Here is a 112,918-nt window from a genome sequence, read left to right as displayed (position 1 = left end):
ATGTCGGCGACGAAGGAGAGCAGCAGCAGGGCGAGGACTCCGCCGCCGACGTAGAGGGCGATGTCGGCGAAGTCGTAGTGCTCGTTGCGCAGGGCCCGTACCGTCGCCACCAGCATCAGCCAGGTCACCGAGACCGGGATGAGGACCTTCCAGCCGAGCTTCATCAACTGGTCGTAGCGCACGCGCGGGAGCGTGCCGCGCAGCCAGATGAAGAAGAACAGCAGCAACTGGACCTTGATCACGAACCAGAGCAGCGGCCACCAGCCGTGGTTGGCGCCCTGCCAGAAGGTGCTGATCGGCCAGGGGGCGCGCCAGCCGCCGAGGAAGAGCGTGGTCGACACGGCCGAGACTGTCACCATGTTCACGTACTCGGCGAGCATGAACATCGCGAACTTGATGGACGAGTACTCGGTGTTGAAGCCGCCGACCAGGTCGCCCTCGGACTCCGGCATGTCGAAGGGGGCGCGGTTGGTCTCGCCGACCATCGTGACGATGTAGAGGATGAAGGAGACCGGCAGCAGCAGGATGTACCAGCGGTCGTGCTGCTGCTCCACGATCGTGGACGTCGACATCGACCCCGAGTAGAGGAACACGGAGGCGAACGCGGCGCCCATGGCGATCTCGTAGGAGATCATCTGTGCGCAGGAGCGCAGGCCGCCGAGCAGCGGGTAGGTGGATCCGGAACTCCAGCCCGCCAGCACGATGCCGTAGATGCCGACGGAGGCGACCGCGAGGATGTAGAGCATCGCGATCGGCAGGTCGGTGAGCTGCATCGTGGTGCGGTGGCCGAAGATCGAGATCTCGTTGTCGGCCGGGCCGAAGGGGATCACCGCGATCGCCATGAAGGCCGGGATGGCCGCGACGATCGGCGCGAGGACGTAGACCACCTTGTCCGCGCGCTTGACGATGAGGTCTTCCTTGAGCATCAGCTTCACGCCGTCGGCGAGCGACTGGAGCATGCCCCAGGGGCCGTGCCGGTTGGGGCCGATGCGCAGTTGCATCCAGGCGACGACCTTGCGCTCCCAGACGATGGAGAACAGCACGGTCACCATCAGGAAGGCGAAGCAGAACACCGCCTTGACGACGACCAGCCACCAGGGGTCGCGGCCGAACATCGAGAGGTCTTCAGCGGCGAGGAACGGGCTCATGCCTCCACCTCCTTGGGGGCCTCTCCGGCGACTGCCGCCGGGCCGATGCGGACGAGGGAGCCGGGCTGTGCCCCGGTGTCGGAGGCGACGCCGGCACCGGCGGAGTTCAGCGGGAGCCAGACCACGCGGTCGGGCATCTCGGTGACCTGGAGCGGGAGTTCGGTGGTGCCGGCCGGGCCGGTGACGGCGAGGAGTTCGCCGTCCCGCACGCCCGCCTCGGCGGCCGTGGCCGCCGACACGCGCGCGCGTGCGGCGTGCCGGGTGCCGGCGAGCGCGTCGTCGCCCTGCTGGAGGACGCCCTGGTCGAGCAGCAGCCGGTGCCCGGCGAGCACGGCCTCGCCGACGGCCGGACGCGGCAGCACGCCCGAGGACTCCTGGGGCTCGGTGGCGTGCGGGCCGTCCCAGGAACCGAGCCGGTCGATCTCCGCGCGCGCGGTGCGCAGATCCGGCAGACCGAGGTGGACGTCCATGGCGTCGGCGAGCATATGGAGCACGCGCGCGTCGGTCGGCGCGAGACGGCGGGTCATCTGGTCGGGCTTGAGGGCGGCCTCGAAGAGCCGCACCCTGCCTTCCCAGTTGAGGAAGGTGCCCGCCTTCTCTGCGGCCGCGGCGACCGGCAGGACGACGTCGGCGTGCTGCGTGACCTCGCCGGGCCGCAGCTCCAGCGAGACCAGGAAGCCGACGCTGTCCAGTGCCTCACGCGCGCGTGCCGGGTCGGGCAGGTCGGCGACCTCCACGCCGGCGACGACGAGCGCGGACAGTTCGCCCGTGGCGGCGGCCTCCAGGATGTGGTGCGTGTCGCGGCCGTAGCGCAACGGGAGTTCGGCCAGCCCCCAGGCGGCGGCGACCTCCTCCCGCGCGCGCGGGTCGGTCGCCGGGCGGCCGCCCGGCAGCAGCGACGGCAGCGCGCCGACCTCGACGGCGCCGCGTTCACCGGCCCGGCGCGGGATCCACACCAGCCGGGCGCCGGTCGCGGTGGCGGCGCGGACGGCGGCGGTGAGGCCGCCCGCGACCGAGGCGAGCCGTTCGCCGACGACGATGACCGCGCCGTCGCCGCGCAAGGCCTCCGCCGCGCGCGCGCCGGGCTCCTCCAGGCCGACGCCGCTCGCGAGGGCGTCCAGCCACTCGGTCTCGGTGCCCGGCGCGGCCGCCAGCAGCGTGCCGCCCGCCTTCTGGAGGCCCCGCGTCGCGTGCGTGGCCACCGCGAAGACCTGCTGCTTGTGCCTGCGCCAGGCCTTGCGCAGCCGCAGGAAGACGCCGGGCGCCTCCTCCTCGGACTCGAAGCCGACCAGCAGGACGGCGGGCGCCTTCTCCAGGGAGGTGTACGTGACGCCCGTACCGTCGAGGTCACGGCCGCGGCCGGCCACCTGGGACGCCAGGAAGTCGGCTTCCTCGCCGCTGTGCACGCGCGCGCGGAAGTCGATGTCGTTGGTGTCGAGCGCCACGCGCGCGAACTTGCTGTACGCGTAGGCGTCCTCGACGGTGAGCCGGCCGCCGATGAGGACGCCGGCCCGGGAGCGGGCTGCGCTCAGCCCACGCGCGGCCGCGTCCAGGGCCTGCGGCCAGGAGGCGGGCTCCAGGACGCCGTCGGCATTGCGGACCAGCGGGGTGTCGAGGCGGTCCTTCGCCTGCGCGTACCGGAACGCGAAGCGTCCCTTGTCGCAGATCCACTCCTCGTTGACCTCGGGGTCGTTCTCGGCGAGCCGCCGCATGACCTTGCCGCGCCGGTGGTCGGTGCGGGTGGCGCAGCCGCCGGAGCAGTGCTCGCACACCGAGGGCGAGGAGATGAGGTCGAAGGGGCGGGAGCGGAAGCGGTAGGCGGCCGAGGTCAGGGCGCCGACCGGGCAGATCTGGATGGTGTTGCCGGAGAAGTACGACTCGAACGGGTCGCCCTCGCCGGTGCCGACCTGCTGGAGTGCGCCCCGCTCCAGCAGCTCGATCATCGGGTCGCCCGCGATCTGGTTGGAGAACCGGGTGCAGCGGGCGCACAGCACGCACCGCTCGCGGTCGAGCAGCACCTGGGTGGAGATCGGTACGGGCTTCTCGTAGGTGCGCTTCTTCCCGTCGAAGCGGGACTCGGCGTTGCCGTGCGACATGGCCTGGTTCTGCAGCGGGCACTCGCCGCCCTTGTCGCAGACCGGGCAGTCCAGCGGGTGGTTGATGAGCAGCAGCTCCATCACGCCGTGCTGGGCCTTCTCGGCGACCGGCGAGGTGAGCTGGGTCTTCACCACCATGCCGTCGGTGCACGTGATGGTGCAGGACGCCATCGGCTTGCGCTGGCCCTCGACCTCGACGATGCACTGGCGGCAGGCGCCGACGGGGGCGAGGAGGGGGTGGTCGCAGAACCGGGGGATCTCGACGCCGACCTGCTCGGCGGCCCGGATGACCAGGGTGCCCTTGGGCACGCTGATCTCGATGCCGTCGATCGTCAGCGTGACGAGGTCCTCCGGCGGGACCGCCGCCTGCCCCCCTCCGGTGGGGGCGCTGGTGGTCACGGTCATGCGTTCACCTCCGGGCGGTCCGCCCAGGCCGTCGACTTGGCCGGGTCGAAGGGGCAGCCCCGGCCCGTGATGTGCTGCTCGTACTCCTCGCGGAAGTACTTCAGCGAGGAGAAGATCGGGGACGCGGCGCCGTCGCCGAGGGCGCAGAACGACTTGCCGTTGATGTTGTCGGCGATGTCGGCGAGCTTGTCGAGGTCGGACATGACGCCCTTGCCCGCTTCGATGTCCCGCAGCAACTGCACCAGCCAGTACGTCCCTTCGCGGCAGGGCGTGCACTTGCCGCAGGACTCGTGCGCGTAGAACTCGGTCCAGCGGGTCACCGCCCGCACCACGCAGGTCGTCTCGTCGAAGCACTGGAGCGCCTTGGTGCCGAGCATGGAACCAGCGGCGCCCACTCCTTCGTAGTCGAGAGGGACGTCGAGGTGTTCGTCGGTGAACATCGGCGTCGAGGAGCCGCCGGGCGTCCAGAACTTGAGGCGGTGGCCGGGCCGCATCCCGCCGCTCATGTCGAGGAGCTGGCGGAGCGTGATGCCGAGCGGTGCCTCGTACTGGCCGGGGCTCGCGACGTGGCCGCTGAGCGAGTAGAGCGTGAAGCCCGGGGACTTCTCGCTGCCCATCGACCTGAACCAGTCTTTCCCGTTTTTCAGGATGGCGGGAACCGACGCGATCGACTCGACGTTGTTCACAACAGTCGGGCAGGCATAGAGCCCTTCGACAGCAGGGAAGGGAGGACGCAGCCGCGGTTGACCACGGCGGCCTTCGAGCGAGTCCAGCAGTGCGGTCTCCTCACCGCAGATGTACGCGCCCGCGCCCGCGTGCACGGTGAGCTGGAGGTCGAGCCCGCTGCCCAGGATGTTCTCGCCGAGGTAGCCCGCCGCGCGGGCCTCGCGCACGGCCTCGTGCAACCGCCGCAGAACGGGGACGACTTCACCACGCAGATAGATGAAGGCATGCGACGACCTGATGGCGTAACACGCGATCACAATGCCCTCGATGAGGCTGTGCGGGTTCGCGAAGAGGAGCGGGATGTCCTTGCAGGTCCCTGGCTCCGACTCGTCGGCGTTGACAACTAGATAGTGCGGTTTTCCATCACCCTGCGGAATGAACTGCCACTTCATTCCGGTCGGGAACCCCGCGCCACCGCGGCCGCGCAGACCGGAGTCCTTGACGTACGCGATCAGGTCGTCCGGCGACATGGCGAGTGCCTTGCGCAGCCCCTCGTACCCCTCGTGCCTCCGGTAGACGTCCAGCGTCCAGGACCGGTCCTCGTCCCAGAAGGCCGACAGCACGGGTGCGAGCAGCTTCTCGGGGCTGGTGTCCTTGAGTTCGGCTGCCACGGTCATCACTCCCCCTCCTCTGCGTCCTGGTCGGCGGACGGCGTGTCCTGGGGTTCCTCGTGCGGACCTCCGCGCGGATGGACCACGCGCGCGGGTGCGGCCTCTCCCCTTGCCAGGCGAAGGCCCACCAGCGACGCGGGTCCCGCACTGCCGCCCTCCTCGACGGCCCCGGGCCGCTCGTCGGGGAAGCCGGCCAGCATCCGCGCGGTCTCCTTGAAGGTGCACATCCGCGCCCCGCGCGTGGGCTGCACGGGCCGCCCCGCGCGCAGGTCGTCGACCAGGCGCTTGGCGCTGCCGGGCGTCTGGTTGTCGAAGAACTCCCAGTTGACCATCACGACCGGCGCGAAGTCGCAGGCCGCGTTGCACTCGATGTGCTCCAGGGTGACCTTGCCGTCACCGGTGGTCTCGCCGTTGCCGACGCCCAGGTGCTCCTGGAGGGTCTCGAAGATCTCGTCGCCGCCCATCACCGCGCACAGCGTGTTGGTGCACACGCCGACCTGGTAGTCACCGGACGCCTTGCGCCGGTACATGGTGTAGAAGGTGGCGACGGCGCTGACCTCGGCCGTGGTCAGGTCCAGCACGTCCGCGCAGAACCGCATTCCGGTGCGCGTGACGTGGCCCTCCTCCGACTGCACGAGGTGGAGCAGAGGCAGCAGGGCGGAGCGGGAGTCCGGGTAGCGCGCGACGATCTCGCGCGCGTCCGCCTCCAGCCGGGCCCGGACGTCGTCCGGGTACGCGGGCGCGGGCAGTTCGGGCATGCCCAGGCCGACGCCCCGCTCCGAAGAAGAGGTGGTCACCGGTCGACGCCTCCCATCACGGGGTCGATGGACGCGACGGCGACGATCACGTCGGCGACCTGGCCGCCTTCGCACATCGCCGCCATGGCCTGCAGGTTGGTGAAGGACGGGTCGCGGAAGTGGACCCGGTAGGGGCGGGTGCCGCCGTCGGAGACGGCGTGCACGCCGAGTTCGCCCTTGGGGGACTCGACGGCCGCGTAGGCCTGTCCCGGCGGGACACGGAAGCCCTCGGTGACGAGCTTGAAGTGGTGGATCAGGGCCTCCATGGAGGTGCCCATGATCTTCTTGATGTGGTCGAGGGAGTTGCCGAGTCCGTCCGGTCCCAGGGCGAGCTGGGCGGGCCAGGCGATCTTCTTGTCGGCGACCATGACCGGTCCGGGCTGGAGCCGGTCCAGGCACTGCTCGACGATCCCGAGCGACTGGCGCATCTCCTCCAGGCGGACCAGGAAGCGGCCGTAGGCGTCGCAGGTGTCGGCGGTCGGGATCTCGAAGTCGTACGTCTCGTAGCCGCAGTACGGCTGGGCCTTGCGCAGGTCGTGCGGCAGGCCCGCGGAGCGCAGGATCGGGCCGGTGGCGCCGAGGGCCATGCAGCCGGCCAGGTCGAGGTAGCCGATGTCCTGCATGCGGGCCTTGAAGATGGGGTTCCCGGTGGCGAGCTTGTCGTACTCCGGGAGGTTCTTCTTCATCTTCTTCACGAACGCGCGGATCTGGTCCACCGCGCCGGGCGGCAGGTCCTGGGCGAGTCCGCCGGGCCGGATGTACGCGTGGTTCATGCGCAGGCCCGTGATGAGCTCGTAGAGGTCGAGAATCATTTCACGATCGCGGAATCCGTAGATCATGATCGTGGTGGCGCCCAGCTCCATGCCGCCGGTGGCGATGCACACCAGGTGGGAGGAGAGCCGGTTCAGCTCCATCAGGAGCACCCGGATGATCTTGGCGCGCTCGGTGATCTCGTCCTCGATGCCGAGGAGTTTCTCGACGGCGAGACAGTAGGCGGTCTCGTTGAAGAAGGACGTGAGGTAGTCCATGCGCGTGACGAAGGTGGTGCCCTGCGTCCACGTGCGGAATTCGAGGTTCTTCTCGATGCCGGTGTGCAGATAGCCGATGCCGCAGCGGGCCTCGGTGACGGTCTCGCCCTCGATCTCCAGGATCAGGCGAAGCACTCCATGGGTGGACGGGTGCTGCGGACCCATGTTGACGACGATGCGTTCGTCGTCGGCGCGGGTCGCGGACTGGACGATCTCGTCCCAGTCGCCACCGGTGACCGTATATACGGTGCCCTCGGTGGTCTCGCGCGCCGATGCGGCGTCGGCCGCGGATGCTGACTGCGTGCTCACGAGTACGACCTCCGCTGGTCCGGAGCCGGGATCTGGGCGCCCTTGTACTCGACGGGGATGCCGCCGAGGGGGTAGTCCTTGCGCTGCGGGTGGCCCTGCCAGTCGTCCGGCATCATGATCCGCGTCAGGGCCGGGTGACCGTCGAAGACGATCCCGAAGAAGTCATAGGTCTCGCGCTCGTGCCAGTCGTTCGTCGGATAGACGGGGACCAGGGACGGGATGCGCGGGTCGCTGTCGGGAGCGCTGACTTCGAGGCGGATCAGCCGGTTGTGGGTGATCGAGCGCAGGTGGTAGACGGCGTGCAGCTCGCGGCCCTTGTCGTTCGGGTAGTGGACGCCGCTGACGCCGGTGCACAGCTCGAAGCGCAGGGCCGGGTCGTCGCGCAGGGTGCGGGCGACACGGACCAGGTGCTCGCGTTCGATGTGGAAGGTCAGCTCGGCGCGGTCGACGACCGTCTTCTCGATGGCGTTCTCCGGGAGGAGTCCCTGTTCCTCCAGGGCGCCTTCGAGTTCGTCGGCGACCTCGTCGAACCAGCCGCCGTAGGGCCTGCTCGCGGGACCCGGGAGGCGGACCGAGCGGACCAGTCCGCCGTAGCCGGAGGTGTCGCCGCCGTTGTTGGCGCCGAACATGCCGCGCTGGACGCGGATCTCCTCGCCGCCCTGGCCGCGCTGGCCGGGGAGGTTGGAGGCGGACAGGTCCTTCTCCGGGTTGACGCCGTTCGCGGATCCGTTCGCGCCGCCCGTGCCGTTGCCGTTCGCGTCGCTCACCGCAGCAGCCCCTTCATCTCGATCGTGGGCAGGGCCTTGAGCGCCGCCTCCTCCGCCTCGCGGGCGGCTTCCTCGGCGTTCACGCCGAGCTTGGAGGTCTGGATCTTCTGATGGAGCTTGAGGATCGCGTCCATCAGCATCTCGGGGCGGGGCGGGCAGCCCGGCAGGTAGATGTCGACCGGGACGATGTGGTCGACGCCCTGGACGATCGCGTAGTTGTTGAACATGCCGCCCGAGGAGGCGCAGACGCCCATGGAGATCACCCACTTGGGGTTGGGCATCTGGTCGTAGACCTGCCGGAGCACCGGCGCCATCTTCTGGCTGACCCGGCCGGCGACGATCATCAGGTCGGCCTGGCGCGGCGAGCCGCGGAAGACCTCCATGCCGAAGCGCGCCAGGTCGTAACGGCCGGCGCCGGTCGTCATCATCTCGATGGCGCAGCACGCGAGGCCGAAGGTGGCCGGGAAGACGGACGCCTTGCGCACCCAGCCCGCGGCCTGCTCGACGGTGGTGAGCAGGAAACCGCTCGGCAGCTTTTCTTCGAGTCCCATGTCGTTAAAGGCCCCTCAGTCCCATTCCAGGCCGCCGCGCCGCCATACGTACGCGTACGCGACGAAGACGGTGAGCACGAAGAGCAGCATCTCCACGAGCCCGAAGATCCCCAGGGCGTCGAAGGTGACGGCCCAGGGGTAGAGGAAGACGATCTCGATGTCGAAGACGATGAAGAGCATCGCCGTCAGGTAGTACTTGATGGGGAAGCGCCCGCCGCCGGCCGGCGTGGGGGTCGGCTCGATACCGCATTCATAGGCCTCGAGCTTCGCGCGGTTGTACCGCTTCGGCCCGATCAGCGTGGCCATGACCACGGAGAAGATCGCAAAGCCTGCCCCGAGGGCTCCCAGTACGAGGATGGGCGCATACGCGTTCACCGCTCCTCGCTCCTCTCAGTCGGCGCTGACTGCTGGCGGTTCACAGGGCCCACACCCGCCTCACCGGTCCCACGCGCCCCGCTCGTCCCGGGCGAAGATCGAGAACATGTGAAGCAGGTCACAAGCCCAACTGCCTCGCATCTTATGCCCGCCGCTCTGTGATCTGCGACACGGGGTATTCCACAAGCTTTGTGATCTCCACCACCTGACGAAGGATCATGAAGTCGGATGATGGGTGATCTTCATACGCGAAGCGTTCAGTTGATCACCAGAAGTGACATTCCGGCTTGTCGTCGCAGGCCGGAGGGGGCGTCTCAATATCAAGAGACTTCGCTTGCATGCAAATTGGTGCTGGACGCGACTGCCTGCTAGAGGGCCGCGTTCACACATCAGGGGGAGCGCGGAGCGCGATGTGGACGCGTGCGCGCGTTCACGAGCTCCGCGCACACGGGACGCCACCCTTCCGGTAACCGTTCCGTGACCTCCGCCACATCGATGAGAGGGTCATGAGAACCGGGGTTGGCCAACCATCCCAACCGGTGGTAGGTGCGGGGCAATTCGGACGTAATGATCAAAGACCGTGATCAAGGGCTTGATCGCCAACGTCCGCTATGTCCGTTACGGCGTCAATAAAGAGCGACACACCCGGGATTCAGGGTCTCGATTGAGCAACTGTGGCGCAGCACACGTTTCTTGAAGATATGAAGGAGCCCCTGGTACCCGTTGTCCTCATGTCCCACACCGCTCACATACGCAGCCACCGGAAGCCCCGCCGCAGCGCGTCGACCTTCGCGATGCGGGCCGGAGTTGCCGGTGGCGTCCTCGGCACTCTGGCAGTCGCCGGGGCGTCCGGCTCGGCGAACGCGGCCGAGCCGGTGACGCAGACCCTCGAACTGCCCACCCTGACGGCCGACCTGGCCGCCCAGGCCGCCCAGTCCGCGGACGCCACGCAGCAGGCCGCCGCGAACTACCAGCTCCAGGCGGAGCGCGACGCGGCCGCCGCGAATGCCGCGAAGCAGGCCAAGGCGGACCTCGCCGAGGCCCAGCAGAAGGCCGCGGCGGCCAAGAAGAAGGCCGAGGAGCAGGCCCGCATCGAGGCCGCCGCCCGTGCCTCGCGCAACGCGGAGCGCACCACGCTCTCCGCCTCGTCGAGCACCGGCACCTCCTCCACCGACACCGGCTCCGCGACCGGTTCGGCCGCCACGGTCATCGCCTTCGTGAAGGCGCAGATCGGCAAGTCCTACGTCCTGGGCGCCTCCGGCCCGAGCGCCTACGACTGCTCCGGCCTGGTGCAGTCCGCCTTCAAGCAGATCGGCGTCGACCTGCCGCGCGTCTCCCAGGACCAGTCGACCCAGGGCACTCAGGTCTCGCTGAGCAACCTCCAGCCGGGCGACATCCTCTACTGGGGCGGCGCGGGCAGCGCGTACCACGTGGCGGTGTACGTCGGCGACGGTATGTTCGTCGGCGCGCAGAACCCGTCCACCGGCATCGTCGAAAGGCCGCTGTCGTACGACCCGCCGACCGGCGCCGTGCGGGTGCTCTGAGGGCACCGGCACCACTCAACGCGCGTAGGGCCGCAGCCGCTCGGGGGCAGCGGCCCTTGCGCCGTACCTGCGTGCGGGCCGGTCCTTCCTGACATGCTCGGTCCGGGCCGTCGTACGGCGGTCCGGTCACGAGCGAAGGAGACCGCGCGATGCCACGCGTGTTCGTACAGGGAAGTCCCGTCGACTACTACCCGCGCCACGCCCCCGAGTCCGGGCGTGGGACGGTGCGCCGGGTCACCGAGGTCGGCGAGGAGGTCCTGCACAAGCCGTGCCGGGACGTCACGGAGTTCGGGCCCGACCTCGCCGCGCTCATCGACGACATGTTCCTCACCATGTACGTCGCCGAGGGAGCCGGCCTCGCGGCCAATCAAGTGGGCGTCGATCTGCGTCTGTTCGTGTACGACTGCCCCGACGACGATGGTGTCCGACATGTCGGGCACATCGTCAATCCCGTGCTGGAGTCCGCCCCGGCCGGGCGTCGGCTGATCGACGAGGGCGAGGGCTGTCTGTCGGTGCCGGGCGCCGTGATGGCCGTACCGCGGCCGGAGCGCGCCGTCGTGCGCGGGCAGGACAGGGACGGCCGTCCGCTCGTCATCGAGGGCACGGGATATTTCGCCCGCTGTCTGGCCCACGAGACCGACCACACCCACGGGCACGTCTACCTGGACCGGCTCTCCACACGCGAGAAGAAGAACGCGCTGCGGCAGATGGCGGACCGGCGGGACGAGGTCTTCGCCCGCCGGGCCGCCCGCACCGGGGAACTGAGCCGGCCCTAGGGGGTGCTCACGCCTTCGGGGCCACCCGGCTCAGGCCGTTGATCACGCGGTCCATCGCGTCGCCGCCCGTGGGGTCGGTGAGGTTCGCGAGGAGCTTGAGGGTGAACTTCATCAGCATCGGGTGTGTGAGGCCGCGCTGGGTGGCGATCTGCATGACCTTCGGGTTGCCGATGAGCTTCACGAAGGCGCGGCCGAGCGTGTAGTAGCCGCCGTAGGTGTCCTTGAGGACGCGCGGGTACCGCTGGAGGGCGATCTCGCGCTGGGCGGGCGTGGCCCGCGCGTGGGCCTGGACGACGACGTCGGCGGCGATCTGGCCGGACTCCATGGCGTAGGCGATGCCCTCGCCGTTGAAGGGGTTCACCAGGCCGCCGGCGTCACCGACGAGCAGCAGCCCGCGCGTGTAGTGCGGCTGGCGGTTGAAGGCCATGGGCAGGGCGGCGCCGCGGATCGGGCCGGTCATGTTCTCGGGGGTGTAGCCCCAGTCCTCGGGCATGGAGGCGCACCAGGCCTTGAGGACCTCGCGCCAGTCCAGTTCCTTGAAGGAGGCGGAGGTGTTCAGCACACCGAGGCCCACGTTCGACGTGCCGTCGCCCATGCCGAAGATCCAGCCGTAGCCGGGCAGCAGGCGGTCCTCGGCGCCGCGGCGGTCCCACAGTTCCAGCCAGGACTCCAGGTAGTCGTCGTCGTGGCGGGGCGAGGTGAAGTAGGTGCGCACGGCGACCCCCATCGGGCGGTCCTCGCGGCGGTGCAGGCCCATCGCGAGGGACAGCCGGGTGGAGTTGCCGTCGGCGGCGACGACCAGCGGCGCGTGGAAGGTGACCTCGCGCTTCTCCTCGCCGACCTTGGCGGTCACACCGGTGATGCGGCCCGTGCGGTCGTCGATGACCGGGGCGCCCACGTTGCAGCGCTCGTACAGCCGCGCCCCCGCCTTCTGCGCGTTGCGGGCGAGCTGCTCGTCGAAGTCGTCGCGCTTGCGGACGAGTCCGTAGTTCGGGTAGGCGGCGAGATCCGGCCAGTCCAGCTGGAGGCGGGAGCCGCCCCCGATGATGCGCAGGCCCTTGTTGCGCAGCCAGCCGGCCTCCTCGGAGATGTCGATGCCCATGGCGACGAGCTGCTTCACCGCGCGCGGGGTGAGGCCGTCGCCGCACACCTTCTCGCGCGGGAACGCGGTCTTCTCCAGGAGCAGGACGTCGAGACCGGCCTTTGCAAGGTGGTAGGCGGTCGTGGAGCCGGCCGGCCCCGCGCCGACGACGATCACGTCGGCGGTGTTCTCGGAGAGGGGCTCCTTCACGACGGTCACGGCGGGATCTCCCCAAGTTCGAAATCTGCGTGCCGACCGGCACTGGACATGGGCAGTCTATTCAGCAGAATTGATCACCCGGATGAAGGGCTGCCCTGTGAACCGACCCCTCCCCGCGGTACGACTGCGCGTCCCTACGCACGAGGACGCCGTCGCCTGGCACCGGCTCTTCGGAGATCCCGAGGTCATGGAGTTCTACGGCGGCAGGCCGGCGGCCCTCTCCGTCTACGAGGAACTCACCGCGCGCCAGCGGCGGCACGACGCGGAGCTCGGCTTCTGCCTGTGGACGATGCTGGACGGGACCGGCGAGGTCATCGGGTTCACCGGCGCCCAGCCCTGGCGGCCCGCCTGGGGTCCGGTCGGCGAGACGGAGATCGGCTGGCGGCTCGGTCGCACGCACTGGGGCAAGGGGTACGTCACGGCGGCCGCGCGCGAGACGCTGGAGCGGGTGCGGGCGGCCGGGGTGAAGGAGGTCGTGGCGATGGTCCGGCCCGGCAACGAGCGGTCGATCGCGGTGACCCGGCGGCTCGGCATGCGGCCGGCGGAGACCTATCCGCACCCGACCCTGGGCGAGCGGGCCCTCTGCTTCCGGCTCGCCCTCGACTCCCCCGTCGCTCCCGTCGTCAAGGGCGACAAGGGCGACAACGGCGACCGCCTCAATAACGCAGAGTAGTCATCTGTTACAGAAAGACACCGGATCCTTCCGGCCGGGAGGCGCGGGAGTTACCCTTCCAGTACCGCTGGGGGTGACATCTGTGCGCATAACACCCAAAACACCCGAAGTGCGTGTGCCACGGCTGGTCGGACTGATGGCCGTGGACGCGCGCGAAACGGCCCGGGCGCGGGGCCTGTTCCTCAACGCGCCGGACCGCCCGGACTTCCACCACACCGTTGTCGACTACGTCGTACGCCAGTATCCGCCGCCCGGCGCCGAGGTGCCGCCGGACTCGATGGTGTACGTGTGGTTCGACTTCGGGGAAGGCGAGGGCGGCGGAGGCGTGCGCGAACCGCGCATCCCGCGCCCGCCGAGCGGCGGGATGCAACGCGAACTCGGCGAGCCCGGCGACGCCTTCGAGATGATCAACCGGTGAGACACCGACGGGGGTTCAGCTCTCCTTGAAGCCCCGGTGCAGCGCGACCACACCGCCGGTGAGGTTGCGCCACGCCACCTTCGTCCAGCCCGCCTTGCGCAGCCGTTCGGCGAGGGCGGGCTGGTCGGGCCAGGCACGGATGGACTCGGCGAGGTAGACGTAGGCGTCCGGGTTCGAGGAGACCGCGCGCGCGACCGGCGGCAGCGCCCGCATCAGGTACTCGGTGTAGACGGTGCGGAAGAGCGCCCAGGTCGGCGTCGAGAACTCGCAGATCACCACGCGGCCGCCGGGGCGGGTCACCCGGTGCATCTCCCGCAGGGCCGCGTCGAAGTCCTGGACGTTGCGCAGTCCGAAGGAGATCGTCACGGCGTCGAAGGTGTCGTCCCTGAACGGCAGTCGCGTCGCGTCCCCGGCCGTGAACGGCAGCCAGGTGTGCTTCCGCTTGCCGACCCGGAGCATCCCGACCGAGAAGTCGCAGGGGACGACGTACGCGCCCGTCCGCGCGAAGGGCAGCGAGGAGGTGGCCGTACCGGCCGCGAGGTCGAGGATCTTCTGCGCGGGGCGCGCGTCGACCGCCTTCGACACCTCCTTGCGCCAGCGCCGGTCCTGGCCGAGCGACAGCACGTCGTTGGTCAGGTCGTACCGTTCCGCCACGTCGTCGAACATCGAGGCGACTTCGTGCGGCTGCTTGTTCAGGGAGGCGCGGGTCACCCGCCCATTGTTGCAGCCCGGCCTCCGGGGACGAGGGCGGGCTTCCTGACGCATCAGCGGCAGCCCGAACCGCAGGTACGTGCGCAGGTACCAGAGTCCGGCCGTGGACGGCTGGGCCCGGTCAGCGGCCCCGGTACACCAGCCGGCCGCCCAGCACGGTCGCCACGCAGGTCACCGCGCCGCGCTCGCTCAGGGCCGGCTCGTCGGGGACGTCGAACACGGCGAGGTCGGCCCGGCCGCCGACGGTCAGGGGGCCGTGGACCGTGCCGGCGAGGTCGTACCCCTCGGCGAACGGGTCGAGGTCGGGACACTCGCCCAGCAGCATGCCGGGGGCGCCCTGGACACCCACGACCGTCAGCCCGGACCGGGCGACGGCCGTGGCCACCAGCGGATCGCCGAAGCGTGCACCCGGGGACGCGACCGCCGTCGTGCCGTACCGCAGCATCCGCTGCACACCCCGCCGGACACTGCCCGACCAGCGGCTCTCGGCGAGGTCGCCCAGGGCGGCCAACCGCTCGCCCCACAGCGGCAGTTCGCCCAGCTCGTCGGCTTCGCGCGGGTCGGGGTGGTAGCAGCGGCGCAGCAGCCACAGCGGGTGCCACTGGCGCAGCCCCGGGGTGAGCACGCCCGGCCAGCGCCGCACCCGCGCGCCCGGAGCCGCGGCGACGGCCTCCTCGTACGGCCCGACGGCCGTGATCCGGTCGCCGTCCACCACCACAGCCCCGTCCTCGACGGGTGCCGCGCCCACCGGCAGGACCAGCGGGGCGGCGTGGATCGTCAGCACGGCGGCGTCAGTTGGACGTCAGCAGCTTCAGCTCGGGGTGGGCCGTGCCGCCCTCGATGGCCGTGGACGAGATGTGCGAGACGACGCGGTCGTCGACGGGGTCGTTGGCCGGGTCGTCGTGCACGACCAGGTGCTCGTACGTCGTCGCGCGCTGCGCCGGGACGCGGCCCGCCTTGCGGATCAGGTCGATGATCTCCAGCCGGTTCGAGCGGTGCTTGGCACCGGCCGAGGAGACCACGTTCTCCTCCAGCATGATCGAGCCGAGGTCGTCGGCGCCGTAGTGGAGCGACAGCTGGCCGACCTCCTTGCCGGTGGTGAGCCAGGAGCCCTGGATGTGCTGGACGTTGTCGAGGAAGAGGCGGGCGATGGCGATCATCCGCAGGTACTCGAAGAGGGTGGCCTGGGTGCGGCCCTTGAGGTGGTTGTTCTCGGGCTGGTAGGTGTACGGGATGAAGGCGCGGAAGCCGCCCGTGCGGTCCTGGACGTCGCGGATCATCCGCAGGTGCTCGATGCGCTCGGCGTTGGTCTCGCCCGTGCCCATCAGCATCGTCGAGGTGGACTCCACGCCCAGCCGGTGCGCGGTCTCCATGATCTCCAGCCAGCGTTCGCCGGACTCCTTCAGCGGGGCGATGGCCTTGCGGGGGCGCGCGGGGAGCAGTTCGGCGCCGGCACCGGCGAAGGAGTCGAGGCCGGCCTCGTGGATCCGGGTGACGGCCTCCTCGACGGACACGCCGCTGATCCGGGCCATGTGCTCGACCTCGGAGGCGCCGAGGGAGTGGATGACGAGCTGCGGGTAGGCGTCCTTGATGGCCTTGAAGTGCTTCTCGTAGTACTCGACGCCGTAGTCGGGGTGGTGGCCGCCCTGGAACATGATCTGGGTGCCGCCCAGTTCGACGGTCTCCGCGCAGCGGCGCAGGATGTCGTCCAGGTCGCGGGTCCAGCCCTTGTCCTTGTCCTTGGGGGCCGCGTAGAAGGCGCAGAACTTGCACGCCGTGACGCACACGTTCGTGTAGTTGATGTTGCGCTCGATGATGTACGTCGCGATGTGCTCGGTCCCGGCGTACTTGCGGCGGCGCACGGCGTCGGCGGCCGCGCCCAGCGCGTGCAGCGGGGCGTCGCGGTAGAGGACGAGGGCCTCCTCCGGGGTGATGCGTCCGCCCGCTGCGGCTCGGTCGAGCACGGCTGTGACATCAACAGAAGCGAGGTCGGCCTTCTCGGTCACCGGGCTGCCTTTCCGCAAGGAACGTGGACGGACCGAACCAGCCTACGCCAGCCGTTTCACCCCGCCGACCTCAGCCCGCGCAGGCGCCGATCAGCACCCCGGCCAGGGCGCCGGACAGCAGGAACGGCCCGAACGGGATCGCCGTCCTGCGCCCCGCCCGCCGTACGACGACCAGCGCGCCGCCGTACAACGCGCCCAGCAGGAACCCGGCGAAGGCGCCGAGCAGCACGACGGACCAGCCGTACCAGCCGAGCACCGCGCCCATCCCCACCGCCAGCTTCACGTCGCCGAAGCCCATGCCGGAGGGATGGACGAGGAACAACACGAGATAGCCCGCGCCCAGGGCGAGCGCACCGTACAGCGCGGTCAGCCAGTGGCCGGCGTGCTCGGGAACCAGCGCGGCGAGGCCCAGCAGGGCGAGGGCGGCCGGGGCGAGCGGCAGGGTCAGCGGGTCGGGCAGCCGCTGCACCCTGACGTCGATCACGGCCAGCAGCACCCCGACGGGCGCGAGGAGCAGCCAGACCGCCAGTTCCGGCCGGGTTCCGGTGGCGGCGGTGAGGGCGGCGCACAGGAGAGCGGTGACGGCGGCGAGGAGGGAGACCTCCCGGATCCGCCCGCGCTCCCCGCCGCGCACGCACTCCCCGCAGCGTGCCGGTCCGAGCCAGCCGCGCAGCGCGTGTCCCCGCGGGCACCGGTCCCGCCAGCCCTCCCCCGCCGGGACGGCGAAACGGCTGGCGGCTCTGGGGAGCAGCGCCCCTGCCATCGCGCCCCACAGCACGGCGGCGGCGATGCAGAGCGGCACGCCCCTCACCCGGCCGCGGTGACGCCCTCGCGCCGGGTCGGCAGGAGTTCGTCGGGGAGGGCCTCGGTGCGTGGTTCCATGCCGGCTCACTCTCCATCAGTCGCGCCACGGAAGGCGGCCACCGTATCGTTGCGGCGCATGTGGCCGGGAGAGCGGCCGCCGGTGGGCGGACAGAACCCGCGGCACCCCCGTCGGACTTGTCGGACTCCTGACGCCGCGTTCCGCGGCCTGGTTACGGCTCGGCTTCCCCGTCGTCCCTGCGTGGGCCGGCGGTTTTCGCCGGCGCCACGCCTCAGTGGCCTCGCAAGGACGGGGACGGGGGGCCCGCAGCGGCTCACGGACTCAGCAGGTCCACCTTGACATCCGCCGGGAAGCCGGTCGTCGGGCCCACCCGGCGGGCGAACTCGGCGACGGCCGTCAACTGCGGGGCACCGAAGCTGAAGTCGAGGGTGGTGAAGTACTGCGCCAGGGTCGCCTCGTCGAAGTTCTCCCAGCGGGCGGCCTGTTCGGCGACCTTGCCGACCTCCTCCAGGGAGACGTTGCGGGAGTCGAGGAAGGCCTCGTGGACCTGGCGGGTGAGGAGCGGCTCGCGCTCCAGGTACTCCCTGCGGGCCGCCCAGACCGCGAAGACGAACGGCAGGCCGGTCCACTCCTTCCACATCCGCCCGAGGTCGTGCACGGTCAGGCCGTAGCGCGGGCCGTCGAAGAGGTTGGCGCGCAGTGCCGCGTCCCCGATCAGGACGGCGGCGTCGGCCTCCTGCATCATCAGGCTGAGGTCGGGCGGGCAGGTGTAGTACTCGGGATGGACGCCGTAGCGCTCGGCGAGCAGCAGCTGGGCGAGCCGGACCGAGGTGCGGGAGGTCGAGCCGAGGGCGACCCGGGCGCCGTCGAGGCGGTCGAGGGGGACCTGCGAGACGATCACGCAGGACATGACGTCGCCGTCGCAGCCGACGGCGATGTCGGGAAAGGCGACGAGATCGTCCGCGTTGCGCAGGAACTCGACGAGGGTGATCGGACCGATGTCGAGATCGCCGCGCACGAGCTGCGCGCTGAGCTTCTCCGGGGTGTCCTTGGTCAGCTCGAAGTCGAGGAGCGTGCCGGTTCTCGCGAGCCCCCAGTAGAGGGGCAGGCAGTTCAGGAACTGGATGTGGCCCACGCGTGGCCGGGTGCGAGAATTGTCCACATCGCGAGGCTAGACCCCGTGCGGTACGGTGCTGCGACCGACCCCGCCATCGAACGGAGTAACAGCCGTTCAAACATCCGGGTGAAGTGATCTTGCCCTCTATTGCTTTCGGCTGCCCGCGTGCTAGGCTCGCCGCAAGTTGCAGTTTGGTTTCCCTTGCAGTACAGAGCCTGCGGAGCATGTGACCGCGGGCTCTCGTCGTTTTCAGACGAATGCAGTTGTGCAGCACCGTTTCGCACGTGCAGGTTCTGGAGCAGGGCAACCCTTTTGAGCCCAAGGAGGGCTTATGGCTACCGGAACCGTTAAGTGGTTCAACGCCGAAAAGGGCTTTGGCTTCATCGCCCAGGAGGGCGGCGGCCCCGACGTCTTCGTTCACTACTCCGCGATCAACGCCCAGGGCTTCCGTTCGCTCGAGGAGAACCAGCAGGTCTCCTTCGACGTGACGCAGGGCCCGAAGGGCCCGCAGGCGGAGAACGTCACCCCCGTCTGATCACTGCCTGATCGCAGAACCTGAGTGCAGTACCCAAGGAGCCCCGCGCCGTAAGGCGACGGGGCTCCTGCCTTTGCCGGGAACCTGCCTTCTGTGAATTCCCGGCGAATTCTCCACTTCTCTACACGTGCTGCATGACGAGGACGAAGGCCGTGCCCGGCACCAGCGCCTCGTACGAGTGGGCGACATCCCCGCGATACGTCATGTAGTCACCGGGGCCCAGTTCCACCTCTTCCCCGACCGGTCCCGCCTTCACCCGTCCCGAGCCGACGATCAGATGCTCCACCGTGCCCGGAATATGCGGCTCCGCCGCGCGGGCCGAGCCCGGCTCCGTGCTGATCCGATAGATGTCCCGGCGCGCCCCGGGCGGACTGGCCGACAGCAGCGTGCCGACGAAACTGGCCTGCTCGGAGGCGACGCCGGGGCCCTCGCCGGCGCGGATCACCTGGACACTCTGCACCGGCGGCTCGACCAGCACGCTGAACGGCACCCCCAGCGCCACCGCGAGGGCCCACAGCGTCTCGACGTTCGGGTTCCCGCTGGCGGCCTCCAGCTGGGACAGCGTGGACTTGGCGATTCCGGCACGCTTGGCCAGCTCGGACAGGGACAGCGCGGCACGGGTGCGCTCGCGCTTGAGGGACGCGGCGATCCAGTCCATCGGGAGCCGGTCGGGGACCTCGGACATCTTGTTCGCTCCATCGGTACGATCGTTCGCCTTGACGGACAGAGTACTCACTGTCCATTGTAGAAAACATGCGTTCGTCACAACGAACAACCCCGATACCCCCGACATCCTCCACTCCCCCGGCGCCCTCCGGCCTGTCCGAGGACCGCTCGCTGATCCGCGACGCCTCGCTCGTCTGGCTGGCCAGCGGCATCGTCGGCGTCTCCTTCGGCGCGGTCTCCGTGGCCGGCGGGCTGCCGCTGTGGGTGCCGGTGCTGATGTCCGTGCTGGTGTACGCGGGATCGGCCCAGTTCAGCGCCGTCGGCGTGCTGCTCGCCGGGGGCGGGCCGGTCGCGGCGGCGGCCACCGGGCTGCTCCTCAACACCCGTACGGCCGCGTTCAGCCTGGCCGTCGCGGAGATCCTCGGCACCAGCCGCGCGGCCCGCTTCCTCGGCGCGCACCTGGTCACCGACGAGACGGTCGCCTTCGCTCTCGCCCAGAGCGATCCGGTACGGCAGCGGCGGGCCTTCTGGATCTCCGGGCTCGGGCTGTTCGCCGTGTGGAACATCGGCGTGCTCGCGGGAGCACTGGCCGGCAGCGCGCTCGGCGACACCGCGCGCTACGGCCTGGACGCCGCCTTCCCGGCCGTCCTGGTCGCCCTGGTCCTGCCCGCGCTGCGGGCCGACGCGGCGGTACGGCGGTGCGCGGCGGCCGGCGCCGCACTGGCGCTGGCCGTGACGCCCGCTGTGCCGGCCGGGGTGCCGGTGCTGGTCGCTCTGGCCGGGCTCCTCCTGCACCGGGAACCGGTCGCCCGGAAGGAGGCCGACGCATGAACGCCACGGTCGTCGTGATCCTGGCGCTCGCCGTCGGCACGTACGCCTTCCGGCTGGTCGGACCGGTGCTGCACGGGCGGGTGACGGTGCCGCCGCGCGTCCAGGAGCTGGCCTCGGCCGGGGCGGTGGTCCTGCTGGTCGCCCTGCTCGCCACGGGCGCGCTGACCGAGGGCGGCGGCTTCGCCGGCTGGGCCCGGCCGGCCGGGGTGCTGGTGGCCGTCCTGCTGGCCTGGCGACGGGCACCGTTCGTCGTGGTGGTCGTGGGCGCGGCGGCGACGACCGCGCTGCTGCGGGTGGCCGGGGTCGCCTGACCCCCCGCCGCCCTTTCCAGGGGGGAGAGACGGAGATCCGGGGCCGCTTGAGGACCGCTTGAGGAACGCTTGAATCCGGGAGTACCGGGGGGCTGACCTGGTACGGGAACCAGCGGGGACGGCATGGGGATCGTTCCCCAGGAGCATCGGTCACGGCGTCGGGGAGAGGCCCGGCGACCGGATCACGAACCGTCTCTGCTCTTCCTGTCTTCCTGGGGGATACACCATGCGTTCCATCGCACTGCGTACGAAGACGGCTCTGACCGCGCTCGCCGGCGCGGGTGTGCTGACGCTCGGTATCGCCGCGTCCGGTCCGGCGAACGATGTGGGGCGCGACCTGGCGCATGTCGCGGCCGGCCTGTCGGGCGAGCACGCAGCGTCGGGTCCGGTGCTGGCGGACGAGCGCGACCCGCGCAGCGTCAACCCCTGACCGTCCGGGGCAGCGGCCGCACCGACCGGGCACCTGCCCCGTCGGTGCGCTTCCTCGCCTACAGCCGCCTGCCCGCCTCGGTCACGCCCATTGCGTCGTACAGAGCCTCCGCCGCCTGTCGGTGCCGACGCGCCGACGTAGCGTCGCCCAACGCCTGTGCCGCCTCCGCCATGCCGTGCAGCGCCCGGGCGACCTCGAAGCGGTAGTTGAGCCGAGAGGCCAACTCGTGTGCGCGGCAGTGCAGTTCCATCGCCCGGTCGGGCGCGGCACGCCGCAGATACACCAGACCCACCAGGTTGGCCACGGTCGCCTGCCGCAGGGCATTGCCCTCGGCGGTGACCAGGTCCAGGGCACGCTCGGCGTGTTCGGCGACCGAGCGCACATCGCCGAGGCGCTGGCAGACCTGCGCCCAGAGCGCGAGGACGACGGCCACGTTCCCGGGTTTGCGAGACTCGTCGCACAGTTCGAGCGCCTGGGCGAGACAGGCGCGGGCCCGCTCGTCGTCACCCGTGCCGAGGTGGGCGAGGGCCAGCCAGGTCAGCGAGGAGATCTCGTTGTTGCGCTCGCCGAGGCGCCGGTTGAGCTCGGTGGCCCGGGCCGCGTACCGGGCGGCCTCGGCGTAGTGGCCCGCCCAGGTCTGCACGGTGCTCAGGTTGACCAGCGCCTGCGCCTCGTCGCGCGGTGCCCGCACCTCCCGGTGCAGCCGGATGCCCTGGGACAGGTGGGCGCGGGCCTCGTCGAAGTGGCCGAGCGCCCCGTGCAGCAGGCCGAGCACGTCGAGGCAGAACGCCCTGGTGCTGCGGTCGTCGGCATCGGCCAGGTCCAGGGCCTCCTGCGCCGTGGTGATGCCGTCCTGGAAGTCGCCGAGCCACCAGTGCGCGATGGCCAGATTGGTCAGGCTCAGGCCCAGCAGCTCCCGGTCACCGAGCCGCTGGCAGGCACCGACCGCGATCCGGCTGATCACCCGGAACTGCTCGTTGTGTCCGCGTAAGTTGAGGTAGAACAGCAGATTGCGGGCCAGCAGCGCGGCGGTGCGGTGCAGGTCCTGCGCGGCCGCCCTGGAGAGGATCGCGAGAAGCGCCTCGTGCTCGCGGTCGAACCAGCGCAGCGCCTGCTCGCCGACATCCAGCCGGGGCAGTTCCGGCGCGTCGGCGGCCGGCGGGTCGCCGAAGGGCTCACGGCCGGGAAACAGCACCTCGCACGCCACGTCGGTCGCCAGCGTGTAATACGAGACCAACCGCCCCACCGCCCCCTCCTCGTCGTCCTCCGCCTCCCGCACGCTCATCGCGTAGGTGCGCACCAGGTCGTGGAAGCCGTACAGCCCGGCCTCGTGCTGTTCCAGGAGGTGGGCGTCGAGGAGGTTCTCCAGGGTGTCCTCGGCGTCGTGGACGTCGGTGCCGAGCAGCGCGGCGGCGGAGTGGACGTCGATGGCGCTGCCCGGATGCAGGCCGAGGAGGCGGAAGGCGATGCGCTGGTCCGCGTCCATCGCCTGGTACGACAGCCGCAGCGTGGCCTCGACGCTGCGCTCCCCGGCGCTCAGTTCGCGCAGCCGCCGGGTCTCGTCGGCGAGCCGGTCGACCAGGTACTGCACGGTCCAGCGGGGGCGGTTGCGCAGCCGGGCGGTGGTGATGCGCAGGGCGAGGGGCAGTCCGCCGCACAGGCCGGCCAGCCGGGCGGTGGCCTCGGGTTCGGCGGTGGTGCGGTCGGCGCCGAGGGTCCGGGTGAGCAGGGTCGCGCTGTCGTCGGGCGAGAGCAGGCCGAGGGAGAGCCACTCGGCGCCGTCCAGGTCGAGCATCCGGACCCGGCCGGTGAGGATGGCCAGGCAGTCCTCGGCGGCGGGCAGCAGCGGGCGGACCTGGGCGGCGTCGGCGGCGTTGTCGAGGAGCAGCAGGAGTCTTCGCTGTGCCGAAACGGTTCGCCAGAGCGTCGTACGCCGCTCCAGGTCATCGGGTATCCGGTCGTCCGGGATGCCGACGGCACGCAGCAGGGAGTGCAGGACGGCGGACGGCTCCTGCGCCTTCTCGCCGGGGCTGAAGCCGCGCAGGTCGACGAAGAGCTGCCCGTCCGGGTAGTCGGCGGCGAGCAGATGGGCCGCGTGCACGGCGAGCGCGCTCTTGCCGCTGCCGCCCATCCCGTCGACGCCGACGATCCGGGTGCTCCCGCCGGCCGGGGCCCGCCCCACCTGGAGGATCCGCGCCAGCTCCGGCTCGCGCCCGGTGAAGTCCGGCAGGTCGTAGGGCAGGGTGCAGGGGGCGGGCTCGGAGGCGGACGGCTGGAGGTAGGCCGCGGGGGCGAGGAGCGCGGCGCGGTCGGCCACGGACTGCGGTACCCGCGGGGCCACTTCGGGGCTGTCGCGCAGAATGGCCTCGTACAGCCGGGTCAGTTCGGCGCCCGGGTCGATGCCCAGCTCCTCCACGAGCAGCGCGCGCACCCGGCCGAACTCCTCCAGCGCCTCCGCCTGCCGGCCGGCCCGGTACAGGGCGAGCATCAGGCGGCCGCGCAGGGTCTCCCGCAGCGGATGGGCGATGATCAACTCACGTAACGGGCCGACCAGTTCGGTGGACTGGCCGAGTTCGAGCTGGAGCTCGAAGTACTGCTCGGCGACCGCCATGTGGCGCTCCTCCAGCGCCGCGGAGGCCGCCGTGATCACCGTGCCGCCGGCGCCCGCCATGACCGGGCCGCGCCACAGGTCCAGGCAGGCCCGCAGATGCCCGACCGCCTCGGCGGCGTGCCCGGCGGTCACCGCCTGCCGGGCCTGGCGGGCCCACTGGGTGAACTCGTGCAGGTCCAGCTGGTGTTCGCCGAGCATCGCCCGGTATCCGGCGCCGTCGGTGACGATCATCGAGGCGCCGTCGGGGATGCGGGTGCGCAGCGCGGCGACGGACTTGCGGATCTGGTGGCCGGCGGTCTGCGGCGGCGCCTCGTCCCAGGCCGCGGCGACCAGCCGGGGCAGCGGCACCATGCGCCCCGGCTCCAGCAGCAGGGTGACCAGCACGCGTTCCTGGGTCGGGCTGCCGAGCCGCAGCCGGCGCTCGCCGTGCCAGCCTTCCAGCGATCCGAGGATGTTGAACCGTACGACAGGACGACCCGATGCCGACGGTGCCGCCGAATCCACGAATGCGTCCCCTCCGCCCCGTCGCACCGCTCGGCCCGAGATGTTCGGGACCACCTAGGTTGTACCGGAGCGAGCGGCGCGGAGGGGGCGATTCCGTCCTCGCGGCGCACAGCTCGGCCCTGGCGGACAGCTCTGTCCCGACGGACAGCTAACCATCTTCACGCGAGCTGGAGGAGGGTCGCGTGCGCATCGCCTGCCAGCGCCGGGTCGTGGCGCAGGATCGCGTTCTCCACCCGGCGCAGCGCCGGGGAGGGCTGGATGCCCAGCTCGGCGTCCAGCAGGCGGCGCATCCGGCGGAAGACGTCGAGGGCGTCGGCCTGCCGGCCCGCGCCGTACAGGGCGATCATCAGCTGCTCGCAGAACCGTTCCCTGAGCGGGTGGTTGGTGTGCGCCTCGGCCAGCTCCGCGAGGACGGCGGCGTGCCGGCCGAGGCGCAGCTCGGCGTCGAAGCGCAGCTCCATCGCGCGCATCCGGTACTCCTCGTAGCGGGCGGCGGCCAGCTGGCACAGGGCTCCGCCGGTCAGGCCGCCGAAGACGGGCCCGCGCCACAGCGCCAGCGCCTCGCGCAGCAGCCGGGCGGTGTTCCCTGCGTCGTCCGGCGGGGCCGCCTCGGCCCGCCGGACCGCGCCGACGAACTCGGCGGCGTCCAGCTCGCCCGCGGCCACGGTCAGCCGGTAGCCGGAGGGGTGGATGGTGACGCGCGAGGCGGGCCGGTCCGGCTCCAGGGCGCGCAGCTTGCGGCGCAGCCGGCTGACGTGCGCCTGGAGGGCGTTGGCCTGGTTGTCGGGGACGGCCTCGCCCCACATCTCCTCGACCAGGCTCTCCCCGGAGACCGGCTGGCCCTCGCTGATCAGCAGCGTCTGCACGAGGGTGCGCTGCAGGTCGCCGGAGATCTCCGCGGGACCGGACACGGTACGGACATGCAGCGCCCCGAGGACCGAGAACTTCAGCATCCTGACTCCGCCTCCCGTTGGTGTCGCTGGCGTCGTCGTCCTTCTTCCGGCGACATACCGACGGTGCCCCCGGGCCGTACCGGTTCGTTCCCGATCCGTTCCCGGTCCCCGGATCAGGTCGCGTCGCCGGTGACCAGTGCCTTCAGCGAGGTCACCCGCCGGGCCGCCACCTCGGGGGAGTCGGCGTGCACGACGAAGTGCCCGGGGGCGCGGGCGTCGGGCGGCGTGACATGGCGCACATGCGGCAGGACCCCGACCTCGGTGCTCTCCAGCCGCCACGGCGGGTTCAGCACGGCCGCCGCCGCGAACCGGCCCGGCCGTACGGCGTCCACGAGCCGGCCGCTCAGCACGTCGACGGCGCCGGCCGCCAGGTCGCAGCCGCCGGCCACCTTGAGCAGCTCGGGCACCGGGTCCCTGGCGAGACCTGCCCGGCAGCCGGTGATGACCGGGCCGCGCGGGGTGAGCGCGACGCTCGTGTGCGCGGGCCCGTACTGGTAGCCGGTCAGGTCCAGCAGGGCGGTCACCACGGCACGCACCTCGGCGGCGGTGTCCTCGGTCAGCGGGGCCGGATGGAGCAGGCCGTAGGGCATGCGCGCGGTGATCCCGACGGCCTGGTGCATGCCGTGCACGCTCAGCGTCTCCACGGTCAGCCCGAGGGCACCGGACGGCACCTGGGCGCCGCCGGGCGAGAGCCGGTTGTCGCGGACGAGGCGCTGGACGGCGTCCTGGTCCGCGAGCAGGGCGAGGGAGCGGGCGGAGTTGACGAACAGCCCGGCGTCGGCGGCCTCGGCCAGCAGGGCGCGCAGGGCGGGCTCGTCGCGGGTGTCGGCACGGGCCGAACGCACTTGGACCCCGGCCTCGGCGGCCTCGCGGACGAGACGCAGGTCCGGGTTCAGCAGGAAGATCCGGCGGACGTCGTTGTCTTCTTTCATGCCTCTGCTCGGGGTATGAGGTCGGCGAGGGTGGAAAGGCAGGCTATGAGGGGGCGTTACCGTTCCGGTCCCGGACGGATCCCCGGGTGACGGGGTCCAGGGAACGCTATCGGTTTTCCGACCGTACTAGCGGTTTTCCCCGAGGTCCCGCGGCTGGATGCGCACGGTGTCGGCGAAGGCCCGGGCGGGCGGGCTCAGCGCGTCCCAGCGGCGCACCGCCCAGCCGACCGGCAGCGGCCGCAGCCCGGCCAGCGGGACCAGCCGCAGCGGTCCCGCGCCGGGTACGGGCGGTCCGGGTACGGCGGGTACGACGGCCCTGCCCGCGCCCAGTTCGGCGAGCAGCAGCGCCGTGTCCCAGTCGGCGACGGAGGCGTCGTAGGCGAAGCGTACGCCCGCCTCGGCGCAGGCGGCGTCCAGATGGGCGGCGGAGGCCGAGTTGGGCGGCAGCCGGATGAGCGGGACGTCGGCGAGGTCGGCCGGATCGAGCCGGGAGCGGGCGGCCAGCGGGTCGGCGGCCGGTACGGCCAGCACCCAGGGCAGCTCGGCCACGGTGCGCTGCTCGATGCCCCGCACCGGCGGGCCGAGGGTGATCCAGGCGAGGTCGAGGGTGCCGTCGGCGAGCGCGTCGAAGGTGCCCCGGCCCGAACTGACCGTGCGGAACTCCAGGTTGACCCTCGGGTGCCGGCGGCGGAAGGCGACGACCGCGTCGGACATGAAGTGCCGTACGGTGGTCGCGCCGGTGGCCACGCGGACGTGCCCGCTGTGCCCGTCGAGCAGATCGCGCAGCTGCCGTACGGCGAGGTCGAGCCCGGAGATGCCCTCGGCGGCCGCGGCCTCCAGGATCCGCCCGGCCTGGGTCGTGACGACGCCGCGCGGCCGGCGCTCCAGCAGGGCGAGGCCGGTCTCCCGCTCCAGCCGTTTGACGTGCTGGCTGACCGCGGACTGGGTGCAGCCGAGGTCGCGGGCGACGGAGCTGAGGCTGCCGGCCCGGCACACGGCCACGAACACGCGGAGGTCCTCAAGAGTCACAACACCCAAGCTAACACTGGGGTTTGCCGACACATCTCAAGGATTGACTCGGACTCCGGCGCGGTACGAGGATCGGTGCCGGGCCGCGATCGACCCAGGCGGCAACCCGCTCCCCGCAGCACACCGGGCGTCCGGACCGAGGTGTGCGCCGGCCGGGGAGCGGGTGCCGACCCCTCCGTCGGCCCCTCGGCCGGCCCCTCACCGAGCGGACTCGTACAGTCCCTCCACCTCCGGCGCGAAGTCCCGCATGATCTGCTCGCGGCGCAGCTTCATCGAGGGCGTGAGATGGCCCTCGTACTCGGTGAAGTCCCGGGGCAGCACGGCGAAGCGGCGGATGGACTCGGGGCGGGAGACCAGCTTGTTGGCCTCGTCGACCGCCCGCTGCAGGACCGCCTCCAACTCCGGGTCGCCGACCAGCAGTTCCGGCGGCACCACGTGCTTGCCGAGCATCTGCCGCCAGTGGCCGACGCCGTCGGGGTCGAGGGTGATCAGCGCGGAGACGTACGGGCGGCCGTCGCCGACCAGCATGACCTGGGAGATCAGCGGGTGCTGGCGCAGCCAGTTCTCCAGCGGGGCCGGGGCCACCGACTTGCCGCCCGCCGTGATCAGCAGCTCCTTCTTGCGGCCCGTGATGGTGAGGTAGCCCTCGTCGTCCAGTTCGCCGATGTCGCCGGTGGCCAGCCAGCCGTCCCGGGTCGCGGGCACGACGCCGCCGGCCTGCGGATCCCAGTAGCCGCGCAGGACGTGGTCGCCGGCCACGAGGATCTCCCCGTCGGCGGCGATCCTGACCCGGGTGCCGGGCAGCGGCCAGCCGACGGTGCCGAGCCGGGGCTTGAGCGGCGGGGTGCAGGTCGTGGCGGCGGTGGTCTCGGTGAGGCCGTACCCCTCGAAGATCTCGATGCCGGCGCCGGCGTAGAACGCGGCGAGGCGCCTTCCGAGCGGGGAGCCGCCGCAGATGACGTACCGGACGCGGCCGCCCATCGCGGCCCGGATCTTGCGGTAGACGAGCGGGTCGTAGAAGCCGCGGGCGGTCTTCAGCGAGCGGCCCGGGCCGCCGCCGGTGCCGGTCTGCCGGGCCTCCAGCGCCTCGCCGTAGCGGACGGCGGTCGCCGCCGCCCGGTCGAAGACCGCGACCCGGCCGCCCGACTCGGCCTTGGCGCGGGCGGAGTTGTAGACCTTCTCCAGCATGTACGGGATGGTCAGCAGCGCGGTCGGCCGGAAGGCGGCCAGGTCCGGCAGCAGGTCCTCGGCGGCGAGGCTCGGCGCGTGCCCGAGCCGCACCCGGGCCCGGACGCACGCGATGGCGACCATCCGCCCGAACACGTGCGACATCGGCAGGAACAGCAGCACCGAGGGGTCCTCGTCCTGCGACTTGAAGACCGGGTAGAGCAGTTCGACGGCGTTGTCGACCTCGGCGAGGAAGTTTCCGTGGGACAGCGCGCAGCCCTTGGGACGGCCGGTGGTGCCGGAGGTGTAGATGAGGGTGGCGAGGGTGGCGGGCCCCATCATGCCGCGCCGCACGGCGACTTCGCCGTCCGGCACCTGCGCGCCCGCCTCCGCCAGCCGCTCCACGTGCTCCTTGTCCATCACCCACACATGGCGCAGATCGGGCAGGTGCGGCAGCTCGGGCCCGATGGCGGCGGCCTGCGCGGCGGTCTCGGTGACGAGGGCGCGGGCGCCGGAGTCGTGCAGGATCCAGCGGGTCTGGAAGACGGAGGAGGTGGGGTAGACGGGCACGGTGACGAGCCCGGCGGCCCAGGCGGCGAAGTCGAGCAGCGACCACTCGTAGCGGGTGCGGGCCATCACGGCGATCCGGTCGCCCGGCGTCAGCCCCTCGGAGATCAGCCCCTTGGCCACGGCGAGCACCTGCTCGGCGAAGTCCGCGGCCGTCACCTCCTGCCACCGGCCGTCGGGCATACGGCGGCTGAGCGCGATCGTGCCGGGGGCGGCCTCGGCGTTGTCGAACGGCAGGTCCGCGAGCGAGCCATGGGTGACCGGGGGCACGAACGGCGGTACGTGCACCTCGCGCACGGCGCCGTCCAGCCGCTGGATCCACGGTTCGACGAGGACGGGCTTGCCGTCGTAGTCGACGGCGGAGACGGCGGCGGAGGAGACGGGGGCGTTCGGGTACGGGGTGGACACGGGCGGCTCCTCTGGCGTGCGTGCACCTGCGGCGGGCCTCGACAGACAGGGAGTTACCGCTGGTTAGGCAGGTGATCGTACGGGGCCACTGTGCGGAGGTTGTGCGGGTTCGGAGGTGGTCCGGGGACAGGGATGTGCAACCTCGGGGTTTTTGTGACAGGGCCTCACGTTAGACTTACCGGCGGTAACCTTACTTCAGAGTAAGCGGTTGGGGGACGGACGTGACAAGTACGTTGACGCATCTCATAACGGGCGCCCTGCGCTCACCGTTCAAACGCCCCTCCCCCGACGCCGACTTCCCGCGCACCCGGCTCGTGCTGCCCGGGATCCGCGTCGACCTGTCCCGCCTCGCCGCCTACGAGCGGGTCTGCGGCTTCCCGACCGGCGAGAGCGGCCTGCCCGTGACCTACCCGCACGTCCTCGGCTTCCCGCTGGCCATGCGGCTGATGAGCGACCGCGCGTTCCCGCTGCCGCTGCCGGGCCTGGTGCACACCTCGGTCGACATCGTCCGGCACGGGGCCGTACCGGCGACGGAGGCGTACGAACTCGCCGTCCACATCGAGGGGTTGGCACCGCACCGGCGCGGCACGGAGGCGACGGTGGTGACCGAACTGATGTCGCGGGGCGAGCGGTTGTGGGAGTCCCGCAGCACGTATCTGGCCCGGCACCGGACGCAGGAGGCCGCCTCCGGCCACCGGGACCAACAGCGACCGGCGCCTGCGCTCCCGGTCCTCGACGAGTGGCGGCTCGCCGGGGACGTCGGCCGGCGCTACGGCGCGGCCTCCGGCGACCGCAACCCCATCCACCTCCACCCGCTCACCGCCCGCCTCTTAGGCTTCCCGAGGGCGATCGCGCACGGCATGTGGACGGTGGCCCGCTGCGTCGCCGCCCACGGCACGAGCGGCTCCGTCGTGGTGCGGGCGCGGTTCATGGCACCGGTGCTGTTGCCCGGGGTGGTGACATACGGAGCGGATGCCTCCGGCCGGTTCGAACTGCGGGACGGCAGCGGGGAGCGGGTGCATGTGCGGGGGGAGGTGCGGGCGGTGGGGTGAGCGCCGCAGGGGTGCGTCACCGCTGCCCGGTGCGGGTGAGTGGTGGGTTGCTCGCGCAGTTCCCCGCGCCCCTAGAAGATGCTGCAGCTCGCCGACCTCAAGGGGCGCGGGGAACTGCGCGATCAGCCACAAACCACCCGCACCGGGCAGCGGCGATGCACCCCAACGGCGCTACGCCCCGCCGCCCGACGGAGTCCAGCGGTTGCCCCGCATCAGATTTCCCAGTCCCGCCCACGCGAAGTTCATCAACGTCGTCGCCGCCTGCCGGGCGGTGACCCCCGGTGTCGCGTTGGCCCAGGCGGCGAGGGATTCCGCCGCGCCCACCAGGGCCTCGGCCAGGCCCGCGACCTCGTCCTCCGGCAGGTCGGGGTCGCTGTGTGCCTCGCGGGCCGCGACGACGACCAGGCCGGTGACGAAGGCGACGATCTCCGTGCGCATCGCGGCGACCTCGGCCGCGAAGGGCTCGCCGTGGGTGCGGGCCTGCAAGTGGAGGACGGACCAGGCGTCGGGGTGCTCGCCGGTGTGCGTGAAGAAGGCCAGCAGCCCGTCCCACAGCCGGCGGTCGGCCGGCAGGTCCGGGCGGACCCCGGCGCGCACCGCCCGCGTCAGCGCGTCGGCCTCCCGGCGGATGCAGGCGGTGAAGAGGTCTTCCTTGGAGTTCAGGTACAGGTAGACCAGCGGCTTGGAGACGCCCGCGAGTTCGGCTATCTCGTCCATCGACGCGGCCATGTAGCCACGTCGGCCGAAGATCCGTACGGCGGCGTCGAGCATCTGCTGCTCGCGCACCGCACGCGGCATCCGTCTGGTCCTCGCCCCACCCATGAGGGCAAGACTAGTTGGACGCGGCCGCCTCGCCCCGCGCCCGGGCGCCGTCGTCGGCCACGTCCTCCTGGCTGCGGTTGGCGTCCAGGTTGGCCTTCATCCGGTCGACCTTGTTCACGATCTGCACCGAGGCCCGGTCCCGCTCCTTGCGCAGCACGACCCAGCTGATCGGCGCCGAGAGGACCAGGGAGAGCAGCAGCACCCACAGGAAGTTGGAGTCGCCGAAACCACGCGGGAAGATGCCGGAGTAGACGGCTCCCCAGACGACCGCGAGGCAGCCGACGAAGACGCCGAGGCGCATCAGCGTGTAGCGGAGCATCTCAATCCAGTCGTCCGATTCCAAAAGGGTCAGAGTCCAGTGAAGCACGCCCCGGGGGCGATCATGCAGGGGGGTCACATGAGGGGCAGCAGCATGGTGATGTCCTCGCGGTCGTCACCGGGAGCGACCCGGATGGCGCCGGGCACCCGCCCGACCTCCTTGTAACCGCAGGAGCCGTAGAACCGCTCCAGGCCCATGCCGCCCCGGCAGGTGAGCCGGATCGCCTCGATGCCGTCGAGGGTGCGGGCCGCGTCGGCGGCGGCCGCGAGCAGGTCCCGGCCGTAGCCCTTGCCCTGGTGCCGGGGGTGGACCATCACCGTGTACAGCCACGCCCAGTGCGTCATCAGCGGGTGCGTGTTGAAGGTGATGAAGGCCGTCGCGGCGAGGCGCCCCTCCTCGTCGCACCCGGCGAGCAGCCGGGTACGGCCCTCCGCGAGCTGGGTGAGATACCGGACGACCTCGGGGCGGATGTCCTGCGCGGTCACCGGCGGCACGAAGCCGACGGCCCCGCCCGCGTTGGAGACGTCCGTCCACAGCTCCAGGAACCCGTCGCGCAGGTCGGGGGTGAGGGCGGGATCGAGCGTAAAGGTAAGGGGCATGCAGGCATCGTATCTATTACCCACATGCCCCTTCAGGCGGAGAACCAGCCGTGCTGTGTCACACCCGCATCGGCTGCGGGGAGTCACGGCGCGCCGGGTCCGGGCCGTCGTACTCGCGGATGATCTCGTAGCGCGTGTTGCGCTCGACCGGGCGGAAGCCCGCGTCGCGGATGAGGTCGAGCAGGTCCTCGCGGGTGAGCTTGTTCGGGGTGCCGTAGTTGTCGGCGTCGTGGGTGATCTTGTACTCGACGACCGAGCCGTCCATGTCGTCGGCGCCGTGCTGGAGGGCGAGCTGGGCGGTCTGCACGCCGTGCATGACCCAGAAGACCTTGACGTGGGGGACGTTGTCGAAGAGGAGCCGGGAGACCGCGAAGGTCTTGAGGGCCTCCGCGCCGGTCGCCATCGTGGTGCGCGCCTGGAGGCGGTTGCGGACCTTGCCGTCCTTCATGTCCACGAAGTCGTGCTGGTAGCGCAGCGGGATGAAGACCTGGAAGCCGCCGGTCTCGTCCTGGAGCTCGCGCAGCCGCAGCACGTGGTCGACCCGGTGGCGGGGCTCCTCGATGTGGCCGTAGAGCATGGTGCACGGGGTCTTCAGCCCCTTCTCGTGCGCCAGCCGGTGGATGCGGGACCAGTCCTCCCAGTGGGTGCGGTGGTCCACGATGTGCCGGCGGACTTCCCAGTCGAAGATCTCGGCGCCGCCGCCGGTGAGGGATTCGAGGCCGGCGTCGATCAGCTCGTCGAGGATCTCGGACGCGGTCAGACCGGAGATCGTCTCGAAGTGGTGGATCTCCGTCGCCGTGAACGCCTTCAGCGACACGTGCGGGAGGGCGGCCTTCAGCTCGCGCAGGGAGCGCGGGTAGTAGCGCCACGGCAGATTGGGGTGGAGGCCGTTGACGATGTGGAGTTCCGTGAGGTTCTCGCTCTCCATCGCCTTCGCGAGCCTGACGGCCTCCTCGATGCGCATCGTGTACGCGTCCTTCTCGCCCGGCTTGCGCTGGAACGAGCAGTACGCGCACGAGGCCGTGCACACATTGGTCATGTTGAGGTGCCGGTTGACGTTGAAGTGGACGACGTCACCGTTCTTGCGGGTCCGCACCTCGTGCGCCAGACCGCCCAGCCAGGCCAGGTCGTCCGACTCGTACAGCGCGATGCCGTCCTCGCGGGTCAGCCGCTCACCGGAGCGGACCTTCTCCTCCAGCTCGCGCTTGAGCCCGACGTCCATGCCAACACCTTTCTACGAAACCCGACCCCACCGTACGCCCTGCGGTTCACACCTCTTCGGGCAGCTCTCCGACCCGGTTCTCCCACTTGGTGGAGAGCACGATGGTGGTACGGGTCCGGGAGACGCCCTTGGTCCCGCTGAGCCGCCGGATGATCCGCTCCAGGCCGTCGACGTCGGCCGCCCGCACCTTGAGCATGAACGAGTCGTCTCCGGCGATGAACCAGCAGTCCTCGATCTCCGGCAGGTCCCGCACCCGCTGGGCCACGTCCTCGTGGTCGGCGGCGTCGGAGAGCGAGATGCCGATCAGCGCGGTGACACCGAGGCCGAGCTGGGCCGCGTTCACCGTCGCGCGGTAGCCGGTGATGACGCCGGCCGCCTCCAGCCGGTTGATGCGGTCGGTGACGCTGGGTCCCGACAGCCCGACGAGGCGCCCCAGCTCCGCGTACGAGGCCCGGCCGTTCTCCCGCAGAGCCTGGATGAGCTGCCTGTCCACCGCGTCCATGCGATCGAAGCCTTCCGGTGAAGAGTTCCGAGTTGATGAGAGGTAGTGCTGAGAGGTGGTGCTGTGCCACGTGGGTACCGCGTCTGGCCGGCTAACCGGCGGATCCGCCGCCCAGTTCGCCCTTCCAGCGCCGGTACAGGCCGTGCTCGACGCCCGCCGCGTCCAGCACCCGCCCGGCGACGAAGTCCACCAGGTCCTGGATGTGGGTGGCGCCCGCGTAGAAGGCGGGCGAGGTCGGCACCACCTGGGCACCGGCGTCGTCCAGCGCGACGAGGTGGCGCAGGGTCCGGCCGTTCAAGGGGGTCTCCCGTACGGCCACGACCAGTGTCCGGCGTTCCTTGAGGGTGACGCTCGCCGCGCGCTGGAGCAGGTCCTTGGACAGCCCGAGCGCGACACCCGCCACACAGGCCGTGGACGCGGGCACGATGAGCATCCCCTTCGCCGGGTACGACCCCGAGGACGGCCCGGCCGCGAGGTCCCCCGCGCTCCAGTACCGCACCCCGCTGACGTCCACGTCGAAGGTCCCGGGCTTGCCGTCGGCCCCCCGGCGCAGCCATTCCCGCAGGTCGTCCTGCCAGTGGGCGTCCCGGAACGAGATCCCCGTCTCGTCCAGCAGCGTCAGCCGCGAGGCCCGGCTGACCACCAGGTCCACCGCCTGCCCCGCCTCCAGCAGCGCCCGCAGCACGGCAGCCGCATACGGCGTTCCGGAAGCTCCGGACACCCCCACGATCCAAGGCGCGCGCTGCGTTTCTCCTGCGTTCACACCTTGAGCGTACCGGTGGGTCGGGAACGACTCAGGCCGGGTGGCGCGCCGCGCCTCAGGCGCTCAGCCCCCGAACCAGGAGGTCGAGCAGAGCGCACACGAACAGGGCAATGCCGATGAAGCCGTTGACCGAGAAGAAGGCCCTGTTGAGGCGGGACAGGTCGTGGGGGCGGACGATGCGGTGTTCGTAGACGAAGGCACTGGCGACGATCAGCAGGCCGAGCCAGAAGAAGGCACCGGCGTGGGTGGCCAGGCCGTACCAGACGAACAGGGCCGTCGTCAGTGTGTGGCACACCCGCGCGCCCCAGATCGCGGCCGGGATGCCAAAGCGGGCCGGGACCGACATGACGCCGATCTCGCGGTCGGTCTCGACGTCCTGGCAGGCGTAGATCAGGTCGAACCCGCCGATCCAGATGCCCACGGCGAGGCCGAGGATCACCGCCTCCCAGGACCAGGAGCCGGAGATCGCGAGCCAGCCGCCGACCGGGCCCATCGCCTGGGCGAGGCCCAGGATCGCCTGCGGGAAGTTCGTGAACCGTTTGCCGTACGGGTAGACCACCATCGGGATGACGGCCACCGGCGCCAGGGCCAGGCACAGGGGGTTCAGCAGGGCCGCCGCGCCGAGGAAGACCACCAGCGCGATCAGGGCGCCCGTCCAGGCGTGCCGCACCGACATCGCGCCCGTCACGAGTTCGCGGTGGGCGGTGCGCGGGTTACGGGCGTCGATCTCGCGGTCGATGATCCGGTTGACCGCCATCGCGAACGTGCGCAGGCCGACCATGCAGATCGTGACCAGCAGCAGCCGGCCCCAGTGGATGTTCCTGTCCCATCCGTACATCGCGGTCAGCGAGGCGATGTAGGCGAAGGGCAGCGCGAAGACCGAGTGCTCGATCATCACCAGACGCAGGAAGGCCTTCGTGCGTCCCGGCGGCTGGATGGCGGCGGTGGTCACAGGCCGTACTCCTTCCAGCGGCGGTCGACCTTCGCCGCCGTATCCGGGTCCGACAGGACCATGTCCGGCCAGCCGCCGTCCCGGGTGTAGCCCTCCTCGGGCCACTTCTTCGTGGCGTCGATCCCCGCCTTGCCGCCCCAGAACTGCTGGTAGGAGGCGTGGTCGAGGTGATCGACGGGGCCTTCCACGACCGTGAGGTCGCGGGCGTAGTCCGTGTTGCCGAGGGCCCGCCAGGCGACCTCGTGCAGATCGTGGACGTCGCAGTCGGCGTCCACGACCACGATCAGCTTGGTCAGGGACATCATGTGCGCCCCCCAGATCGCGTGCATCACCTTCTGCGCGTGCTTCGGGTACTTCTTGTCGATCGAGACGATCGCGCAGTTGTGGAAGCCGCCCGCCTCGGGCAGGTGGTAGTCCACGATGTCCGGGACGATGATCTTGAGGAGCGGGAGGAAGAAGCGCTCCGTGGCGCGGCCGAGCGGACCGTCCTCCGTGGGCGGGCGGCCGACCACGATCGACTGGAGCAGCGGGCGCCTGCGCATCGTCACGCAGTCGATCGTCAGCGCCGGGAACGGCTCCTGCGGCGTGTAGAAGCCGGTGTGGTCGCCGAAGGGCCCCTCGGGCAGCATCTCGCCGGGCTCCAGCCAGCCCTCCAGCACGACCTCGGCGTTCGCGGGCACCTGCAGCGGGACCGTCTTGCAGTCCACCATCTCGATCCGCCGGCCCGCGATGAACCCGGCGAACAGGTACTCGTCGATGTCACCGGGGAGCGGGGCGGTGGAGGCGTACGTCACGGCGGGCGGGCAGCCGAAGGCGATGGCGACCGGCAGCCGCTCGCCCTTTCGCGCCGCGACCTGGTAGTGGTTCCGGCTGTCCTTGTGGATCTGCCAGTGCATGCCGATCGTGCGCTTGTCGTGGCGCTGGAGGCGGTACAGGCCCAGGTTCCGGACGCCCGTCTCGGGGTCCTTGGTGTGGGTCAGCCCCAGGTTGAAGAAGGAGCCGCCGTCGTCGGGCCAGGTGAACAGCGCCGGGAGCCGGTCGAGGTCGACCTCGTCGCCGTGCAGCACGACCTCCTGCACCGGGGCTTCCTTGATCTTCTTCGGCGGTACGTGGGCCATCGCGCCGAGCTTGCCGAAGGCCTCGCGCACGCCGACGAAGCCGTGCGGCAGCTCGGGGCGCAGCAGGCCCCCGATCCGCTCGGAGATCTCGCCGTACGACTTCAGGCCCAGCGCCTTCAGCAGGCGGCGGTCGGTGCCGAAGACGTTCATCGCGAGGGGCATCGCCGAGCCCTTCACGTTCTCGAAGAGCAGCGCCGGGCCACCGGACTTCTGCACCCGGTCGACGATCTCCCCGACTTCCAGGTACGGGTCGACCTCGGCCTTGATGCGCTTGAGGTCCCCCTCGCGCTCCAGCGCGCGCAGCAGGGAGCGAAGATCGTCGTAAGCCATGCGTCCCAGTATCGGCCACCCGCTACTCTGGCCCGGTCACCGGGGCCGTATCGCACTCGTCGGGGGATCGCACGCCATGCTCAGGTATCTGCCGTTCCTGCTGGTCCTGGCTCTGTGGATCTACGCCTTCGTGGACTGTCTGAACACGCCCGAGGAAGAGGTGCGGCATCTGCCGAAGGTGGTGTGGGTGATCATCATCCTGCTCTTCGGCGAGGTGCTGGTGGGCCCGGTCGCCTGGCTGATCACCGGCCGGGTGCGGCGGACGGCGGTCGGTGCGGCCGCCGCCCCCTCCGCCGCTGCGGGGCATCGCGGCACGGCCGCACGCTGGGTCGCCCCCGACGACAACCCCGAGTTCCTCAGGTCTCTCGGGAAGAAGGAGGGCCCCGGCGGCGAGTGACCGCCCCAAACGACTTGCCCTCCCCCAACTGACCTGTGGTTAATGGTCGTTACTGAGATATCGGCGATTCGCTCGGCCTCTGGGGGACACACAGACATGCAACCGGCTCAGGATCCACCGCCCGCGCCCACCACTCCACCACCACCCGCCCCGTCCGCTCCGCCCGCCGCTGCGCCGTACATGCCGGACGTGGCCGCACCGCCCGCACAGCCGGCCGCCGTCAGCGTCGAGCTGCGGGTCAGCAAGCGGATCCTGTGGATCGGCGCGGCGGTGTACCCGCTGCACAACATCGCCCGCGTCTACACCTTCGTCATGCGCCCCAAGCGCAAGGAGGCGGTACTGCGCTTCCTGCGGAACACGGGCATCATGCTGATCGTCGGGTTCCTCGCGATGCTGCCCGGACTGTTCGCGGGAGCCGGCGGCGGGGACAGCTCCGGCGCGAACGGCTACGTCACGTTCATATGGATCGCGGCCTTCGCCGCCGAGATCTACTTCATCACCGAACTGTTCTCGGTCCTGCTGGCCGCCGACCACCACGTCCTCGCGGTGGAGACCTCGGGCGCGTCCACCGCGCTCGTGACCAGCCGGACCCCGCAGTACCTGGACCAGGTCGTCGGTCAGATCTCGTACGCCATCGACCATCCGGACACCGAGTTCAAGGTGACGGTGGAGAGCCTGCACTTCTCGCCGAAGAACTACTACTTCGGCGACAACGTCAACATGTACGGCGGCAGCGGAAACGTGGGGATCAGCGGATGACGAGCAACTACTACTACGGCGACAACGTGAACATGCACGGCGGCCAGGGCAACACGGGCATCGTCAAGAACTACGCGGCCGCCGGCGCCGGTCAGCAGGACCCGGCGCTGGCCGCGGCCCTCGCCGAACTGAACCGGCTGGTCGGCGAGTTGCGCACCCGGGTGGCGGCGCCCGACGCCCAGCTGCTGGACGACTCATTGCCCGCCCTCAGCCCCGACGCCGACGTGCCCGCGCAGCAGCGGCGCGGCGCGCTGATGGCGATCGCCGGGATCGCGAGCACCGTCGGCGCGGTCGGCCAGCCGGTCGCCGAGGCGGTGCGCGCGATCATCGGCATGATCAGCGGCTGAGCGCTCCGCTGGAAGTACCACGATGGGCCGTCGTTCGTCTGCGGCGCCGTCGTGGCTGGTCGCGCAGTTCCCCGAACCGCAGCGGACTTCGCCGACCCCGCTTGGCCCCCGCTACGGAGACGGGCTCACGTCCTCGCCCAGTTCTGCGAGGACGTGCCCGACTGGCAGGTCGCCTCGGCCACGCCGCCACCGAAGGCGAGGTCGAGGCAGCCGCCGTCGTAGACGGTGCGCAGGGAGTTGCCCGAGCCCGTCGTCCACCGCAGATTGGCGCCGCCCTGCGAGCAGTCGCCGACGAAGACGGCCTGACCGTTGCCGTTGGAGCTCAGGCAGGCGCCGGTCGAGGCGTTGACGACCTTGACGCTGCCGCCGGAGGCGCTGCGGAAGGTCCAGCGGGCGGTCGAGTCCGAGCAGGAACCGAGGCCCGTGGAGCCGTAGACCTGGATCAGGCACTTGTCGTTCTCGCCGTTCTGCAGGCGGAAGGACCCCGAGCCGCCACTGCCGCTCCCGCCGGACGAGCCGCCCGAGCCGCCGGAGCCGGTGGAGCCGCCCGAGCCGCCCGAGCCGCCCGAACTGCCGCTGCCGGAACCGGAGGTGCCTCCGCCACTCCCGCTCCCGCCGCTCCCGCCACTCCCGCCACTCCCGGCTCCGGATCCTCCGGCCGAACCGTCCGTCCCCTGGTGACCGCCCTGGTCCTTCTTCGCGTCACCGCCGCCGCCCGCGCCGCCCTTCTTCTCCCCGTTCGTCGGGGAGGACGAGGCCGATGACGAGGCCGAGGACGAGCCCTTCCCGGACGGCGTGGACGATCCGGAGGAGCTCGCCGAGGAGCCGCCGGGGCCGGGATCGGCCGACGCGGAGACGGAGGCGCCGGACCTTCCCGCGGCGCCCTTCCCCTGCGCGTCCGTGGCGAACGGAACCAGCTGGAAGGCCAGGGTCGCCGCACCGGCGCAGACGACGACCGGCACGACGGCCAGGACGACCCGCCTGCGCCGCCGCTCCCGCTCCGGCCGCTCCGGCCGCCGCGGCGCGTCCGGCCGTATGACGACCTCGGGCTCCTTCCCGGCCACGGTCGGCTCGGCCACGTCCCCCGCCGCCGGTACGTCCGCCGCGAACTCGGCCCGCCTCTCCAGGTGTTCGGTGACGGCGGCCGGCCACAGCGGGGTGCCGGCGGGGACGTGGGCGGCGGTCAGGTCGAGGAGTTCGGCCGCGCTGGGCCGGCCCTCGGGGTCCTTGTCCAGGCAGGACGCGACGACCGACGCCAACTCCGGGTCCAGGGCCCGCAGTTCGTCCAGGTCGGGCCTCTCGTGCACGATCCGGTACAGCACCGCGTGTCCGGACTCGTCGCCGAACGGCGGGCGCCCGGACCCCGCGTACGCCACCACCGAGCCGAGGGCGAAGACGTCCACGGCGCCGGTCAACCGCCTGGCTCCGGAGGCCTGTTCGGGCGACATGTAGGCGGGGGTGCCGACCACCATGCCGGTCCGGGTCAGCTGGCTCTGCTCGGCGGCGCGGGCGACGCCGAAGTCGATGAGGGTGACGCCGTCGAGGGTCAGCATCACGTTGGACGGCTTGACGTCCCGGTGCACCATGTCCAGCGCGTGCACCGCCGAGAGTCCGGCCGCCGCGCGGTGCAGCAGCAGCCACAGCGACGCGGCCGGCAGCGGGCCGCCGTGCGCGTCGACCGCCTCGCGCAGGGTCAGCCCGGGCACGTACGCGGTGGCGAACCACGGCGGCATCGCGTCCCGGTCCCCGGCGAGCAGCGGTGTGGCGGCACCTTCGGGCAGCCGGGAGAGGTTGTCCAGCTCGTGTCCGAAGCGCCGGACGAAGTCCTTGTCCTCGCCGACGACCGACGGCAGGACCTGTTTGACGGCTGCGTACTTCCCGTCGTGCACACCGAGGTAGACCCGCCCCATGCCACCGGCCCCGAGGCGTCCGACCAGCGGGATCGACCCGATCCGCCGTGGATCCGCGTCCTCCAGCGGCTCGACTCCGACCTGTTCCCCGTTCAACTCTTTCCCCCTGTGGATCAGTCGACTTCCGGCAACCTACCGTCAGCGCGCGTACGACCCGAGGCCCACCAGGCAGTAGACGTAGGAGTTGATCGTCGCGCCGTTCCACGTGTAGCGGTACGAGAAGGCGTACTGCGTCCGGGAGTTGTCGTTGCAGCGGCTCAGGTCCGTGGTCAGCGGGATGGTCTCGATGACCTGGTAGTGCGCGTCGGACGCGGAGCACGAGACCTCCTCCACGCCGCTGACGGACTGCGCGGTGGTGGAGTCCGGCAGGGTGCCGTTGAGGCAGGTGCCCGAGGTGTACGGGCTGGGCTCGGGGCTCGGGCTGCTGTACGGGTCGCCGCTGGCGTAGGGGTCGCCGCTCGGCGTGTACGGGTCGCCGGTGTAGGGATCGCCGCTCGGCGTGTACGGCGCGCTCGTCGGCGTGTACGGCGACGGCGACGAACCGGCGTCGTCGGACGAGCCGCCCCCGCCACCGCTGTGGTTGATCACCACCAGCAGGATCACGACGAGGGCGACGACCCCGAGCACGCCCAGACAGGCGACGCCCTGCTTCGGCTGCTGGGGCGACTGAGACGGCTGGGGTGACTGGGGTGACGACATGGGCGGCTCCCGGGTGTGAGGATGGGCACCACGAGTGTGGTGCAGCAGAGCACTGTTCTAAAATTTCTTTCTAGAAAACTATTCCAGTATGAGCCGGAAACAACAACGCGGTGAAGCGACCGTGGAGACCGTCCTGGACGCCGCCCTGCGCGTGTACGCGCAGACGGGCGACCAAGGGCTGACCGTGGGTGCCGTCACGAAGGCGAGCGGGGTGAGCCTCGGCAGCCTCTACCACCACTTCGGCAGCCTCGACGGGCTGTTGAACGCCCTGGTCATGCGCTGGCTGGAGCGGCTGCTGGGCGAGCTGGTCAAGGCCCTGGAGGGGACCCGTACCGCCCACACGGGCATCCGGGCCCTGGTCGGCGCCTACTTCGACTTCGTCCAGGAGCACCCGGCCGCCGCCCGGCTCCTGCACTCGGCCTACGCCGACCGTCAGGGCATGGCCGACGGGCAGCGGCTGCGGGACGCGCAGGAGGCCCGCCTGTCGCCGCTGGCCCAGTGGGCGCAGCGGTACGTGGACGCCGGCGAGATCGCTCCGCTGTCCGGGCCGCTGATCGAGTCGCTGGTCCTCGGGCCCGTGACCGCGGTCGCCCGCCGCTGGCTGTCCGGCACCGGGGACGTGGACCTGGACGAGGCCGCGCTGGTCCTGCCGGACCGGATCTGGCGGTCGGTCGGCGCGCAGCCGGCGTGAGCGCCGGCTGCGGCGCCTTCGGCGGGGAACAGTGACCGTATGGAACAGGAACAGGCCCGCGCCTGGCTCGCCACCGCCCTCGCCGAGGCCCGCGCCGGGCTCGCCGAGGGCGGGATCCCCGTCGGGGCGGCCCTCTACGGGCCCGACGGCACCCTGCTCGGCCGTGGCCACAACCGCCGCGTCCAGGACGACGACCCCTCGACGCACGCCGAGACGGCGGCCTTCCGGGCGGCGGGACGGCAGCGCACGTACCGCGGCACGACCATGGTCACCACCCTCTCCCCCTGCTGGTACTGCTCCGGCCTGGTCCGCCAGTTCGGCATCTCCCGGGTGGTGATCGGCGAGGCCACCACCTTCCGCGGCGGCCACGACTGGCTCGCCGCGCACGGTGTGGAGGTCCTGCTGCTGGAGGACCCGGAGTGCGTCGCGCTGATGCGCGCCTTCGTCAGGGACAACCCGGACCTGTGGCACGAGGACATCGGTGACTGACGCCTCGGTCACCCTCGGTTAATCAACCCGGCGTTCGTCCCACCACCCGATCCGCTGAAATGAACCGGCCGCGCATGTCCCCGTGCCTCCCCTCGGCATTGCCTGGAAGGGGGCCCGCAACCAGGGGCCCCTTCTGCGATGGGAGACGCGTGCGAATCACTGACATCCAGCGCTGCGAGGTCCGGCCGGGACGGCTCGTCGAGTGGACGCTGAGCCCGGCGACGGTCGCGGCGGCGACGGCGGTCCCGGAGGACACGAGGCCCCCCGCCTACATCCAGGAGTCGCACATCCGGACCGCCAAGTGCGTCCGGGAGGACGGGCTGTTCGTGCCGACCTGGCTGGGCACCGCCTTCGACATCCCGGGCGCGGTCGACCTCGATGTGCTCCAGGAGGCGCTGCGGGCCTGGACGGTACGGCACGAGACGCTGCGCAGCGGCTTCCGCTGGGCCGGAGACGCCGGTGACGAGCTGCGCCGGTTCACGCTCAACGCCGCCGACGTGTCGCTGCACCGGGAGGACGCCGGGGACTTCCCGGACTCCGAGCGGCTCGTGCGCCATCTCCAGGGCCGCTTCGACTCCGTCGCGGACGCGCTGCGCTGGCCCAACCTCATCTACACGGCGGTCGTACGGCCCGACGGTGTCAGCGTGTACATGGCCTTCGACCACAGCAACGTCGACGCCTACTCCCTGCAGCGCATCCCCGCCGAGGTGCACGAGCTGTACACGGCGGGGCTGACCGGCGCCACGCCCGACTCCGGCGCCCCGGTCGCCAGTTACGTCGACTTCTGCCAGATCGAGCGGGCGGACGCGGACGGCATCGACGCCCGGCACGCGATCGTCGACCGCTGGCGCGCGTTCATCCGGCGCTGCGACGGAACGCTGCCCGGCTTCCCCGTCGATCTGGGCCTGGAGCCGGGCGGCCCGCTGCCGCGCCAGCGGATGCTGTGCGAGCCGCTGGCGGACGCGGCCGAGGCGGCGGCGTTCGAGGCGTACTGCCGGCCCTACGGCGGCAGCCAGGTCGGGCTGCTGGCCGCGACCGGGCTGATCGTGCACGAGCTGGGCGGAGCGCCCGTGTACCGGACGGTCGTGCCGTTCCACACCCGGGTGAAGTCGCGGTGGAGCGACTCGGTGGGCTGGTACGTCGGCGGCGCCCCGATCGAGGTCCCGGTCGGCCGTGCGACGGAGTTCCGGGACACCCTGCGGTCCGTGCGCGACGAGCTGCGCGCCAGCCGGCCGCTGTCCCGGATGCCGCTGGCCCGGGTGCTGAGCCTGCTCGGCGCGGACTTCCGGCCGACCTCGCCGGACCTGTACTCGATCGTCTCCTACTGCGACGCCCGCACCATCCCGGGCGCCGAGCACTGGGCCGAGCAGCGGGCGCACGGGCTGATCCGGGTGTCGTACGGCGACCAGGTGTGCGTGTGGGTGAACCGGCTGCACGAGGGGCTGTGGCTGGCCAGCCGGTACCCGGACACGGACGTGGCGGCGAAGAACCTGCGGCTGTACGTGGAGCGGCTGCGCGATCACATCGCCTCCGTCGCGCACGGGAGCCTCACCGCGGCGGTTTCCTGACCCGGAACAGACATCGCCGTTTTTCGTAACCCAACGGACACCACTGACTCTGGTCCGGAGCAACTTCCCCTTCTTACACTGCTGTTGAGGGGGCGATCGTTGAGGGGGGCGATCGGTGGGCAGACGGTTGCACGGACGCGGGGCGCTGTTCGACGCCGAACCGGCCGGTCTCGCACCACGGCTGATCGGCCTGCGCCCCCATCATCACCGCGCCACGCCCCTGGAGCACCCGGACGAGCCGCCCTTCGTCGTGCTGACCGGCACCCGGGGCCTCGGCAAGAGCGCGGTCCTCGCCGAGCTGCGGGACGCCTATCAGGGGCACACACCGGTCGCGCTGGCCGACTGCGCGGAGGAGCAGTTCGCCCGGCCGCCGGTGGACCGGCCCGCCGACTCCTGGTCGCCGCTCGCGCAGGCCCTGCTGGTGATCGCCGAGCAGCTCGCGGAGCCGGTGACCGGCGCCCGCCGGATCACCTTCCCGCGGCTGATGACGGGCCTGGTCGCGGTGGCGGCCGGCGGCTGGGGCGACGCCGACTCGGAGCGGATCCGCCGGGAGGTGGAGCGGATCCTGCTGCTGAACGAGGGCGGCTCGCGCTTCGGCGGCTTCGCCGGGCGCTGGGCCGGAAAGGTGGCGGCCAAGGTGGTCGCCGCGGCCACCGGCACCGGCCCGCTGGTCTCGGGCGCCATCGAGGCGACCCTGGAGGCGATCGCCGAGGGGTTCGCCGGCCGGCGCCACCAGAAGGCGTCCGAGTGGTACCGGACGTACCCGAACGCGGGCGGCCACGCGCAGCGCGGGCTGATCCTGCTCTCCCGGCACTTCCGCGAGGACGGCCCGGCGCGCGAGCACGCCGAGCGGTATCTGGTACGGGCCCTGCTGGCCGACCTGACCGAGGCGTACAGCGGGGTGCTGCCGAGGATGCAGCGCCTCGGCCGGCCGCTGGTGCTGCTGGACAACGCGCAGGCGGCGCCCGGTCCGGGGCTGCTGGCCGCCGTGCTGCGGGACCGGGCCGAGGGCGTCCGCGACCAGGTGGCGTTCGTCGCGGCCCGGCGCGGCGAGGGCCGGGCGGAACTGCGCAGCGCGGCCCGGCGGGAGCTGGCGGGGGTGGCCCGGCGCACGGACTGGGCGCCGGACGCGACGCCCTCCTCGCGGGCGCTGCTGGTGGCGCTGCCGCCGCTGAGCGCCGACGACACCCTGCACCTGGTCGGCTCGGTCTGCGGCGACCTGCCGGTGCCGCCCCATCTTCCGCACGCCGTGCACCGGCTGACCGGCGGCAACCCGCAGGGCATCGTGCTGCTCGCCGAGTCGGCCGCGCAGAACCTGCCCGGGGCGTCCTCGCTGGGCGAGCTGCTCACCGCGCCGGTGCGGCTCGCCGAGGACCAGCCCGGCGTCCCCGCCTACGAGGCGCTGCTGGACCGGCTGGTGCCGCCCGAGCACCTGGCGGAGCTGACCGTGCTGGCCGCGGCCCACGGCCACGGCTCGGCCAGCGCGCTGGCCTCGGCGCTGCTGCCGGACACCTTCGGCCCGGCGGACGTACGGGAGTTGCGGACCCTGCTGGCCGCGGAGGGACTGCCGGTCGTGCCGGGACGGTTCGTCGGGGACCGGTTCGTGCGCACACTGCTGCTGCTCCGGCTGCACCTGCTGGACAGCGACCACCGGTCGTGGCGCACCGCGCACGAGACGCTCGTCGCCCACTACACCGCACCCGAGCACGCCCGCTACCGGCTGCACCACGAACTCGCCCTCGGCGTCACGGAGTCCGCGGTCCGCGAGCTGCGCGACACCTTCGCCACGGCGGACGTGCGCGGCTGGCTGCGCACGCTGCGCTTCGCGGCCTCGGCCCCGTACTTCCACGCGCACGACGCCGAGGGCCGTGACTTCACCGGGCGCGGCGACGGGCGGACCGCGGTGGCACTCGGCCGCACGGACGCCGACCAGGCCGTACCCGAGGGCGCGGACGCCGTACTGCACTTACGGATACGGCGGTTGCTGCACGCCGTGTGGCAGCTGGCGGACCCGCTGGTGCTGCCGGACCCGCAGGTGTGCGACCGGCTCCGGTTCGAGCTGGAGCAGCTGTCCAACCTGCGGCCGGCGGCGGGTGCGCTGCTGTGGCGGGCCTCGCGGGACTGGCCGGCGGCGGCGCTCGCCGGGCGCCCGATGACCGGGCCCGACGACCCCGACGATCCCGAGGACGGCGGGGACGGCGGCCCGGACGACCGGAACAGGGGGGAGGCGTGATGGCGCGCAGGGGTGTGGGGACGTGGTTGCGCGAGGGCGTGTGGGAGATCCCGCTGCGCCGCTATCTGGCCCTGCTGCTGGCGGCGGCCCTGGTGACCGGCCTGGTGTTCGCGGTCCGCGTCCTCGCCCACGACGACCGCTCGTGCGCGCCCGGGGTGTCCCGGCCGCAGGGCAGCGACGAGTGCGTGGGCGTGGCCACGGGACCGGGGCCGTACGACTTCGGGCAGGACCGGCTGACCGACGCCGCGAAGGCGATCGCGCGGGAGAACGCCCGCCTGAAGCCCGGGAGTTATGTGACGGTCGCGCTGATGCTGCCGTACACCTCCGGCTCCCCGACGATGCTGAACGACATCCAGCACCAGCTCCAGGGCGCCTATCTGGCGCAGTACCAGGCCAACCACGACTCCAACGGGCAGTCCCCGCAGATCCGGCTGGTGCCGGCCAACCCGGGGGCGACGGGCACGTACTGGCAGCGGACCGTGGACCAGCTGGCGCGGATGACGACCGGCACGGACACGCTGCGCGCGGTCGCCGGCGTCGGGCAGAGCACCGCCGCCAACAAGGCGGCCGTCGCGGAGCTCACCAGGCTGCACATCCCGGTGATCGGCTCCTCCATCACCTCCGACGACCTCGCCAACGGCCAGGGCGGCAAGGACCCCTACCCCGGCCTCGCCCGGGTGGCGCCGACCAACACCGACGAGGCCCGCGCGCTGACCAAGTTCGCGCAGCTGAAGCAGGGCAAGGCGCTGCTGGTGTACGACAACCCCGGCGACCCGTACACGACCACGCTCCAGAAGTCGTTCGCGGCGCTGCTCAAGGGCTCGCGGTACGAGCCGTGGCCGTTCACCCCGCCGGCGGACCGCAGCCAGGAGGGGACGACCGCGAACACCTTCCGGCAGATCACGGACCTGGTGTGCGACACCGACCCGGGGACCGACACGATCCTGTTCGCGGGCCGGCACGTGCAGCTGCGGCAGTTCATCAACGCGCTCGGCGCCCGCGGCTGCCAGGACCGGAGGTTCACCGTGCTCACCGGTGACGAGGCGTCCTATCTGACCTACGAGAAGGACCTGAACCGGGACGCCCTGCGGCACAACCTGTCGGTGCTCTTCACCTCCCTCGCCCACCCGGACGCCTGGGTGAAGAGCCCGCCGGCGACCGGCGGCTCGCAGGCGGACTTCACCACGCTCCAGACCCTGCTGACGTCCGCCGAGCGGTCACCGGTGGGCCCCATCGGCTCGGTCGCCCTGGACGACGGGCAGCTGATCATCGGCTACGACGCCGTGCGGCTGGCCGTGCACGGCATCCGCGAGGCGGTCCAGCCCGGCAAGGCGGTCCCGGCGCTCGCGGACGTGGGCCTCCAGTGGCCGCAGGTCAAGGGCAGGACGCTGCGGGTGAACGGGGCGAGCGGCTGGATCTGCCTGGACGTGCACGGCAACCCGTACGACAAGGCCGTACCGATCGTGGAGCTGACCCCCGAGGGCAGCGCACGCTTCGTCCGGGTCGCCTGGCCGGAGGGAAAGCCGCCGTCCCCGGACTGCCTGCCGCCGGCGACCTAGCTAGCCCCGCCCCAGATATTCGATCAGTCGTTCGAACCTGGTCCGCCACACGGCCTCGTTCTCCCCTTCGCCCCGGAACTCCCGGGTGAAGCGCAGCACGCTCGCCGTGTCCCCGTCCCGTTCCAGGTGGAACCGGATCCGGCCGCCGCCCTCCAGGGTGTACTCGGCGACCCGGTCCACGTCCCAGGCCGTGACCCGGCCGGAGCCCAGCTCGGGCAGGCTGACCGCCCCGTCCAGCCGGGGCTGGAGAAAGCCGACGGCGGTGCACCACCCCGAGAGTCCCTCAGGGGTGGCCACCGCCGGCCAGACGTCCTCCATGCGCTTCGGGAGCCGCACCAGGAAGTGGAGTATGTGCGCGTTCCCGTGGGTCTGACTGGTGCCCTGTGCGATGGAACCGCTCATGACACCAGTGTCACCGACCCCGCGGTCACACGCCCGCGTACGAGTGCTTGCCCGTGACGAAGATGTTGACGCCGTAGTAGTTGAACAGCCAGCAGCCGAAGGCGATCATCGCCAGATAGGCGGCCTTGCGGCCCTTCCAGCCGGCCGTCGCGCGCGCGTGCAGGTAGCAGGCGTAGGCGACCCAGGTGATGAAGGACCAGGTCTCCTTCGGGTCCCAGTTCCAGTAGCGGCCCCAGGCGTCGCCCGCCCAGATCGCGCCCGCGATGATCGTGAACGTCCACAGCGGGAAGACGGCCGCGTTGATCCGGTAGGCGAACTTGTCCAGCGACGCCGAGGCGGGCAGCCGCTCCAGCACCGAGGTCGCGAAGGCGCCGGGCTTGCCGCCGGTCTGGAGCTTGGTCTCGTAGGAGTCCTTGAACAGGTACAGGATCGTGGCGACCGCGCCCACGTAGAAGACCGCACCGCAGAAGATGGCGGTGGAGACGTGGATGTACAGCCAGTACGAGTGCAGGGCCGGGACCAGCTGGTCGCTCGCCGTGTAGAGGACGGTGACCGCGAGGCCGAGGTCGAGCAGGACCGTGGTGATCAGGAAGAGGCCGAGCCAGCGCACGTTCTTCTTCAGGGCCAGGAGCGTGAGGTACACGCCGACGGCGACCGTGGAGAAGGTGATGTTGAACTCGTACATGTTGCCCCACGGGGCACGCTCCACGGAGGCCGCGCGGGCGACGACGCCGGCCAGCTCCACCAGGAACGCGAGCACCGTGAGGGAGACGGCGACCCGGCCGAACAGGTCGCCCTGCGCGTCACCGCCGTGCGCGCCGGGGCCGTCCGGCACGTCCCGGGCGCCGGACGCAGCGCGCACGACGACCTTCGGCCGCTCCAGCACGGCGGTGCCCCCGGCCTTCTTCACGGTGACGGCGGGTCCGCTCGCCTTCCCCTTCGCCTCGCCCTCGGCGGTCAGCGCGCTGGCCGTGCGGGCCACCTTGCTGCGGCTGCCGAAGATCCATTCGAGGATGTACGCGAAGAAGGCCAGGGTGTAGACGGCCATGGACGAGTAGATGAGCGTGTTGCTCATGCTCGCCAGATGTTCGTTGGTGGCGACGGCCAGCTCGGTCGCGGCGGCGAGAGTCACTTCTCAGCCCCTTCGGGTACGACGGAAGATTCGGTGGAGTCGTCGTCGGCGTCGGGGGCTCCCGGCGCCTGGTCGTAGAGGGTTCCGGCGAGGTCGCCCAGTTCCTCGGGCACCTTGGCGGACTCGCTGCGGCCGAGCCCGGCCATCTCGACGACCGTCACGCCGTCGGCGCCGCGCACCGCGCGCACCCACACCCGGCGCCGCTGGATGAACAGGGACGCGGCCAGACCGAAGATCGCCGCGAAGGCACCGCCGAGCGCCCAGCCGCTGCCGGGCTCCTGGACGATCTCGAAGCCGGCCCACTGCTTGATCTCCTTCTCGAAGGTGATCGAGCCGGCGCCGTTCGGCAGTGTCATCGTGTCGCCGGGCTGGAGCAGCTTCTTCAGCAGCTGGCCCTTGGAGTCCTTGAACTCCTTCATGTGCGTCTTGTCGAGCTGGTACACGCTCTGCGGGATGCCCGAGTTCACGCCGAGGTCGCCGTGGTAGGCGTTCACCGCGAGCAACGGGTTCACCAGCGCCGGGAACGCCGAGAGCATCGTGCCGCTCTTCGGGTCGAAGGTCGGCACGAAGAAGGCCTGGAAGCCGAGCTGTTCCGAGACGCCCTGCCCGTTCTTGTAGCCGTCCATCACCTTGATCACGCCGTTGGAGGTGACGTTGCCGTCGAGCGGCAGCAGCGGCACGGCGTCGTGGTAGACGACCTTGCCCTTGCCGTCGCGGACGGTGACGACGGGCGCGTAGCCGTGGCTGACGAGGTAGACCTTGGAGTCGCCGATGTGCAGCGGGGAGTTGACCTTGATGGTGGCCGACTGCTCCTTGCCGTACGCGCCCTTGCTGTAGTCGATGTTCGCCTGGTAGGTGCGCGGCGTGCCGCGGTTGGGGCCGCTGACCTCGTAGGTGCCGGTGAACTTCTTCAGGTCGAAGCTGAACGGTTCGAGGTCGTCGTTCTGGAACATGCTGCCGGACTTGAAGTCGTCGTACTGGAGGATCGAGTTGGAGAACCCGTCCCCCTCGACGACCAGCTTGGTGCCGTCCGACTTGTACATCTGGCCCCAGGCGAAGGCAATCAGCAGCACGATCAGGGCGATGTGGAAGACCAGGTTGCCCAGTTCGCGCACATAGCCCTTCTCGGCGGCGACCGCGTCACCGGCGACATGGGCGCGGAACCGCTTCTTCTTCAGCAGCGCGAGCGCGGCCTCGCGGACCTTCTCGGGATCCTCGGTGGTACGCCAGGTGGTGTAGGCGGGCAGCCGGTTCAGCCGCCTGGGCGCACCCGGCGGGCGGCCGCGCAGCTGGCCGACGAACTGCCAGGCGCGCGGGATAATGCAGCCGATGAGGGAGACGAACAGCAGGATGTAGATCGCGGAGAACCACACCGAGCTGTAGACGTGGAACAGGCCGAGCTTGTCGTAGATCGGCGCGAGCGTCTTGTGGGCCTTGCTGAAGTCGTCGACCTTGTTGAGGTCGGCGCCGGACTGCGGGATCAGCGAGCCGGGGATCGCGGCGAGCGAGAGCATCAGGAGCAGCAGCAGCGCGACCCGCATGGAGGTCAACTGCCGCCAGAACCAGCGGGCCCAGCCGATGACGCCGAGGCCGACCGGGGCGGAGAGCTCCTCCTGTGGGGCCGTGGACAGCTGGGAGCCGGCCGCGCCCAGCTCCTCCCGGTCCCGGCTGCTCTTGTCGGTGTCGGTTGCGCTCATCGGTCAGATCCCCACAGTGAAGCCGTTGGACCAGGTCTGCATCTGCTGCACCAGACTGTCCCAGGCGCCGGTCAGCAGCAGCACACCGGTCGCGATCATCATCGTGCCGCCGATGCGCATCACCCACACATAGTGGCGCTTGACCCAGCCGAAGGCGCCGAGCGCCTTGCGGAAGGCGAGGGCGGCGAGCACGAAGGGCACACCGAGGCCGACACAGTAGGCGATCATCAGCACGGCGCCGCGGCCGGCGCTCGACTGGTTCATGGAAAGGAGGTTCACGGACGCGAGGGTCGGTCCGATGCAAGGCGTCCAGCCGATGCCGAACAGGGCGCCGAGGACAGGCGCGCCGATCAGGCCGGCGGTGGGCCGCTTGTGGAAGCGGAACTCGCGCTGGGTGAGCCAGGGCATCAGCCCCATGAAGAAGACGCCCATGACGATCATGAGCACGCCGAGCACCTTGGACAGCGTGCCCTGGTACTCGCGCAGGGTGGAGCCGAAGAAGCCGAACAACGCCCCGCCGGAGACGAACACGGCGCTGAAGCCGAGCACGAACAGCGCGGCTCCGCCGATCATCCGCCCGCGCCGGGCCTCGGCCAGATCGGTGCCGGCGACACCCGTGACGTACGAGAGGTAGCCGGGCACCAGCGGCAGCACGCAGGGCGAGAAGAAGGAGACGAGCCCGCCGAGCAGGGCCACCGGCAGGGCGACGAGCAGGGCGCCGTTGAGCACCGTCTGGTTCTCGCCCGTCGCCGCGAGCGTCACGAGGGCGCTCACGTCACTTCTCCGCCAGGACGGGCTTGAGCATCTTCAGCAGAGCGGTGTCGTCGAGCGCCTCCAGGGCCCGCGCGGCGACCTTGCCGTGCTTGTCGATGACGAGCGTCGAGGGGATCAGCTGCGGGTTGAGGGTGCCCTTCTTGAACCGGAGCATCAGCTTGCCCGTCGGGTCGTACAGGCTCGGGTAGGTGATCCCGTGTTCCTTCTCGAAGTTCACCGCGGGCGTGGTGCTGGTGTCCCGGGTGTTGATCCCGACGAACTGCACGCCCTTGCCCTCGTAGGTCTTCGAGACCTTGGCGAAGTACGACGCCTCTTCCCGGCACGGGCTGCACCACGAGCCCCAGACGTTCACGACGACGACCTGGCCCTTGAAGGAGGCCACGTCGAGCGTCTTGCCGTCGATGGTCTCGCCGGACAGGTCCGGGGCCGCGTCGCGCTTGCCGAGGGGGGCGGTGGAGATGCCGTTGTTGCCGGTGACGAAGTTGGTGTTGCCACCGCCGCCGGAGGTGCCGCCCTTGCCGCACGCGGACAGGGTCAGGGCCGCGACAGCGGCTACGGCGCTGAGCTGGGCGGCACGGCTACGGGTACTCATGTGAAAAGTTTCGCATGGCGGTTCCGGGGATTTCGCGCACCCCCCTGCCGGGCGGAAAACCGCATTTCAGGGCGTACTTACACGGGACATTTCCGGCAAGGAGGAACGCGCGCGGGACGTCAGGCGAGGAACGTCTTCCAGCCGCCGGCGGGAGCCTGCCCGGGAGCCAGGGTGCGCAGCTTGGCCAGCACCTCGGGCTTCTGCACGTCGATCCAGTCGGCGAACTGCCGGAAGGAGACGAGGCGGACGTCGGCGCCCTTCTCCTTCGCCTGCGCGATGTGCTTGAAGGCCTTCTCGACGGCGTCCATGTAGATGCCGCCGTTCCAGTGCTCGAAGTGGTTGCCGATGAAGAACGGCGCCCGGTTCGAGAAGTACGCCCGCTTGAAGCCGGCGATGTACGCCCCGGCCGCCTGCTCGCGCCAGCCCGGGTAGTTGTAGGCCGGCGCCTTGGTCGAGTTCTGCGACTGGTTGAACATCATGTTGTAGTCCATCGAGAGGACCTGGAACTTCTTGCCGGGGAACGGGACCTCCTGGAGCGGGAAGTCCCACAGGCCGTGCTTCTTCACCGGCCACATCTGCAGACCGCCGGGCGAGGAGGCGTCGTAGCGCCAGCCCAGTTCGCGGGCGGTGGGCAGCAGGTTCTCCTGGTTGAGCAGGCAGGGCGTACGGCCGCCGACGAGTTCCTTGTCGTAGTCGAACGGCAGGGCCGGCATGTCGGTGAAGCCGGTGTTGGTCTTCCAGTTCTTCACGAAGGACTTGGCCTGCTTGATCTCGCTGTGCCACTGCTCGGGCGTCCACCACTTGACGGACGTGTGGGCGTCGCCGCAGAAGTGGCCGTTGAAGTGGGTGCCTATCTCGTGGCCTTCGAGCCAGGCCCGGCGGACGTTGGTGATCGTCGCCTTGACGTGCTCGTCGTTGAGGTAGCCGATGTCGGAGGCGCCGATCCTGTTGTTCGGCGGGTTGTACATCCGCTTCTTCGACTCGGGCAGCAGGTACAGGCCCGAGAGGAAGAAGGTCATGCTCGCGCCGTGCTCCTTGGCCAGGTCAAGGAAGCGCGGGAAGAGGCCGTTGCCGACCTCGCCGGCGCCGTCCCAGGAGAAGACCACGAACTGCGGCGGGGTCTCGCCCGCCTCCAGCGGCCGGGGGGCGTCCGGCTGGTGCGGCTGCTTGCCGGTGAAGGAGGTGGAGCCGTCGCCGATGAGCTTGCCCGCGGGCGCGGCGTTCGCGCCGTCGCCGCCCTGGGCACTCGCGCCGCCGGAACCGTTCGCAGCGCCGCCCGAAGACGTGGAGGTGCCGCAGCCGGCGAGGGTGGCGGCGGCCGCAGCGCCTGCGCCGAGGCCGAGTATTCCCCGGCGGGAGAGGGGCCGGGAGACGGTGCGCATGGAAAATCCCCGATTCGTCGCGCCTGCTGGAGTGAGTCACCCACAGAGAGGGCACAGCGATCGGGGAGGTTCCGATAATTCTTATGTTTTTCGCAATAGTTGCAACAAAAACGATCAAAGTACTGTCAAACGGACCGTCAGGAAATGGCCATCAGGCTCCGAAGGCCTTGCCCTGAGCAGCGTTCTTGCCCTTCTGCGGCTTGGCTCCGGCCCGCAGATGGGCCGGGACCAGATCGATGGCGGGCTCGCTGTAGCCGACCGACACGATCTTGTCGCCGAGGTAGGTGAACGACGTCAGGGAGGCGAGGGTGCACTGCCGCTTGCGCGGATCGTGCCACAGCCGGCGCCGTTCCACATAGGACCGGACGATCCAGATCGGCAGCTGATGACTGACCAGCACCGCCTCGTGACCGCGCGCCCTGTCCTTCGCCGCGTTCAGCGCGGCCGTCATCCGCACCACCTGGTCGATGTACGGCTCGCCCCAGGACGGCCGGAACGGGTTGACGAGGTGCTTCCAGTTCTCGGGACGCTGCAGCGCGCCGTCCCCCACCCCGAAGGTCTTGCCCTGGAAGACGTTGTCGGCCTCGATGAGCCGCTCGTCGGTGTCCAGGTCGAGCCCCTGCACCTTGGCGATCGGCGTGGCCGTCTCCTGCGCCCGCTCCAGCGGCGAGGCGCAGACATAGGTGATGTCGCGGGGCGCGAGGTGCTCGGCGACCCGGTCGGCCATCTGCCGGCCCAGCTCGGAGAGGTGGTAGCCGGGCAGCCGGCCGTACAGGATCCCGGTCGGGTTCTCCACCTCGCCGTGCCGCATCACGTGAACGACGGTGACGTCCTTGCTGCCGTTGAAGGGGGTGCTCACGCGGTGGCCTCCGCAGCCGCTCGGGCCGCCGCCGGAAGGGCGTCGGCGATCTTCTGGACAGCCCGCTCGTCATGGGCCGTGGACACGAACCAGGACTCGAAGGACGACGGCGGCAGATAGACGCCGTTCGCGAGGAGGGAGTGGAAGAACGCGGTGAAGCGATGCGACTCCTGGCGCTTGGCGTCCTCGTACGTCCGCACCGTCCGGTCGGTGAAGAAGACGGAGAACATGTTGGACGCGTGCTGCACCCGGTGCGCGACGCCCTCCTTGCTCAGCGCCTCGCTGACCAGGCCCTGGATCTGCGCGGACACGGCGTCGACCGTCTCGTACGCGGCGTCGTCGAGCAGCCGCAGCTGGGCGAGCCCGGCGGCGGTGGCGACGGGGTTCCCGGACAGCGTGCCGGCCTGGTAGACGGGCCCGGCGGGAGCGAGGTGCGCCATGACGTCGGCACGCCCGCCGAAGGCGGCGGCGGGGAAGCCGCCGCCCATGACCTTCCCGAAGGTCATGAGGTCGGGCTTGACCCCCTCGACCCCGTACCACCCGGCGCGGCTGGTGCGGAAGCCGGTCATGACCTCGTCGGAGATGAAGAGGGCGCCGTTCTTGTGGCAGGCGTCCCTGAGCCCCTGGTTGAACCCGGGGTCCGGCGGCACGACGCCCATGTTGCCGGGCGAGGCCTCGGTGATCACACAGGCGATCTCACCGGGGTGCCGGTGGAAGGCCTCCTGCACGGCCTCCAGATCGTTGTACGGCAGCACGATCGTGTCGCCGGCCTGGGCACCGGTGACACCGGGGGTGTCGGGCAGCGCGAAGGTCGCGACCCCGGACCCGGCGGCGGCGAGGAGGCTGTCCACGTGGCCGTGGTAGCAGCCCGCGAACTTGATCACCTTGGACCGCCGGGTGAACCCGCGGGCCAGCCGGATGGCGCTCATGGTCGCCTCGGTGCCGCTGCTGACGAGCCGCACCTGCTCGACGGGCTCGACCCGGGCGACGATCTCCTCGGCGAGCGCGACCTCGCCCTCACCGGGCGTGCCGAAGGACGTACCGCGCGCGACGGCCTCCTGAACGGCGGCGATGACCTCGGGGTGCGCGTGCCCGAGGATCATCGGCCCCCAGGAGCACACGAGGTCGACGTACTCGCGCCCGTCGGCGTCGGTCAGGTAGGCCCCCTTGCCCGACACCATGAAGCGGGGCGTACCGCCGACGGCGCGGAAGGCGCGCACCGGGGAGTTCACACCGCCCGGCGTGACGGCGGAGGCGCGGTCGAAGAGCGCCTGGGAGACGGGCGCGTCGTAGGGATAGGGCGTTTCGCTCAGGGCACTCATGGTGTGCGGCTTCTCCGGCTTCTCGGACTCCGGTGACGTGGGTGACCTCCTCAGGGTAGGCCGCGGTTCGCCCGGCGAGCGGCCGACCTCCGGATCGAAGCCGCGCCATCTGCGAGACTGAGATCTGATACACACAGCTCATGGACACGTAGTAGTCCACGTAGTGGTCAGGAGCTGTTGAAGATCCTGCGGACTGGTGTTTCACCGCACGTTTCGGCGGGCGGCCGTGGGGGAGGTCACTGACACGATGATCGGGTTGCGCGGCGGGGGCCACGCGTCCTAGAAAAGCAGTCGGGTGGAGATATGCATCGCGGTGGCGGACTGGGCGAGGGGACTGATGACCTGGGTCCTCGACGCGCCCGGCGGGGAAGGCACCGGCGCGACGCGGAGGAGACGACCGAAGCACGTCGGGCTGACGCGCATCAGGCGCACGGCGCACCGGGCGACCGCCTCGGAGCGGGGAGCAGGAATGGTGGTCGGGTGGGGGTGACGTACAAATACTTCGGCGCGCCGGACGGCGCGACCGCGGCCCGCGTCCCCATCTCGATGCGTCCCGAGGAACTCGGCGGCGACGAGCTGGGCATGAACGGCATGTTCACCAAGATCAAGCCGGAGACGATGGCCGCGATGGTGCTGACCGGCATCGAGGGCGTCCCCCTGCACAAGGTGCCGCCCCTCGAACTGGTCGTCCTGCACCCCGACTACGCGGTCGTCAGACTCCCCATGACGGTCGTCGACCCCCTGCGCGGCATCGGCGAGGAGGCGGTCGGCGCGGCCGCCTTCATCTGGTCCACGGTCCCGGACCGCGGCGGCCCACGGGACGCCTTCAACGTGTACCAGCTGCTGCACGAATGGCAGGACTTCTCGCACCGGCTGCATGAGGCGGGGCATCAGCCGTATTGCCTGGTGTGGCCCTGAGCTGAGGGTTTCTTGCGGGTCGGGCGGGGTCTTCGGGCCTCGCCGACAGCGGACAGGCGGACCTCTCGTTCAACTGCTCGTCGCCGAGCGGCTCCTGCTCGTGGGGCCCGGACTCCGGCGGGCGGCTGAGGGGCGACGGACGACGGCACGATCCGGCGCGCCGCAGCCGTGAAGCTCTCCGGCGGCAGGTGGGGGCCTGCGCTCGACCGTCACCGACACCCACGGCGACGGCTCGACCACGAGGGTGTACAACGCGTACGCCGTCAGCCGAGGCCCGACGGGACCGGTCCTCGCCGCCACCCGGGGTCCGCCGCCGACAACCGCCTCAACTCCCCTGCTCCAGACCGCCGTTGCCGTCGCAGCGAGCCGCAACGAGCGGGAGGACCTGCCCGTGGCGGCTGTGCTGCGGGAACAGCCCCCACCCATGCGCTCCGGCCGCCGTACCGCCTCCCCCGGGCCCGCCCGGTACGCCACACGCTCCTGCCCGTTGGGAACCGGCCGTAGTGGGGTTATCGTCGGAATCCTGGGGCCAGGACGAGGAGGACGGCCGGTGATGTCGCAGGACGAGGCCGTGATCGGCTGCATGGGCAAGGTGCTCATCGGGACCCGTGGAACCGCCGGTCCCGGCGAGGTGCTCGTGCGGGTCAGAGGCGGCTCCGAGACCTTTCTCGCCTGGTCCGAGAATCCCCTGCCCGCGGGCGCCACGGTCCTCGTGATCGAATCACGCGGATGCCGCGAGGTCGGTGTCATCGAGTGGGTGGATCCATTGGACGCGCTCGACGGAGACACCGCCGGCGCAAGCTGAGGAGTACAGGCATGTTCGGATACCGCGTTCCCGCTCCCGACGAGGCGATGCTGATCTCGGGAGGCAGGCGGGGACTGGGGGGCGCTCCGTTCCGCGTGGTCACGGGCCACGGCAAGTTCGTGCTTCCGGTCTTTCGCAAGGTCCGCTTCCTCACGCTGTCGATGTGTGAGGCGGAGGTCACCGAGACCTGTGTGACCAAGCAGGGCATCTCCCTGCACGTGCGCGCGGTCATCGCCTTCAAGGTCGGCAACGACCAGGAGAGCATCATCAACGCCGGCCAGCGCTTCCTGTCCGACCAGGAGCAGATGTCGGTGCTGACCGGCCGGATCTTCGCCGGTCACCTGCGGGCCATCATCGGCTCGATGACCGTCGAGGAGATCGTCACCGAGCGGCAGAAGCTCGCCGCCGAGGTGCTGGACACCTCGAAGGTCGAGATGGCGAAGATCGGCCTGATCGTCGACTCGCTCCAGATCCAGTCGATCGACGACGGCGACACCGGCTACATCGCCGCGATGTCCGCCCCGCACAAGGCGGCCATCCAGCGCCAGGCCCAGATCGCCCAGGCGCAGGCCACCCAGGCCTCGGTCGAGGCGGAGCAGGCGGCGGCCCGCAAGCAGGCCGAGTACGCCCGGCAGACCGCCGTCGTCCAGGCCGAGTACTCGGCCGAGGTCGACCGCGCGCAGGCGCAGGCCTCCCAGGCCGGTCCGCTGGCGCAGGCCCACGCCCAGCAGGAGGTGCTCGCGGCACAGACCGAACTGGCCCAGAAGCAGGCCGAGTTGCGGCAGCAGCAGCTGGTGGCCGAGGTCGTCAAGCCGGCCCAGGCCGAGGCCGAGCGGGTCCGGATCCTCGCCGCCGCCGAGGCCCAGCGCATGAAGATCCAGGCGGAGGCCGCGGCCTCCTACGACCGGGTCGCGCTGGACCGGATGCTGATCGACCAGCTCCCGCAGATCGTGAAGGAGGCCGCGGGCGGCCTGGCGGGCGCCAACGTCAACGTCCTCAACGGCGCCGACGGCCTCGGCGAGATCGCCGCCGGCCTGGTCTCGCAGGGCCTGACGATCCTCGACTCGGTCCGGCAGAACCTGGGCGGCCAGGACAAGGAGAAGACCGGCACCGCGGGCGCCGCCGGAGGCACCAACCCGAGCGGCCTGCTCCAGCTGCGCGCGGGCAAGGGCCGCTCCTCGGACGACGACGGCCCGGTCACCGTCGACTAGCACGTGAAGTGCCGGTCGGGACCGGGGCCCCGGTCCCGACCGGCACCGCCACACGCCACCGCCACCGCGAGGCCCTCGACGCCGTCGCACACGTGAGACCTCGCCGCGGAACCGATCACGAGAACGGCCACCACCCCCACCGGTGACACCCCGGCCCGGCGCGACCACCCGGAAACCCTACGTATTGTAGGTTCCCAACCGCCAGCGGCCACACGTCTGTTCAACGGGGGACCCATGCAGGACAGCGAGACGAAAACCGGCGAGGAGGCGTGTGCGCGCAGTCTCACGCCCACGGTGACCCTGCTGGTCGTCAGCCTGATCGTCGCCGCCGTGGGCGTGTACGAGCTGTGCGGTTTCGGCCTGCACAGCCTCGACCGGCGCCCGCACCTGTTCAGTGACGGCCTCGCCACCGGCGGGGTGATCGTCGCCGCGGTGGCGGCCGGCGCGGCAGTGGGCAACCTGGCCTGGCACCTGGCGGCGGCCCGGCGCGGCACGGGTAAATCCGGTTGATTTCCGGTAAGACGCACAGCCGGGACACAGAAAGGACCGGGTAAGGCGAGCACAGGGAGTTCCCAGGAAGGCGGGAACAGGCAGATCCAGGTAAGAGCGGATGCCGGTACGCTCCCGGTAGCCCCGGCGCTCGGACCATCGCCGTCCGCTCCGTGTGAATCCGGTGAGTGCCGCCGCATCGGGGCCGCGCACCATGCGCACCCACGCTTACCCTACGAACTGTAGGGTCGGCGTCTTCCCGTCCCTCCCACCCAAGGTGACCAGTCACCATGCCCGCACAGCAGTCGACCGTGATCGACGCGCAGGTCCCCGGCCAACGCGGCAGCCGCCGCGAGTTCCAGTTGCCCGCGCCCAGCCCCCGGCTGCGCGCGGCGGCGGCCTCGGCCACCGTCTGGTACCTGCGACTGATCGCCGTCTTCAACATCATCGCGGTGCTGTCGGTGCCGTTCCGCAAAGAGGTGCAGGAACACAACGACGGCAAGATCTTCACCGCCCGCCATGTGCACGCCCACACGCACCACGCCGGCCAGTTCTTCACGCCGTACCTGGCCACCGCGGGTCTGGCCGCGGCCGCGGCGGCGATCTTCCTGGCGCTGGTGATGCGGCGCGGCAAGCGAGCCGCGTGGGTCGTCAACATGCTGATGGCCGGCCCCCTGTTCGTGCTGTACGTCCTCGCGCTGACCCAGCACCCGTTCAGCGGCCATGTCTTCAACTGGGTCTCCACCGCCCTCACCGGCCTCTTCGTGGTCGCGCTGCTGATCGGCCGCCGTGAGTTCAACGCCGTCGGCGACCCCTCCAACCCGAAGCTCGCGCTGGCGGCGGGCGTCGGCGGGATCCTGGCGGCCGGCGGTCTCGGCACGCTGCTCGTGCACGCCACCAACAAGGTGCCGGGCGGTGGCCCCCTGTACGAGGAGCTGGCCTACACCCTGCTGCGCGGCGTCAGCGTCGGCCCCTTCGCCGACCGGGTCGACTCCGTGCACGCGCCCCGCTGGGTCGACATCATCGTCAACGTCCTGCTGGCCGCCGCCTTCTGCCTGGTCCTGTACGCCTGCTTCCGCTCCCCGCGCGGGCGCCGGCTGCTCACCGACGAGGACGAGGAGAAGCTGCGCGCGCTGCTCGACAAGCACGGCGCCCGTGACTCCCTCGGCTACTTCGCGCTGCGCCGCGACAAGGCCGCCATCTTCTCGCCCACCGGGAAGGCGGCCGTCACCTACCGCGTCGTCGGCGCCGTCTCCCTCGCCTCCGGCGACCCGATCGGCGACCCCGAGGCCTGGCCCGGCGCCATCGACGCCTGGCTGTCGGAGGCCCGCCGGCACGCGTGGACCCCGGCCGTGATGGGCGCCAGCGAGGAGGCGGGCACGATCTACGCCCGCCACGGCCTGGACGCCCTCGAACTCGGCGACGAGGCGATCGTGGACATCGCGGACTTCACCCTGGAGGGCCGCGCCATGCGTGTCGTCCGCCAGGCCCACAACCGGGTCAAGCGGGCCGGCTACACGGTCCGGGTCCGCCGCCACGAGGACATCCCCGAAGACGAGATGAACCGGCTCGTCCAGCACGCCGACGACTGGCGCGACGGCGCCACCGAACGCGGCTTCTCCATGGCCCTCGGCCGGCTCGGCGACCCCGGGGACGGCCGCTGCGTGATGCTGGAGTGCCGCGACGCGAACGACGAACCGCGCGCCCTGCTCAGCTTCGTCCCCTGGGGCGAGCACGGCCTGTCCCTGGACCTGATGCGCCGCGACCGCGACAGCGAGAACGGCCTGATGGAGTACATGGTCGTGGAACTCCTGGTCCAGGCGAAGGAGTTGGGGATCCAGCGCGTCTCGCTGAACTTCGCGATGTTCCGCGCGGTCTTCGAGCGCGGCGCCCGCCTCGGTGCCGGTCCGGTCCTGCGCCTGTGGCGCTCGGTCCTCACCTTCTTCTCCCGCTGGTGGCAGATCGAGTCCCTGTACCGGGCCAACGCCAAGTACCGCCCGGTCTGGGAACCGCGGTTCCTGCTGTTCGCCAAGTCCAGCGACATCCCGCGCATCGGCCTGGCCTCGGCCCGGGCGGAAGGGTTCCTCGAACTGCCGGGTATGGGCGGGAAGTCGTAAGGAGCGGTCGGGCGGCGGCGGACCGGCGGCAGCGGCCGACGGTCCGCCGCTTGCGCCGGTCCTCAGCCGTTCACGCGATCCCGCCGCCCACGGTGAACCCGATGACCGAGCCGCCGCCCTCGCGCCGGAAGGCGAACGGCGCCCCGCCGTGCGCCATGGCCACCTCGCGGACGATGGACAGCCCGAGGCCCGAGCCCGGCAGGGAGCGGGCGTCGGCGGCCCGGTAGAAGCGGTCGAAGATGCGGATGAGGTCGCCCTCGGCGATGCCCGGCCCCCGGTCCAGCACCTCCACCCGTACCGTCCCCGAACGGGCCGGCCCGGTGATGTTGATCTCGATGGGCGACGTGCGGTCCCGGTCGAACTTGGCCGCGTTCTCCACCAGGTTGGACATGGCCCGCTGCAGCATCCCCGGCCGGCCGTCGGTGGTCGTGTCGCCGCTCGTGCGGAGCACGATCTCGCGCCCGGTACGGCGCTTGGCCACCCCCACCACCTCCTCGGCGATGTCGGCGAGGTCGACGCGCTGCGGCGGCTCGGTGTCGGACTGCCCGGCGGCCAGGTCGACCAACTCGTTGACCAGGTCGGTCAGTTCGCGGGCCTCCTGGCCGAGGTCGGCGACCAGGTCCTCACGGGTCTCGGGCGGGAGTTCGTCGATACGGCGCAGCAGCGAGATGTTCGTCCGCAGCGAGGTGAGCGGGGTGCGCAGCTCGTGCCCCGCGTCCTGGACCAGCCGGCGCTGGTCCTCCTCGGACTGCGCGAGCCGGCCCAGCATCCGGTCGAAGGCACGGCCCAGCCGGCCCACCTCGTCCAGCCCGGTGACCGGCACCTCGATACCCAGCCGGCGGGTGCGGGCCACGTCCTCGGCGGCGGAGGTGAGGATCACCAGGCGCCGGGTGATCCGGCGCGCCAGCCACCAGCCGAACAGACCGGCGGCCACCACGACCGCCGCCATCAGGATCAGCGTGCGCTGCTGAAGGGTGCGCAGCAGGTCCTCGGTGTCGCTGAACTCCTGGGCGATCTGCACCGCGCCCCGGCCGTCACCGAGCGAGATGGTGGCGATGCGGTACAGGTCGGAGTCCACCGGCACGTCCTTGTGCTGGACCACCTTCCCGGCGGTCTGCGCGAGAGCCATCGCCTTGTCCCGGGAGGTGACGGGCAGGCTCGGACTGCCGTGGTCCACTATCTGGCCCTGCGCGCCCAGCACCTGGACATCCGTGCGCGCCGGCCGGACCAGGTCATGCCCCGGCCGGGACGAGGAGAAGTCCTCCGGCACCATCTCGTGCTGCCGTACCTCGTCCCGTACGTCCTGCACGACCTGCGAGAACACCGACTGCTGGTCGACGCGGACCAGCCGGGCGGCGGAGCTGTACGACAGGATGCCGACGAGGATCGTGACCGCCGCGGTGACGGCCGCGAAGGAGACGACGAAGGTGGTGCGCAGGGAGACGAGCCCCGGCCGGCGCCCGGCCAGCGACCGCCTGAGCCGCTTGAGACGGCCCACTCAGTCCTCCCGCAGCACGTAACCCACGCCCCGCACGGTGTGGATCAGCTGCGGCGCGCCGGGCTCGTCGAGCTTGCGGCGCAGGTAGCCGACGTACACGGCGAGGTTCTTGGAGCCCGGACCGAAGTCGTAGCCCCAGATCCGGTCGTAGATGGTGGAGTGGTCGAGCACGATGCCGGCGTTGCGCACGAGGAGCTCCAGCAGCTCGAACTCGGTGCGGGTCAGCTCCAGCTCGCGCTTGCCGCGCCAGGCACGGCGGGCCTGGAGGTCCATACGGATGCCGGCGGCCTCGACCTGCCGGTCCGAGATCTGGACGTCGGCCCGCACGGAGTCGGTCCCGCCACCGCTGCCGTTCGCCCCGGCGGGCACCGGGAGGGTACGGCGCAGCAGCGCACGCAGCCGCGCGAACACCTCCTCCACGTCGAAGGGCTTGACGACGTAGTCGTCGGCGCCGGCGTCCAGGCCCGCGATGCGGTCGGCGGTCTCCACGAGGGCGGTGAGCATGAGGATCGGGGTGCGGTCGCCCTCGGCGCGCAGCACACGGCAGACCTGGAGGCCGTCGATGCCGGGCATCATCACGTCCAGCACGAGGACGTCCGGCGGCGTCTTGTGGGCCTGGGCCAGGGCTTCCACGCCGTCGGCGACCGCCGTCACCGCATACCCTTCCAGCGTCAGCGCACGCTCCAGGGCATGGCGGATGGCACGGTCGTCTTCGGCGAGCAGCACAGTCTGGGGCACACCCCCAGTTTGCCAAGGCCTCCGGCGGTTCGGTCGGGACGGGCGGGCCTACGATCACCCTTTTTACCGCTCTCTCACCGTCACAGTGGAACCCGGCCCCGCCCCTTTCCGTCCTCTCACCATCTCCGCCCCGCCCGCCAGGGCCGCCTCCCAGCCGGCCGAACCGGGTCGACGAGCGGGCGGAGAAACGGAAAAAACGGTCACCGCACCGCCGCCTCCGCGGCCGGCAGGGACCGGTGCGTGGGCGCCTCCGGCACCCCGGCCGGCCGCCCCTTGGCGAACTCCTCGCGCAGCACCGGTACGACCTCCTCGCCGAGCATGTCGATCTGCTCCAGCACGGTCTTCAGCGGCAGCCCCGCGTGGTCCATGAGGAACAGCTGGCGCTGGTAGTCACCGGCGTACTCACGGAACGCCAGCGTCTTCTCGATCACCTGCTGCGGCGAACCCACGGTCAGGGGGGTCTGCTCGGTGAAGTCCTCCAGCGAGGGCCCGTGGCCGTAGACCGGCGCGTTGTCGAAGTACGGCCGGAACTCACGCACCGCGTCCTGCGAGTTCCTGCGCATGAAGACCTGGCCGCCGAGCCCGACGATCGCCTGCTCGGGCGTGCCGTGCCCGTGGTGGGCGTACCGGGTCCGGTACAGCTCGACCATGCGCTTGGTGTGGTCGGCGGGCCAGAAGATGTTGTTGTGGAAGAAGCCGTCGCCGTAGAACGCGGCCAGTTCGGCGATCTCCGGCGAGCGGATGGAGCCGTGCCAGACGAACGGCGGTACGCCGTCCAGCGGGCGCGGGGTCGAGGTGAAGCCCTGCAGCGGCGTACGGAATTTGCCCTCCCAGTCCACGACGTCCTCGCGCCACAGGCGGTGCAGCAGGGCGTAGTTCTCGATGGCGAGGTTGATGCCCTGGCGGATGTCCTGGCCGAACCAGGGGTAGACGGGGCCGGTGTTGCCGCGGCCCGTCATCAGGTCGACGCGCCCGTCGGCCAGGTGCTGGAGCATCGCGAAGTCCTCCGCGATCTTCACCGGGTCGTTGGTGGTGATCAGGGTGGTGGACGTGGACAGGACGAGGTTCTCGGTCCGCGCCGCGATGTAGCCGAGCATGGTGGTCGGCGAGGACGGCACGAACGGCGGGTTGTGGTGCTCGCCGGTCGCGAAGACGTCCAGGCCGACCTCCTCGGCCTTCAGCGCGATGGCGACCATGGCCTTGATCCGCTCGGCCTCGGTCGGGGTGCGCCCCGTGGTGGGGTCCGGCGTGACATCGCCGACCGTGAATATCCCGAACTGCATGGCCGCTCACCCTCCAGATTGTTGACCGTTAAACTATAGCCCTCCAACGGTCACCCAACCTCGGGTATTCCACCCCCGGCGACACCCCCGCCGAGCCGGACCTCAGAAGGTGTACGCGTCCCCGGTGTCCAGCACGAGGACCTTCAGCCGGTCGTTCGACCGGTCCCTGTCCACCGCGCCGCCCGCCCACGCCGTGTCGACCTCCAGCGTGACCTCCGACGACCGCTCGCCCAGCCGCACCGGCACCCGCAGCAGCTCCCCCGCCGCGTCCACACCCACCGCGCCCGTCGCGCACAGGAGCGTGCGCTCGTCCTCCCGCACGCACCGGGCCGGCAACTGCTGCGCCGCGGCCAGCGGCACCGACCAGCGCAGCCGCACGGTCGCGTCCGGCACGGCGGCGGGGCCGCCGTTCCACGGGGTCAGCCGCAGATCGACCGCGCCCCCGTCCAGCTGCGCGACCCCGTGGAACGCCAGATCGGCCTCGGGAACAGGTTCCCGCCCGGGAGCGGCCACGGCACCCCCGCACGCCAGCACCACCCCGGCACACACGACCCCCGACACCGTCCCCGACACCACTGCCCGAGCCCGCATCCGCACGCCACTCACCTCGCACTCCGGCCGCCCTGGCTGTCGTAGGGATGTATGCCACCGCAGCCGCCGCCCAGGCGCCCTCCAACAGGTGACAAGCGGATGCCAAGCTGGGCGGCATGCCGATCCTCCGCTCCGCCGCCCTGTTCGTCGTCGCCGCACTCTTCGAGATCGGCGGCGCCTGGCTGATCTGGCAGGGCGTACGCGAACACCGCGGCTGGCTGTGGATGGCCGGCGGAGTCCTCTCCCTGGGCGCGTACGGCTTCGTCGCCACCTTCCAGCCCGACGCCCACTTCGGCCGCATCCTCGCCGCGTACGGCGGGATCTTCGTGGCCGGCTCGATCCTGTGGGGCATGGTCGCCGACGGCTACCGCCCCGACCGGTACGACCTCACGGGCGCCCTGATCTGCCTCGCCGGCATGGCCGTGATCATGTGGGCCCCACGAAACGGCGGCTGACCCTCACTTACGCTGGACGGAGCACCGCCACCCGACCCCCGAACGAGCACAGGAGCAGCCCATGGCCCCGGCCCCCGCGTCCCGCATCGCCGTCGTCACCGGTGCGAGCAGCGGCATCGGAGCCGCCACGGCCCGGCAGCTGGCCGAGGCGGGCTACCGCGTCGTCCTCACCGCGCGCCGCAAGGACCGCATCGAGGCACTCGCCGAGGAGCTGACGAAGGCCGGCCACTCCGCCACCGCGTACCCGCTGGACGTGACCGACCGCGCGGCCGTGGACGAGTTCGCGAGCGCTTTCACCTCGATCGCCGTCCTGGTCAACAACGCGGGCGGCGCCCTCGGCGCGGACCCGGTGGCCACCGGCGACCCGGAGCACTGGCGCACGATGTACGAGACGAACGTCATCGGCACCCTGCACGTCACCCAGGCCCTGCTCCCGAAGCTGGAGGCGAGCGGCGACGGCACGATCGTGGTGCTCTCCTCCACGGCCGGCCACGGCACCTACGAGGGCGGCGGGGGCTACGTCGCCGCCAAGCACGGCGAGCACGTCCTCGCCGAGACCCTCCGCCTGGAGATCGTCGGCCGCCCGGTCCGCGTCATCGAGGTCGCCCCCGGCATGGTCAGGACCGACGAGTTCGCCCTGACCCGCTTCGGCGGAGACACGGCGAAGGCCGCCAAGGTCTACGAAGGCGTCGCCGAACCCCTCACGGCCGACGACGTCGCCGACACGATCACCTGGGCGGTCACCCGCCCCAGCCACGTCAACATCGACCTCCTGGTCGTGCGCCCCCGCGCCCAGGCCTCCAACACGAAGGTCCACCGGGAGCTGTGATGCCGGACAACGCCGAGTCGCCCGAGCCCGCCGACGCCCTCGACTCCTTCGAGAAGTCCCTGGAACAACGCCGCCTGGCCCAGGAGAAGAAGGACGAACGCCGGGTCTGGTGGTTCCTCGGCTACTTCCTCTTCGGCATCCACATCGTGGCCTTCGTGATGATCTACGCGGTGCGGCACGGGAAGTGACCCGACCGGTGACCAACCGGACGAGGCCCCCGCCACCGGTCGGGGGCCTTTCGCGTCAGCCCTTCACGCAGACGAACTGCTTCAGCTTCGCCACGACTTCCACCAGGTCACTCTGCTGCTGCATGACCTGGTCGATGTTCTTGTAGGCACCCGGGATCTCGTCCACCACCCCGGAGTCCTTGCGGCACTCCACACCCCGGGTCTGCTCTTCCAGATCCCTGGTCGTGAAGTGACGCTTCGCCGCGTTCCGGCTCATACGCCGACCCGCCCCGTGGGAGGCCGAGTTGAAGGCCTTCTCGTTCCCGAGCCCCTTCACGATGTACGAGCTGGTGCCCATCGAGCCGGGAATGATCCCGAACTCACCGGAGCCGGCCCGGATCGCGCCCTTGCGGGTGACGAGCAGGTCCATGCCCTCGTACCGCTCCTCCGCCACGTAGTTGTGGTGGCAGGAGATCTCCGGCTCGAAGGTCGGCCTGGCCTTCTTGAACTCCTTGCGGATCACGTCCTTCAGGAGCGCCATCATCAGCGTGCGGTTGTACTTGGCGTACTCCTGCGCCCAGAACAGGTCGTTGCGGTAGTCCGCCATCTGCGGGGTGTCCGAGACGAAGACCGCGAGGTCCCGGTCGACCAGGCCCTGGTTGTGCGGGAGCTTCTGGGCCACGCCGATGTGGTGCTCGGCGAGTTCCTTGCCGATGTTCCGGGAACCGGAGTGCAGCGTGAGCCACACAACTCCCTCGGTATCGAACAAAAGCTCGATATAGTGGTTGCCCGCGCCGAGCGTCCCCATCTGCAAAGTCGCCCGCTGCCGACGGAACTTCACAGCATCGGCGACCCGGTCGAACCGCCCCCAGAAGTCATCCCACCCGGCGGTCGCCAGACCGTGGAAGTCCCCCGGCGCCACCGGATCCTCGTGCATCCCCCGCCCCACCGGGATCGCCTGCTCGATCTTCGACCGCAGGCGCGACAGGTCGCCCGGCAGGTCGTTCGCGGTCAGCGAGGTCCTGACCGCCGACATCCCGCAGCCGATGTCCACCCCGACCGCCGCCGGGCACACCGCTCCCCCCATCGCGATGACCGAGCCGACCGTCGCGCCCTTGCCGTAGTGCACGTCAGGCATCACGGCCAGGCCCTTGATCCACGGCAGGGTCGCCACGTTCTGGAGCTGGCGCAGGGCCACGTCCTCCACCGTCGCGGGGTCCGTCCACATCCGGATCGGGACCTTCGCGCCCGGTATCTCCACGTACGACATACGTTCCTCATTCCCCCGTTGGCGATAACAAAAGACTTAGAAGCGACAAAAACGATAAAGCGCAAAAGCGGCGCCATGGTCGCTGAAATGGGACAGGGGACCGGCGGGCGCGGCAGTGCGTGCGATACACATTGTCTCCAGGGGGCGCCCCGCTGCGGCAAGCGATTAACCAGCGGGGACACTGGAGCAGCAAGCGAGCGCACACCCATCCGAGAGGAGCCCGACCGTGCAGCGGAAGGCGTACGTACCCGGCGCAGCCGCCCTCCTCGCGGCCCTGCTGGCCGGCTGCACGAGCGGTTCCGGCGGCAGCGGCACGACGGACAACGCGAACCCCGGCGGCGCGGGCACGACGACGGTCGCGGCGCAGCCGGGCAAGTACCGCACGCTGCCCGAGCCGTGCGGCGCGGTCGGTCATGACAGCCTCGACGCGCTGCTGCCGGGCATCAGGCAGATCACCGATCCCGACCAGCGGGACAAGGCCTACCAGGGCGACGCGGAGCTGACCTACGACACCGATCGCAAGGTCGGCTGCCACTGGAAGGTGGACTCCGAGGACGCCACCGACCGGCTGTCGGTGGACTTCGAGCGCGTGGTGTCGTACGACAACGCGGTCAGCGACGACGACCAGGCGAAGAAGCTGTTCGGGGACAAGGAGTCGGCCGCCGACCTGCCGGCGCCGAGCACGTCCCCGTCGGCCGGCGCTTCCCCCTCCGGCTCCCCCTCGCCGTCCGGCTCTGCCTCCGGCACCCCCTCCGGCTCCCCCTCGGGCTCCCCCTCGGGTTCGCCGTCCGGCTCGGCGTCCCCCTCCGGCACTCCGGCCGATCTCCAGCCGCGGGTGCTGACCGATCTCGGTGACGAGGCGTATCTGGACGACCAGCTCGCGTCGTCCGGCTCGACGGCTCAGCAGCGGACGGTGACTGTGGTGTTCCGCACGTCCAACGTCCTTGTCACGCTCGTGTACGAGGAGCAGCCGATGGCGACGGGGGCGGTCCCGGACAGCAAGGAAATGCAGGACAGGGCCCGTAATCTGGCCTCCAAGCTGGATGACACGCTGGGCGGCTGACGTCCCTGGGCGCCCGTTGTTCCCTCGCTCGCAAAGAACGTGAACGGAAACCGCACGGCTCCTTCACCGCGTACGGTGGCCCCGCAGGAACCCGCACGAACACCGAGCGTAGTGAAGGAACCATGCAGCGAGCAGCCCAGCGAGACGACCGTGCCCAGACAGTGAGGCGTGGCAAGCGCCTGAGCCGTGCGCTTGTCTGCGCGGCAGCCGTTCCCGCGGTGCTGATCACCGCCGCCTGTTCGTCGGGCTCGGGCGACGCGAAGAGCAAGGGCGGCGACAGCAGCGCCAAGCAGTCGGCGGGCGCGTCGGGTTCGTCGTCGTCGGCGAGCGCGTCCCCGACGGTGCAGGCGGCCGCGTACAAGAATCTTCCGGACCCGTGCGGCGTGTTGTCGAAGGGCACGCTGTCGGATCTGGTGCCGAAGGGCACGTCGGGCAAGAAGGGCGGTTCGGACGACACGTCGTCGCGTTCGTCCTGCTCGTGGAGCAGCCTGGACAACAACGGTGTGAAGGGCTCGCAGTTCCGCTGGCTGAACGTGTCGCTGCTGCGCTTCGACTCGGACACGACGCGCGGCACCGGTGAGGCGCAGGCGCACACGTACTTCGCGCAGCAGGTGAAGGACGCGGAGGCGGTGGACAGCGCGAAGAACACCAAGGAGGTGCCGCTGTCCGGCACGGGTTCGGAGGCGACGGCGGTGCGCTACGACCTGCAGAAGAAGGAAGGCCTCTTCAAGCAGCAGACGGTGGTGGCCCGGGTCGAGAACGTGGTGATCACGCTCGACTACAACGGCGCCGGTCTCGCGGGCGACCAGACCCCGAACGCGGACGACCTGACGCAGTCGGCGACGAAGGCGGTCAAGGAGGTGGTCGCGTCGGTCACGAAGGCCAACGGCGGCTCCGCGTCGTCCGGTTCGTCGTCCTCGTCCTCGGCCTCGCCGTCCGCGTCGCCCTCTTCGAGCGCGTCCTCGTCCAAGTCGGCGGACAAGAAGGGCTGATCACTGGCCCGTTTCGTCCGTTTTCCCCGGCCTGTGGCCGCCGGCCGGGGAGCGGCGGATCTCCCGACCGGTGCCACGTTCTCCGTACGCGTGTGCCACCCTGTTGCGCGCAACAACAGGCAAGGGGAGGGGAGTACGAGTGGCCGCGCCACCGCAGCTGACTCGATTGCACCGGATACTCATCGGCGTGGTGGTGTCCGGCGCCCTGATCATCGCCGGCATCGGTTTCGCCGGCTCGTACGCGGCGGTCCGTGAGCTGGCCATCAAGAAGGGCTTCGGGAACTTCTCCTACGTGTTCCCGGTCGGCATCGACGCGGGTATCTGTGTCCTGCTGGCCCTGGACCTGCTGCTGACCTGGATACGCATCCCCTTCCCGCTGCTGCGGCAGACGGCGTGGCTGCTGACGGCGGCGACGATCGCGTTCAACGGCGCGGCCGCCTGGCCGGACCCGCTGGGCGTGGGCATGCACGCGGTGATCCCGATCCTGTTCGTGGTCGCCGTCGAGGCGGCCCGGCACGCGGTCGGCCGGATCGCGGACATCACGGCCGACAAGCACATGGAGGGCGTCCGCATCACGCGCTGGCTGCTCTCGCCGGTGCCGACGTTCCTCCTGTGGCGCCGTATGAAGCTGTGGGAGCTGCGCTCCTACGACCAGGTGATCAAGCTGGAGCAGGAGCGTCTCGTCTACCAGGCCCGCCTCCACTCCCGCTTCGGCCGCGGGTGGCGCAGGAAGGCTCCGGTGGAGTCGCTGATGCCGCTGCGGCTGGCGCGGTACGGCGTGCCGCTGACGGAGACGGCTCCGGCGGGCCTGGCGGCGGCGGGTATCGAGCCGGTGCTGCTGCCTCCGGTGCCGCAGCAGCCGCAGTTGCCGGCGGCCGGGCCGGTCGCGGCCGCCGCCGACGCCGCACCGGCCGTGGCCGGAGCCGTGCCCGTTCCGCAGCAGGCGGCGCCTGCGGGCGACCAGCGCCAGGGACCCCCCGTGGACGACCAGAGCCCGTGGTTCCAGGCCCAGCAGCAGGCCGAGTACCACGGCGGCTACGACCCCGCCTTCACGCCGCCCCCGGAGCCGCAGTACGTGCCGGAGGAGGAGTACGGCGAGTGGTACGAGGAGCAGCAGCCGGAGGACTTCCAGCAGCCCTCCCCGGAGGAGACCGGCAGCTTCCCCATCCCGGTGAGCCCCGGCCGCACCCGTGAGCTGGGCGAGGGCGGCGGCACCCCGGAGCCGCAGCCGACGGAGGAGGACTTCTACCTGGTCTTCCGCAAGTCCATAGACGGCAGTTACCCGACCGGCGCGCAGTTCAAGGACGACGTGGAGGCGACGTTCGGCATCACGCTCGCGGCGAACGACGCCAACCGGATGGTCAATCGCTTCACCAACCGCCACACCGCGGAACTGGAAGAGGACCACATCGCTTAACCGGCATCGGAACCCGGCATCAAAACCGGCATCGGAACCCGGCATCGAAAAGGGGCCCTCCTAGAAGAGGGCCCCTTTTCCTTACCTGTTTACTGATCCGGCCTTACGTGCCGGGTTCCTACGCGCCGAGCAGGCGCCGCACCCGCTCCTGTCCCACCGCGAGCAGCAGCGTGGGCAGGCGCGGGCCGGTGTCGCGGCCGACGAGCAGGTGGTAGAGCAGGGCGAAGAAGGTCCGCTGGGCGGTCTTGATCTCCGGCGGCAGTTCCTTCGGCGTGGCGTCGGCGGAGAAGCCGGCCTGCACCTTCGGGACGCCGTAGACGAGGTGGGTCAGCCCGTCCAGGGACCAGTGCTCGGCGAGGCCGTCGAGCAGCAGCCGTACGGACTGCTGGGAGGCCTCGTCGAGGGACTTCAGCAGCTCGGTGTCGGGCTCGTCCCGGACGATGGTGCGCTGGTCGGCGGGGACGTGCGTGTTGATCCAGGACTCGGCCTTGTCGTAGCGCGGCCGGGCCTCGTCGAGGGTGGCCAGCGGCTGCTCCGGGTCCAGCTCGGAGAGGATGCGCAGGGCCTGGTCCTCGTGTCCGGCGGTGATGTCGGCGACGGAGGCGAGCGTGCGGTACGGCAGCGGGCGCGTGGTCTTCGGCAGCTCACCGGCCGCGGTGCCGACGGCCCGGGTGTACGCGGCGACGTCGGCCGGCAGCGCGGAGCCGTCCGCCACCTTCCCGGCCAGCTTGTCCCACTCGTCGTAGAGCCGCTGGATCTCCTGGTCGAAGGCGATCTTGAAGGACTGGTTGGGCCTGCGGCGGGCGTAGAGCCAGCGCAGGATCTGCGGCTCCATGATCTTCAGCGCGTCGGCGGGCGTGGGCACGCCGCCCCGCGAGGACGACATCTTCGCCATGCCGCTGATGCCGACGAACGCGTACATCGGGCCGATGGGCTGCTTGCCGCCGAAGATCCCGACGATCTGGCCGCCGACCTGGAACGACGACCCCGGGGACGAGTGGTCGACACCGCTCGGCTCGAAGATCACGCCCTCGTACGCCCAGCGCATCGGCCAGTCGACCTTCCAGACCAGCTTGCCGCGGTTGAACTCGCTCAGCCGGACGGTCTCGGTGAAGCCGCAGGCGGTGCAGGTGTAGGCCAGCTCGGTGGTCTCGTCGTCGTACGACGTGACCGTCGTCAGGTCCTTCTCGCAGTTGCCGCAGTACGGCTTGTACGGGAAGTACCCGGCGGAGCCGGACGAGCCGTCGTCCTCGCTCGCCGCGCCCGAGCCCTCCTCGGCCTCCAGCTCGGCCTCGTCCACGGCCTTCTGCTGGGGCTTCTTGCCGGTCTTCGGCTTGGTGCGGTACTGGGCGAGGACCGCGTCGATGTCGGCGCGGTGCTTCATGGCGTGCAGGATCTGCTCGCGGTAGACACCGGAGGTGTACTGCGCGGTCTGGCTGATGCCGTCGAACTCGACGCCCAGCTCGGCGAGCGAGGCGGTCATCGCGGCCTTGAAGTGCTCGGCCCAGTCCGGGTACGACGAGCCCTTGGGCGCCGGGACCGAGGTCAGCGGCTTGCCGATGTGCTCGGCCCAGGAGTCGTCGACGCCCGCGATGCCGGCCGGGACCTTGCGGTAGCGGTCGAAGTCGTCCCAGGAGATCAGGTGCCGGACCTGGTACCCGCGGCGGCGGATCTCGTCCGCGACCAGGTGCGGGGTCATCACCTCACGGAGATTGCCCAGGTGGATCGGGCCGGAGGGGGAGAGACCGGACGCGACGACCACGGGTTTGCCGGGGGCCCGGCGCTCCGACTCCTCGATGACGTCATCCGCGAAACGGGAGACCCAGTCGGCGGTCTCGGTGCTCTGAGCCACGATCGGCACGTCCTTCTTTCTGGAACGGGGAGGCACTCCATCTGATCGGGGTGACACCTCATTCTCACAGACCGGATCGCGCCCGCGAAAACCCCTTTACCCTCCGTGGGATACTGGCTGGGAGTATCCATCCCCACGAGGAGAACGGCACCCATTCCTATGGCCTCGGTCACGTCCCTCAGCGATTCCGTCCAGCAGCACCTCGCGTCCGCCCTCTCGGCCACCCTGCCGGAGGCCGCCGGAGCGGACCCGCTGCTGCGACGTAGCGACCGGGCCGACTTCCAGGCCAACGGGATCCTGGCCCTGGCCAAGAAGGCGAAGGCGAACCCGCGGGAGCTGGCGACGACGGTCGTCGCCCAGGTGGTGACCGGCGACGAGCTGATCAAGGACGTCGAGGTCTCGGGCCCCGGCTTCCTGAACCTCACGATCGCGGACCGCGCGATCACCGCGAACCTGGCCGCGCGGTACGCGGACGACACGGGCCGCCTCGGCGTGCCCCTCGCCGCGCACCCGGGCACGACGGTGATCGACTACGCGCAGCCGAACGTGGCGAAGGAGATGCACGTCGGCCATCTGCGCTCCGCGGTGATCGGCGACGCCCTGCGCGCCATGCTGGACTTCACCGGCGAGAAGACGATCGGCCGGCACCACATCGGCGACTGGGGCACCCAGTTCGGCATGCTCATCCAGTACCTGTTCGAGAACCCCGGCGAGCTGGCCCCCGCGGCCGACGTCGACGGCGAGCAGGCCATGTCGAACCTGAACCGGGTGTACAAGGCCTCGCGCGCGGTCTTCGACGCGGACGAGGAGTTCAAGGAGCGGGCGCGCAGGCGGGTCGTCGCCCTGCAGTCCGGCGACAAGGAGACGCTGGAGCTGTGGCAGCAGTTCGTGGACGAGTCGAAGGTCTACTTCTACTCGGTCTTCGAGAAGCTGGACATGGAGATCCGTGACGAGGAGATCGTCGGCGAGTCCGCGTACAACGACATGATGGCCGAGACGGCGCGGCTCCTTGAGGAGTCGGGTGTCGCGGTCCGCTCGGAGGGCGCGCTCGTCGTCTTCTTCGACGACATCCGCGGCAAGGACGACCAGCCGGTGCCGCTGATCGTGCAGAAGGCGGACGGCGGCTTCGGGTACGCGGCCTCCGACCTCTCGGCGATCCGCAACCGCGTCTTCGACCTGCGGGCGAGCACCCTCCTCTACGTGGTCGACGTGCGGCAGTCGCTGCACTTCCGCATGGTCTTCGAGGCGGCCCGCCGCCAGGGCTGGCTGAACGACGACGTCACCGCGCACAACATGGGCTACGGCACGGTGCTGGGCGCGGACGGCAAGCCGTTCAAGACGCGTGAGGGCGAGACCGTACGGCTGGAGGACCTGCTCGACGAGGCGGTGCAGCGGGCCGCCGAGGTGGTGCGGGAGAAGGCTCAGGACCTCACCGAGGACGAGATCCAGGAGCGGGCCGCCCAGGTCGGCATCGGCGCCGTGAAGTACGCGGACCTGTCGACGTCGCCGAGCCGGGACTACAAGTTCGACCTGGACCAGATGGTCTCGCTGAACGGCGACACCTCCGTCTACCTCCAGTACGCGTACGCCCGTATCCAGTCGATCCTGCGCAAGGCGGGAGAGGTACGCCCCGCCGCCCACGCGGAGCTGGAACTGCACGCGGCGGAGCGGGCGTTGGGCCTGCACCTGGACGCGTTCGGCGACACGGTCTTCGAGGCGGCGGCGGAGTACGCCCCGCACAAGCTGGCGGCGTACCTCTACCAGCTGGCGTCCCTGTTCACGTCGTTCTACGACAAGTGCCCGGTGATCAAGCCGCAGCCGCCGCAGGACGTGGCGGAGAACCGCCTCTTCCTCTGCGACCTGACGGCCCGCACCCTGCACCGGGGAATGGCCCTGCTGGGCATCAGGACGCCGGAGAAGCTCTGACCCGTACGGGCACGCGTGATCGGACGCGGCTGTCCGGAAAGCCGTGACAGCGGCTATCCGGAAGCCGTGTCCCCCGCCTGCGCGTTCTCCTCGGCCAGTTCCCGTGCCCGCCGCGCCAGAGCCTCCCGGACCGACTCCGGCGCGAGGACCCGCAGCGGCGTTCCCAGGCCCAGCAGATAGCGGGCGAGGCCGTCCGGGTCCGGGCCGCCGATCTCGACGGTCGTGGCGTCGGGGCCGTCGGGGTGGTGGGTGCCGATCGTGGCGGGGACGAGCCGTAGCGCCTTGCGCAGCGGGAGCGGGAGGCGGATGGTCGCCGTCAGCGGGTAGGGGCCGGTGGCGATGTTGCGGGAGACCAGGCGGGCCGGGTCGGGCGCGTCGGTGAGGTCGGCCGGCCGGCCGGTGGGCTGGAGGCGGTCGACCCGGTCGGCGCGGAAGGTGCGCCACTGGTCCCGGGCGACGTCCCGCGCGACGAAATACCAGAGCCGGCCGGTGTGGACCAGGCGGTAGGGATCGATCTCCCGGACGGTCGACCGGCCCTCCCCGTCCGTGTACGACAGCCGGGCGCGCTCGCCGCGCCGGCACGCCGCCGCAAGCTCCAGCAGCAGGCCGGGGCGGAGCGGGGGCGCGTCGGTGCCCGGCAGGCGTACGAAGGCGTCGTCCAGGTCGCCGAGGCGGTCCGCGACCCTGCGCGGCAGCACCTGGCGCAGCTTCAGCATGGCGGACAGGGCCGCCTGGTCGCCGCCCAGCGCGGCCTCGCCCAGCCCCACCGCCACGGCCAGCGCCTCCTCGTCGTCGAGGATCAGCGGGGGCACGTGGGACCCGGCGCGCAGGCGGTACCCGCCCCACGGACCGGCCTCGGAGTCCACCGTGTAGCCGAGTTCCCGGAGCCGCGCCACGTCCCGGCGGACCGTGCGGTCGGTGACCTCCATGCGCTCGGCCAGTTCGGCGCACGTCCAGGACGGGCGGGAGGAGAGGAGCGACAGCAGCCGCAGCAGGCGGGCGGACGCGGCGATCACGGTCGAAGTCTCGCACACGGTCGTACACAACCAGGACCGGAACTGTCCTGGTCATGTCCTAGCGTCTCCCCCATGAGCACAGACACCACTCCCGCACCCGCGTTCCGCTACGCCGCCGTCACCTTCGACTGCGCCGACCCGGCCGAACTCGCCCGCTTCTACGGTGAGTTGCTCGACTACCCGACCCTGTTCTCCACCGACGACTTCTTCTTCCTCGGCAAGGAGGGCGCGTCCGGTCTCGGCTTCACGCGCATCGCCGACTACCGCCCGCCGACCTGGCCGGACCCGGCGCAGGGGAAGCAGGCGCACATCGAGCTGGGCGTGGACGATCTGGACCTCGCCGAGAAGCACGTGCTCGAACTGGGCGCCACGAAGCCGGAGTTCCAGCCGCAGCCGGAGCGGTGGCGGGTGCTGCTGGACCCGGCGGGGCATCCGTTCTGCATCACGACCCTCGTCTGACGGAACCGTACGGCGGGGGCGCGTGGCGGAGCGTTCCGCCCGGGCCCCGCCGTCAGTGGACGGCCCCTCCCACCGGCCGTCCCCGCATCTCGTTCCCGCCGCCCTGGCCGGGGACCGGCCCCGGGTCGCGGGCCCGACGGCCGCCCCGCCGCCCCCGTGGCGTGCGCTGCGGCCACAGCAGGACGTACGCCGCCGAGCCGATGCAGAAGGCCAGCCGGATGAGGCCCTGGGTGGAGTCCGAGGGGATCACCAGGACGCTGCCGTAGAGCGCGATCAGGGCGATCCAGCTGACCCAGGGGACCAGGCGGCGCTGGCCGATCGAGTCCCAGATGAGCGTGCCCAGCAGGACCGAGGCGTTGTAGTACGTGTACACGCTCGGGTCCAGCATGATGCGGGCGTCGGCGGCGAGGAAGACGACCGCCGGCCAGCGGCCTCGGCGTACGGCCAGTGCGCCGAGGGCCAGGCCCAGGGCCATCTGGGCGGGGCGGTCCCACGGCGGTGTCGCGGGGTCGCTCACGCCGAACCAGCGCAGGGCGGACGCCGGCTGGTTGGGGATGGTGAAGCGGGCCGCCGCGAAGGTGTTCAGGTGGCTCAGGTAGAAGGGCAGCCAGGCCACCGCCACCAGGCCGAAGGCCCAGGCGGCCGAGCGCAGGCGGACCCCGCGGGGCAGGGCCAGCAGAAGCGGCAGGAAGCCCACCGCCCACGGTTTCGAGTCGACCGCCAGGGCCAGGAAGACACCCACCGCCGTCGCGTTTCCGCGTACCAGCGCGCGGACCGCGAGCGTCGTGAAGAACAGGGCCATGACGTCGTCGAGATGGGCGAAGCGGACCGAGACCTCCACCCACATCGGGATGAAGGCGGCACCGGCTATCAGGACGCGTTGTTGCAGGCGTTTGTGGTTGAGGCCCGTGCCCCGGTTGTAGTCGGCGGCGGCCCGGCCGATCAGGACCAGCATGTACAGGCCCAGGCCGGACATGAACGCGTCGGCGAGTTTCTCGCCGACGGCGAGGGGGAAGGGTGCGAAGAGCCCGGCGACCAGGAAGCTGACGGGGCCGATCTGGAGTTCGGGGTGGTTGGCGTAGAGGGCCAGCCCGCCGCCGGCCTTCTGGTTGAAGAGCAGTTGCTGGCCCGTTCTGAGGTAGTGCCAGGACACGGGCGCGTGGCGTTCGGCCACCAAGAACCAGACGATCGTCCACAAAGTGAGCAGGACGATGTGCCACCGCACCGGGTTATGCCCGAACCGCACGTTCCGCTTCCGTCCTTCCCGTCACCGCACCACCTGCTAAGAGGGGCTGCCGGAGCAGGTGGTTCATCGGGTCGGTCCGCCAACAGGATTGTCAGTGGGGCACCCTACAGTCACCCTCATGGCGACTCTTCCCAACCCTCTGCCCCAGCTGGCCCTCGACCCCAGCGGCCGTTCGCTGGGACTGCGGCTTCCTCCGGGCCGGCTGGTCGACGCGACCGACGAAGGCTCCTGGCACGAACCCCTGCTGTGGCAGGCGGAGAAGCCGGCCGCGCCCGGCACCTGGAAGGCCCTGGGCGCGCCCGGCGCCCGGGTCGGTCTGCTGCCCGTGCTCGTGGACCTGGGCGGCTCCGAGGCGGGCGGCCTGCAGAACTGGGGGCTGCTGCCCGGCGAGACCTCGTATCCGGGCGACCACGACGCCGAGGACGTCCTCGCGGAGTACTGGGAGGACTGGGCCGAGGAGGGCACGGACGGGCAGACCGAGCCGTTCGGGTCCGACTGGCCGGGGCTCGCGCCCGCCTCGACCCCGACCGCCGACCCGGACACACGCGCGGCCCAGGTGGCGGACTCGCTGACGAACAAGGCGCCCGAATGGTTCGAGGAGGCACATCTCGCCCTCGTCCCGGCCCGCCGCTCCGCCGACATACCGGCGGCGATCGGCTGGACCGGGCCGCAGTACCACGACGGTGACGTGGCCCGGCCGTGCGCGGTCCTGCGCTCGTGGGAGGACCGCTTCGGAATACGGGTGGTCGGGCTCGGCTTCGACGTCCTGGTCGTGTCCGTCGCGGCCCCGCCCGCCACGGTCGCCGACGCGGAGATCCTCGCCGCCGAGCACTTCGCCTTCTGCCCGGACCTCGCCGAGGGCGGCCCGGGCGGCCTGCGGGAGTACGCCAAGGGCCTGGTCGGCGGCCACACCTGGACCTTCTCCTGGGACTGACCCCGGCGTCCGGGGGGGGCGGGCGGGTCAGTTCGTCCCCGCCGCCGGTTTCCAGGCGTCGCCGCCGAGCGGAAAGGCGTACGCGGGCCGCCCGTTGTCGCCGCTGGTGCGGAACGGCCGGCCCTCGTCCCCGATCAGCAGCGTGCCGTGCCGGCCCCCGCTCGACCATGCCAGCTCCAGGTACCAGCTGACGTCGTACGCCGACGCGTCGGCCGTGACGTGGAGGACCTCGGGGTCCGTCCGGCTCACCTTGAACGGGAAGTCCTGGTGCCCGGACTCCGGTACGACCTGGGGGCGCAGGGCGTCGAGAGCGACCGTGAAGGCGCGCGTCGGCACGCCCCCGCCGCAGCCCACACCCGGATAGCCCATGGCGTAGTCGTTCCAGGCGAGCGGCGCCCGCCGGCCCGCCATGCGCACGGACAGCCCCTCCAGGACCACGGTGTTCCCGCCGGTGCCCTGCACGGTGAGCGTGACGAACTGCTCCCCCGCCGACACCGCCTTGTGCACGGCCACCCAGGCGGGCGCGTCCTGCTCCAGCGGCGGCGGGGAGACGTCGCTCGGCGCCCGGTCGATCAGATAGTGCTGGGAGCAGGGGCTCTCCCAGGAGTAGGGGTGGGTGGTGACCGCGAGGGGCGGGGCGGCGCTGTCCGCCCCGCCGGAGGAGCCGGAGGCGGAGTGCGAGGCGCTCGGACCGCCGGCGGACGAGGTGCCGGACGGGGAGGCGGGCGCCGCGCCGGAGGAACCGGTGGCGTGCGGGGCACCGGCCGTCGGCGTGTGCTGCCGTGCCGGGTCGGAGCCCGTGGCGGCCACGGCCCCCGGCCCGGCACCCCTGCCGTCCGCCTCCGCCCCGCCGGAGGGCAGGGTGAGGGCGAGCGCCGCCGTACCGAGCAGAGCCGTGACGGCGACGGCGGCGAGGAGGACGGTCCGGGTACGGCGGCGGGGCCGGGGGCCATCGGCCGGCACCGGCCCGGGGACGTCCGACACCGGCGGCACCAGCTCATGGAGCTCCTGGAGCTCCTGCACGGGCTCCGCCTCCGGCGCTGTCTCCTGGGCCGGCGCCGGTTCCCTCCGCCCCCGCCCCGCATCCGCCAGCACCCACCTGCGGTGCAGCTCCACCAGCTCCTGCGGCGTCGCCTTGCACAGGCGGGCGAGGCGCTCGACGGGGGCGTAGTCGGCCGGTACGGCGTCCCCGTTGCAGTAGCGGTGGAGCGTCGACGTACTCATGTGGAGCCGATTGGCGAGCGTTCCGTAACTGTGGCCTGAGCGGTTCTTCAACTCCCGCAGGAGCTCCGCGAAACCGCTCTCCGTACTGCCGTCCGCCACCCTCTCCCCCTCCCCCCTCGTCCCATCCCGGCGTTCCAGGCAGGGACTGTTTTCGCAGGTCAATGCCTGTGCCGGCGTTCCAGCGTCCCGGATCGGCCGTGATCTGTGGCCGCCGGGACGGGACCGCGCACAGGCTGTGACTCATCCAAACACGTCAACAGGCCCAGCCCGAAAGAGGACTTGCCATGCGTATGCGCCACATCCGTCTGCTCGCCGCCGCCGGCACCGCGGTGACCGCCCTCGCGCTCAGCGCGTGCGGTGCGGGCGGGACGGGGACGAAGGACGAGGGCGCCTCGCGGTCGGTGTCGCCGACGGCTGCGACGGCGACGGCGGCCGACAAGGCCCCGGGAAAGACGTCCGCCGGCACGCCCGCGACCCGCGCCCACACGCCGGCCGGCAAGGCGGGCGGCACGAGGACCGGCGGCAGCGGGACCGCGTCCGGAACCTCCGGCACCTCCGGCTCCTCGCCCGTGCTGTGCAACGGCGCGAACACCCGCGTCACCGCCCGGCCGATGAGCCGCCCCCTGAACCACATGCTGCTCACGGTGACGAACACGGGCCGCAGGACCTGCGAGCTGACGTACTACCCGATCGTGCGCTTCGACGAGATGCAGTGGGCGCCGCAGGCGGACAAGGACACCCAGCCGCAGGCGGTGACGACGCTGAAGCCGGGCGAGTCGGGGTACGCGAGCGTGCGGCTGTCGGCCGCCGACGGCAGCGGCGAGGGCGGGACGACCGCCCGCAAGCTGACGCTGAGGTTCCAGGGCATGACCCCGAACAGCGACGGCGGCGCCATCGCGACCCCGACCCTGCCGGCGAAGGGCGTCTACTACGACAGCTCGCTGACGGTGACGTACTGGCAGCAGAGCCTGGACGACATCGCCGCCTGGTAAGCCCGGCAAGGGGCTTGGGTCAGCGCAGCTTCCGCGCGGCCTCGGTCGCCCAGTAGGTGAGGATGTTCCGGGCGCCGGCCCGCTTGATGCCCGTCAGGGTCTCGACGATGGCCCGGTCCCGGTCCACCCAGCCCTTCTCGGCGGCGGCCTCGATCATCGCGTACTCGCCGGAGATCTGGTACGCGGCGACCGGCACGTCCACGGCGTCCGCGACCCGGGCCAGGATGTCGAGGTACGGCCCGGCCGGCTTGACCATGACCATGTCGGCGCCCTCGGCCAGGTCCAGCTCCAACTCCCGCAGCGACTCACGCCAGTTGGCGGGATCCTGCTGGTACGTCTTCCGGTCCCCGGTCAGCGAGGAGGCGACGGCCTCGCGGAAGGGGCCGTAGAAGGCGGACGAGTACTTGGCGGTGTAGGCGAGGACGGCGACGTCCTCCCGCCCGATCTGGTCGAGCGCGTCACGGATGACGCCGATCTGGCCGTCCATCATCCCGCTGGGGCCCACGACATGGGCTCCGGCGTCGGCCTGCACCTGGGCCATCTCGGCGTACCGCTCCAGGGTGGCGTCGTTGTCGACCCGCCCCTCGGCGTCCAGCACCCCGCAGTGCCCGTGGTCGGTGGTCTCGTCCAGGCACAGGTCGGACATGACGAGCAGATCGTCGCCGACCTCGGCCCGCACGTCGCGGATGGCGACCTGGAGGATCCCGTCGGGGTCCGTCCCCGCCGTCCCGAGGGCGTCCTTCTTCGACTCCTCCGGCACGCCGAACAGCATGATCCCGGAGATCCCGGCCTCCACGGCCTCCAGCGCGGCCTTCTTCAGGCTGTCGCGCGTGTGCTGCACGACCCCGGGCATGGTCGCGATGGGCACCGGCTCGCTGACGCCCTCGCGGACGAACGCCGGGAGGATGAAGTCGGCGGGGTGCAGGCGGGTCTCGGCGACCATCCGGCGCATGACGGGCGAGGTCCGCAGCCGCCGGGGACGCGTACCGGGAAAAGATCCGTACTTCGTCATGCCTTCTACGCTACGCCCGCCCGGATACCGCCTTTGCCAACACCGTGTCGGCCGCCAAGAGGCCCCAACCGGGGCATAGCGGCGCCCTGATACCAAGTTTTTGCGCTCCCCTGGACGTCCCTGGAACCGCACGCCTCCCCAGCGTTCTACGCGCGTGGTGTCATGCACGCGCCACCCCCTCCCGTGAGCTCACCCCAGGAGTCACGCATGCTGTGGAAGGTCCTCGGCCGGGCGGGCGTCGCCCTGGCCGCCGGCGCCGCCGTCGTCGCCACCGCCATCCCCGCGAACGCCGCGAGCTACTCCGCGTTCGCCTTCTCCCAGAGCGGCAGCCAGCCCGCCGTCTACGACTTCATCAACTCGGCCACCACCACGCTCGACATGACGCTGTACGAGCTGGAGGACACGACCGCCGTCAACGACCTCATAGCCCTGAAGAACAAAGGCGTGACGGTCCGCGTCATCCTCGACCGCCAGCACCAGAGCGCCAACGGCTCGGCGTACACGTCCCTGAAGAACGCGGGCATAGGCGTCGTCTGGTCCTCCTCCGCCTACGTCTACACCCACCAGAAGACGATCACGGTCGACGGCGTGAAGTCCCTGATCATGACGGGGAACCTGACGTCCCAGTACTACACGACCAGCCGGGACTACGGCGTCTTCACCGACGACACGAGGGACGTGGCGGCGATAGAGAAGGTCTTCGACGCCGACTACACGGCCACGTCGGTCACCCCCACCGACGGCGACCACCTCCTGTGGTCCCCCACGGACTCCCGCAGCCGCCTGGTGTCCTTCGTCAACTCCGCGACCAAGACCCTCGACGTGGAGGAGCTGGAGTTCAGCGACAGCACGGTGGTCAACGCGATCGTCGCCCGCGCCAAGGCCGGCGTGAAGGTCCGGGTCGTCCTGGAGACCCCCGCCAGCTACTCCGGCGAGGTCTCCGAGATCAAGGCGGCGGGCGGCACGGTGGTCGGCTACTCCGACCCCAACGGCTTCTACATCCACGCCAAGGCGATGGTCGCCGACTACGGCCTGTCCACCCAGGCGGTCGAGGCCGGCTCCATGAACATCAGCAGCAACTCCCTCAGCAACAACCGGGAGCTGGGCATCATCCTCACCGGCACGGGCGTGGCCCAGCCGGTGGCCCAGACGATCGAGACGACGTTCGCGAGCGACTACGCGGGCGGCACGGCGGCCTGACCGGAGAGGGGCGGGCGGGTGCCGGGCCGGCTCCCACCCGCCCCTCAGCGTCCGCCGAACCTCGCGAGCACGCGATCGGCGATCTCCCTGCGGTCGTTGGCGCGGAGCAGCCCGGAACGGAGCTGCTCCAGGCGGCGGACCACGCTGAGCGGAACCTGCTCCGCCTCCAGGTCGTCCACGCATCTGCCGACCGCCTGGAGCGCCCAGTACTGGTTGAAGGGCAGCGGCTCGCCGGCGGCCGCGTCCACCAGCGCGCCGAGCACCTCCGGCTCCGGCAGCGCGTACAGGCGCGCGTAGGCCGCCAGGCGCAGTCCGGCGTCCTGGGAGCCGAGCAGCGTACCGGCGTCGAAGTCACGCACCCGCTGGGTCACGCGCACCAGGCGGGCGAAGATCTGGTCCATCCGGTGGTTGCGCGCCGGACCGCTGCGCTGCTGCAGGCGTACGTTCACGTATTCGGCCGCCAGTTCCCGGACCGCGTCCCAGGCGGCGGTGTCGTCCACGGTCCCGCCCTCAGGGCCGTCACCGACGAGCGCCGCGTTCGCCGTCCGCTGGACGGCGTCGATCCTGCGCTCGATGTCCCGGAACTCGATCCTGCCGATGCCCGGCACCTCGATGCTGCGGAACAGGTCTCCGAGCCACGGCACGACCGCCACCGCGAGCAGCATCACCGTGACGCCGTCGATCCTGAGGCCGGGCGCCAGGACATGGAGTACAGCCGCTCCCACCCCGATGCACGTCAACACCACCGCGACGGCACGACGCCGTATCCAGGCCGTCCGCTCACGCCCCCGACCCCGATCCCCCTCAGTCATACCGGCCAGCATGGCAGACACAGGCATCGGTGACGGAGAGTTCGGGGCGGGCGCCGCGAAGGGTCGGGCAGAGGATACGGCGGAGTGCCCCGGCAAGGAGCACTCCGCCGTACTTCGTCAGGTCGTGGACCGCCGCCGCCGTGCCCCCGGCCGGCGCTCGCTCGGCCGGGTCACCGGGTCGCCGGCCTCCACCGCGGCCGCGCGCCGCTTCATGCCGAACTCGGCCAGGGCCTCGGCCAGCTTGTGCACCGACGGCTCCGGGGCCATGACGTCGACCCGCAGGCCGTGTTCCTCGGCGGTCTTCGCGGTCGCCGGGCCGATGCAGGCGATCACCGTCACGTTGTGCGGCTTGCCCGCGATGCCCACCAGGTTGCGGACGGTCGAGGAGGACGTGAAGAGCACGGCGTCGAAGCCGCCGCCCTTGATCGCCTCCCGCGTCTCCGCCGGCGGCGGCGAGGCGCGCACGGTCCGGTAGGCCGTGACGTCGTCGACCTCCCAGCCCAGCTCGATCAGGCCGGCGACCAGGGTCTCCGTGGCGATGTCCGCGCGGGGCAGGAAGACGCGGTCGATCGGGTCGAAGACCGGGTCGTACGGCGGCCAGTCCTCCAGCAGGCCCGCGGCCGACTGCTCCCCGCTCGGCACCAGGTCCGGCTTCACGCCGAAGGCGACCAGCGCCTTCGCCGTCTGCTCGCCCACGGCCGCGACCTTGATGCCCGCGAAGGCACGCGCGTCGAGGCCGTACTCCTCGAACTTCTCCCGGACGGCCTTCACCGCGTTGACCGACGTGAACGCGATCCACTCGTAGCGGCCCGTCACCAGGCCCTTGACCGCCCGCTCCATCTGCTGCGGGGTGCGCGGCGGCTCCACCGCGATCGTCGGGACCTCGTGCGGCACGGCGCCGTAGGACCGCAGCTGGTCGGAGAGCGAGGCCGCCTGCTCCTTCGTCCGCGGCACGAGCACCTTCCAGCCGAACAGCGGCTTGGACTCGAACCAGGACAGCTGGTCGCGCTGGGCGGCGGCGGAACGCTCGCCGACCACGGCTATCACCGGCCGGCCGCCGTCCGGCGACGGCAGGACCTTCGCCTGCTTCAGGGTCTGCGCGATCGTGCCCAGGGTGGCGGACCACGTGCGCTGGCGCGTCGTCGTACCGGCGACCGTCACCGTCAGCGGGGTGTCCGGCTTGCGGCCCGCGGACACCAGCTCGCCCGCCGCTGCCGCCACCGAGTCCAGCGTCGTGGACACGACGACCGTGCCGTCGGAGGCACCGACCTCCGTCCAGCAGCGGTCGGAGGCCGTACGGGCGTCCACGAACCGGACGTCCGCGCCCTGCGCGTCCCGCAGCGGCACACCGGCGTACGCCGGCACACCGACCGCGGCCGCCACGCCCGGGACGACCTCGAAGGGCACCCCGGCGGAGGCGCAGGCGAGCATTTCCTCGGCCGCGTACGTATCAAGTCCCGGGTCCCCGGACACCGCACGGACGACCCGCCTGCCGGACCGTGCGGCCTCCATGACAAGATGAGCCGCATCCCGGGCAGGAGACGGGGCAGCGGCGGATGTTGACGTGCCGTCAACGACCGTGAGCTGCGGCGTGCCCGTGCCCGGCGGCGACATGGAAGCGTCCGTCGGTACGACGGAGACGCCCTGCCGCGCGTGCGTCCGGATCACGTCGAGCACCTCGTGCTCGGCGATCAGGACATCCGCGTGCGACAGCGCCTCCACGGCGCGCAGAGTCAGCAGTCCCGGATCCCCGGGTCCGGCACCGAGGAAGGTGACGTGCCCGTGATCGAGGCCGGCGGGAAGGGTGGTGGGGCTCACTGTGCTCGCTCCCCCATCAGACCGGCCGCGCCCTGGGCGAGCATCCCGGCCGCGAGGTCGCGGCCGAGGGCGATCGCCTGGGTCTCCGTCTGGGGCACGGGACCGGTGGTGGACAGCTGCACCATGCGGGTGCCGTCGGTCGTGCCGACGACGCCGCGCAGGCGCATTTCCTTGACAATCTGCCCGTCGGCCAGAAGGTCGGCCAGCGCGCCCACAGGGGCGGAGCAGCCGGCCTCCAGGGCGGCGAGCAGTGACCGCTCGGCGGCGGTGGCGGCCCGCGTGAGCGGGTCGTCGAGCTCACCGAGCGAGGCGATCAGCGACGCGTTGTCCGCGGCGCACTCGATCGCCAGTGCCCCCTGGCCGGGGGCGGGCAAAACAGTGTCGACCGACAGGAAGTCGGTCACCTCGTCGCTGCGGCCGATCCTGTTCAGTCCGGCGGCGGCCAGCACGACCGCGTCCAGCTCGCCGTCCCGGACGTACCGGATGCGCGTGTCGACGTTGCCGCGGATCGGGACCGTCTCGATGTCCAGGCCGTGCGCGCGGGCGTACCCGTTCAGCTGGGCCATGCGCCGCGGCGAACCGGTGCCGATGCGCGCGCCCCGCGGCAGGTCGGTGAACTTCAGCGCGTCCCGGGCGACGATCACGTCCCGCGGGTCCTCGCGCTCCGGTATGGCCGCCAGGACCAGCCCCTCCGGCTGCGCGGTCGGGAGGTCCTTGAGCGAGTGAACCGCGAAGTCGACCTCGCCGCGCACCAGCGCGTCGCGCAGCGCCGTGACGAACACGCCGGTGCCGCCGATCTGCGCGAGGTGCTCGCGGGAGGTGTCGCCGTAGGTGGTGATCTCGACCAGCTCCACGGGCCGCCCGGTCACCTGGCGGACGGCCTGCGCCACCTGCCCGGACTGGGCCATGGCGAGCTTGCTGCGCCTGGTCCCCAGCCTCAGTGCCTTCTCAGTCATGCCGGTCGGTCCTTCGTGTCTGTGCTGTCCACGGCCCGGGAGACGGAGGCGACCGTCTCGGGGTCGAGGTCGAACAGGGTGCGCAGCGCGTCCGCGTACCCGGCGCCGCCGGGCTCGGCCGCGAGCTGCTTGACCCGTACGGTCGGCGCGTGCAGCAGCTTGTCCACGACCCGGTGCACGGCCTGGCGGATCTCGCCGCGCTGGCGGTCGTCCAGGTCGGGCAGACGGCCGTCGAGCCGCGCGATCTCACCGGCGACGACGTCGGCGGCCATGGTGCGCAGCGCGACCACGGTCGGCGTGATGTGCGCCGCCCGCTGTGCCGCGCCGAAGGCCGCGACCTCGTCGGAGACGATACGCCGGACCAGGTCCACGTCGGCCGCCATCGGGGCGTCCGCCGAGGACTCCGCGAGCGACTCGATGTCGACCAGCCGCACCCCGGCCAGCCGGTGCACGGCCGCGTCGATGTCGCGGGGCATGGCCAGGTCGAGGAGGAAGAAGAAGGGCGCCGGACGCTCGGCCGGCGGCTCGGGCCTGCGCCGCTCGGGGATCCGGCCGACCGTGGCGGCGGTCGCGGCGAGCGCGGTGATCAGCTCGGCGTCGGCCTCGGGGCTGCGGCGGCCGGGACGCTCGATGGTCCCTCCCGCGACCCAGGCCGCGTGCTGCTCCAGGGTGGCCGCGTCCATGCCGGCCACGGCGGCCTCGCCCATGACGGAGAAGCCGGTCGGTACGGCGGCCAGGTCCAGCGGGCAGTTCTCGTCGCCGGCGGCGCCGGCGGTCGGCAGCGGGATCTCGGGCTCCACGTCCGGGGAGGCGGCGACGGCGGGCTGCCCGGTGCGGCCCTCGACCGCCTGCGCGACCGCTTCCGCCGTGAGCACCAGACCCGTCGCCCCGGTACAGGAGACGACGACGTCGGCACGTGTCAGCTCGCCCGGCACGGCGCTCATCTCGACCGCGCGCGCGGTGACCGCGTTGTCGTCGGCCTCGGTCAGTATCTGCGCGAGGCGCTCGGCGCGCTCGAAGGTGCGGTTGGCGACGACGACCTCGGCGACCCCGGCCCGCGCGAGCGTGGCGGCGGCCAGCGAGGACATCGACCCGGCGCCGATGACCAGGGCCCGCCTGCCGCGCGCCCAGGCCGGGACGTCCGCGGCGGCGGCCAGCTGCTCCAGGCCGAAGGTGACCAGGGACTGGCCCGCGCGGTCGATGCCGGTCTCGGAGTGGGCGCGCTTGCCGACCCGCAGGGCCTGCTGGAACAGGTCGTTCAGGAGTCGGCCGGCGGTGTGCAGGTCCTGCGCCCTGGCCAGGGAGTCCTTGATCTGGCCGAGGATCTGTCCCTCGCCGACGACCATCGAGTCCAGGCCGCAGGCCACCGAGAACAGGTGGTGGACGGCCCGGTCCTCGTAGTGCACGTAGAGGTAGGGGGTCAGCTCGTCCAGGCCGACGCCGCTGTGCTGGGCGAGCAGCGTGGACAGCTCGGCGACACCCGCGTGGAACTTGTCCACGTCGGCGTACAGCTCGATGCGGTTGCAGGTGGCGAGCACCGCGGCCTCGCCGGCCGGTTCGGCGGCGACCGTGTCCTGGAGCAGCTTGATCTGGGCGTCCATGCTCAGCGCGGCCCGCTCCAGCACGCTCACCGGCGCGCTGCGGTGGCTCAGTCCGACGACGAGGAGGCTCATGCCGGCATCACGGCGGGTACGTCCCCGTCGGGTCCCTGGTCTGCGGATGCGGCAGGCGCGGCGGTCGATGCCGCTTCGCGGGGGGTGGCGGCGGGCTGCGCGCCGTCGCCCACGGCGGTCTCCAGGGCGGGCTCCTCGCCGGCCTTGCGCTGCTCGTGGAAGGCGAGGATCTGGAGTTCGATCGAGAGGTCGACCTTGCGTACGTCGACGCCGTCCGGGACGGACAGCACGGTCGGCGCGAAGTTCAGGATGGAGGTGACCCCGGCGGCCACGAGCCGGTCGCAGACCTGCTGGGCGGCGCCGGCCGGGGTGGCGATGACGCCGATGGAGACCCCGTTGTCCTCGATGATCTTCTCAAGGTCGTCCGTGTGCTGCACCGGGATGCCCGCGACGGGCTTTCCGGCCATCGCCGGATCCGCGTCGATCAGCGCGGCCACCCGGAAACCACGGGAGGCGAACCCGCCGTAATTGGCCAGCGCGGCGCCGAGGTTACCGATACCGACGATGACAACCGGCCAGTCCTGGGTCAGACCCAGTTCACGGGAGATCTGGTAGACGAGATACTCCACGTCGTAGCCGACACCGCGCGTTCCGTAGGAGCCCAGGTACGAGAAGTCCTTGCGCAGCTTGGCGGAGTTGACCCCCGCGGCGGCCGCCAGCTCCTCGGAGGAGACCGTGGGTACCGAGCGCTCCGACAGCGCGGTCAGCGCGCGGAGGTACAGCGGAAGCCTGGCGACGGTGGCCTCGGGAATCCCTCGGCTACGGGTCGCCGGTCGGTGTGTTCGGCCAGTTGCCACGGTGCTCCTGCGGGTAGAGCGGGGCTGTAGGCGGTCATACGTCCCCAGACCGCCCCGTCGAATGCAGGCTATGTCTTTGTGAACGCGTGCACAAAGATGGTGTCCGATTTGCCCGGCAGAAGTGACCGGGGTCACGCAACCGGAGCGCCCTCGACGGGAACCGGCGCACACCCGCGCGCGTTCCTTCGGTATTGGGGGCAAAATCGCACACTCTCCTCACAAATCCCGCCCCCGAGACCAAACCGCCGTCGATCCTAAGCGACTTTCGGGCCGGTTTGGACTAGTCGGTCAGTGCCCGGCGCAGCCGCTCCTCGTTCACGCGCCAGAAGGTGTGCTGTTCACCGTCGACGAGTACGACGGGAATCTGCTCCCAGTACTGGTCGTGCAGCGCCTTGTCGTGGGTGATGTCCTTCAGCTCGAAGGGCACCCCCAGATCGCCGGCCACCTTCTCGACCACCTGCTGCGCGTCGTCGCACAGATGGCAGCCCGGCTTGCGGACGAGAGTGATCAGCCGCTCGTGCGGGGCGGCCTTGCGTCGGAAGAGAGGACTCATGCCGGCCATTCTCCCGCCCCTTCCCCGCCCCCTTAACGGCCCGGTAGCGGAGAGTTCACACCCTTCCAACCTCTCGACTCCGGAAGCACCGAACAAACTGGCTATGCTCACGACATGGCCGCTCTCGGATGGCTCACTCCCCGTAGGCGCTCCGCCACGGCGCGGAGCGTGTTGGCAGGCGAGGCCTCGGCAGAGGCCGCCCGCAAGTCCTCGCAGGAGGCGCAGACAGCCCAGGAGGCTCCACCGGGCGCACCGGAGGAACCGGAGTTCCCCGTCATCGGCGACACCAGGGCAGCCGCGTTCTTCGACCTCGACAACACCGTGATGCAGGGCGCCGCGCTGTTCCACTTCGGCCGCGGCCTGTACAAGCGGAAGTTCTTCGAGACCCGCGACCTCGCCCGGTTCGCCTGGCAGCAGGCGTGGTTCCGGCTGGCCGGCGTCGAGGACCCCGAGCACATGCAGGACGCCCGCGACTCGGCGCTGTCGATCGTCAAGGGCCACCGGGTCGCCGAGCTGGAGTCGATCGGCGAGGAGATCTACGACGAGTACATGGCCGACCGCATCTGGCCCGGCACCCGCGCGCTCGCCCAGGCCCACCTGGACGCGGGCCAGAAGGTGTGGCTGGTCACGGCGGCCCCGGTGGAGATCGCCCAGGTGATCGCCCGCCGCCTCGGCCTCACCGGCGCGCTCGGCACCGTCGCGGAGTCGGTCGACGGCGTCTACACCGGCAAGCTGGTCGGCGAGCCGCTGCACGGCCCGGCGAAGGCGGAGGCGGTCCGCGCGCTGGCCGCCGCGGAGGGCCTGGACCTGGCCCGCTGCGCCGCGTACAGCGACAGCCACAACGACATCCCGATGCTCTCCCTGGTCGGCCACCCCTACGCCATCAACCCGGACGCCAAGCTCCGCAGGCACGCCCGGGAGAAGGACTGGCGCCTGCGCGACTACCGCACCGGGCGCAAGGCGGCGAAGGTGGGCATCCCCGCGGCGGCCGGCGTCGGCGCCGTCGCCGGCGGCACGGCGGCCGCCATCGCGATCAGCCGACGGCGCCGATAGGCACCGCCCCCGCACTCCGAACCCCAGCACGACACCCACTGGCCGCGCGCGCCCGAATTATGCCGCGGCCATTTCAACACGCCCTGTACCTCACCGAAACAGGCCTGTTTTCGATCAACAACCGATCAAGCTACGGCACTTGATAGGACGTCAATCGGTAACAGAAGCGACGCAATCGATGATTTGAGCAACTCGGTGTAGCAGTGCCTGCACGAAGCGTTATTCTCCTCAGACGCAAACCGGTACCTCTCCGTCGCTACGACGGGTGAACGGTCCCGCACTGCACGTGATGGAAGCTCTGCCTCTGGGAGTCCCGTGTACCCACACGTCGGGGTTGACGCCTCGGGCCTGGCTACGCTGCGCGCAACACTCGCAACGGTCAAAGAGACGCTGCGCGGCCTCGTCCCCACCGCGTACGCCGTCCCCGCCTTCGCCGCCGCCATGCCCGTCGGCCCGTGCTACGCACTGGCCGACGGCAGCGCCACCGTGGGCAGACGAGGCCGCGCCACGGGCGCGGCCACCGCCCGCCGACCGGCCGCCGACAGCGACAGCGCCCGGATGATGGACCTGGTCGAGCGCGCCCAGGCCGGCGAGGCCGAGGCCTTCGGCCGGCTCTACGACCAGTACAGCGACACGGTGTACCGGTACATCTACTACCGCGTCGGCGGCCGCGCGACGGCCGAGGACCTCACGAGCGAGACCTTTCTGCGGGCGCTCCGCAGGATCGGCACGTTCACCTGGCAGGGCCGCGACTTCGGCGCCTGGCTGGTGACGATCGCCCGGAACCTCGTCGCCGACCACTTCAAGTCCAGCCGCTTCCGCCTGGAGGTCACCACCGGCGAGATGCTCGACGCCAACGAGGTCGAGCGCTCCCCGGAGGACTCCGTCCTGGAGTCGCTGTCGAACGCCGCGCTGCTCGACGCCGTGCGCCGACTCAACCCCCAGCAGCAGGAGTGCGTGACGCTCCGCTTCCTCCAGGGCCTCTCGGTCGCCGAGACCGCCCGCGTCATGGGCAAGAACGAGGGCGCCATCAAGACCCTCCAGTACCGCGCCGTCCGCACCCTCGCCCGGCTCCTGCCGGACGACGCACGCTGAACCGATCGCGACTGCGGGCGACCGCCAACTCACGTTGCGTGAAAGCCCGTTGTCTTTCCGATCCGCCCATCCGCCGTCCGTAACCCAAGTGCCGCGCCAGTCGTTGTGCGGGATACAGGCTCCCTGTGGTCACGTCCTGGCCGACCCTGATCACTCGATCGTGTGGATCGGTCACGGGCGTGCAACCCTCAGGACCCCCTGGGGAGTCGACCGTGATGACGAGAGGAGGTGCCGCCAGTGATCGCGAACGTATCGGCGCACCGGCGGGCGAACGCCTTCGCCCAGGCCCTGGATGAGCAGTCCGACCGGGACACGGCGGCCGAGCAGCCAGCACCGGCGGGCGGACCGCCGGCCACCGAGGAGTCCGGGCAGGGCGAGCTGCTCGCCCTCGCCTCGGGCCTCGGCGCACTGCCCAAGCCACAGCTCGACCCCGAGGTCAAGGTCGTCCAGCGCGCCCAGCTGGTGGCCGCGATGGAGGCCATGCTCCAGGAGGGAACCGGAGCGGCGGATGCGTTGGTACCCGAACAGCGTTCTTCCCACTCCAGGGGCGCACACCGGGCGAGCCCGCTGAGCAAACTCCGCCCACGCAGCCGGCTGACCAAGGGGCTCGCCGCGGGCGGGCTCAGCGTCGGCGTGGCCGCGGGAGCCTTCGGCGGAGTCGCCGCGGCCAGCTCGGACGCCCTGCCCGGTGACTCCCTGTACGGCCTCAAACGCGGCATCGAGGAGTTCAAGCTCAACTACCTGTCCGACGGCGACGACCAGCGCGGCCAGACCTACCTCGACCAGGCCTCCACCCGGCTCAGCGAGGCCCGGCGGCTGCTGGAGCGAGGCCGCGGCGGACACCTCGACCACGAGTCCCTCGGTGAGATCCGCCGCACGCTCTCCGGCATGCAGCGCGACGTCACCGAAGGCCACCGCCTGCTCCACGAGGCGTACGAGGCCGACCCGGACTCCCTGGGCCCCATCCAGGCCCTGTCGACCTTCGCCCGGTCCCACCGCGAGGCCTGGAGCGCGCTGAGCGGCAAGCTGCCGGTGCAGCTCGGGGACGTCAAAGAGCAGGTGACGTCGGTGTTCGCCGCCATAGACCAAGAGGTCGCGCCGCTGGAGGCCCGTCTCCCGAAGCCCGGGGCCCACCCCGGCACCGGCACGCGCCAGGGCTCCGGCTCGGCCTCGACGGGCTCGGGCGCCCACCGCGGCGCCACCTCGCCCAGCTCCTCCGGCTCGACCCCCGCCACCGGCAAGCACGCCCGCACGGACGACCCGAGCGGCTCGCTCACCGGCGACAACGGCGAGGGCCTGCTCGGCGGCAACACCGGCGGCCTGCTCGGCCCTCCGAAGACGGGCAACGGCACCAGCACCTCGCCCACCACCAAACCCACGACCCCGACAGCCCCGGACGTCACCCTCCCCCCGCTGCTCCCCGGCCTCCTCCCGGGCCTGGGCATCGAGGGCGAGAACAACACCAACTAGCGAGAGTCACGGCAGCGGGGCACCCACCCGAGCGGGCGCCCCGCTGTCGCGCAGACACTCAAAAGAACACCGACCGCCGCTGCACGAGCAGCTTGTACAGCGTGTGCTGGATCTGCTCACGCACCTGGTCGGTCAGGTTGAACATCAGCATCGGGTCCTCCGCCGCCTCCGGCGGATAGCCGTCCGTCGGGATCGGCTCACCGAACTGGATCGTCCACTTCGTCGGCAACGGCACCGCCCCCAGCGGACCCAGCCACGGAAACGTCGGCGTCAACGGGAATTACGGAAAGCCCAGCAACCGCGCCAGCGACCCATTCACATTGCCGCCCTCGCACCGCTTCGCGGGCTTCGGACGGCTGCGCCGGACTCCGTCCGCCGACTCCCGGCCTCCGGGATCGAGCGCTCCCGAACAGCCGGCTCCACAACCACCTCGCGTCAGAAGAACACCGACCGCCGCTGCACGAGCAGCTTGTACAGCGTGTGCTGGATCTGCTCACGCACCTGGTCGGTCAGGTTGAACATCAGCATCGGGTCCTCCGCCGCCTCCGGCGGATAGCCGTCCGTCGGGATCGGCTCACCGAACTGGATCGTCCACTTCGTCGGCAACGGCACCGCCCCCAGCGGACCCAGCCATGGAAACGTCGGCGTCAACGGGAAGTACGGAAAGCCCAGCAACCGCGCCAGCGTCTTCGCGTTGCCGATCATCGGGTAGATCTCCTCCGCCCCGACGATCGAGCAGGGAATGATCGGCGCCCCCTGGCGCAGCGCCGTGGAGACGAAACCGCCCCGGCCGAACCGCTGGAGCTTGTACCGCTCGCCGAAGGGTTTCCCGATCCCCTTGAACCCCTCCGGCATCACCCCGACCAGCTCCCCCTGCGCCAGCAGCCGTTCGGCGTCCTCCGCACACGCGAGGGTGTGACCCAGCTTGCGGGCGAGTTCGTTCACCACCGGCAGCACGAAGACCAGATCGGCCGCGAGCAGCCGCAGATGGCGGTCGGCGGGGTGCTGGTCGTGCACGGCGACCTGCATCATCAGCCCGTCCAGCGGCAGCGTCCCGGAGTGGTTGGCGACGATCAGCGCCCCGCCCTTGGCCGGGATGTTCTCGATGCCCTTCACCTCGACCCGGAAGTACTTCTCGTACACCGGCCGCAGCAGCGACATCAGGACCTGGTCGGTCAGCTCCTCGTCGTAGCCGAAGTCGTCGACGTCGTAGTCCCCGGTCAGCCGGCGCCGCAGAAACGCCAGCCCCGCCGCGACACGCCGCTCCAGACCCGCGCCCTGCCCTCCGGCACCGGGCCGCGGATCCCGCGGCTCCTCCGTCTCCCCCGGCTCCTGCGCGCGGCTCACGATCCCATCCTCCCGCACCCGGGCCCGCCCCGGCAGCGGCTGGACCTCGCCCAGCCCCCCGGGATCGTCCGACCCGCCGCGCGGCCTGCCCACACCCCGGCGCCGCGCCGGGCGCGCCGCGGCGCCCCCACGGGACCGGTCGTCGTCGAACGGAATGACCTTGGCGTCCGCCATCGTTCCTGCGCTCCTCAGTTGGCGCCGTGCGTGGGGAGGTGACCGCTGCCCTTGGCGGCCAGCGCGGCGATGCGGTCGACGGCCCCGGCGAGGGCCTCCGGCGGCAGCAGCCCGGGGCCCTGGCCGCGTACGAAGTCCGCGAACGTCTCCGCCGTCGTGTACCGGGGCGTGAAGCCGAGCGTCTCGCGCATCTGGCCGGTGGCCACCACCCGCCCGTGCGTGAGCAGCCGGATCTGCTCCGGTGAGAAGTCCGTCATACCGAGCGTACGCACCAGCGAACCCGCCCAGGTGACCGCGGGCAGCAGCAAGGGCACGGTCGGCCGCCCGAGCCGCCGCGAGCACTGCGAGAGCAGCAGCACACCGTCCCCGGCGATGTTGAACGTGCCGCTGTTGAGCGTGCCCCGGCGCGGCTCGTGCGAGGCGATCCGGAGCACCTCGACGACGTCGTCCTCGTGCACGAACTGGAGCCGCGGGTCGTAGCCGAACACGGTCGGCAGGACGGGCAGCGCGAAGTACGAGGCGAGCGGGGTGTCCGCGGCCGGTCCGAGGATGTTGGCGAACCGCAGCACGCACACCGCGACGTCCGGGCGCCGCCGGGCGAACCCGCGCACGTACCCCTCGACCTCGACGGTGTCCTTCGCGAACCCGCCGCTCGGCAGCGACTTCGCCGAGGTCGTCTCGGTGAACACGGCCGGGTCGCGCGGCGCGGAGCCGTAGACGTTCGTACTGGACTTCACCACCAGCCGCTTGACGGCCGGCGACTTCTGGCAGGCGCCGAGCAGCTGCATGGTGCCGATGACGTTGGTCTCCTTGACCATGGCCCGGCTGCCGGCGCCCAGCGCCGTGCCCGTCACATCGAGGTGGACGACCGTGTCCGCGCCGGTCTCGGCGAGCACGCGGGCTATCGTCGGCAGCCGGATGTCGGCCTGGATGAAGTCGGCCCCGCCCAGATGGTGCACCGGGGGCACGGCGTCCACGGCGATCACCCGGTCGACCTCCGGATCCCGCTGGATCCGCCGCACGAACCGGCCGCCCAGCTGGCGGGCCGCTCCGGTGACGAGCACGACCTTCCCCAAGATCAGCGCCTTCCCTCGTACGGTGTGCGTGCGGCCAACTTAGCGGGTCGACGTTGCGCTGTGATGACCCCCCGATGCACGAGGTGACGGAATTTCACCGGCCGGAACCGCAGTGGGCGGCCCGGACATGCCTGTGGCCCCCCACCAATGGTGGGGGGCCACAGGGACACGCTTCTCGCGCGCCGCTTACTTCTTGTTGCGACGCTGAACGCGCGTGCGCTTGAGCAGCTTGCGGTGCTTCTTCTTGGCCATCCGCTTGCGCCGCTTCTTGATAACAGAGCCCACGACTACCCTCGCTCACTTCTCATCACTCGGTTGTTTGGGCGCCATGGGCCCACACGACCTACGAGGGGCTAGCCTACCCAACCGAGCGCTGAGGTCGTAATCGAGGGTCCTCCGGATCTTTCCGGAGGCGTCGTCAGGCTGTTTCCACCCCCACATAGCTGTCGCGAAGGTACTCGTGTACCGCTTGCTCCGGGACGCGGAAGGACCGCCCCACCCGGATCGCGGGCAGATGACCGCTGTGCACCAGCCGGTACACGGTCATCTTCGACACTCGCATCACCGCGGCGACTTCCGCCACGGTCAGGAACACGACCTCGTTCAGAGGCCTCTCGCCAGCTGCCATGACACACCTGAACCTTCCGCACTCGACGGCCACCGGCTTCCCCTTCCGGTGACTCTTCGTCGCTGCGTGCTCACTCCCCAATGTAGGGGCGGGTGATGCGAGTGGGGAAGAGGTGCACCCATCGCTGGCCTACTGTGACAGACACGCTCGTTTGAGTACGTAGCGGGTAAGCGGGCGGTAGTACGCGGACCGCACGCCGTCATCAACCGGAACGGCGACGGTCAGCGCCCCCTCGACCTCTCCCACGAACAGCGCGGGATCGTCGACATCGCCGAGCCCGATGGCCTCGAACCCCAGCTGACCTGCACCGCAGACCCAGCCGTGGTCTCCGACGACAAGCGCGGGCAGCGGTCCGCCGGCGGCCGCGGCGGCCTCCAGGACGACCCGAACCGGCAGCGGAGAATGACTGTGGACACCCGGCTCACAACCGGGGCGCTCGGCTCCTGGTTCCCGCACCAAGGCAACCCCTCGTACGTAGTCGAGGTAATGGGTACGTAGACCGAACCGGGTCAATATGTCGACACAGTGACCCTGCGCGGGGGTGAGCACCTCACACCCCGCCGCCGAGAGCGCGTCCGCCAAGCCGGCGTAGAACCCGAGCAGGCGGTGCGGATGCCCGGTCCCGAACAGCACGGGAGCCCGGCGCCCGGCCGCCTCCCCGATGCGCTCGGCGAAGGCATCCAGCGCGGCCACCGTGCGCCCCGGATCGATCACATCCGGGCCGGACGTGTGCCGCGGATCGGCCGAAACGCCACACTTCTCCGCCATCAACGCGAGCAGTTCCGGCTGCTGCCACGCCCCTTCGGGATCGATCCCGATCAACACGCGCGGATCCCGGGCGGCGAACAACCGATAACTCCGCAGGCTGACCTCCCGGGAGGTCCCCACCTCCCCGGCCAGCCGCACGGCCACCAGATGCGCACACAGAGCCTCGGCGGTCACCACGGCTGAGATGCTCGCGCATCACGGATGAGGATGCGTCAGGAATGGGTGGAATTCCGCACAGTTGGCGTAACCCCCTACGGCAGCAGACCTCGCAGGGGGAACGCCGCCCGCCGGGTCGCCAGGACCGCCTGGTCGAGCCGGTCGGCGGGGTCGTAACCCGCGTCCCACGACGCCCAACTCACCGGCCACCGCCCGTCGGTCATCCGCTGCGGCCCCAACTGCCGGGTCCGGGCGAACACCTCCTGGCGCCACCCCTCCGGGATCACCGTCTCCGGCGCCACCGGCCTGCCCGCGGCCACTGCCACCAGATGCGTCCAGGACCGCGGCACGACCTCCACCACCGCGTACCCGCCCCCGCCGAGCGCGACCCACTTCCCGTCGGCGTACTCGTGCGCCAGCTCATGACAGGCCACCTGCACCGCCCGCTGCGCGTCCAGCGACACGGCGAGATGGGCCAGCGGATCCTCGAAGTGCGTGTCGGCCCCGTGCTGCGTCACCAGCACCTGCGGCCGGAAGTCGGCGATCAGCTCCGGCACCACCGCGTGAAACGCCCGCAGCCACCCCGCGTCCCCGGTCCCCGCCGGCAGCCCCACGTTCACCGCGGCCCCCTCCCCGGCCCCCGCCCCGACCTCCTCCGGCCACCCGGTCTGCGGGAACAGCGTGCGGGGATGCTCGTGCAGCGAGATCGTCAGCACCCGCGGATCCTCCCAGAACGCGGCCTGCACCCCGTCCCCGTGGTGCACGTCCACATCCACATAGGCGACCCGCTCGGCCCCCAGCTCCAGCAGCCGGGCGATGGCCAGCGCCGCGTCGTTGTAGATGCAGAACCCCGACGCACCCCCGGGCATCGCATGGTGCAGCCCGCCCGCGAAGTTCACCGCGTGCTCGACGTCCCCCCGCCACACCGCCTCCGCCGCCGCCACCGACTGCCCCGCGATCAGCGCGGACACCTCGTGCATCCCGGCGAACGCGGGATCGTCGACCGTACCCAGCCCGTACTGCCCGCACGCCCCCGCCGGATCCGCCGACGCGGCCTTCACCGCCTCGATGTAGTCCTCGCGGTGCACCAGCATCAGCGTCGACTCCCCGGCCGGCTTCGCCGCGACGACCTCCAGCTCCCGGTCGAGCCCGAAGGCACCCACCAGTTTCCGGGTCAGTGCCAGCCGGACCGGATCCATCGGATGGTCCGGGCCGAAGTCATAGCCCGTTACTGCCTCGTCCCACATCAGCTGTGCGCGGCCGCTCATGCCCGCCACCGTATCGGTCCGGTTGAGCGGCGAACGACCTGGCGTACCCCAGCGTCACCAGCACCAACACCATCGGCACAAGCATCGCCCCGCGGTAACTCCACGCATCGCCCAAGGCCCCCACCAACGGCGAACCGACCAGAAAGCCCACGTAATTGAAGATGTTCAGCCGCGCGACGGCCGCGTCCGAAGCCCCCGGGCCGTGTTCCTCGAAAGCGTGCCTGCCGGCCGCCGCGAACGTCTGCGGCACCAGCACGCACAACCCCAGCCCCACCATCATGAACCCGAGCATCCCGACCCACGCCCCGGGCGCCGACGCCACCACCGCGAACCCGCCGGCCGCCACCAGCGTCCCGAGCCGTACGACCGCCACGGCCCCGAACCGCCGCACCCCGAAGTCCCCGAGCGCCCGCCCCACCAGCGTGGTCACCATGTACACGTTGTACGGCACCGTCGCCAGCTGCTCGCTGCTGCCCAGCACGTCCTTCAGATACTTCGCGCTCCAGTTGGAGACGGTCGAGTCCCCGATGTAGGCGAAGGTCATCACCAGACACAGCGGCAGCAGCAGCTTGAACACCACCCCCGCGCCCTGCCCCCGCTCCTGGCCCTCCCCCACGGCCGCCGGCTCCCCGTCGGCGTACCACCGGCTGCCCACCAGCGTCGCCGGCAGCAGCACCGCCACCACCGGCAGATACGACACCCACAGCGCGAGATGCCAGTGTGCCCCGACCCAGGCCAGCGAGGCCCCGAGGATCCCGCCCAGGCTGTACGCGGCATGGAAACTGAGCATGATGCTGCGCCCGTACGACCGCTGAAGGCTCACCCCGAGCATGTTCATCGAGGCGTCCAGCGCCCCCACCGTGAGCCCGAACACGCCCAGTGCCACCGCCAGTTCGGCGAGCTGCCCGCCGGCTCCGGCCCCGAGCAGCGCCAGCAGCACCACCGGCTGGGAGTACCGCAGCAGCCGACTCGGCCGTACGCGCTTCACCAGCTGCTCGGTGGTCACACTGCCCACCCCGGCCAGGATCGGTACGGCGGCCAGGAAGACCGGCAGCAGCGCGTCGGAGACGCCGTACCGGTCCTGGATGGCCGGGATCCGCGTCACGAGCAGCGCGAAGGTGGCGCCCTGCGCGAAGAAGCTGAACGCCAGCGAGGCCCTACCGCGCCGCAGCACATCAGTCATGGCGGCGAGCGTAGGGCCCCGGGCTACCTGTGGGTAGATCCAGCCAAAGATGAATTTCCCTCAGCTTGACCGGGCGGGTCTCAGGCGGCGACGGCCAGTCCCGACCGCTCCGGCTGCTTCTGCTGGGTGGCCTTGCCGTCCTCCACCTCGGCGGCGAGCATCTTCTCCATCGGCCCGGCGGCCAGCCCACCACTGACCACGAACCCGATCACCATCGCGCCGACCAGGAAGACGGTGCCGAGCCACACCATCGTGTCCACGGGAATGGTGTACGCACCCACGACCCGGGCGGAACACTCGGCGAGCAGCACCAGCCCCCAGACGACCGAGAAGGCCTTCTCCTTGCCCCGGAAGGCCGTCGACCGAACAGACTCCCCGGAGACCAGCCGCTGCCAGGCAGCCTCCTTCTCCGCGTCCCCCTTCACCAGGAAGGGCTTCATCCCGGCGGTCATCATCGGCTTGCCGAACCAGACCGAGGCCAGGATCCCGAAGGCGATGACACTGCTGACCCCGCTGTCCTTGGCGAGCATCAGCCGCGGGTCACCGGAGACGAAGCTGAGCAGCAGCGAGACGACGTTGACGACCAGGATGAGACCGGCCAGAGCGTTGGTCCTCCGCTCCTTCACCAGGCCCCACACGGTCCGCACCGCCGGCGCCACGCTGCTCCAGGCGAGGGAGGCGAAGGTGCTCAGCCCGAAGGCGTCCTTGAACAGGTAGTACGAGCCGAGCGGCAGGGCCACGTCCAGGAGGAGCGGCCGGAAGTTCTGGATCCCCGTGTTCTTCGTCATGCCCTCAGCTTCGCCGCCGCAGGGGGTCCGTCAGTAGAAGCGATCGTCCGGAGGTCCGCATGACAATTGTCAGGCTCCGACCGATGGCTCAGGTCATATCAGCAGGTCAAGCAACTCGCCCATGGCGCCGAAGAGTTGATCGGCACCGCTCAGCTTCGCCGCCGGCGTCATCGCGGTGAACCCGCAGACGTCCATCCCGGCCGCCACGGCGGCCCGCACGCCGAGCGGGGAGTCCTCGACGACCACGCACCGCTCGGGGGCCACTCCCAGCCGCCGTGCCGCGTGCAGGAAGAGATCGGGCGCCGGCTTGCCCCGCCCCACGTCCTCGGAGCTGAAGATCCGCTCCTCCGGGAACCACCGGTCGAGCCCGGTCGTGCGATGCCCCACCCGGATCCGCGCATGGCTCCCGGAGGACGCCACGCAGTACGGCACCCCGTCCGTGGCCAGCTTCTCCAGTACGTCCGCCACGCCGACCACGGGCGCCAACTCCCGCTCGAACGCGGCGAACACCCGCGCGTGGAAGACATCGTCGAAGTCGTCCGGCAACCGCTGCCCCGTGCGCTCCAGCACCAGTTCATGAATCCGGTGCATCGCCGAGCCCATGTAGTCCCGGATGGAGTCCTCGTACGAGGTCGGGTGCCCCAGCTCGGTCAGATAGGCCGCGAGATGGCGATTGGATATGGGCTCGCTGTCGACGAGCACCCCGTCGTTGTCAAAGATGATCAGGTCGTAGCGCATGCTGTCGAGCATAAACGCAGAAAGGCCCACGCCTGATGGCGTGGGCCTTTCCCAAAATTTGTTCGGCGGCGTCCTACTCTCCCACAGGGTCCCCCCTGCAGTACCATCGGCGCTGTGAGGCTTAGCTTCCGGGTTCGGAATGTAACCGGGCGTTTCCCTCACGCTATGACCACCGAAACACTATGAAACTGACAACCGGACCGCCTGTTCGGCGGGGCTGTTCGTGGTTTCAGAACCAACACAGTGGACGCGAGCAACTGAGGACAAGCCCTCGGCCTATTAGTACCGGTCACCTCCACACCTCACGGTGCTTCCAGATCCGGCCTATCAACCCAGTCGTCTACTGGGAGCCTTACCCCATCAAGTGGGTGGGAGTCCTCATCTCGAAGCAGGCTTCCCGCTTAGATGCTTTCAGCGGTTATCCCTCCCGAACGTAGCCAACCAGCCATGCCCTTGGCAGAACAACTGGCACACCAGAGGTTCGTCCGTCCCGGTCCTCTCGTACTAGGGACAGCCCTTCTCAAGACTCCTACGCGCACAGCGGATAGGGACCGAACTGTCTCACGACGTTCTAAACCCAGCTCGCGTACCGCTTTAATGGGCGAACAGCCCAACCCTTGGGACCGACTCCAGCCCCAGGATGCGACGAGCCGACATCGAGGTGCCAAACCATCCCGTCGATATGGACTCTTGGGGAAGATCAGCCTGTTATCCCCGGGGTACCTTTTATCCGTTGAGCGACGGCGCTTCCACAAGCCACCGCCGGATCACTAGTCCCGACTTTCGTCCCTGCTCGACCCGTCGGTCTCACAGTCAAGCTCCCTTGTGCACTTACACTCAACACCTGATTGCCAACCAGGCTGAGGGAACCTTTGGGCGCCTCCGTTACTCTTTAGGAGGCAACCGCCCCAGTTAAACTACCCATCAGACACTGTCCCTGATCCGGATCACGGACCCAGGTTAGACATCCAGCACGACCAGACTGGTATTTCAACGACGACTCCACGAACACTGGCGTGCCCGCTTCAAAGTCTCCCAGCTATCCTACACAAGCCGAACCGAACACCAATATCAAACTGTAGTAAAGGTCCCGGGGTCTTTCCGTCCTGCTGCGCGAAACGAGCATCTTTACTCGTAGTGCAATTTCACCGGGCCTATGGTTGAGACAGTCGAGAAGTCGTTACGCCATTCGTGCAGGTCGGAACTTACCCGACAAGGAATTTCGCTACCTTAGGATGGTTATAGTTACCACCGCCGTTTACTGGCGCTTAAGTTCTCAGCTTCGCCCCACCGAAATGGAGCTAACCGGTCCCCTTAACGTTCCAGCACCGGGCAGGCGTCAGTCCGTATACATCGCCTTACGGCTTCGCACGGACCTGTGTTTTTAGTAAACAGTCGCTTCTCGCTGGTCTCTGCGGCCACCCCCAGCTCTGGCAGCAAGTGCCGTCACCAGACGTGGCCCCCCTTCTCCCGAAGTTACGGGGGCATTTTGCCGAGTTCCTTAACCATAGTTCACCCGAACGCCTCGGTATTCTCTACCTGACCACCTGAGTCGGTTTAGGGTACGGGCCGCCATGAAACTCGCTAGAGGCTTTTCTCGACAGCATAGGATCATCCACTTCACCACAATCGGCTCGGCATCAGGTCTCACCCTGCATGAGTGGCGGATTTGCCTACCACTCGGGCTACACCCTTACCCCGGGACAACCACCGCCCGGGATGGACTACCTTCCTGCGTCACCCCATCACTCACCTACTAACCGCTTGGTCCGGCGGCTCCACCACTTTCCATTCCCCGAAGGGTCCGGAACGGCTTCACGGCCTTAGCATCACGATGCTCGATGTTTGACGCTTCACAGCGGGTACCGGAATATCAACCGGTTATCCATCGACTACGCCTGTCGGCCTCGCCTTAGGTCCCGACTTACCCTGGGCAGATCAGCTTGACCCAGGAACCCTTAGTCAATCGGCGCAAACGTTTCTCACGTTTGTATCGCTACTCATGCCTGCATTCTCACTCGTCAACCGTCCACGACTACCTTCCAGTGCCGCTTCACCCGGCAGACGACGCTCCCCTACCCATCCACACAGGCGTTGGCCCTATTGTGTGAATGACACGACTTCGGCGGTACGCTTGAGCCCCGCTACATTGTCGGCGCGGAATCACTAGACCAGTGAGCTATTACGCACTCTTTCAAGGGTGGCTGCTTCTAAGCCAACCTCCTGGTTGTCTGTGCGACTCCACATCCTTTCCCACTTAGCGTACGCTTAGGGGCCTTAGTCGATGCTCTGGGCTGTTTCCCTCTCGACCATGGAGCTTATCCCCCACAGTCTCACTGCCGCGCTCTCACTTACCGGCATTCGGAGTTTGGCTAAGGTCAGTAACCCGGTAGGGCCCATCGCCTATCCAGTGCTCTACCTCCGGCAAGAAACACACGACGCTGCACCTAAATGCATTTCGGGGAGAACCAGCTATCACGGAGTTTGATTGGCCTTTCACCCCTAACCACAGGTCATCCCCCAGGTTTTCAACCCTGGTGGGTTCGGTCCTCCACGAAGTCTTACCTCCGCTTCAACCTGCCCATGGCTAGATCACTCCGCTTCGGGTCTTGAGCGTGCTACTGAATCGCCCTGTTCGGACTCGCTTTCGCTACGGCTTCCCCACCCGGGTTAACCTCGCAACACACCGCAAACTCGCAGGCTCATTCTTCAAAAGGCACGCAGTCACGAGAATGTGCAAGCACATTCCGACGCTCCCACGGCTTGTAGGCACACGGTTTCAGGTACTATTTCACTCCCCTCCCGGGGTACTTTTCACCATTCCCTCACGGTACTATCCGCTATCGGTCACCAGGGAATATTTAGGCTTAGCGGGTGGTCCCGCCAGATTCACACGGGATTTCTCGGGCCCCGTGCTACTTGGGTGTCTCTCAAACGAGCCGCTGACGTTTCGACTACGGGGGTCTTACCCTCTACGCCGGACCTTTCGCATGTCCTTCGCCTACATCAACGGTTTCTGACTCGTCTCACGGCCGGCAGACCGTGAAAGAGAGATCCCACAACCCCCACGACGCAACCCCTGCCGGGTCTCACACGCCATAGGTTTGGCCTCATCCGGTTTCGCTCGCCACTACTCCCGGAATCACGGTTGTTTTCTCTTCCTGAGGGTACTGAGATGTTTCACTTCCCCTCGTTCCCTCCACACTGCCTATGTGTTCAGCAGCGGGTGACAGCCCATGACGACTGCCGGGTTTCCCCATTCGGAAACCCCCGGATCAAAGCCTGGTTGACGACTCCCCGGGGACTATCGCGGCCTCCCACGTCCTTCATCGGTTCCTGGTGCCAAGGCATCCACCGTGCGCCCTTAAAAACTTGGCCACAGATGCTCGCGTCCACTGTGCAGTTCTCAAACAACGACCAGCCACCCATCACCCCGAACCCATAAGGTCCGAGTGCACTGGGGCCGGCGACTGAGGAGAAGATCAGATCATTCCCTCAGACACCCAACAGCGTGCCCGGCACGACCAGCCGACCAGATCAGCGTTCCACGCCCCGAAGAGCAGTACTAGCGCCTGGTCCGTCCTGGACCGTGCCGAATAATCAACGTTCCACCCATGAGCAACCAGCATCGGACACTCGCCGATGTACTGGCCTCTGACCGAGCAGAGCCCGGTAAGAAGTGCTCCTTAGAAAGGAGGTGATCCAGCCGCACCTTCCGGTACGGCTACCTTGTTACGACTTCGTCCCAATCGCTAGTCCCACCTTCGACGACTCCCTCCCACAAGGGGTTGGGCCACCGGCTTCGGGTGTTACCAACTTTCGTGACGTGACGGGCGGTGTGTACAAGGCCCGGGAACGTATTCACCGCAGCAATGCTGATCTGCGATTACTAGCAACTCCGACTTCATGGGGTCGAGTTGCAGACCCCAATCCGAACTGAGACCGGCTTTTTGAGATTCGCTCCACCTCACGGTATCGCAGCTCATTGTACCGGCCATTGTAGCACGTGTGCAGCCCAAGACATAAGGGGCATGATGACTTGACGTCGTCCCCACCTTCCTCCGAGTTGACCCCGGCGGTCTCCTGTGAGTCCCCATCACCCCGAAGGGCATGCTGGCAACACAGAACAAGGGTTGCGCTCGTTGCGGGACTTAACCCAACATCTCACGACACGAGCTGACGACAGCCATGCACCACCTGTACACCGACCACAAGGGGGGCACTATCTCTAATGCTTTCCGGTGTATGTCAAGCCTTGGTAAGGTTCTTCGCGTTGCGTCGAATTAAGCCACATGCTCCGCTGCTTGTGCGGGCCCCCGTCAATTCCTTTGAGTTTTAGCCTTGCGGCCGTACTCCCCAGGCGGGGAACTTAATGCGTTAGCTGCGGCACCGACGACGTGGAATGTCGCCAACACCTAGTTCCCACCGTTTACGGCGTGGACTACCAGGGTATCTAATCCTGTTCGCTCCCCACGCTTTCGCTCCTCAGCGTCAGTAATGGCCCAGAGATCCGCCTTCGCCACCGGTGTTCCTCCTGATATCTGCGCATTTCACCGCTACACCAGGAATTCCGATCTCCCCTACCACACTCTAGCTAGCCCGTATCGAATGCAGACCCGGGGTTAAGCCCCGGGCTTTCACACCCGACGTGACAAGCCGCCTACGAGCTCTTTACGCCCAATAATTCCGGACAACGCTTGCGCCCTACGTATTACCGCGGCTGCTGGCACGTAGTTAGCCGGCGCTTCTTCTGCAGGTACCGTCACTTGCGCTTCTTCCCTGCTGAAAGAGGTTTACAACCCGAAGGCCGTCATCCCTCACGCGGCGTCGCTGCATCAGGCTTTCGCCCATTGTGCAATATTCCCCACTGCTGCCTCCCGTAGGAGTCTGGGCCGTGTCTCAGTCCCAGTGTGGCCGGTCGCCCTCTCAGGCCGGCTACCCGTCGTCGCCTTGGTGAGCCATTACCTCACCAACAAGCTGATAGGCCGCGGGCTCATCCTTCACCGCCGGAGCTTTACACCGTCAAGGATGCCCAAGACGGTCATATCCGGTATTAGACCCCGTTTCCAGGGCTTGTCCCAGAGTGAAGGGCAGATTGCCCACGTGTTACTCACCCGTTCGCCACTAATCCACCCCGAAGGGCTTCATCGTTCGACTTGCATGTGTTAAGCACGCCGCCAGCGTTCGTCCTGAGCCAGGATCAAACTCTCCGTGAATGTTTACCGGTAATCCGGTCGAACACCACGAGAGCGGAACCAGGAGGAGGAATAGTCCTCCCGGTTCACAGCGTCCTCGCTGTGTTTTTCAAAGGAACCTCGCCCCGGTCGTGATGACCGGAGACGGGGTATCAACTAATCTGGCGTTGATTTTTGGCACGCTGTTGAGTTCTCAAGGAACGGTCGCTTCCTTTGTACTCACCCTCTCGGGCTTTCCTCCGGGCTTCCCTTCGGTGTTTCCGACTCTATCAGATCTTTTCTCGATCCGATTTCCTCGGTGCTTTCCAGGTTCCCGCTCTGCTTTCGCTTCGCTTTTCCCTTTCCGGCGGTTCCGACTCTATCAGATCCTTTCGGCGTCTGACTCCCAGTCAGGGGGGTTTGTCTTCCCGGCCGTTGGGCCGTTCCGACGAGTGAGACTTTAGCGGATTCCCTGCCCCCGAGCTAATCGGGGGCGTCGTCCTTTCGAACGCGGATTCCTCATTTCGCAAATGCGCACACCAAAACAGTCGGCGCCGAAGCGACGATGAGTGGTTGGGACTTGCGGAATGGCTGTCCGGGGACCGACCTGGATCGGCGCTCACGTCGGACAACTCGGAGAACAGTACGGATCGAGGTGAGGTGTGTCAACTCGCTGCCGTGAGGTTCAGTCCTTCTTGCCGGAGGCGAGTTCGCGGCTGCGGTCGCGGGCTGCTTCGAGGGCGGCGATGAGGGCGGCGCGGACGCCGTGGTTCTCCAGCTCGCGAATGGCGTTGATGGTCGTACCCGCCGGGGAGGTGACGTTCTCGCGGAGCTTGACCGGGTGCTCGCCGCTGTCGCGGAGCATCACGGCGGCGCCGATCGCGGACTGGACGATGAGGTCGTGGGCCTTGTCGCGGGGCAGGCCGAGCAGGATGCCGGCGTCGGTCATGGCCTCGACCAGGTAGAAGAAGTACGCCGGTCCCGAGCCGGACAGAGCCGTGCAGGCGTCCTGCTGGGACTCGGGGACGCGCAGCGTCTTGCCCACGGCTCCGAAGATCTCTTCGGCGTGGGAGAGATGGTCGGCGGTGGCGTGGCTGCCGGCGGAGATGACGGACATCGCCTCGTCGACGAGGGCGGGGGTGTTGGTCATGACGCGCACGACCGGCGTGCCCGCGGCGAGCCGCTCCTCGAAGAAGGAAGTGGGGATGCCGGCGGCGCCGCTGATGATCAGGCGGTCGGCGGGGATGTGCGGGGCCAGTTCGTCCAGGAGGGTGCCCATGTCCTGCGGTTTGACCGTGAGGATCAGGGTGTCGGCGGTCTTGGCGGCCTCGGTGTTGGTGACCGGGTTGACTCCGTAGCGGGAGCGGAGTTCCTCGGCGCGTTCCGGGCGGCGGGCCGTGACCAGGAGGTCGGCGGGGGCCCAGCCGGCGCGGATCATTCCGCTGAGCAGGGCTTCGCCGATCTTGCCGGTGCCGAGGACTGCGACTTTCTGGCTCATGGGGGTCAGTCTGGCACCGGGGAGTGGGGGGTGGGGTGGCCGTCCGGTGGGCGGAACAGCGGGGTCACACCGTCCGTCGGCGTAGTGTCGCCGCCCCCAGGGCCAGGACCAGGAGTGCGCAGCCCGCGACGATCAGGACGTCCCGCACGAAGGTGGTCGTCATGTCGGTGTGGTGGAGGACCTGGTTCATGGCGTCGACGGCGTAGGACATGGGGAGGGCGTCGGAGACTGCCGTCAGGGCGGGGTGCATGGCGGAGCGGGGCGTGAACAGGCCGCAGAGGAGGAGCTGGGGGAAGATCACCGCCGGCATGAACTGGACCGCCTGGAACTCCGAGGCCGCGAACGCCGAGACGAAGAGGCCGAGGGCCGTGCCGAGCAGGGCGTCGAGGAGGGCCACCAGGAGGAGGAGCCAGGGCGAGCCCGTCACGTCCAGGCCCAGGAACCAGACGGCGAGGCCGGTGGCCAGGGCCGACTGGACGATCGCGAGGGCGCCGAAGGCGAGGGCGTAGCCGGCGATGAGGTCGGCCTTGCCCAGGGGCATGGCGAGGAGGCGTTCGAGGGTGCCGGAGGTGCGTTCGCGCAGGGTGGCGATGGACGTGACCAGGAACATCGTGATCAGCGGGAAGATGCCGAGCAGGGAGGCGCCGATGTTGTCGAAGGTGCGGGGGCTCGCGTCGAAGACGTAGCGCAGCAGGACCAGCATCAGGCAGGGGACGAGGATCATCAGCGCGATCGTGCGCGGGTCGTGGCGGAGCTGGTGCAGGACCCGGGCCGCGGTGGCGGTGGTGCGGGAGGCGTTGAGCGCGCCGGTGGGAGCCGCCGTGGGAGTGACAGGGGCGTTCGTACTCATCGGGTTCATCGGGTTCATCGGGTTCGTCGGGTTCATCGGGCTCGTCGGGCTCATCGGGTCGGCTCCTGGGTGCGTGACGCCGCGGCGGCTTCGTCCACGAGGCGGAGGAAGGCCGCTTCGACGGTGTCCGTGCCGGTGCGGGTGCGCAGGGCGTCGGGGGTGTCGTCGGCGAGGATCTCGCCCTCGCGCATGAGCAGCAGGCGGTGGCAGCGCTCGGCCTCGTCCATGACGTGGGAGGAGACGAGGAGGGTGGTGCCGCGGGTGGCGGCGAGCTGGTGGAACAGGTGCCACAGGTCGCGGCGGAGGACGGGGTCGAGGCCGACGGTCGGTTCGTCGAGGACGAGGAGTTCGGGGGCGCCGAGCAGGGCGACGGCGAGGGAGACCCGGCCGCGCTGGCCGCCGGAGAGGGCGCCGGCGACAGCGTCGGCGTGGCTGGTGAGGTCGACGTCGGTGATGGCCTGAGTGACGTGTGCGTGGCGCCGTTCGGCGGCGGCCCGGCCGGGGTCGAGGATCGCGGCGAAGTACTCCAGGTTCTGTCGGACGGTCAGGTCGTCGTAGACGGAGGGGGCCTGGGTGACGTAGCCGACGCGGCTGCGCAGCGCGGGGTGGCCGGCCGGGTGGCCGAGGACGTCCAGGGTGCCGGTGACCTTGGCCTGGGTGCCGACGACGGCGCGCATGAGGGTGGACTTGCCGCAGCCGGAGGGGCCGAGGAGGCCCGTGATCCGGCCGGGCGGGACGGTGAAGCGGAGCTGGTGCAGGACGGTGCGCCGGCCGCGGACGACGGTGAGGTCGTCGGCCCGGACCGCATTATTCATCATGTGATGAATAATTGGGCTGGGCGGCCGTGGAGTCAAGGGGCGTGGGAATCAGAGCCTGCGGGCGACGAGGAGGATGACGTCGTACGTCTCCTCGACCGTCCCGTCCGGGAAGACCTCCAGCAGATGGGCGCGCTCCTCCTCCAGGAAGGCGGTCCTGCGGTCCTCGGGCATCACCAGGAAGTCCGAGTGGCTGCCGACGTTGGCGAGGTGCGCGTCGATCGGGACGCGGCGGCTCCAGCGGACCTCCTCGCGGACGAAGTCCAGGCGCCCGCTGGGGTCGGCCAGGCCGGTGCTTCCCTGGGCCCGGCGCTTCTTGGCGGCGAAGTCCACGCCCAGCAGGCGGCCTTTGCGGTCGGCGGCCTCGCCGATCCAGTCGACGTCGAGGGCGTCGGTGTTCCACCACAGCGCCAGCGCGCCGCCCGGCCGCAGTACGCGCAGGACCTCCGGCACCGACCGGGTGGTGTCCGTCCAGTGCCAGGCCTGGGCGTAGGTGACGAAGTCGGCGTGGGCGCCGGCGACGGGGAGGGCGTTGCCGTTGCCGCGCACGATCGGGATGTGCGGCAGCCTGCGGCGGAACTCGGCGGCCATGCCCTCGCCGGGCTCGACCGCGAGGACGTCGGCGCCGCGGTCGTGCAGGAGGGCGGTGGAGATGCCGGTGCCGGCGCCGACGTCCACGACCTTGGCACCGGTGAGCGAGCGGCCGGCCACTTCCTCGACGGCGTCGAAGAGCGCGGGCGGGTAGGAGGGACGGTGCGCGGCGTACTGGGCGGCCGCGGCGTTGAAGGAGTGGGCGCGGAGGGCGTGTGAGGGGGAGGGCGTCGGGGTCATACGGCCATGGTGGTCGACGCGAGGGGCGGGTGCGGGGGGTTTTCAGGCTGGTGTGGAGAGCTCGGGCGGGGAGCGAGTGCGGGGGCGGGGCGGGCTGCGACACCCGGTCTGGGAGGGCGGCGGTCAACGGGGCGTATGAGGCGAAGCTCCACGCGGGCGCGTGCGACGTCCCGCCGGGTGGGCCCTCCGGGCCTGGGTGCGCCGCGGCGGTCAACAGCCCGCAGGGGCGAAGCCCCGCGCGGGCGGGTGCGCGTCGGGCCCGGGTGCGCCGTAGCCGACACCGGGACGCACGGGCCAAGCCCCCACGCGGGACCGGTACGACGTCACGCCCGGGTGCGCCGCGGCGGGCGCCGTTCCGCAGGGCCGAAGCCTCGCCCGGGAGGGCGCAGTGGCGAAGCCCCGACGCGGGCGGGTGTGGCATCCGGCCGGGTGCGCCGTCGCGGGCGCCGGGGCTCAGGGGCCGAGCCGCACGCACGCGTTGGGGCTTTACTTGCGGCGTTTTTTCTTCGACGGGTTGCCGGTGCGGCGGGCGGTGCGGCGTTCGTGGGCTTCGCGGGCCGTGTCGTACTCCTCGCGGTGGAGCTTTTCGCCGGGGGCCTCGGTGAGGGAGCGGAAGAAGTAGGCGAGGAGAGAGCCGACGAAGCCGATGGCGAGGAGGCCGCGCAGGGAGGCCTGGCGTTGCGGGTCGTGCCGCTTGCCGAAGCCCTCCCAGGTGTTGCGGAAGGCGAGCGCGCTGCAGATCGCGAACATGGCGATGACCAGCACGGTCACGAAGGAGCCGGTGTCGGCGATGCGGATGCCGTCGTAGGCGAAGCGGAGCACCAGGCAGGAGGCGACGGCCGCGGCGAGGGAGCCGACGGCGACGCCGGCGCGGCGGGCCGCGTAGCCGTCGTCGTGGTTGACCCAGGAGGTGCCGAAGAAGCGCAGGGGCTCGGGGCGGGGGCCGCCGCCCTCGGCGGACGTACCGCCCGAGGAGCCCGCCGGGATGTCCGGGGTGCCGGTTTCGTCGCTCACAGGAACGATTATGGCGAACGGGTACGGCGCCGAGTGGGGGCGGGCTCCGGTGGGGTCAGCCGCGGCGACCCGCTCAGCCGCAGCGTGAGGCGACGTAGCCGCTGCTGCCGGTCTGGACGTAGGCGTCGGAGACGTATTCGCCGTTGTCGATGTTGTCCCAGATGTTCGTCGTGCCGTACGGACCGGAGACCGTCGTGCCCGGGGACTGGCAGAAGATCGGGACACGGGTGTTCTCGGGCAGCACGCGGACGATCCCGTAGCTGGTGCCCGGGCCGCTGCGGACGTTCAGACGAACACCCGGGGCGACCGCGTACGTGCGGACGGCCGCCTCCGCAGCCACCGCGCCGCTCTCGGTCTCCTCGGCATTGTCAACAGCCATGTGAATCCTCCCCGTTGAGCCCATGGCCACCATGGGCGTCGGTCATCCCCGTGATCGAGTCGCAGCACAGGTGTGCGCGACTCGCGCGCGCAGGCTAGCAAGCCGCCTCTGTCTCGCACGAGTCATCGACTAGGCTCCGTGCGTCGCGCGCGCGGACGAACAGCACGGGGGTGGTCCCATGGCGCCACGGAGAGACACGGGGGCCGGTGCGGAAGCGGAACTTCCCGAGTACGCCGGCCACTACCGCCTGGAGTCCTCGCTCGGGTCCGGTGGCATGGGTGTCGTCCATCTGGCGCGCAGCACCTCCGGGCTGAAGCTCGCGGTGAAGGTCGTACACGCCGAGTTCGCCAGGGATCCCGAGTTCAGGGGACGCTTCCGGCAGGAGGTGGCCGCGGCCCGGCGGGTGAGCGGTGCCTTCACCGCGCCCGTCGTCGATGCCGATCCGGAGGCCGAACGGCCGTGGATGGCCACTCTGTTCATCCCCGGTCCCACGCTCTCCGAGCACGTCAAGCGGAACGGGCCGATGCCGGCGGCGCAGTTGCGGCGGCTGATGGCCGGGCTCGCCGAGGCCCTGCGGGACATCCACCGGGTCGGCGTCGTGCACCGGGATCTGAAGCCGAGCAACGTGCTGCTGGCCGAGGACGGGCCCAAGGTCATCGACTTCGGCATCTCCCGGCCGAAGGA

The 112,918-nt window shown here is 70.4% G+C and carries 106 protein-coding genes, 3 rRNA genes and 1 pseudogene (2 of these 110 running past the window's edge); 37 read left to right on the top strand and 73 right to left on the bottom strand.

Features of this window, described 5'->3' with window-relative positions:
- The 8 genes in view from nuoH to AC4OXY_RS28820 are tightly spaced (at most 15 nt apart) and all read right to left on the bottom strand, a layout consistent with a single transcriptional unit that may run on beyond the window.
- Positions 1-1,148, bottom strand: the 5' portion of a protein-coding gene (gene nuoH / locus AC4OXY_RS28855) for an NADH-quinone oxidoreductase subunit NuoH (RefSeq protein ID WP_362822981.1). 217 nt of this gene lie to the left of the window's left edge; 1,148 of the gene's 1,365 nt are visible here — the first part of the coding sequence; it begins with the start codon at positions 1,146-1,148; its stop codon lies off the left edge, out of view.
- The gene (locus AC4OXY_RS28850; protein ID WP_491991323.1) at positions 1,145-3,649 is read right to left on the bottom strand and encodes an NADH-quinone oxidoreductase subunit G; all 2,505 of its coding nucleotides are present in this window, start codon (positions 3,647-3,649) and stop codon (positions 1,145-1,147) included. Before AC4OXY_RS28850 ends, nuoH begins: the two co-directional genes overlap by 4 nt.
- Positions 3,646-4,995, bottom strand: a complete 1,350-nt coding sequence (gene nuoF / locus AC4OXY_RS28845; RefSeq protein WP_356027579.1) for an NADH-quinone oxidoreductase subunit NuoF — start codon at positions 4,993-4,995, stop codon at positions 3,646-3,648. The genes AC4OXY_RS28850 and nuoF overlap by 4 nt, the downstream gene beginning before the upstream one ends.
- Positions 4,992-5,783 carry an NADH-quinone oxidoreductase subunit NuoE gene (gene nuoE, locus AC4OXY_RS28840; protein WP_356027582.1) on the bottom strand — a complete coding sequence of 264 codons (792 nt, stop codon included), beginning with the start codon at positions 5,781-5,783 and terminating at the stop codon, positions 4,992-4,994. The genes nuoF and nuoE overlap by 4 nt, the downstream gene beginning before the upstream one ends.
- Positions 5,780-7,120 carry an NADH-quinone oxidoreductase subunit D gene (locus AC4OXY_RS28835; RefSeq protein ID WP_356027584.1) on the bottom strand — a complete coding sequence of 447 codons (1,341 nt, stop codon included), beginning with the start codon at positions 7,118-7,120 and terminating at the stop codon, positions 5,780-5,782. Before AC4OXY_RS28835 ends, nuoE begins: the two co-directional genes overlap by 4 nt.
- A complete protein-coding gene (locus tag AC4OXY_RS28830) occupies positions 7,117-7,887 on the bottom strand; it encodes an NADH-quinone oxidoreductase subunit C (RefSeq protein ID WP_356027587.1) in 771 nt (256 codons plus the stop codon). The genes AC4OXY_RS28835 and AC4OXY_RS28830 overlap by 4 nt, the downstream gene beginning before the upstream one ends.
- A complete protein-coding gene (locus AC4OXY_RS28825; RefSeq protein ID WP_003998928.1) occupies positions 7,884-8,438 on the bottom strand; it encodes a NuoB/complex I 20 kDa subunit family protein in 555 nt (184 codons plus the stop codon). Before AC4OXY_RS28825 ends, AC4OXY_RS28830 begins: the two co-directional genes overlap by 4 nt.
- 15 nt (positions 8,439-8,453) lie before the next feature.
- Complete coding sequence (locus AC4OXY_RS28820) at positions 8,454-8,813, bottom strand: NADH-quinone oxidoreductase subunit A (RefSeq protein WP_003992243.1); 360 nt, start codon at positions 8,811-8,813, stop codon at positions 8,454-8,456.
- A gap of 731 nt (positions 8,814-9,544) precedes the next feature.
- On the opposite strand from AC4OXY_RS28820, the gene AC4OXY_RS28815 reads away from it, so the two are divergent.
- Positions 9,545-10,357: a C40 family peptidase gene (locus AC4OXY_RS28815; protein ID WP_356027590.1), complete on the top strand. Its 813-nt coding sequence runs from the start codon at positions 9,545-9,547 to the stop codon at positions 10,355-10,357.
- 149 nt (positions 10,358-10,506) lie between these two features.
- Complete coding sequence (def, locus tag AC4OXY_RS28810) at positions 10,507-11,133, top strand: peptide deformylase (RefSeq protein ID WP_356027593.1); 627 nt, start codon at positions 10,507-10,509, stop codon at positions 11,131-11,133.
- A 7-nt stretch (positions 11,134-11,140) separates the two neighbouring features.
- Here def and AC4OXY_RS28805 read toward each other — a convergent pair whose 3' ends face one another.
- A complete protein-coding gene (locus tag AC4OXY_RS28805) occupies positions 11,141-12,433 on the bottom strand; it encodes a geranylgeranyl reductase family protein (protein WP_376293502.1) in 1,293 nt (430 codons plus the stop codon).
- Between the two features lie 97 nt (positions 12,434-12,530).
- Here AC4OXY_RS28805 and AC4OXY_RS28800 point away from each other — a divergent pair, with 97 nt between their 5' ends.
- Positions 12,531-13,106 (top strand): GNAT family N-acetyltransferase, encoded by a 576-nt coding sequence (locus AC4OXY_RS28800; RefSeq protein WP_376293505.1) that lies wholly within the window; start codon positions 12,531-12,533, stop codon positions 13,104-13,106.
- Between the two features lie 109 nt (positions 13,107-13,215).
- Positions 13,216-13,524, top strand: a complete 309-nt coding sequence (locus AC4OXY_RS28795) for a PASTA domain-containing protein (RefSeq protein ID WP_356027600.1) — start codon at positions 13,216-13,218, stop codon at positions 13,522-13,524.
- Between the two features lie 15 nt (positions 13,525-13,539).
- On the opposite strand, the gene AC4OXY_RS28790 is transcribed toward AC4OXY_RS28795, so the two are convergent.
- The 5 genes from AC4OXY_RS28790 to AC4OXY_RS28770 all read right to left on the bottom strand — a co-directional run bounded on the left by AC4OXY_RS28790 (position 13,540) and on the right by AC4OXY_RS28770 (position 18,226).
- A complete protein-coding gene (locus AC4OXY_RS28790) occupies positions 13,540-14,235 on the bottom strand; it encodes a demethylmenaquinone methyltransferase (protein ID WP_491991322.1) in 696 nt (231 codons plus the stop codon).
- A 121-nt stretch (positions 14,236-14,356) separates the two neighbouring features.
- Complete coding sequence (locus AC4OXY_RS28785; protein ID WP_376293508.1) at positions 14,357-15,019, bottom strand: amidohydrolase family protein; 663 nt, start codon at positions 15,017-15,019, stop codon at positions 14,357-14,359.
- A 7-nt stretch (positions 15,020-15,026) separates the two neighbouring features.
- The gene (gene mqnC, locus AC4OXY_RS28780; RefSeq protein ID WP_491991321.1) at positions 15,027-16,241 is read right to left on the bottom strand and encodes a cyclic dehypoxanthinyl futalosine synthase; all 1,215 of its coding nucleotides are present in this window, start codon (positions 16,239-16,241) and stop codon (positions 15,027-15,029) included.
- Positions 16,242-16,311: 70 nt separating this feature from the next.
- Entirely contained in the window at positions 16,312-17,004 is a 693-nt protein-coding gene (locus tag AC4OXY_RS28775) for a prepilin peptidase (RefSeq protein ID WP_491994655.1), read from the bottom strand.
- Positions 17,005-17,377: 373 nt separating this feature from the next.
- Entirely contained in the window at positions 17,378-18,226 is an 849-nt protein-coding gene (locus AC4OXY_RS28770) for a menaquinone biosynthetic enzyme MqnA/MqnD family protein (protein WP_356039284.1), read from the bottom strand.
- A 286-nt stretch (positions 18,227-18,512) separates the two neighbouring features.
- Here AC4OXY_RS28770 and AC4OXY_RS28765 point away from each other — a divergent pair, with 286 nt between their 5' ends.
- A complete protein-coding gene (locus AC4OXY_RS28765) occupies positions 18,513-18,716 on the top strand; it encodes a cold-shock protein (RefSeq protein WP_003974443.1) in 204 nt (67 codons plus the stop codon).
- Between the two features lie 121 nt (positions 18,717-18,837).
- Here the strand turns inward: AC4OXY_RS28765 and AC4OXY_RS28760 are convergent, their stop codons facing one another.
- The gene (locus tag AC4OXY_RS28760) at positions 18,838-19,401 is read right to left on the bottom strand and encodes a helix-turn-helix domain-containing protein (RefSeq protein ID WP_356039282.1); all 564 of its coding nucleotides are present in this window, start codon (positions 19,399-19,401) and stop codon (positions 18,838-18,840) included.
- A gap of 68 nt (positions 19,402-19,469) precedes the next feature.
- Here AC4OXY_RS28760 and AC4OXY_RS28755 point away from each other — a divergent pair, with 68 nt between their 5' ends.
- From AC4OXY_RS28755 to AC4OXY_RS28745, 3 genes are all read left to right on the top strand, one after another.
- A complete protein-coding gene (locus tag AC4OXY_RS28755) occupies positions 19,470-20,213 on the top strand; it encodes an AzlC family ABC transporter permease (RefSeq protein ID WP_491991320.1) in 744 nt (247 codons plus the stop codon).
- A complete protein-coding gene (locus AC4OXY_RS28750; RefSeq protein WP_071383418.1) occupies positions 20,210-20,524 on the top strand; it encodes an AzlD domain-containing protein in 315 nt (104 codons plus the stop codon). Before AC4OXY_RS28755 ends, AC4OXY_RS28750 begins: the two co-directional genes overlap by 4 nt.
- A gap of 226 nt (positions 20,525-20,750) precedes the next feature.
- Entirely contained in the window at positions 20,751-20,954 is a 204-nt protein-coding gene (locus tag AC4OXY_RS28745) for a hypothetical protein (RefSeq protein WP_356039276.1), read from the top strand.
- A 58-nt stretch (positions 20,955-21,012) separates the two neighbouring features.
- Here AC4OXY_RS28745 and AC4OXY_RS28740 read toward each other — a convergent pair whose 3' ends face one another.
- The 5 genes from AC4OXY_RS28740 to AC4OXY_RS28720 form a co-directional block, all read right to left on the bottom strand.
- Complete coding sequence (locus tag AC4OXY_RS28740) at positions 21,013-24,069, bottom strand: AfsR/SARP family transcriptional regulator (RefSeq protein ID WP_491991319.1); 3,057 nt, start codon at positions 24,067-24,069, stop codon at positions 21,013-21,015.
- Positions 24,070-24,227: 158 nt separating this feature from the next.
- The gene (locus AC4OXY_RS28735) at positions 24,228-25,022 is read right to left on the bottom strand and encodes an AfsR/SARP family transcriptional regulator (protein ID WP_362823413.1); all 795 of its coding nucleotides are present in this window, start codon (positions 25,020-25,022) and stop codon (positions 24,228-24,230) included.
- A gap of 113 nt (positions 25,023-25,135) precedes the next feature.
- Positions 25,136-25,954 carry a hypothetical protein gene (locus AC4OXY_RS28730; protein ID WP_356039268.1) on the bottom strand — a complete coding sequence of 273 codons (819 nt, stop codon included), beginning with the start codon at positions 25,952-25,954 and terminating at the stop codon, positions 25,136-25,138.
- Between the two features lie 126 nt (positions 25,955-26,080).
- Positions 26,081-26,983, bottom strand: a complete 903-nt coding sequence (locus AC4OXY_RS28725; RefSeq protein ID WP_356039265.1) for a LysR family transcriptional regulator — start codon at positions 26,981-26,983, stop codon at positions 26,081-26,083.
- Between the two features lie 198 nt (positions 26,984-27,181).
- On the bottom strand, positions 27,182-29,125 hold the full coding sequence (locus tag AC4OXY_RS28720) for an AMP-dependent synthetase/ligase (protein ID WP_376295383.1): 1,944 nt from the start codon (positions 29,123-29,125) through the stop codon (positions 27,182-27,184).
- Between the two features lie 233 nt (positions 29,126-29,358).
- On the opposite strand from AC4OXY_RS28720, the gene AC4OXY_RS28715 reads away from it, so the two are divergent.
- Positions 29,359-30,177: a MaoC/PaaZ C-terminal domain-containing protein gene (locus AC4OXY_RS28715; protein WP_376295381.1), complete on the top strand. Its 819-nt coding sequence runs from the start codon at positions 29,359-29,361 to the stop codon at positions 30,175-30,177.
- Positions 30,178-30,348: 171 nt separating this feature from the next.
- Here AC4OXY_RS28715 and AC4OXY_RS28710 read toward each other — a convergent pair whose 3' ends face one another.
- The 8 genes from AC4OXY_RS28710 to AC4OXY_RS28675 form a co-directional block, all read right to left on the bottom strand.
- Positions 30,349-30,999, bottom strand: a complete 651-nt coding sequence (locus AC4OXY_RS28710; protein ID WP_362823417.1) for a TetR/AcrR family transcriptional regulator — start codon at positions 30,997-30,999, stop codon at positions 30,349-30,351.
- A gap of 10 nt (positions 31,000-31,009) precedes the next feature.
- A complete protein-coding gene (locus tag AC4OXY_RS28705) occupies positions 31,010-31,318 on the bottom strand; it encodes a DUF4229 domain-containing protein (protein WP_356039289.1) in 309 nt (102 codons plus the stop codon).
- A gap of 74 nt (positions 31,319-31,392) precedes the next feature.
- Positions 31,393-31,917, bottom strand: coding sequence for a GNAT family N-acetyltransferase (locus tag AC4OXY_RS28700; RefSeq protein ID WP_356039254.1), 525 nt, complete (start codon positions 31,915-31,917; stop codon positions 31,393-31,395).
- A gap of 58 nt (positions 31,918-31,975) precedes the next feature.
- Entirely contained in the window at positions 31,976-33,139 is a 1,164-nt protein-coding gene (gene mqnE / locus AC4OXY_RS28695; protein ID WP_491991318.1) for an aminofutalosine synthase MqnE, read from the bottom strand.
- 46 nt (positions 33,140-33,185) lie between these two features.
- Positions 33,186-33,641 (bottom strand): Lrp/AsnC family transcriptional regulator, encoded by a 456-nt coding sequence (locus tag AC4OXY_RS28690; RefSeq protein WP_071375597.1) that lies wholly within the window; start codon positions 33,639-33,641, stop codon positions 33,186-33,188.
- Positions 33,642-33,732: 91 nt separating this feature from the next.
- Positions 33,733-34,404: a UbiX family flavin prenyltransferase gene (locus AC4OXY_RS28685; RefSeq protein ID WP_356037726.1), complete on the bottom strand. Its 672-nt coding sequence runs from the start codon at positions 34,402-34,404 to the stop codon at positions 33,733-33,735.
- A 55-nt stretch (positions 34,405-34,459) separates the two neighbouring features.
- Positions 34,460-35,356 carry a menaquinone biosynthesis prenyltransferase MqnP gene (gene mqnP, locus AC4OXY_RS28680; RefSeq protein ID WP_356037728.1) on the bottom strand — a complete coding sequence of 299 codons (897 nt, stop codon included), beginning with the start codon at positions 35,354-35,356 and terminating at the stop codon, positions 34,460-34,462.
- A complete protein-coding gene (locus AC4OXY_RS28675) occupies positions 35,353-36,804 on the bottom strand; it encodes a menaquinone biosynthesis decarboxylase (protein WP_356037731.1) in 1,452 nt (483 codons plus the stop codon). Before AC4OXY_RS28675 ends, mqnP begins: the two co-directional genes overlap by 4 nt.
- Positions 36,805-36,880: 76 nt before the next feature.
- Between AC4OXY_RS28675 and AC4OXY_RS28670 the strand changes: the two genes are divergently transcribed.
- From AC4OXY_RS28670 to AC4OXY_RS28660, 3 genes are all read left to right on the top strand, one after another.
- Entirely contained in the window at positions 36,881-37,201 is a 321-nt protein-coding gene (locus AC4OXY_RS28670) for a PLD nuclease N-terminal domain-containing protein (protein WP_356037733.1), read from the top strand.
- A gap of 180 nt (positions 37,202-37,381) precedes the next feature.
- Positions 37,382-37,960 (top strand): DUF6232 family protein, encoded by a 579-nt coding sequence (locus tag AC4OXY_RS28665; RefSeq protein ID WP_491994654.1) that lies wholly within the window; start codon positions 37,382-37,384, stop codon positions 37,958-37,960.
- Positions 37,957-38,307, top strand: a complete 351-nt coding sequence (locus AC4OXY_RS28660; RefSeq protein WP_356037739.1) for a hypothetical protein — start codon at positions 37,957-37,959, stop codon at positions 38,305-38,307. The genes AC4OXY_RS28665 and AC4OXY_RS28660 overlap by 4 nt, the downstream gene beginning before the upstream one ends.
- Positions 38,308-38,432: 125 nt before the next feature.
- Here the strand turns inward: AC4OXY_RS28660 and AC4OXY_RS28655 are convergent, their stop codons facing one another.
- Together AC4OXY_RS28655 and AC4OXY_RS28650 are read right to left on the bottom strand one after the other, a co-directional pair.
- Positions 38,433-40,313 carry a serine/threonine-protein kinase gene (locus AC4OXY_RS28655; protein WP_491991317.1) on the bottom strand — a complete coding sequence of 627 codons (1,881 nt, stop codon included), beginning with the start codon at positions 40,311-40,313 and terminating at the stop codon, positions 38,433-38,435.
- 42 nt (positions 40,314-40,355) lie between these two features.
- The gene (locus tag AC4OXY_RS28650) at positions 40,356-40,916 is read right to left on the bottom strand and encodes an LppU/SCO3897 family protein (protein WP_491991316.1); all 561 of its coding nucleotides are present in this window, start codon (positions 40,914-40,916) and stop codon (positions 40,356-40,358) included.
- Positions 40,917-41,004: 88 nt separating this feature from the next.
- Between AC4OXY_RS28650 and AC4OXY_RS28645 the strand changes: the two genes are divergently transcribed.
- The 5 genes from AC4OXY_RS28645 (at position 41,005) to AC4OXY_RS28625 (ending at position 47,456) form a co-directional block, all read left to right on the top strand.
- Positions 41,005-41,607 (top strand): TetR/AcrR family transcriptional regulator, encoded by a 603-nt coding sequence (locus tag AC4OXY_RS28645; RefSeq protein WP_356037747.1) that lies wholly within the window; start codon positions 41,005-41,007, stop codon positions 41,605-41,607.
- A gap of 39 nt (positions 41,608-41,646) precedes the next feature.
- On the top strand, positions 41,647-42,096 hold the full coding sequence (locus AC4OXY_RS28640; protein WP_362823588.1) for a nucleoside deaminase: 450 nt from the start codon (positions 41,647-41,649) through the stop codon (positions 42,094-42,096).
- 149 nt (positions 42,097-42,245) lie between these two features.
- Positions 42,246-43,664 carry a condensation domain-containing protein gene (locus tag AC4OXY_RS28635; protein ID WP_491991315.1) on the top strand — a complete coding sequence of 473 codons (1,419 nt, stop codon included), beginning with the start codon at positions 42,246-42,248 and terminating at the stop codon, positions 43,662-43,664.
- Positions 43,665-43,779: 115 nt separating this feature from the next.
- Entirely contained in the window at positions 43,780-45,897 is a 2,118-nt protein-coding gene (locus tag AC4OXY_RS28630; protein WP_491991314.1) for a hypothetical protein, read from the top strand.
- A complete protein-coding gene (locus AC4OXY_RS28625; RefSeq protein ID WP_356037757.1) occupies positions 45,897-47,456 on the top strand; it encodes an ABC transporter substrate-binding protein in 1,560 nt (519 codons plus the stop codon). Before AC4OXY_RS28630 ends, AC4OXY_RS28625 begins: the two co-directional genes overlap by 1 nt.
- Here AC4OXY_RS28625 and AC4OXY_RS28620 read toward each other — a convergent pair whose 3' ends face one another.
- From AC4OXY_RS28620 to hemL, 8 genes are all read right to left on the bottom strand, one after another.
- Positions 47,457-47,858, bottom strand: coding sequence for an SRPBCC family protein (locus AC4OXY_RS28620; protein WP_356037760.1), 402 nt, complete (start codon positions 47,856-47,858; stop codon positions 47,457-47,459).
- 25 nt (positions 47,859-47,883) lie between these two features.
- Complete coding sequence (gene ccsB / locus AC4OXY_RS28615; protein ID WP_356037763.1) at positions 47,884-48,990, bottom strand: c-type cytochrome biogenesis protein CcsB; 1,107 nt, start codon at positions 48,988-48,990, stop codon at positions 47,884-47,886.
- Positions 48,987-50,687, bottom strand: coding sequence for a cytochrome c biogenesis protein ResB (gene resB, locus AC4OXY_RS28610; RefSeq protein ID WP_356037766.1), 1,701 nt, complete (start codon positions 50,685-50,687; stop codon positions 48,987-48,989). Before resB ends, ccsB begins: the two co-directional genes overlap by 4 nt.
- Before the next feature lie 3 nt (positions 50,688-50,690).
- A complete protein-coding gene (locus tag AC4OXY_RS28605) occupies positions 50,691-51,461 on the bottom strand; it encodes a cytochrome c biogenesis CcdA family protein (protein ID WP_491991313.1) in 771 nt (256 codons plus the stop codon).
- A gap of 1 nt (position 51,462) precedes the next feature.
- Positions 51,463-52,053, bottom strand: a complete 591-nt coding sequence (locus AC4OXY_RS28600) for a TlpA family protein disulfide reductase (protein WP_356037771.1) — start codon at positions 52,051-52,053, stop codon at positions 51,463-51,465.
- A gap of 119 nt (positions 52,054-52,172) precedes the next feature.
- Complete coding sequence (locus tag AC4OXY_RS28595) at positions 52,173-53,435, bottom strand: polysaccharide deacetylase family protein (protein ID WP_356037774.1); 1,263 nt, start codon at positions 53,433-53,435, stop codon at positions 52,173-52,175.
- Between the two features lie 151 nt (positions 53,436-53,586).
- Positions 53,587-54,246: a histidine phosphatase family protein gene (locus AC4OXY_RS28590; protein WP_356037786.1), complete on the bottom strand. Its 660-nt coding sequence runs from the start codon at positions 54,244-54,246 to the stop codon at positions 53,587-53,589.
- A gap of 44 nt (positions 54,247-54,290) precedes the next feature.
- The gene (hemL, locus tag AC4OXY_RS28585) at positions 54,291-55,607 is read right to left on the bottom strand and encodes a glutamate-1-semialdehyde 2,1-aminomutase (RefSeq protein ID WP_356037789.1); all 1,317 of its coding nucleotides are present in this window, start codon (positions 55,605-55,607) and stop codon (positions 54,291-54,293) included.
- 312 nt (positions 55,608-55,919) lie between these two features.
- On the opposite strand from hemL, the gene AC4OXY_RS28580 reads away from it, so the two are divergent.
- The 5 genes from AC4OXY_RS28580 to AC4OXY_RS28560 all read left to right on the top strand — a co-directional run bounded on the left by AC4OXY_RS28580 (position 55,920) and on the right by AC4OXY_RS28560 (position 61,156).
- Complete coding sequence (locus AC4OXY_RS28580; protein ID WP_356037777.1) at positions 55,920-56,534, top strand: hypothetical protein; 615 nt, start codon at positions 55,920-55,922, stop codon at positions 56,532-56,534.
- Between the two features lie 553 nt (positions 56,535-57,087).
- Positions 57,088-57,339, top strand: a complete 252-nt coding sequence (locus AC4OXY_RS28575; RefSeq protein WP_356037780.1) for an NfeD C-terminal domain-containing protein — start codon at positions 57,088-57,090, stop codon at positions 57,337-57,339.
- Between the two features lie 11 nt (positions 57,340-57,350).
- Positions 57,351-58,550: a flotillin family protein gene (locus AC4OXY_RS28570; RefSeq protein WP_356037783.1), complete on the top strand. Its 1,200-nt coding sequence runs from the start codon at positions 57,351-57,353 to the stop codon at positions 58,548-58,550.
- A 234-nt stretch (positions 58,551-58,784) separates the two neighbouring features.
- Complete coding sequence (locus tag AC4OXY_RS28565) at positions 58,785-59,060, top strand: hypothetical protein (protein ID WP_356035981.1); 276 nt, start codon at positions 58,785-58,787, stop codon at positions 59,058-59,060.
- 269 nt (positions 59,061-59,329) lie between these two features.
- On the top strand, positions 59,330-61,156 hold the full coding sequence (locus AC4OXY_RS28560; RefSeq protein WP_356035979.1) for a phosphatidylglycerol lysyltransferase domain-containing protein: 1,827 nt from the start codon (positions 59,330-59,332) through the stop codon (positions 61,154-61,156).
- Between the two features lie 70 nt (positions 61,157-61,226).
- On the opposite strand, the gene AC4OXY_RS28555 is transcribed toward AC4OXY_RS28560, so the two are convergent.
- The 4 genes from AC4OXY_RS28555 to AC4OXY_RS28540 form a co-directional block, all read right to left on the bottom strand.
- Positions 61,227-62,654 (bottom strand): sensor histidine kinase, encoded by a 1,428-nt coding sequence (locus AC4OXY_RS28555; RefSeq protein ID WP_362823354.1) that lies wholly within the window; start codon positions 62,652-62,654, stop codon positions 61,227-61,229.
- A complete protein-coding gene (locus AC4OXY_RS28550; RefSeq protein ID WP_356035975.1) occupies positions 62,655-63,392 on the bottom strand; it encodes a response regulator transcription factor in 738 nt (245 codons plus the stop codon).
- Between the two features lie 200 nt (positions 63,393-63,592).
- Positions 63,593-64,675 carry an LLM class flavin-dependent oxidoreductase gene (locus AC4OXY_RS28545; RefSeq protein ID WP_491991312.1) on the bottom strand — a complete coding sequence of 361 codons (1,083 nt, stop codon included), beginning with the start codon at positions 64,673-64,675 and terminating at the stop codon, positions 63,593-63,595.
- 102 nt (positions 64,676-64,777) lie between these two features.
- Positions 64,778-65,266 (bottom strand): hypothetical protein, encoded by a 489-nt coding sequence (locus AC4OXY_RS28540; RefSeq protein WP_356035984.1) that lies wholly within the window; start codon positions 65,264-65,266, stop codon positions 64,778-64,780.
- 116 nt (positions 65,267-65,382) lie between these two features.
- On the opposite strand from AC4OXY_RS28540, the gene AC4OXY_RS28535 reads away from it, so the two are divergent.
- From AC4OXY_RS28535 to AC4OXY_RS28525, 3 genes are all read left to right on the top strand, one after another.
- The gene (locus tag AC4OXY_RS28535) at positions 65,383-65,721 is read left to right on the top strand and encodes a YnfA family protein (RefSeq protein WP_071375560.1); all 339 of its coding nucleotides are present in this window, start codon (positions 65,383-65,385) and stop codon (positions 65,719-65,721) included.
- Positions 65,722-65,782: 61 nt separating this feature from the next.
- The gene (locus AC4OXY_RS28530) at positions 65,783-66,550 is read left to right on the top strand and encodes an SDR family NAD(P)-dependent oxidoreductase (protein ID WP_402070348.1); all 768 of its coding nucleotides are present in this window, start codon (positions 65,783-65,785) and stop codon (positions 66,548-66,550) included.
- Positions 66,550-66,738, top strand: a complete 189-nt coding sequence (locus AC4OXY_RS28525; RefSeq protein ID WP_356035968.1) for a hypothetical protein — start codon at positions 66,550-66,552, stop codon at positions 66,736-66,738. Before AC4OXY_RS28530 ends, AC4OXY_RS28525 begins: the two co-directional genes overlap by 1 nt.
- Before the next feature lie 55 nt (positions 66,739-66,793).
- On the opposite strand, the gene AC4OXY_RS28520 is transcribed toward AC4OXY_RS28525, so the two are convergent.
- Positions 66,794-67,987 (bottom strand): RtcB family protein, encoded by a 1,194-nt coding sequence (locus AC4OXY_RS28520; protein ID WP_356035966.1) that lies wholly within the window; start codon positions 67,985-67,987, stop codon positions 66,794-66,796.
- 226 nt (positions 67,988-68,213) lie between these two features.
- Between AC4OXY_RS28520 and AC4OXY_RS28515 the strand changes: the two genes are divergently transcribed.
- The 3 genes from AC4OXY_RS28515 to AC4OXY_RS28505 all read left to right on the top strand — a co-directional run bounded on the left by AC4OXY_RS28515 (position 68,214) and on the right by AC4OXY_RS28505 (position 71,459).
- Positions 68,214-69,050, top strand: a complete 837-nt coding sequence (locus tag AC4OXY_RS28515; protein WP_491991311.1) for a DUF3558 domain-containing protein — start codon at positions 68,214-68,216, stop codon at positions 69,048-69,050.
- Between the two features lie 218 nt (positions 69,051-69,268).
- On the top strand, positions 69,269-70,042 hold the full coding sequence (locus tag AC4OXY_RS28510) for a DUF3558 family protein (protein WP_491991310.1): 774 nt from the start codon (positions 69,269-69,271) through the stop codon (positions 70,040-70,042).
- A 139-nt stretch (positions 70,043-70,181) separates the two neighbouring features.
- On the top strand, positions 70,182-71,459 hold the full coding sequence (locus AC4OXY_RS28505; protein WP_491991309.1) for a DUF2637 domain-containing protein: 1,278 nt from the start codon (positions 70,182-70,184) through the stop codon (positions 71,457-71,459).
- Between the two features lie 118 nt (positions 71,460-71,577).
- Here AC4OXY_RS28505 and lysS read toward each other — a convergent pair whose 3' ends face one another.
- Positions 71,578-73,320 carry a lysine--tRNA ligase gene (gene lysS, locus AC4OXY_RS28500; RefSeq protein WP_491991308.1) on the bottom strand — a complete coding sequence of 581 codons (1,743 nt, stop codon included), beginning with the start codon at positions 73,318-73,320 and terminating at the stop codon, positions 71,578-71,580.
- Between the two features lie 150 nt (positions 73,321-73,470).
- Here lysS and argS point away from each other — a divergent pair, with 150 nt between their 5' ends.
- Positions 73,471-75,237, top strand: coding sequence for an arginine--tRNA ligase (gene argS / locus AC4OXY_RS28495; protein ID WP_376295357.1), 1,767 nt, complete (start codon positions 73,471-73,473; stop codon positions 75,235-75,237).
- A 53-nt stretch (positions 75,238-75,290) separates the two neighbouring features.
- Here argS and AC4OXY_RS28490 read toward each other — a convergent pair whose 3' ends face one another.
- A complete protein-coding gene (locus AC4OXY_RS28490) occupies positions 75,291-76,253 on the bottom strand; it encodes a helix-turn-helix transcriptional regulator (RefSeq protein WP_376295356.1) in 963 nt (320 codons plus the stop codon).
- Positions 76,254-76,325: 72 nt separating this feature from the next.
- Between AC4OXY_RS28490 and AC4OXY_RS28485 the strand changes: the two genes are divergently transcribed.
- Entirely contained in the window at positions 76,326-76,712 is a 387-nt protein-coding gene (locus tag AC4OXY_RS28485; protein ID WP_491991307.1) for a VOC family protein, read from the top strand.
- A gap of 52 nt (positions 76,713-76,764) precedes the next feature.
- Here AC4OXY_RS28485 and AC4OXY_RS28480 read toward each other — a convergent pair whose 3' ends face one another.
- On the bottom strand, positions 76,765-77,958 hold the full coding sequence (locus AC4OXY_RS28480) for a hypothetical protein (protein WP_491991306.1): 1,194 nt from the start codon (positions 77,956-77,958) through the stop codon (positions 76,765-76,767).
- A gap of 118 nt (positions 77,959-78,076) precedes the next feature.
- Between AC4OXY_RS28480 and AC4OXY_RS28475 the strand changes: the two genes are divergently transcribed.
- Positions 78,077-78,892 (top strand): DUF4253 domain-containing protein, encoded by an 816-nt coding sequence (locus AC4OXY_RS28475; protein WP_491991305.1) that lies wholly within the window; start codon positions 78,077-78,079, stop codon positions 78,890-78,892.
- Between the two features lie 27 nt (positions 78,893-78,919).
- On the opposite strand, the gene AC4OXY_RS28470 is transcribed toward AC4OXY_RS28475, so the two are convergent.
- A complete protein-coding gene (locus AC4OXY_RS28470; protein ID WP_491991304.1) occupies positions 78,920-80,215 on the bottom strand; it encodes a helix-turn-helix domain-containing protein in 1,296 nt (431 codons plus the stop codon).
- 191 nt (positions 80,216-80,406) lie between these two features.
- On the opposite strand from AC4OXY_RS28470, the gene AC4OXY_RS28465 reads away from it, so the two are divergent.
- Positions 80,407-81,108: a DUF4232 domain-containing protein gene (locus AC4OXY_RS28465; protein WP_491991303.1), complete on the top strand. Its 702-nt coding sequence runs from the start codon at positions 80,407-80,409 to the stop codon at positions 81,106-81,108.
- A gap of 19 nt (positions 81,109-81,127) precedes the next feature.
- Here AC4OXY_RS28465 and hemB read toward each other — a convergent pair whose 3' ends face one another.
- On the bottom strand, positions 81,128-82,120 hold the full coding sequence (gene hemB / locus AC4OXY_RS28460; protein WP_356035933.1) for a porphobilinogen synthase: 993 nt from the start codon (positions 82,118-82,120) through the stop codon (positions 81,128-81,130).
- 207 nt (positions 82,121-82,327) lie between these two features.
- Between hemB and AC4OXY_RS28455 the strand changes: the two genes are divergently transcribed.
- A complete protein-coding gene (locus tag AC4OXY_RS28455) occupies positions 82,328-83,320 on the top strand; it encodes a phospholipase D-like domain-containing protein (protein WP_356035930.1) in 993 nt (330 codons plus the stop codon).
- Between the two features lie 44 nt (positions 83,321-83,364).
- Here AC4OXY_RS28455 and AC4OXY_RS28450 read toward each other — a convergent pair whose 3' ends face one another.
- The 6 genes from AC4OXY_RS28450 to AC4OXY_RS28425 all read right to left on the bottom strand — a co-directional run bounded on the left by AC4OXY_RS28450 (position 83,365) and on the right by AC4OXY_RS28425 (position 89,938).
- Positions 83,365-84,045 carry a hypothetical protein gene (locus AC4OXY_RS28450; RefSeq protein WP_491991302.1) on the bottom strand — a complete coding sequence of 227 codons (681 nt, stop codon included), beginning with the start codon at positions 84,043-84,045 and terminating at the stop codon, positions 83,365-83,367.
- Positions 84,046-84,249: 204 nt separating this feature from the next.
- The gene (locus AC4OXY_RS28445) at positions 84,250-85,950 is read right to left on the bottom strand and encodes a bifunctional uroporphyrinogen-III C-methyltransferase/uroporphyrinogen-III synthase (RefSeq protein WP_491991301.1); all 1,701 of its coding nucleotides are present in this window, start codon (positions 85,948-85,950) and stop codon (positions 84,250-84,252) included.
- Positions 85,947-86,906 carry a hydroxymethylbilane synthase gene (hemC, locus tag AC4OXY_RS28440; RefSeq protein WP_356035921.1) on the bottom strand — a complete coding sequence of 320 codons (960 nt, stop codon included), beginning with the start codon at positions 86,904-86,906 and terminating at the stop codon, positions 85,947-85,949. Before hemC ends, AC4OXY_RS28445 begins: the two co-directional genes overlap by 4 nt.
- Positions 86,903-88,579: a glutamyl-tRNA reductase gene (locus tag AC4OXY_RS28435; protein ID WP_356035919.1), complete on the bottom strand. Its 1,677-nt coding sequence runs from the start codon at positions 88,577-88,579 to the stop codon at positions 86,903-86,905. Before AC4OXY_RS28435 ends, hemC begins: the two co-directional genes overlap by 4 nt.
- Positions 88,576-89,376 (bottom strand): redox-sensing transcriptional repressor Rex, encoded by an 801-nt coding sequence (locus AC4OXY_RS28430; protein ID WP_356035916.1) that lies wholly within the window; start codon positions 89,374-89,376, stop codon positions 88,576-88,578. The genes AC4OXY_RS28435 and AC4OXY_RS28430 overlap by 4 nt, the downstream gene beginning before the upstream one ends.
- 280 nt (positions 89,377-89,656) lie before the next feature.
- On the bottom strand, positions 89,657-89,938 hold the full coding sequence (locus AC4OXY_RS28425) for a glutaredoxin family protein (protein ID WP_356035914.1): 282 nt from the start codon (positions 89,936-89,938) through the stop codon (positions 89,657-89,659).
- Between the two features lie 105 nt (positions 89,939-90,043).
- Here AC4OXY_RS28425 and AC4OXY_RS28420 point away from each other — a divergent pair, with 105 nt between their 5' ends.
- From AC4OXY_RS28420 to AC4OXY_RS28410, 3 genes are all read left to right on the top strand, one after another.
- Entirely contained in the window at positions 90,044-90,982 is a 939-nt protein-coding gene (locus AC4OXY_RS28420; protein ID WP_356035911.1) for an HAD family hydrolase, read from the top strand.
- Positions 90,983-91,297: 315 nt separating this feature from the next.
- Complete coding sequence (locus AC4OXY_RS28415) at positions 91,298-92,077, top strand: ECF subfamily RNA polymerase sigma factor, BldN family (RefSeq protein WP_376295345.1); 780 nt, start codon at positions 91,298-91,300, stop codon at positions 92,075-92,077.
- Positions 92,078-92,314: 237 nt separating this feature from the next.
- Complete coding sequence (locus AC4OXY_RS28410) at positions 92,315-93,547, top strand: DUF5667 domain-containing protein (RefSeq protein ID WP_356035906.1); 1,233 nt, start codon at positions 92,315-92,317, stop codon at positions 93,545-93,547.
- 58 nt (positions 93,548-93,605) lie between these two features.
- Here the strand turns inward: AC4OXY_RS28410 and AC4OXY_RS28405 are convergent.
- From AC4OXY_RS28405 to AC4OXY_RS28315, 19 genes and pseudogenes are all read right to left on the bottom strand, one after another.
- Positions 93,606-93,857, bottom strand: a pseudogene (locus AC4OXY_RS28405) (glycerol acyltransferase); the annotation flags it as partial.
- Positions 93,858-93,982: 125 nt separating this feature from the next.
- Complete coding sequence (locus tag AC4OXY_RS28400) at positions 93,983-95,068, bottom strand: lysophospholipid acyltransferase family protein (RefSeq protein WP_362823368.1); 1,086 nt, start codon at positions 95,066-95,068, stop codon at positions 93,983-93,985.
- Positions 95,069-95,082: 14 nt separating this feature from the next.
- Positions 95,083-96,144, bottom strand: coding sequence for an NAD-dependent epimerase/dehydratase family protein (locus AC4OXY_RS28395; protein ID WP_356035901.1), 1,062 nt, complete (start codon positions 96,142-96,144; stop codon positions 95,083-95,085).
- A gap of 186 nt (positions 96,145-96,330) precedes the next feature.
- Positions 96,331-96,429, bottom strand: coding sequence for a 30S ribosomal protein bS22 (locus AC4OXY_RS28390; RefSeq protein WP_003948845.1), 99 nt, complete (start codon positions 96,427-96,429; stop codon positions 96,331-96,333).
- A 133-nt stretch (positions 96,430-96,562) separates the two neighbouring features.
- A complete protein-coding gene (locus tag AC4OXY_RS28385) occupies positions 96,563-96,772 on the bottom strand; it encodes a helix-turn-helix domain-containing protein (RefSeq protein WP_177235464.1) in 210 nt (69 codons plus the stop codon).
- 129 nt (positions 96,773-96,901) lie between these two features.
- On the bottom strand, positions 96,902-97,717 hold the full coding sequence (locus AC4OXY_RS28380; RefSeq protein ID WP_356035898.1) for a phosphatase: 816 nt from the start codon (positions 97,715-97,717) through the stop codon (positions 96,902-96,904).
- 74 nt (positions 97,718-97,791) lie between these two features.
- Positions 97,792-98,964: an acetoin utilization protein AcuC gene (locus AC4OXY_RS28375; RefSeq protein WP_356035896.1), complete on the bottom strand. Its 1,173-nt coding sequence runs from the start codon at positions 98,962-98,964 to the stop codon at positions 97,792-97,794.
- Entirely contained in the window at positions 98,915-100,147 is a 1,233-nt protein-coding gene (locus AC4OXY_RS28370) for an MFS transporter (RefSeq protein ID WP_362823370.1), read from the bottom strand. Before AC4OXY_RS28370 ends, AC4OXY_RS28375 begins: the two co-directional genes overlap by 50 nt.
- Before the next feature lie 80 nt (positions 100,148-100,227).
- On the bottom strand, positions 100,228-100,935 hold the full coding sequence (locus AC4OXY_RS28365; protein WP_491991300.1) for a VC0807 family protein: 708 nt from the start codon (positions 100,933-100,935) through the stop codon (positions 100,228-100,230).
- Positions 100,936-101,028: 93 nt separating this feature from the next.
- The gene (locus tag AC4OXY_RS28360; protein WP_491991299.1) at positions 101,029-101,673 is read right to left on the bottom strand and encodes an HAD family hydrolase; all 645 of its coding nucleotides are present in this window, start codon (positions 101,671-101,673) and stop codon (positions 101,029-101,031) included.
- Between the two features lie 60 nt (positions 101,674-101,733).
- A 5S ribosomal RNA gene (gene rrf / locus AC4OXY_RS28355) occupies positions 101,734-101,850 on the bottom strand.
- Positions 101,851-101,932: 82 nt separating this feature from the next.
- A 23S ribosomal RNA gene (locus tag AC4OXY_RS28350) occupies positions 101,933-105,051 on the bottom strand.
- A 312-nt stretch (positions 105,052-105,363) separates the two neighbouring features.
- Positions 105,364-106,889: ribosomal RNA gene (locus AC4OXY_RS28345) — 16S ribosomal RNA — on the bottom strand.
- Together the 16S, 23S and 5S rRNA genes form the textbook arrangement of a ribosomal RNA operon.
- Before the next feature lie 643 nt (positions 106,890-107,532).
- Positions 107,533-108,345 (bottom strand): pyrroline-5-carboxylate reductase, encoded by an 813-nt coding sequence (gene proC / locus AC4OXY_RS28340; protein ID WP_491991298.1) that lies wholly within the window; start codon positions 108,343-108,345, stop codon positions 107,533-107,535.
- Between the two features lie 64 nt (positions 108,346-108,409).
- Positions 108,410-109,195, bottom strand: a complete 786-nt coding sequence (locus AC4OXY_RS28335) for an ABC transporter permease (RefSeq protein WP_356029384.1) — start codon at positions 109,193-109,195, stop codon at positions 108,410-108,412.
- Between the two features lie 50 nt (positions 109,196-109,245).
- Entirely contained in the window at positions 109,246-110,013 is a 768-nt protein-coding gene (locus tag AC4OXY_RS28330; RefSeq protein WP_376293669.1) for an ABC transporter ATP-binding protein, read from the bottom strand.
- A gap of 48 nt (positions 110,014-110,061) precedes the next feature.
- Positions 110,062-110,841: a class I SAM-dependent methyltransferase gene (locus tag AC4OXY_RS28325; RefSeq protein WP_491991297.1), complete on the bottom strand. Its 780-nt coding sequence runs from the start codon at positions 110,839-110,841 to the stop codon at positions 110,062-110,064.
- Positions 110,842-111,327: 486 nt separating this feature from the next.
- Complete coding sequence (locus tag AC4OXY_RS28320) at positions 111,328-111,855, bottom strand: EamA/RhaT family transporter (RefSeq protein ID WP_356029136.1); 528 nt, start codon at positions 111,853-111,855, stop codon at positions 111,328-111,330.
- A 73-nt stretch (positions 111,856-111,928) separates the two neighbouring features.
- Positions 111,929-112,234, bottom strand: a complete 306-nt coding sequence (locus AC4OXY_RS28315; RefSeq protein WP_356029137.1) for an SH3 domain-containing protein — start codon at positions 112,232-112,234, stop codon at positions 111,929-111,931.
- Between the two features lie 178 nt (positions 112,235-112,412).
- Between AC4OXY_RS28315 and AC4OXY_RS28310 the strand changes: the two genes are divergently transcribed.
- Positions 112,413-112,918 carry the beginning of a serine/threonine-protein kinase gene (locus AC4OXY_RS28310; RefSeq protein WP_491991296.1) on the top strand. It continues 1,642 nt past the right edge of the window, so only the first 506 of its 2,148 coding nucleotides appear in the window; it begins with the start codon at positions 112,413-112,415; its stop codon lies beyond the right edge, outside the window.

This window comes from Streptomyces sp. HUAS MG56 (assembly GCF_058673395.1).
The sequence above is the reverse complement of the archived record's forward strand: the minus strand, read 5'-3'. Positions and strand labels throughout refer to the sequence as shown.

Excerpts from the sequence above, each read along its gene's own strand:
- AC4OXY_RS28850 (WP_491991323.1), bottom strand. The coding sequence starts at position 3,649 with ATGACCGTGACCACCAGCGCCCCCACCGGAGGGGGGCAGGCGGCGGTC.
- AC4OXY_RS28825 (WP_003998928.1), bottom strand. The coding sequence starts at position 8,438 with ATGGGACTCGAAGAAAAGCTGCCGAGCGGTTTCCTGCTCACCACCGTC.
- AC4OXY_RS28815 (WP_356027590.1), top strand. The coding sequence starts at position 9,545 with ATGTCCCACACCGCTCACATACGCAGCCACCGGAAGCCCCGCCGCAGC.
- def (WP_356027593.1), top strand. The coding sequence starts at position 10,507 with ATGCCACGCGTGTTCGTACAGGGAAGTCCCGTCGACTACTACCCGCGC.
- AC4OXY_RS28775 (WP_491994655.1), bottom strand. The coding sequence starts at position 17,004 with ATGGCAGGGGCGCTGCTCCCCAGAGCCGCCAGCCGTTTCGCCGTCCCG.
- AC4OXY_RS28765 (WP_003974443.1), top strand. The coding sequence starts at position 18,513 with ATGGCTACCGGAACCGTTAAGTGGTTCAACGCCGAAAAGGGCTTTGGC.
- AC4OXY_RS28760 (WP_356039282.1), bottom strand. The coding sequence starts at position 19,401 with ATGTCCGAGGTCCCCGACCGGCTCCCGATGGACTGGATCGCCGCGTCC.
- AC4OXY_RS28755 (WP_491991320.1), top strand. The coding sequence starts at position 19,470 with ATGCGTTCGTCACAACGAACAACCCCGATACCCCCGACATCCTCCACT.
- AC4OXY_RS28750 (WP_071383418.1), top strand. The coding sequence starts at position 20,210 with ATGAACGCCACGGTCGTCGTGATCCTGGCGCTCGCCGTCGGCACGTAC.
- AC4OXY_RS28745 (WP_356039276.1), top strand. The coding sequence starts at position 20,751 with ATGCGTTCCATCGCACTGCGTACGAAGACGGCTCTGACCGCGCTCGCC.
- AC4OXY_RS28735 (WP_362823413.1), bottom strand. The coding sequence starts at position 25,022 with ATGCTGAAGTTCTCGGTCCTCGGGGCGCTGCATGTCCGTACCGTGTCC.
- AC4OXY_RS28730 (WP_356039268.1), bottom strand. The coding sequence starts at position 25,954 with ATGAAAGAAGACAACGACGTCCGCCGGATCTTCCTGCTGAACCCGGAC.
- AC4OXY_RS28710 (WP_362823417.1), bottom strand. The coding sequence starts at position 30,999 with ATGGGTGGGGCGAGGACCAGACGGATGCCGCGTGCGGTGCGCGAGCAG.
- AC4OXY_RS28705 (WP_356039289.1), bottom strand. The coding sequence starts at position 31,318 with ATGCTCCGCTACACGCTGATGCGCCTCGGCGTCTTCGTCGGCTGCCTC.
- AC4OXY_RS28700 (WP_356039254.1), bottom strand. The coding sequence starts at position 31,917 with ATGCCCCTTACCTTTACGCTCGATCCCGCCCTCACCCCCGACCTGCGC.
- mqnE (WP_491991318.1), bottom strand. The coding sequence starts at position 33,139 with ATGGACGTCGGGCTCAAGCGCGAGCTGGAGGAGAAGGTCCGCTCCGGT.
- AC4OXY_RS28690 (WP_071375597.1), bottom strand. The coding sequence starts at position 33,641 with ATGGACGCGGTGGACAGGCAGCTCATCCAGGCTCTGCGGGAGAACGGC.
- AC4OXY_RS28675 (WP_356037731.1), bottom strand. The coding sequence starts at position 36,804 with ATGGCTTACGACGATCTTCGCTCCCTGCTGCGCGCGCTGGAGCGCGAG.
- AC4OXY_RS28670 (WP_356037733.1), top strand. The coding sequence starts at position 36,881 with ATGCTCAGGTATCTGCCGTTCCTGCTGGTCCTGGCTCTGTGGATCTAC.
- AC4OXY_RS28665 (WP_491994654.1), top strand. The coding sequence starts at position 37,382 with ATGCCGGACGTGGCCGCACCGCCCGCACAGCCGGCCGCCGTCAGCGTC.
- AC4OXY_RS28660 (WP_356037739.1), top strand. The coding sequence starts at position 37,957 with ATGACGAGCAACTACTACTACGGCGACAACGTGAACATGCACGGCGGC.
- AC4OXY_RS28650 (WP_491991316.1), bottom strand. The coding sequence starts at position 40,916 with ATGTCGTCACCCCAGTCACCCCAGCCGTCTCAGTCGCCCCAGCAGCCG.
- AC4OXY_RS28645 (WP_356037747.1), top strand. The coding sequence starts at position 41,005 with ATGAGCCGGAAACAACAACGCGGTGAAGCGACCGTGGAGACCGTCCTG.
- AC4OXY_RS28640 (WP_362823588.1), top strand. The coding sequence starts at position 41,647 with ATGGAACAGGAACAGGCCCGCGCCTGGCTCGCCACCGCCCTCGCCGAG.
- AC4OXY_RS28625 (WP_356037757.1), top strand. The coding sequence starts at position 45,897 with ATGGCGCGCAGGGGTGTGGGGACGTGGTTGCGCGAGGGCGTGTGGGAG.
- AC4OXY_RS28620 (WP_356037760.1), bottom strand. The coding sequence starts at position 47,858 with ATGAGCGGTTCCATCGCACAGGGCACCAGTCAGACCCACGGGAACGCG.
- resB (WP_356037766.1), bottom strand. The coding sequence starts at position 50,687 with ATGAGCGCAACCGACACCGACAAGAGCAGCCGGGACCGGGAGGAGCTG.
- AC4OXY_RS28600 (WP_356037771.1), bottom strand. The coding sequence starts at position 52,053 with ATGAGTACCCGTAGCCGTGCCGCCCAGCTCAGCGCCGTAGCCGCTGTC.
- AC4OXY_RS28595 (WP_356037774.1), bottom strand. The coding sequence starts at position 53,435 with ATGCGCACCGTCTCCCGGCCCCTCTCCCGCCGGGGAATACTCGGCCTC.
- AC4OXY_RS28590 (WP_356037786.1), bottom strand. The coding sequence starts at position 54,246 with ATGCGGCACGGCGAGGTGGAGAACCCGACCGGGATCCTGTACGGCCGG.
- AC4OXY_RS28580 (WP_356037777.1), top strand. The coding sequence starts at position 55,920 with ATGCATCGCGGTGGCGGACTGGGCGAGGGGACTGATGACCTGGGTCCT.
- AC4OXY_RS28575 (WP_356037780.1), top strand. The coding sequence starts at position 57,088 with ATGTCGCAGGACGAGGCCGTGATCGGCTGCATGGGCAAGGTGCTCATC.
- AC4OXY_RS28570 (WP_356037783.1), top strand. The coding sequence starts at position 57,351 with ATGTTCGGATACCGCGTTCCCGCTCCCGACGAGGCGATGCTGATCTCG.
- AC4OXY_RS28565 (WP_356035981.1), top strand. The coding sequence starts at position 58,785 with ATGCAGGACAGCGAGACGAAAACCGGCGAGGAGGCGTGTGCGCGCAGT.
- AC4OXY_RS28560 (WP_356035979.1), top strand. The coding sequence starts at position 59,330 with ATGCCCGCACAGCAGTCGACCGTGATCGACGCGCAGGTCCCCGGCCAA.
- AC4OXY_RS28545 (WP_491991312.1), bottom strand. The coding sequence starts at position 64,675 with ATGCAGTTCGGGATATTCACGGTCGGCGATGTCACGCCGGACCCCACC.
- AC4OXY_RS28540 (WP_356035984.1), bottom strand. The coding sequence starts at position 65,266 with ATGCGGGCTCGGGCAGTGGTGTCGGGGACGGTGTCGGGGGTCGTGTGT.
- AC4OXY_RS28535 (WP_071375560.1), top strand. The coding sequence starts at position 65,383 with ATGCCGATCCTCCGCTCCGCCGCCCTGTTCGTCGTCGCCGCACTCTTC.
- AC4OXY_RS28530 (WP_402070348.1), top strand. The coding sequence starts at position 65,783 with ATGGCCCCGGCCCCCGCGTCCCGCATCGCCGTCGTCACCGGTGCGAGC.
- AC4OXY_RS28525 (WP_356035968.1), top strand. The coding sequence starts at position 66,550 with ATGCCGGACAACGCCGAGTCGCCCGAGCCCGCCGACGCCCTCGACTCC.
- AC4OXY_RS28520 (WP_356035966.1), bottom strand. The coding sequence starts at position 67,987 with ATGTCGTACGTGGAGATACCGGGCGCGAAGGTCCCGATCCGGATGTGG.
- argS (WP_376295357.1), top strand. The coding sequence starts at position 73,471 with ATGGCCTCGGTCACGTCCCTCAGCGATTCCGTCCAGCAGCACCTCGCG.
- AC4OXY_RS28485 (WP_491991307.1), top strand. The coding sequence starts at position 76,326 with ATGAGCACAGACACCACTCCCGCACCCGCGTTCCGCTACGCCGCCGTC.
- AC4OXY_RS28475 (WP_491991305.1), top strand. The coding sequence starts at position 78,077 with ATGGCGACTCTTCCCAACCCTCTGCCCCAGCTGGCCCTCGACCCCAGC.
- AC4OXY_RS28465 (WP_491991303.1), top strand. The coding sequence starts at position 80,407 with ATGCGCCACATCCGTCTGCTCGCCGCCGCCGGCACCGCGGTGACCGCC.
- hemB (WP_356035933.1), bottom strand. The coding sequence starts at position 82,120 with ATGACGAAGTACGGATCTTTTCCCGGTACGCGTCCCCGGCGGCTGCGG.
- AC4OXY_RS28455 (WP_356035930.1), top strand. The coding sequence starts at position 82,328 with ATGCTGTGGAAGGTCCTCGGCCGGGCGGGCGTCGCCCTGGCCGCCGGC.
- hemC (WP_356035921.1), bottom strand. The coding sequence starts at position 86,906 with ATGACTGAGAAGGCACTGAGGCTGGGGACCAGGCGCAGCAAGCTCGCC.
- AC4OXY_RS28435 (WP_356035919.1), bottom strand. The coding sequence starts at position 88,579 with ATGAGCCTCCTCGTCGTCGGACTGAGCCACCGCAGCGCGCCGGTGAGC.
- AC4OXY_RS28425 (WP_356035914.1), bottom strand. The coding sequence starts at position 89,938 with ATGGCCGGCATGAGTCCTCTCTTCCGACGCAAGGCCGCCCCGCACGAG.
- AC4OXY_RS28420 (WP_356035911.1), top strand. The coding sequence starts at position 90,044 with ATGGCCGCTCTCGGATGGCTCACTCCCCGTAGGCGCTCCGCCACGGCG.
- AC4OXY_RS28400 (WP_362823368.1), bottom strand. The coding sequence starts at position 95,068 with ATGGCGGACGCCAAGGTCATTCCGTTCGACGACGACCGGTCCCGTGGG.
- AC4OXY_RS28385 (WP_177235464.1), bottom strand. The coding sequence starts at position 96,772 with ATGGCAGCTGGCGAGAGGCCTCTGAACGAGGTCGTGTTCCTGACCGTG.
- AC4OXY_RS28375 (WP_356035896.1), bottom strand. The coding sequence starts at position 98,964 with ATGAGCGGCCGCGCACAGCTGATGTGGGACGAGGCAGTAACGGGCTAT.
- AC4OXY_RS28370 (WP_362823370.1), bottom strand. The coding sequence starts at position 100,147 with ATGACTGATGTGCTGCGGCGCGGTAGGGCCTCGCTGGCGTTCAGCTTC.
- AC4OXY_RS28365 (WP_491991300.1), bottom strand. The coding sequence starts at position 100,935 with ATGACGAAGAACACGGGGATCCAGAACTTCCGGCCGCTCCTCCTGGAC.
- AC4OXY_RS28360 (WP_491991299.1), bottom strand. The coding sequence starts at position 101,673 with ATGCGCTACGACCTGATCATCTTTGACAACGACGGGGTGCTCGTCGAC.
- proC (WP_491991298.1), bottom strand. The coding sequence starts at position 108,345 with ATGAGCCAGAAAGTCGCAGTCCTCGGCACCGGCAAGATCGGCGAAGCC.
- AC4OXY_RS28335 (WP_356029384.1), bottom strand. The coding sequence starts at position 109,195 with ATGAGTACGAACGCCCCTGTCACTCCCACGGCGGCTCCCACCGGCGCG.
- AC4OXY_RS28330 (WP_376293669.1), bottom strand. The coding sequence starts at position 110,013 with ATGATGAATAATGCGGTCCGGGCCGACGACCTCACCGTCGTCCGCGGC.
- AC4OXY_RS28325 (WP_491991297.1), bottom strand. The coding sequence starts at position 110,841 with ATGACCCCGACGCCCTCCCCCTCACACGCCCTCCGCGCCCACTCCTTC.
- AC4OXY_RS28315 (WP_356029137.1), bottom strand. The coding sequence starts at position 112,234 with ATGGCTGTTGACAATGCCGAGGAGACCGAGAGCGGCGCGGTGGCTGCG.